We start from the raw sequence: 113,097 nt of genomic DNA on the forward strand, positions 1-113,097 counted from the left end.
GTCGGCAGTCGCTGCCAGCGCTGCGTGGCTCCCGCAGACGACCTGAAGCTGACCACATCGTCGCTGCAGCTCACCGGCGCGTTGGCATCACCGGTGGCGCCACGTCGCCCGTCCAGCATCAGATAGCGCTGGCCTGTGGCCGGCGCCGCAGCGGGTGCGCCCAGCACCACGATGTTGCCTTGCCCGTCACCGTAGGCACTGACCGTGCACAGCTCGGCGGCTGCAACCGGCAGGCCAGAACACACCAGCACCGCGCTCAACAACGAACGACTCCTCCACCCTGCCATGCCCTTCCCCGGTATCGTGAACCCGCCTCGTGCGGGCGCCCGGCGCAGCCTAGCGCGTTCGTTCGCCAGATTCATGCTGCATCTGCTTACTGTCGGCCTCTCCCATGGCCATACTAGGCGGACGATACGAACTTCAGAGCGCACGATGCACACACATGTAGAACAGATCGGCAGCACCCGCGTCCTGCGCAGCGCCGATACAGGCCCGCTGCTGGATGGCAACGCCCTGCGCGACTTGGTCGGCGATGCCCTTGGGCACCAGGCCGAGTGGATCGCCGTGCCAGTGCAGCGCCTTTCGGCAGACTTCTTCGAGCTGCGCTCCGGCATGGCCGGGCAATGGCTGCAGATGCTGGTGAACTACCGCCTGCACTTCGCCGTCCTGGGCGATGTCAGCGGCTACCGCGCACAGAGCGAATCGCTGGACGCGTGGATCACCGAATGCAACCGCGGCCGCGACGGCTGCTTCGTGGCCGACTGGGGCGCCCTGCTGGCGCGCCTTTCGGCCCCCGCCAGCGCCGGCTGAACGCCGCCCCCACGCTCACCCTCGCCAAACCTGGTTCCGACTGCACTCCGACGCCGCCCGCCACAGCATCACCCGCGGGCTCCCCAGGCGACGTTCGATGCGCGCTTCAGACGCAGATTCCCTGCACAGCAAAGTGGCGGCGGTCACCCTCGGTTTCTGGGTGATGAAGATCGCCGCCACCACCCTCGGCGAGACTGCGGGTGACCTGCTGTCGATGACGCTCAATCTGGGCTACGTGGCCAGCTCGGCCATCCTGCTGGCGATCTTTGCCGGCCTGCTGGGCATGCAACTGTCTGCGCGGCGCTTCCACCCGGTGCTGTTCTGGTCGGTGGTGCTGGCGACCAGCAGTGCCGGAACCACCCTGTCCGACCTGATCGACCGCACGCTCGGCCTGGGCTACGCCACCGGCGCCAGTCTGCTGGCCGGCTGCTTGGTGCTGGTGCTGCTGGCTTGGCGGGTGTCGGAAAAGTCGATCTCGGTCAGCAACATCGCATCGCGCCGCGCCGCGCCGAAGGCTTCTACTGGACCGCCGTGCTGTTCTCCAACACGCTCGGCACCGCGCTGGGTGATTTCCTCGCCGACGATTCCGGGCTGGGCTTCACCGGCGGCGCCCTGCTGATCGGCAGCCTCATCGCGCTTACCGCGCTGGCCAGCCGCATCAAGGGCATCAACCGGGTCATCCTGTTCTGGATCGCCTTCGTGCTCACCCGCCCGTTCGGCGCCACTTTCGGCGACCTGCTCACCAAGCCGCTGAAAAAGGGCGGCCTGGGCTTCGGCACGGTAGGCTCGTCGCTGGTGCTGTTCACCATTCTCGCCACGCTGGTGGCATTGCCCATGCTGCAGCGTAAAGCACAGCCAGCCAGCTAGCGCGCCGTCCAGCCCCCATCCACCGGCAGCGCCGTGCCGGTAATCTGCGCCGCCGCGTCCGAGGCCAGGAACACCACCATCTCACCCAGCTGCTCGGGCGTCACAAACTGCAACGACGGCTGCTTCTCAGCCAGCAGCTCACGCGCGGCGGTCTCCTGATCCGTGCCTTCGCGCTCGGCCAACGCGGTGATCTGCTGCTCGACCAGCGCCGTCCGCACCCAGCCCGGGCAGATCGCATTGGCGGTGATGCCCGTGCCCGCATTCTCCAGCGCGGTCACCTTGGTGAAGCCCACCACGCCATGCTTGGCCGCCACGTAGGCCGACTTGTTCACCGAGCCCACCAACCCGTGCACCGACGCAATGTTGATGATGCGGCCGGCGCCCTGCTGCTTCATGTGGGGCAAGGCCGCCGCCGTCGCATGGAACACCGCCGAGAGATTCAGCGCCAAGATCGCGTCCCACTTCTCGACGGGGAATTCCTCGATCGACGCCGTGTGCTGGATGCCGGCGTTGTTTACCAGGATGTCGATGCGGCCCATCGTTGCAACGGCGCGATCGATCATCCCGCGCACCGCCTCGCCATGGGAAAGGTCGGCGCCGTCATGCGCCACGCGCACGCCGAACTCGGCTTCCAGTTTGGAACGGATGCGTTCGATTTCCGCCGCATCGCCGAAGCCGTTCAGCACGATATCGGCGCCTTGCCGGGCCAGCGCGGTGGCAATGCCAAGACCGATACCGCTGGTGGAGCCGGTGATCACCGCAACCTTTCCACTGAACATGGGTGAGTTTCCATCGGGGGTAGGACGCCAGTGTAGCGTTATCGGCCTCCGCACCCTCCTCCTATGTGCCCACGTCCAACGAGTACGCCAGCAGGAACTCCCTGGCGTACTCATTCCCAGCCTGCGCCGAAGCGCGGATCAGGTACACCGCACGTGGCACGTCGCTGGGGACACCCTTGCCATGGAACAGCGCCAGGCCAAACTCGTACATGGCCGACGGATAGCCGGCCTCCGATGCCCGCTCAAAATGCGCGACCGCCCGCATGACGTCCTGCTCGACGCGGTCACCGGTCAGCAGGCACAGCCCTACCGCATGGATCGCCGGCATATAGCCCTTCTCTGCGGCCTGCTTGAGGGTCGCGAAGCTGTCCGCCTCGGCATGTGCGTGGTCCTCCCCCACAGGCATCGAGGAAGAGAGAAACAACGCTTCGGCACAGCCGCGTGCAAGCTGTGGGGCCAACAGCCGTCGCGCCTCGGCAATGTCACCACGGTCGAGCACCGCATCGAAGTCGGTCGTGAGCTGGGTTGGCATGTCCGTCATGGCGCAGGCGTCCTTCCTGTTCGCGGGCATCCATTCGCCCGGCTGACAGTATGCCTGCACCAGGCCAGGGTATTGCGCCAGCCCCACAAGACCGGGTGACCAGAAGACTCTCCGCGTCCATCGATGTTGGCCCTATAGTCAACGCCATCCACCCAAGGATGGCCCGATGAACCCCTGCAACGCCCTACTGCCTGCCGCCCTGATCGCGCTGCTCGCTCCCGCCACCAGCGTGGCCGCACCGGCCGCACAACCGGCCACACCGCTCACCACCGGCAGCGTGCGGCTGGATATTGCCAGCGGCCGTGTCGAGGGCGATGTCTGCATGTCCAACCTCCCAGCCGAATCAAGGGGCGCGTTCGTACTCAACGCCGGCCTGAACGTCGCGCGGGTCACAGATGGCGAGGGTAAACCGGTCGGGTTCGATGGCTGGTACGACCCGGGCGTGGATGGCGAGGCGCGCGTCTACACCCTGGCCGAGCCCACCGCCACGCTCTGCGTGCAGTACGTGGGCGCGTTCCCGCTGTACCCGAAGCACGATGCCCTGGGCGACTTCAAGGGCATGATGGCCTTCAACGGCGACAGCGCCCGTTTCACCGAACAGTCCGCGTGGCTGCCGCAGGCATTCGACCCCAAGGCCCGCGTGCGCAGCAACGAAAGCCGCTACGACCTGCAGGTGGACTGCGCCGGCTGCCGCTTCCTGTATCTCAACGGCAGCCCGGCCATCGAAGGCGCGCAGGGGCGATTCCGCAGCGACAACGCGCGGCCGATCCTGTTGTTCGGCGGCAGCGGCCCGATCACCCGCACCGCGCAGGTCACGATCCTCAACGAGACCCTGCCCACGGCCAAGGTCGATGCACTGTCCAGCACGGTGCAGAAGGTAGCCGACGTGCACAGCCGCTACATGGGCATGCCGCTGGCCGACCGCCCCACCTTCCTGCGCATGGTCACGCTCAACCAGATCGAGCGCGATCGCGAAGGCAGCGAATGGGGCTTTGCCACCTGGCCCACCATCGCCATGAGCGGCAGCATCGGCAACGTGGCCGACTCGCTGCTGGCCGGGGGCGAGCAGGCCGAACGGCGCGTGCAGTACATCGCACACGAAATGGGCCATTACTATTTCGGCACACTGAACCGTCCGCAGGGGCCGTATTTCTGGGTGCTGCTGGAGTCCAGCGCCGAGTTCCTGTCGATCAAGGCGCTGCGCGAGATCAGTGGCGATGCCGCGGCCGATCGCTACATTGCGCGACTGCAATCGGCCATCGACACGCAGGACAAGCCGTTGCCAGCATTCGATGCCATCGACGGCAACTCCGATCTGGGCGAGATGTATCGCTACGTCTATGCCCCCTTGCTGTTGCTCTCGCTGGAGAAACAGGTGGGCGAAGCGAAGATGCAGGCCTTCATGCGCGGGCTGCTGGCCGCGCCGTCGCCGAGGAACTGGGCCGAGCTGCAGGGCATTGCGCTGAAGGCCGGCATCGATGGCAAGACCTGGGAGCGCTGGCGGGCAAGCTGTGTGGCTGGCGGCAGGCAGAGGTGCCAGTAGATCCACGCCATGCGTGGATTCACTCCCTCAACGCCCGCACAACTGAATCGCCCACCACCGTGTCCAAGGCAACTCGCCCCCTGTCCCCTCCATTTGCCAATCAGCGCCGCTGATGTCCCCGCGCAATCAGAAGAACAGACCCGCCTGATCCACAGTCGCCAGTGGATTGGCCTTCCGCACCGCCTCAAGGAACAGCAGGAAGTCGCGGTTGAACAGCGTCAGGTTGTTGGTGAACGTCACGCACTTTCTGCCCGACGCTTTGCTGAAGCATACCTGCCAGACATAGCGCCCGTAGATCCTGTCGGACGTTCGTGTGACTGAGGTAATCTGCGAAAGCGGAACCGCCGTGGGCACCGGCCCACGCCGCAGGTAAAAGGACGCCGCATCAAAGAAGTAGTGCTCCCGATCCTCTTTTCCATCCACCATCACCAGGGTCATGGACTTACCGGAAATCCGGCGAGGGGGAGTCAAACGCAGCCCTGATCCCAATGCAGAACGTGCGGTCGCTGACATTCGCCGAAGAATGAACCAGAGGATCACCAACGGAAGTGCCGCGAGGACAACGAGGGCAACAGCCTTCAAAACAGATTCCAGTGCGCCGGGCACACAGATCTCCTGGATGAACGTTCAACATGGGCGACGACCCGCTCGCCGGGCCTAATAGATCCACACCATGCGTGGATGCTATCGCCTTATCGCCCCATTACTTTCAACGATGATGGGCTTCATCGGGTGCAGAAAGCCATTGTATCCACTGTCGTCGGCCCTACTGACGCTGTTGCAACGCAACCCTTGACTCACCAGATCTGCTCCAGATCCCCGTCGCTTCTCCCGATGCCACAGCGTGAAATGTCGCCTACGCCCCGCCGGGATGGGTAGAATTGGCCATATCGTGTCGTATAAGGCCATGCCATGGAACACCCTCTTGTCGAGGTTCAGGGCGCTGCCCAAGCGCTCAAGGAATTTGCCGAAGCCCGTGATTGGGCGCAGTTCCACTCCCCCAAGAACCTTGTCATGGCCCTCTCTGGTGAAGTCGGAGAGCTGAACGAAATATTCCAGTGGATGACCGAGGCCGACTCCTTCAAGGCAGCGTCTTCAGAAGCCACCGCCAAGGCCGTGCGCGATGAGATCGCCGATGTAGCCCTGTACCTCATCCGGCTGTCGGACGTGCTCGGCATCGATCTGAATGAAGCCGTCAGCAGCAAGCTGGTCATGAATGCCGCCAAGTACCCGGTCGATCTCTCGCGTGGCGTCAGTACCAAGTACAACAAGCTGGCGCAGCCATGATCGTTTATCAGGCGGACAAGGACGCCTTCCTTCGCCACTGCAACAATGAGGAGATCGAGGAAGTCATCCTCGCCAGCTACAAGGCAGCGACGAGCACCAAGGTCAGCGATTCTGAGGTCAATTCCTGGCGTTCCTCACTAGGATACGTTGCTCGCGCGCTGAACCACCCCTCCATTCCTGGGGACATCGGCGTGGCGGTGGAGTTCATTCTTCCGCAATCGCGAAAGCGCATCGATGTTGTCCTAACCGGTCACGCCGCAGATGGATCGCCTCACGTCATCATCGTAGAACTTAAGCAATGGTCGGCGATCAAGCCTTCCGCACGCGACGCCATGATCGAGCTACGCCCGGGAGACATGCGCGTCCATCCCAGTTATCAGGCGTGGTCCTATGCTGCCTTCTTGGAGGGCTTCAACGAAGCTGTCCATGAAGGCAAGCTCCAGCTTCACCCCTGTGCCTATCTGCACAACTATGCGCGGGACGGCGTAATCGACTCGCCGCACTACCAGCCCTACATCCAGCGTGCGCCGCTCTTTCTGAAAGGCTCATCTGACCTCGAGGATCTGCGCACTTTCATTGGCCAGTACACCGGCAAGGGTAACGGCCTGCCTGTACTGGCCGAACTGGACAGCGGGCGCATTCGACCCTCCAAGGCACTCGCCGACGAAGTGTATCGGCTGCTGTTGGGAAATAGCGCGTTCACCTTGCTGGACGAGCAGAAACATGTATTCGAAGCAGCCAAGGCGGCATGTGCTCAGGCCCACGCAGACAGGAAACCCCGTGTCGTCATCGTTGAAGGCGGCCCAGGTACGGGCAAATCAGTCGTCGCTGTGAATCTTCTGGCCACGCTACGCGATGGCCTGAACGTAAAGTACGTCTCGAAGAATGCTGCACCGCGTGCGGTCTACAGCAATGCGCTTGGAAAATCGAAGGACAGTGCGCGCCTGCACCATTTCTTTGGCGGTTCCGGGGCGTTCATTGATTCCCCTGAGAACGAATTCGACGCGCTGATTGTCGACGAAGCACACCGGCTTACCGAGCAAGGCGGATTCTACGGAAACGAGGGCAAGAACCAGATCATGGAGCTGATCAACGCTGCCCTGTGCAGCGTGTTCTTCATTGATGAGGATCAACGAGTCACGCTCAAGGATATCGGCACCAAGGAAGCCATCCGGGAATTTGCGATTGCCCGCGGCGCTACCGTGGAAGAGTACGCCCTGTCATCGCAGTTCCGCTGCGCGGGCTCGGACGGCTACCTGGCATGGCTGGATGACGTGCTGCAGATCCGCCCAACCGCGAACCCTACACTGGACGGGATCAATTACGACTTCCAAATATTCGACGACCCGACCGCGCTGCATGCTGCCATTGAATCAAAGAACACCGGCAACCGCGCACGCGTAGTGGCAGGTTACTGCTGGCCCTGGAACAGCAAGAAGAACAGCAAGGAGATGGACATTGTCATCGGCAATTACCGGCGGCAATGGAACCTGGACAAGGACGGAAGCCTCTGGATCGTCTCCGCAGACTCGATTGACCAAGTCGGCTGCATCCATACCTGCCAAGGGCTGGAAGTCGACTACATTGGGGTGATCATCGGGCCGGACCTGGTCGTGGAAGACGGCGAGCTCAAGACCGTACCTCGCGCGCGGGACCGGCACGACAAGACCATGAAGGGGTTCGTAAAGCTGTCAAAGTCCCATCCCGCCCATGCCGCCGAGCTTGCAGACACCATCATCAGGAACACCTACCGCACCTTGATGACCCGAGGGATGAAGGGCTGCTACGTCTACGCAACCGACCCGCAGGTTGCCGCCTACTTCAGGGCCCGGCTGCAGCGACAGGCAGCCGCAGAACAGTCGGTTGAGGTGGAGGCCTAAGCGCTCCACCTGACGGCCATCCCCGGTAGGTCCACGCCACACGGCTGGCTCTCGCCTCAACGCCTCATCACTTCCAATGATCCGGCCCCAGGAACGGCAGGCTCAACACAAACACCGGCACCGCCACAGGGATCAACGCGGCCCCCAGCACCTTGCCCGCCGCCGAACCCGCACCCGGCTTGTCCTCCCTCTCCGGCAGGATCCGCTGCGCCCGCGCATTGATCGGCTGTGCAAGCTTCCCTTTCTCCGCCAGCACCGCAGCATCCGACAACTGCACCCGTTCGCCGTCGCCCTCGAACAGCGCGCTGTAATAGCTGCCGCCCTTCCTTGAAAGATTGCAGGCGCGATCAAACGCCAGCGCGTAACGGGTCCGGTCCATCGGCAGGTAGTAGCGCGCCCGCTCCTCCACGGCCTTGGCCTCACGCGGGGCGACCTCAATCCGCTCCAGCTTGAACTGCGCGGCCTGTTGCGCCGTCACCTGCTCCGGCCGCAGCAGCAGCGCATAGCTGCCGTGCACCTTGGCCTTGTTCGCCGGGTCGCGCCAGTCTTCATGGAAGTACATCTGCGCGCAGGCCACCGCCTCGCGCAGCGGGCTGTCCATCAGCGCGCGGTACTCGCGGAACGGCGCGGCATTGAAGCGCATCGGCTCGTCATAGTGCGGCAACAGGTACAGCTGGCCGTCGTCGGCCACGAACGCACTGGTGATCTCGCGGCTTGAGGCGTGCTCCTCCGGGCCACTGGCACAGCCGGACAGCAAGCCAAGGCACAGGGCGGAGAGAATGAAAAAAGACGTTCGCATGTCGTGTTCGAGGGCTTCCCTAGGAAAACGGCCCCGCCCGGAAGGGCGAGGCCAGCCCATCATGGTGCCACGGCACCGCATGCGATGCAGAAACCGCCTTACTTCAACCGCTCCACCAACCGCTGCCCCACCTCCAGTGCCGACGCCGGGTTCTGCCCGGTAATCAGCTCGCGGTCCACCACCACATGCCCGGTCCACGGCGTGGTGTTGCTGCTGAACTTCGCACCCGCCCGCTGCAATGCAGTCTGCGGGTAGAACTTCATCTCACCGCCGCCCAGCAGCGGCTTGGCCTGCTCTTCTTCCTGGTTGCTGATCACCGTCATCTGGTAGCCGCTGTAGATCCATTTCGGCGTGGCCGGCGTCGCACCCGCCTCCAGCTTCGCCACGAAACCCGCAGCATCCGGTAGCGTGGACAGCAGCGCGATCGGCCCGTGGCAGACCAGCGCGGTGGTCTTGTTGCGCTGGTGGAAGTCGGCCAGCAACCGGCCCAGCGCCGGGCTCTTCAGCAGGTCCTGCATCGGCGCGTGGCCACCGGGAATGTAGACCGCATCGAAACGCGCGTAGCCCTGCTGCTCAACGCGCGCCAGGCTGACCACCGGCGAGGCCGTCGGCGAGGTCAGCGCCAGCTTCGCCAGCAGATTCTTGTGCAGCGTCAGCTGCGCGGTATCGTTGCCGAAGTACGCCGCCGTCACCGAGGACGCATCCACCGTCGGCGCCCGCCCCTGCGGCGTGGCGAAGGTCACCTCGTGGCCCGCATCCAGCAGCAGCTTGACCGGCTGCATCAGCTCGTTGAGATAGAAGCCGGTGGACAGGACCTTGCCGTCCTTCAGGTCCAGGTGGTTTTCGTCGGACAGCACCACCAGCACGTTGGCGGCATGCGCGCCGGTCGCCGCCAGGGTCAGGGCCAGCGCTGCGGCCAGCCGGGTCATCAGGTTCATGGGGTAGCTCCTATCGGGGAATGGCCGCCACTTTATTCATCGCCCCAGCGGCGATAAATTGGCCCCATCGCAAAACATCTGTTCCCCGGAGAGCCAAATGAGCCGCAAGTTCGACTACCTGGGCGATGTGGAGGTGTTCCTTGCGGTGGTCGAGCACGGTTCGTTTACGGCCGGCGCGGTGGCGCTGTCCACCACGCCCTCGGTGCTGAGCCGCGCGGTCACCCGCCTGGAGGCGCGGCTGGGCCGGCAGCTGCTGCAGCGGACCACCCGCCGCGTGGGCCTGACCGACGCCGGGCGGCTCTATCTGGACCAGGTGCGCACCGCCTTCGGGCTGCTGGACGACGCCGAGCGCGACGTACTGGCCCAGGACGGTGCGCTGGCCGGCCGCGTGCGCCTGAGCGTGCCCACCACCTATGGCCACTACCGGCTGCCGCCCGTGCTGGCGCGCTTTGCGCAGCAGTACCCACAGGTGCAGGTGGAACTGAACATCACCAACCGCAACGTGGACCTGGTGGCTGAGGGCTTCGACCTGGCCATCCGCCTGGGCCAGCTGCCGGACAGCGGGCTGGTGGGGCGAAAGCTGGAGGATGCGCCTTTGGTGCTGGTGGCTTCGCCGGAGTACCTGCAGCGCCGGGGTACACCGCAGACGCTGGACGAGCTGCAGCAGCATCTGTGCCTGCCGTTCGTGATGCCGCGCACCGGGCGGCTGGCGCCCTGGATCTTCCGCGACGGCGGGCGCGACGTGGACTGGCTGCCGCGTTCGTCCATCGAGACTTCCGACGATGTGCTGGGCGTGGTGTCGCTGGCCGAACAGGGCATCGGCATCTGCCAGAGCTATGAGTTCATCGTGCGCGAGCGGATGCAACGTGGGCAGCTGGTGGAAGTACTGCCGCAGCTGCGGGGGCGGTCGCGGCCGTTCTCGGTGATCTATGCGCCGCATCGGCGGCAGTCGGCGGCGGCGCGGGCGATGATTGAGTTGCTGGTGGGGAATCCGAGCGCGGTTGAGGATGGCGTTGGTTGAAGCCCGGGGCTTGTTAATGGTGTCGGGTTTGAACCGATTTTCGGGCTGTGCGGCCGATCAGGTGCCGTTGCTTGCCGAGGCGGACTAGGAACTGTTGCAAAGCAGGCCGTCGCGCTATTCGCTTGTGGCATGGGCGATTGCGCCACTTTGATTCGCCATCAGCAGAACAGCTGCGCGAATGCGTCTGCTGGCGTCGCGTGCTGCACGAAGGGTGCGTGCAACAATAGTTCTTCGCTCTCGGATTCCACGATTCCTTCGCGAATTTCTATTGGTATTCGAAGCGGCGGCGTAAACACCATGACGTGCCACCGACAACGGGTGGCGGCGGGTCTGCAAACCCGTGATGAGAGATGCACCTGTAGTTTGCGCTTGCCCGTCGGCACCGTCCTTAACCGGTGCCGGCGGGCAATCCGTCGGCCTTTCTGGCGGACGGTGCGTGGGGGCCTTCGGGCCCACCGGTCTATGGTGCTATCTCATCCCGGTTTGCAGCCACGCATCGTCCGCCACCTCTTCACGGTGGCGCTGTTAAGCACAGCCACGGAAGCCGACGCCATGAACGAATCCGACACCTTCTCTTCGTATACCGTTGTTGAGCCCATCAACGACGACACTCCCCTGCCCGACCTGACTCCCTGCTCGGCATCCTCAAGCGCATGCGCGGCTGCGAGGGCGCTGATGGGCACCCTTGGCCGGAAACCGATGTGTCACCCGGTCGTCGCGTGAGCCTGGCGAGGACCGAGCGGGCAATGGTGGGGGCGCTAACGGTGCTGGAGGTCTTGCACGCCGCGGACCGCTGCCGTGTGGCAGCGGAGCCGGAGCGGCATTTGGATGAGGGGATTGTGGACGGGCTGTTTCTGGCTTGCCGGGGGTTGGTTGAGTGGGCTTGTCGAGAGGTAAGACCGGAGTGATCTGCTTCCCGGAGCATATTCGCGGCAGACCTCGTTGAGCATCACATAGAACAACGTCTGCCTCCGGCAATGAGCAGACGTCGGCTTCTAAAGGGTGCTGACCCATTTGCCAATCAGACAGCTTCACTAGGAAAAAAGTGAACCTGGAACCTTCACTTTCCAACTAATTGCTAAACAGCAACTTTGTCACGGTGCTTTTTCAGCCTGCGACAAGCTGCTGCATATTCTCGCAACAGCTTCTGTCCATCCTCCGCGAGCTTCTTTGCGGACGCGTCAATCTCAGCGATAGTCATGGTGGCATCGCCCATGGCGTGCATTAGATTATTTCTAGACTCCTTCCAGGCGTTGAGCTTGTCGTGCTCAAAGTTCTCCTTGAGAAGCTTATCCTTCTCTGCGCGCCGATTCAGTTCTTTGAGTTTTGGTCCCATCATCTTTATGGGCTTTCCATTGGCACCGCCGGCCTTCTCACCGACCCCGCCAGAATTTTGTAGAAGCGAAACGAGTCGATCCTCCAGCGCGGCATATGCGTACCAAGATGCCTCCAGGTACACTCCGGCGTCAGACGCCGATTTCATTCGAGTAATGAATATCTTGTACAAATCTTCCTTCGGCATGCATCCCCCTGTTGTCGTCCAGCGCCTAAACTAAGCCGATCCGCGAAGCGGGCTCGGATTGAATTACTTGCTATGCATAGCTATCGAAGCTAGCGAATCTCTTCGAATTGCCAGATTCTCGTCGGCGTTCCAGACAGCTGGTCAACACCATCATGACTTGGCTCGCCAAAGAGCTTCTTAGCGATTGCCAGCGATGGCTCATTGTCTGTCTCAATCAAGGATTCAATGTAGTAGCGTTGACCGTAGTGTGGTCGAAGATCCTTCTTGAACTGCTCGAGGCATTGACGGATAAAGGTCGAGGTTAGACCGCGCCCCCGAAGGCTCTCTAACGTGCCATAGAATAGACAAAAGCAAGGCAAACCATTAAGCGGCTCATTCTCGTCAAGTACCACAAGCTGTTGGACCTTTAGCCCTGCCAGGCGCGCATAAGTGTAACGCTCTGATGTAACTCCCTGATCGATCTCTACGAAAAGATCTTCGGCACCTGGGACTGGACGCATACGGAAGCCGTCAGAGAACGCTTGCTCCAGCGACTTAAACCCAGTCATCGGGTTCTGATGTTCGTGCATTCCTCACCCTGTCGATTTCCAGAAGATCTAGCAAAGTATAGAGCGTGAATAGGACCGAGACACCAAGGGGCGTAGGCTTCATCGAACAATTTCGGATCTTCGCTTTCGGCCAGAGGCCGACGCGCGTTGTTCCTGCAGCCCCAAAGAGCAATTCGTGAGGGATACTGCCACGCCAGCCTGGCAAGATCGCGGGTGAGCAGTTGCCTCATCGCGCGGTTTCTTTATACGTTCCGATGCGATGTGCTTGAGGCAGACCTTGGCCACAAGGCTAGGCTGTCCTACGATTTCTACATGACTCCTTCGCAACCCTTGCCCAACAGCTGGCGGAGCTGAACAACCCCCTTTGAGCCCCCGACATGAAGGTGGTCATGGATCGAGCTGCATCAATGTCTTCGGCGGTTAAACGTTCATCATCCTCCCCATCAAGAGGTTGGAAGGCGCAGCCGCCGGGGCACCATCTGCGCATACGACAGCCATCTATTCTGGCGCTAGCCGCCTCCAGCCAGCACTCTAACGTAAACCGAGTCACCGCCCCTTCTTCCCAATTAGTTTCACGTAGGAGGGCCTACTTACGGGGTGGCGTGGAGGAATTGCTGCACGATTCACATCAACCGCCACCCTGGTGACAGAACGAAGTTGACCGTGCACCCTCACCTCACAGTCCATGAAGTGCCGCCCGATGTATGCGACACCACGCGTCCAGACGCGGGATCCGTCATCAACGCCGCTGTGTCCTAAATCGCTTTCTTCGTGAGCGCCAGCGCCCGTGTTCCTCACCACCCAAGTCACTCTGGCATGGTTGGGGATAACATGGGGATTTGTGATCGCGAACCTTAGCTTCTCACCGACTCGTGCGAAGGGGACGTGCCCAATGTAGTTCCTCAGTACGCTATAGCTATCCGCGTCTAGCACCGCAATGCTGATAACTGGACTCTGGATTGCAAGCCCCGTACCCACCACCTCCAGCGCAAGCCCATCCACGCCTTCTGGCAGTGGGAACAGGTGTTCAAATGGCTCGCACCAGATTGCTGCAGCTTCAGCTTCATCTTCGCAATCCACAGCGCGAGACGACGAGTCCTTAAATCGTGCCAGCTCTTCCATGAATGCGCCAAAGTCACTTTCATCCAGACGATTTAGGTTCGTGTCGCTGTCGCCACCTACAGGATTGCGCACAGTGCTGTCCACCAACAGTCGCTCGTAGATCGAATGGACGACGATCCCCAACGCATCGTCGTCATCCTCTCCGTTGAGGCGTTGCGCAGCATCGACCACCAGCACCGTCAGAAGAAGTGAAGAAGGAATTCCGTCAGAGCCCGCGAACTTAAGTGCAGCCCACGCCTTCATGTATCGAACCAGTCGTCGAATTCGCGCCTTCTGGCGATCGTCGCCATCGAGCGCTTCTTGGAACCAATCAAGCATGGCTGCTGGGTTGCTCCTTTCCCAGCCATTCGATAACGTCGCTAACCGGACGCCTCCTCCGTCTGACGCCTTGTGATAGACAGGAACGTCGATGTGGAATTTTCGCTCGTACCTAACCCGCGAGCATCGCTCTTTCGGAGCATCCAGCTGCTTTACATCGTCGCAAATTCTTGCAAACTGCTCTAGCGAATGTCCCAACAACCCTCGCAACTCGGCGCTGTCAGGCTCCGCCCTACCATCTATGAAATAAAATCCGACATCCACATCGTACTCGGCTCCCGGCATCACTGGCTTGATCAATGTGTGGAAACGATATGACCCTTGCAGAAAGGTTGAAACTCCATAGCCAGAATCTGCCAGGTCATCCAGCAGCCACTGCTCGAGCGCGTCCTTGTTATCTCTTAGGAACTCCAACTGTCCATCCGTCGGTCGAACGCGTCGATTGAGCGACTCTGCATCGTCATTGGAAAAGAACAAGCTGGCTGCAACACCCACTATTCACCCCCTGCAATGATCCACTTGTGTGGCGAGTGAGCCAAATACGGCTCTATATCTTCTTCGCGTAGCCGATGGAACGTATCCTCCGCAGCGCCAAGCAATCGTTTCTGCGCATACTCAGTTGCGATATTGAGTCCGAGCTTCTTTTGATCGCTCTGGCTCGGCGACTCGTCCAGACGTAGATGATTCGAACCGAGTCTATGCCGAACGATCTGAAGCGCCATCTGTTCCTGTGCAGCAAGAATGGTCTGGATCAGCGGAAAGCTGGTCGGTCGAAGCCACGATAGAACGCCCCTTCTCTTCTCTATCCCCATCGGCTCTACGTAAGTGGTAGACATAGTGCCTATGCTGAGCATGCGAACGGACTCATCCTTCGCCGAGAAGTACGTGTTCGCCTCATGGAGCGCCACAAGGTCTGGAGCGTTCGCGAACAAGCCACCGTCTGCGTACAAGTTCTCGCCAAAGCTGGCAATCGGGAAGTAGATCGGCGCGGCTGAAGTTGCCAGCGCAACATCCCTTACAGAAAGCTTATAGTCTCTCGTCCAGTCGGCATTGTGCCTCGACTTGAGAGGAGTGCCTCGTCCAAGAGTCAGATTTAGCGCAGGAATTATCAACGCGTGCTTAGCATCTGCCAACCGAGCACCTCTCGGCAGCAGAGATTCAAGCAGGTCGGCCACTGGCTCGGAGTCGTACTTATTGCGGAACAGCCCCGCTCGAAACAAGTTCCTGCGGAATATCACACTACCTTTGGACAAGAACGCTGCGACGACGTCCTTCATTGGAACTTCGAACGCAACAGCTAGCGCCAGAATTCCTCCGATCGATGTCCCCGCAACCAGGTCGAAGCACTGACCGATGGGCTTACCAGCACGCTCTTCAAGTAACTGCAGAACTCTCGCAGAGTAAAGCCCCCTGTACCCACCACCAGTCAGCGATAGCACATTGATAGCCGACTGTTGGCGCAGACTTTGAGAAACTTCCATGCCCCCCCCTAGAACGCGATACCAAGCTACATCACTATATTCCGGACGCCAGCCACAGTCCAATGCCCCCCCCCGAACTGGGAGGCGATCCCCGATGCCTCAAGCTCGCGTGCAATGCCCGCGTAAGCTTGAACGAATTTTTAGGTCTCTTAGTGAGACCTGATCTTTGCTGCAAGGCTCATAGCTACTTCCACATAGCTAATTGCGTCACCATCGCTCAAATTGATCTCCTCAGCGTGAGCGGCGCTATTACGCAAATGCCGAAGCCTTTTAAAGGTTTCCAAGTCATCCCTGCTTATTACATTGCACTTGAAAAGATACTCCCCGATCGTCGGGTCGCCTCTAAAAATTTCGCTTGGCGGCTGGCTCCAGAACGAGCTAGCAACTTCATTTGCAGCCCCCTCAACTTCGAGCCAAGCTTCCATGACAGCGACACGAGTAGAAAATGGCACCATTCGCAACAGCTCTAGTCGCTTACTCTCTAGTATTTTCGGAAGTCCGGGCGAAGTAACGCCCGCACTCGGTTGATCAGATGACTGTTCCGAGAGGCTTTTGACCTTAAGCATCGCGATTTCCCTAGAAAACTCAATTTCAACCTCTTTGTACCTCAGCCTCTTTAATAGAGGCATCAGCTCTTTAAGTGGCTTGCGAAGCAAGAAAGCCAGTACGAGGAGTGAGGCCGGCCAAACTACAGCCTTAATGACCTCAGCTGCGAATGTGAGAGTATCCAATACGGTGATGCTCCCTAGGGGACTAACTATCTAATAGATGGACCCGTAGGTCCGGTTATACGACGTATCCACAAAGCGCCATATGGTGGCCTCTCCCCAATACAGCTCGATATTAGGGCGACTGGATTCGACTAACAAGCCAGCGTACAACCGGACGAAGCGCTAGAGGACACCACACACGACAAGGGCGCCTCTCGGCGCCCTCGTTCTTATCACTCCCACTCAATAGTAGCCGGCGGCTTCCCCGAGATGTCATAAACCACCCGCGACACCCCCCGCAACTCATTGATGATCCGGTTGCTCACCGTACCCAGGAACTCATACGGCAGGTGCGCCCAATGCGCGGTCATGAAGTCAATCGTCTCCACGGCCCTTAGCGCAATCACCCACTCATAAGCGCGCGCATCACCCACCACGCCCACCGACTTCACCGGCAGGAACACGGCAAACGCCTGGCTGGTCTTGTCGTACAGATCCGCCTTGCGCAGCTCATCAATGAAGATGGCATCAGCCTTGGCCAGCAGCTCGGCGTACTCGCGCTTCACTTCGCCCAGGATACGCACGCCCAGGCCCGGGCCCGGGAACGGGTGGCGGTAGACCATGGTGCGCGGCAGGCCCAGCTCCACGCCCAGGCGCCGCACTTCGTCCTTGAACAGCTCGCGCAGCGGCTCCACCAGGCCCAGCTTCATGTGCTCCGGCAGGCCGCCCACGTTGTGGTGGCTCTTGATCACGTGCGCCTTGCCGGTCTTGCTGCCGGCCGACTCGATCACGTCCGGGTAGATGGTGCCCTGCGCCAGCCACTTGGCGTTCTTCAGCTTGTTCGACTCTTCATCGAAGATCTCAACGAACAGGTTGCCGATGATCTTGCGCTTGGCTTCCGGGTCGCTCACGCCTTCCAGCGCGGCGAAGTAGCGGTCGGCGGCGTTCACGCGCACCACCTTTACGCCCATGTGCTCGGCGAACATCGCCATCACCTGGTCGCCTTCCTGCCAGCGCAGCAGGCCGGTATCCACGAACACGCAGGTCAGCTTCTCGCCGATGGCCTTGTGCAGCAGCGCGGCCACCACGGACGAGTCAACGCCGCCGGACAGGCCCAGGATCACTTCGTCATCGCCCACCTGTTCGCGCACGCGGGCGATCTGGTCGTCGATGATGTTGGCGGCGGTCCACAGGGTCTGGCAGCCGCACACGTCCACCACGAAGCGGCGCAGCAGCGCCTGGCCCTGCAGGGTGTGGGTCACTTCCGGGTGGAACTGCACGCCGTACCAGCGCTTTTCTTCGTTGGCCATGGCGGCCACCGGAATGCGGTCGGTGGTGGCGGTAATGGTGAAGCCCGGCGGCGCAACGGAGACGTGGTCGCCATGGCTCATCCAGACATTCAGCTTCGGCTCGCCACCGTGGTCGCTCAGGCCCTTGAACAGTGCATCCGGGTTGATCACGTTCACTTCGGCGTGGCCGAACTCGCGCTGGTCAGCCGCTTCGGTGGCACCACCCAGCTGCGCGGCCAGGGTCTGCATGCCGTAGCAGATGCCGAAGATCGGCAGGCCGCTGTCGAACACTTCCTGCGGCGCGGCCGGGGCACCCGGCAGCGTGGTCGATTCCGGGCCACCGGACAGGATGATGCCCTTGGCGCCGAACGCGGCGATCTCGGCCGGGTTGTGGTCCCACGCCCAGATTTCGCAGTAGACGCCCAGCTCGCGGATGCGGCGGGCGATCAGCTGCGTGTACTGCGCGCCGAAATCGAGGATGAGGATCTTGTCGTTATGGATGTTGGTCATGGTGCCGTTCCAGTGGTGTTTTTCGCAGCGCCCGGCGCTTCAAGGCTCTGCGTCAGCGTGGCGATGAACGCCTCGCGTTGTTGAATATGTGAGGGGTCTTCCTCGTCCCAGCGCAGCATCAGCAGGCCGTGCGGTGCGTTGGGGTTGGCGCGGTCGGCGCGCGGCAGTTCGGCGATTTCCTGCACTTCGGTGCCGGGCACGATGCGCCGTTGAAAGGCGTGCATCGGGTAGCCGGAATCCACGGCGTTGCCCCAGAACGCGGACTGTACGCTCATCCGTTTCGGCTCCAGCGGCCCCAGCTCGGCGGTGACCACAGGATCTTCAAGCCTGTCACCCAGATCGGTAACGCACCGCAGGATGACCTGCAGCGGGCGCTCGCCGGTACCTTTCAGCAGCCAGCGCTGCTCGCCAGCGGCCTGCACCTGCCAGCCCTTCGGCAGCGAGAACGCGTTCTGGCACGCCTGCACGTCCTGCAATTGCGAAACCGCCGCGCCCGGAGACCCGGAGCGCGGCGGCGGTTCGGACACCGAACAGCCTGCCATCAGCAGGCTGCCCGTAATCGCAAGAGCAGTTCGCAAGCGCATCAGGCGCGGTAGTTCGGCGGCTCTTTGGTGATCGTCACGTCGTGGACGTGGCTCTCACGCTGGCCGGCGCCGCTGATCTTCACGAACTTGGGCTTGCTGCGCATCTCGTCGATGGTGGCGCAACCCACGTAGCCCATGGTGGCACGCAGGCCGCCCATCAGCTGGTGGATGATCCCGCCCACCGGGCCGCGGTACGGCACGCGGCCTTCGATGCCTTCCGGCACCAGCTTGTCGGCGGTGGCGGCGTCCTGGAAGTAGCGGTCCTTCGACCCCTTTTCCATGGCAGCCAGCGAGCCCATGCCGCGGTAGCTCTTGTACGAACGGCCCTGGTACAGCTCGGTCTCGCCCGGCGATTCTTCGGTACCGGCCAGCAGGCCGCCGACCATGATGGTCGAGGCACCGGCGGCCAGCGCCTTGCCGATGTCGCCCGAGTAGCGGATGCCACCGTCGGCGATCAGCGGGATGCGGTCCTGCAGCGCTTCGGCCACCAGATCAATCGCGGTCACCTGCGGCACGCCGACGCCGGCGACGACGCGGGTGGTGCAGATCGAGCCCGGGCCGATGCCGACCTTGACCGCGTCCGCGCCGCTGTCCAGCAGCGCCAGTGCGGCTTCGCCGGTGCAGATGTTGCCACCGATGACCTGCACGTTCGGGAAGTTCTTCTTCACCCAGCTGACGCGGTCCAGCACGCCCTGCGAGTGGCCGTGCGCGGTATCGACCACGATCACGTCCACGCCGGCGGCGACCAGCGCTTCCACGCGGCGATCGGTATCGCCACCCACGCCGACGGCCGCGCCGACCAGCAGGCGGGTCGACAGATCCTTGGCAGCGTTGGGGAAGTCGGTGTTCTTCTGGATGTCCTTGACGGTGATCAGGCCACGCAGTTCGAACGAATCATTGACCACCAGCACCTTTTCGATGCGGTTGCGATGCAGCAGCTGCAGCACTTCGTCAGACGCGGCGCCTTCCTTGACCGTGATCAGGCGATCCTTCTTGGTCATGATGTGGCGGACCGGATCGTCCAGCTCGGTCTCGAAGCGCATGTCGCGGTGGGTCACGATGCCGGCCAGCTGGCCGTCGCTGCCCACCACCGGCACGCCGGAGATGTTGTGCGCCTGGGTCAGGGCCAGCACGTCGCGGATGGTGGTTTCCGGGCCGACGGTGATCGGGTCGCGGATGACACCGGCCTCGAACTTCTTGACCTTGGCCACTTCCGCGGCCTGCTGTTCCAGGCTGAGATTCTTGTGGATGATGCCCATGCCGCCGAGCTGGGCCATGGCGATGGCCAGGCGGGCTTCGGTGACGGTGTCCATCGCGGCGGACAGGATCGGAAGCTTCAGCTTCAGGTCTCGGGTCAACCGCGTTTCGAGGTTGACGTCCTTGGGCAGGATGGTCGAGTGGGCGGGGACGAGCGAGACGTCGTCGTAAGTGAGTGCTTCAGCCTGGATGCGCAGCATCGGCATACCCGAGATGTGGGGAAGCGCGACATTTTACCCCTTTTTCGCGCCGCGTGGCAGGGGGTAGATGCGACGCAGTGTCGCGCCGGCGGCGATTGGTTCAGGGCGACGGACCGGGGCCACGCGCCGCCTGGGAACCCCCACGGAACCGCCTTTGGTAGGTGCCAACCTTGGTTGGCACGATCCGTCCGACACCGGCACCCCAGATGGGCCGATGGCCCCGATGGATGTGTGCCAACCAAGGTTGGCACCTACCAGGAGCAGGCCAATGGTTGCCCCCACCCCAAAAGGTCAGCTCAGCGCTTCCGCCGCTTCCAGGGTGTTCTGCATCAACGTGGCCACGGTCATCGGGCCCACGCCACCCGGCACCGGGGTGATCCAGCTCGCCCGCTGGGCAGCCGCCTCAAACCCGACATCGCCCACCAGGCGGCCGTCATCCAAGCGGTTGATGCCGACGTCGATCACCACCGCGCCCGGCTTCACCCACTCGCCCGGCACGATGCCGGGGCGGCCTACCGCCACCACCAGGATGTCGGCGTTGCGCACGGCCTGTTCCAGCACGTCCTTGGGGGTGAACTTGTGGCAGCTGGTCACGGTGCAGCCGGCAATCAGCAGCTCCAGGCCCATCGGGCGGCCGACGTGGTTGCTCACGCCAACGATGGTGGCGTTGCGGCCGCGCACCGGCTGGTCGGTGTGGCCCAGCAGCGTGGTGATGCCGCGCGGGGTGCACGGGCGCAGGCCGAACTCGCGCAGGGCCAGGTGGCCGACGTTTTCCGGGTGGAAGCCGTCCACGTCCTTGCGCGGGTCGATGCGCTGGATCAGCCGGCGCGCATCGGGGATTCCCGGCAGCGGCAGCTGGATCAGGATGCCGTTGATCTTCGGATCGGCGTTGAGCTGGTCGATCAGGTCGAGCAGCTCGGCCTCGGTGGTACCGGCCGGCAGATCGTAGTCATGCGCTTCGATCCCGACCTTCTCGGCGGCACGGCGCTTGTTGCGCACGTACACGGTCGAGGCAGGGTCGCCACCGACCAGCACCACGGCCAGGCCCGGACGGCTGCCGCCGGCGGCCACGCGGGCGTCGACACGCACCTTCAGGCTATCGAGCAGGTCCTCGGCGATGCGGCGGCCATCAAGGATGCGGGCAGGATGCGGGGCGGCGGAATCAGTCATCGGGGGCAGGCGTGGGGCGGCGGGGACGCTATTGTCCCTGATTCAGGCCCCCTCGCCCACCGCAGGATGGGGTCCTGACGGGGTCGGATCCCTTTGCCACAGGCAAAGGACTCTGACCCCAGCACGACGTAGCGGGTCAGAGCCCTTTCCGCTGGAAAGGGATCCGACCCGCAAACGTTATTCTTCCTCTTCCGGCACGTCCTGCGGGTTCAACGTCTTGCTTGCCCGCTTCGGCGCGGTGAACGGCGTCGGCGTCGGCACGCCCTGGCCTGAATTGCCGAACACCATCTTGGCGCCGGCATTCAAGCCACCACCGGCGATCTCCAGCTCGAAACGCTCGGCATCGCGACGACGGATCTGCTCGGCAATCTCCACCGCGTCGTCCTCATCCGCGCCCAGCTCCACCAGCGCGGCCTGGCCGAACAGCACCGCCGATTCAAACGTCTCGCGGATCTGGAAATCGACACCGGCATGGATCAGCCGCAGCGAATGCTCGCGGTCGAACGAGCGCACCATCAGCTTGGCCTGCGGGAACTCGTGCGACACCAGTTCGACGATGCGGTCGGCGGCCTCGGCCTTGTCCACGCACACCGCAATCGCACGCGCGGTGGCCGCGCCCGAGGCATGAAGCACGTCCAGTCGCGTACCGTCGCCGTAGTAGATCTTGAAACCGAAGCGCGCGGCGCTCTGGATCATCTCCACGTCGTTGTCGATGATGGTCACGTCCACGTCGCGCGCCAGCAGCGACTGGCTGGCGACCTGGCCGAAGCGGCCGAAGCCGATCAGCAGCACACTACCGGACAGGCCCTCGGCCTCGTCCACGCCGTCCATGTTCACCGTCGGCTTCGGCGCGATGCGCTTGTAGACCAGCACCACCAGCGGGGTCAACGCCATCGACAACACCACCACCGCGGTGAAGTTGGCATTGATCTCCAGGTTGATCACGCCGGCTGAGGCGGCAGCGGAGAACAGCACGAAGGCGAACTCGCCACCCTGCGCCATCAGCACGCCGCGATCCAGCGCCTGCGCGTGGTCACTGCCCATGATGCGCGCGACCACGTAGATGCACAGCGCCTTGGCCACCATCAGCGCCAGCACCAGGCCGAGGATCAGCTGCCAGTTGCCAGCCACCACGCCCAGGTCCAGCGCCATGCCCACGCTGAGGAAGAACAGGCCCAGCAGGATGCCGCGGAACGGTTCGATGTCCGCCTCGATCTGGTGGCGGAAGGTCGACTCGCTCAGAAGCACGCCCGCGAGGAACGCGCCCATCGCCATCGACAGGCCGGACAGCTGCATCAGCAGCGCCGCGCCCAGCACCACCAGCAGCGCGGCGGCGGTCATCACCTCGCGCGCCTTCGATTCGGCCAGCACGCGGAACAGCGGATTGAGCAGGAAGCGGCCGACCAGCACCAGGCCGACGATGGCGCCGACGCCGATCGCTACCGACAGCCAGCGCGAGCCCTCGCCGTCGGCACTGCCCGCGCTCGGGCCCATCCACGCCACCAGCGCCAGCAGCGGCACGATCAGCAGGTCTTCGAACAGCAGGATGGAGACGATCTTCTGCCCCGACGGCAGCGCGATGTCACCGCGCTCGGCCAGCAGCTGCATCACCACTGCGGTGGATGTGAGCACAAAGCCGGTGGCACCGATGAAGGCCACCTGCCACGGCAACCCGAACAGCTTGGCGATGCTGGTCAGCACCAGCGCACAGGTGACGATCTGCAGCGTGCCCAGCCCGAAGATTTCCTTGCGCAGGCTCCACAGGTGCGAGGGCCGCATCTCCAGGCCGATCACGAACAGGAACATCACCACGCCGAGCTCGGCGGTATGCAGGATCGCCTGCGGGTCGGAGAACCAGCCCAGCCCGAACGGTCCGATCGCCAGGCCAGCGGCGAAGTAGCCCAGCACCGAGCCCAGGCCGGCGCGACGGAACAAAGGCACCATCACCACCGCCGCGCCCAACAGGGCGACGACCTTGACCAGCTCGCTGGTCGCTGCTTCTACCGCCATGCGGTGTGTTCCCCAAGATCCAGAATCGCGTTCAACAATAGAGCAATGCCGATGACGGCAATAGCACGCATGTTGCGCCGGATTGTCTTGGAGATGGAACGATACCGGGAGTGACCCCCAGCATCATCCCGAAACCATGCATCCGCGTCGGTGGGTGCTAACCTTGGTTGGCACAACCACAACCTGTAGAGCCGAGCCCACGCTCGGCTGCTCTTCGTGCCGAGGCCAGAAGCAGCCGAGCATGGGCTCGGCTCTACAGTAGATCCACGCCATGCGTGGATGAATCCCCGGCCAGGTTCCCCGCCGTGGATCCACGCCATGCGTGGATGACGCCCGGCCGGGTTCACCCACCCCGGCAGAACGCGGCGTAATCGATATATCCCGGAAACGGCACGCCCGGCGCGCACACCGGGCACTGCGGGTCCGGCCGGATGCCGGTCTCACGGAAGCGCATGCCCAGCGCGTCGAAGCGCAGCAGGCGGCCAACCAGCGGCTCACCGATGCCCAGCAGCAGCTTCAGCACCTCGGTCGCCTGCAGCACGCCGGCCAGGCCGGGCAGCACGCCCAGCACACCCGCCTCGGAACAGTTCGGCGCGAACTCCGGCGGCGGCGGCTCGGGGAACAGGCAGCGGTAGCACGGCGCCACGCCGCGCTGGCGGCCAGCGTCAAACACGCTTACCTGGCCGTCAAAGCGCTCGATGGCGGCATACACCAGCGGCGTGGCGTGCTTGATGCAGGCGTCGTTGAGCAGGTAGCGCAGCGGGAAGTTGTCCGACCCATCCAGCACTACGTCCACGCCCTCCAGCAGCGCATCCACGTTCTCGGAAGTGACCCGCTCAGGCACCGCCTCGACGTCGATCGACGGGTTCAACGCCAGCAGCCGCTCGCGCGCCGAATCGACCTTGAACTGGCCGACGCTGGCTTCGGTATGCACGATCTGGCGGTGCAGGTTGCTGCGCTCCACGCGGTCGTGGTCGGCGAAGCGCAGGTGCCCTACCCCGGCGGCGGCCAGGTAGAACCCAGCCGGTGCGCCCAGCCCACCCGCGCCCAGCACCAGCACGCGCGACTGCTGCAGCCGGCGCTGGCCGGCCTCGCCCACCTGCGGCAGCAGCAGGTGGCGCGAATAGCGATCAAAGAAGTCACGGTCGGCAGCACTGGCCAGCGGCTGCACCAGCGGCAGCGACTGCTCGCGCCAGGCCACGGTGCCGCCCGTCACGGAAGCCACGTGGGTGTAGCCGGCCTCCAGCAGGAACTGCGCGGCGTCGGTCGAGCGCTTGCCGCTCTGGCAGATCAGCAGGATCTCCTGGTCGTGCCGCGGCAGGTGTGCGGCCGGGTCGGCCTGCAGCTCGCCCTTGGCCACGCCGCGCGCGCCCTCGGCCATGCCGCCGGCCCGTTCGTGTGCCTCGCGCACATCGATCAGCACCGCGCCATGGGCCAGGCGCTCGCGTGCCTGCGCGGGGGAAATCTCTTGGATGCTCATGGCGGCATTATCGCGCACGTGGCGGCAGGCCGCCTTGACCAGCATCTGTAGAGCCGAGCCTATGCTCGGCTCTACGGGTCCACCGCAGGCCTGCGGTAGCGCCCGCCCTGCACCCGGGGTCAGATCCCTTTTCCGGAGGAAATGGGATCTGACCCGATTCTCCGCAACGAAAAAGGCGGCCCTGCGGCCGCCTTCTCGTGAATCACTTGCCCTTGACGTGCTTCATCAAGCGCCGCTTGGCCTTGACCTGCCGCTCGGTGAGGACGTTCTTCTTGCCCTCGTACGGGTTGGTACCCTCGCGGAAGATGAAGCTCACCGGCGTGCCTATCAGTTTGAAGCGCTTGCGGAAGAAGTTCTCCAGGTAGCGCTTGTACGACTCCTGCAGCTCCTTCAGGCGGGTGCCGTGCACGATGAAGGTCGGCGGGTTGGAACCGGCCGGGTGCACGTAGCGCAGCTTGGAGACGTGGCCGCGGATGGTCGGCGGCGGGTTGGTCTCGTAGGCCACTTCCAGCGCCTTGTTCACTTCGCTGGTGGTGAAGGTCTTGTTCGCCGATTCGTGCGCGCGGTGCACCGCGCGGAACAGCTCACGCAGGCCCGAACCATGCTTGGCCGAGATGCGCACCGACTCGGCCCACGGCACGAAGCCCAGCTTCAGCGACAGCATGGTTTCGGCCTGCTCACGCTGGTACTCGGTCAGGCCATCCCACTTGTTGATGGCGATCACCAGTGCGCGGCCGGCGTCGAGCACGGCACCGAGCACGGTGGCGTCCTGGTCGGTCACGCCTTCGGTGGCGTCGAGCATCAGCACGGCCACCTGGCACTGCTCGATCGACTGCATGGTCTTGACCACCGAGAACTTCTCGACGACCTCGTCCACGCGCGACCGACGGCGCAGGCCGGCGGTATCGATCAGGCGGTACTCGCGGCCATCACGCTCCAGGTCCACCGCGATCGAGTCGCGGGTGGTGCCCGGCACGTCCGAGGCGATCATGCGCTCCTCGCCGAGGATGCGGTTGACCAGGGTCGACTTGCCCACGTTCGGGCGGCCGACGAAGGCGATGCGGATGCGGTTCGGATCGTTGTCCAGCTCTTCGCCGCTGCCTTCTTCCGGCAGGCGCTGGATCACTTCGTCCAGCAGGTCGTCCAGGCCCTGGCGATGCGCGGCCGACACGGTCAGCATCTCGCCGAAGCCGTAGCGGGCGAACTCCGAACGCACGGTGTCCTCGTCTGTGCCGTCGATCTTGTTGATCAGCAGCAGCGTCGGGCGCGACAGCTTGCGCAGCCAGGCCAGGATCTCGTCGTCCATCGCCGAGGTGCCCTCACGGGCGTCGACCACGAACAGGATCAGGTCGGCTTCCGCTGCAGCGGCGCGGGCCTGGCGGGTGGTAGCCCCTGCCAGACCCTCTTCCTCTTCCGCGATACCGCCGGTGTCGACGACGAGGAAATGATTGTCCTCGTCCAGCCGGCAGACACCGTAGTTGCGGTCGCGGGTGACGCCGGGCTGGTCATGGACCAGCGCGTCACGGGTGCGGGTAAGCGCATTGAAAATAGTCGACTTGCCGACATTCGGCCGTCCAACCAGGGCGACCAAAGGCAGCATCGCGATTACTCCAATTTTTAATTTGCCAACCGGAAGGCGGTCAGCTTGCCATCAACGTTCTGCACCAGCAGCACCCCGTCTGCGACGACCGGCTGGGCCAGCAGGGCGTCGCCGCCACTTTTTGCCCGTGCCGCCATCGCACCATCGGACGCCTGCAACCAGTGCACGTATCCCTTGTAGTCGCCGACCACCACGTAGTCGCCGTGCAGCGCCGGGCCGGTCAGCGAACGACGGGCCAGCGCGGTCTGCGACCACATGGCCGCGCCGCTGGCCTTGTCCAGGCCGAACACGCCGCCCTTGTTGTCGGTGACGAACACGTTGCCCGACGACACCGCCACACCACCGGCACCGCCATGGTCGCGCGCCCACAGCGGGCGACCGGTCGGGCCTTCGATGGCCATGGTCTGGTTCTTGAAGCTGCTCACATAGAGGGTGTTGCCCTCCAGCACCGGCGCGCCGTCGACGTCGGCCATGCGCTCCAGCTCGGTGCGGCCTTCGCCGTTGCCGAGGTTCTGTTCCCACAGCGTGCGGCCATCCTGCTGGGCCAGAGCGGCAACCGCGCCCTCGTCCTTGCCGATGAACAGCACGCCCGGGCCGGTCACCACCGGCGCGTTGCCACGCACGGTCAGCGCCGGCAGCTCGCTCGGGTTGAACCACTTCTGCGTGCCGTTGCCGGCATCGAAGCCGGTAACGCGGCCGTCGTTGCTGCGCACGTAGACCATGCCCTGGGCAACGGCCGGCGCGGCGATGACTTCACCCGGAACACGGGCGCGCCACTTCTCGCTGCCATCGTTGATATCCAGCGCGATGACCTGGCCATCCAGCGTGCCGATCACGACCAGGTTCTCACCGACACCCGGGCCGCCGGACAGGCGCAGCTTGGCCTTCTTCTTTTCCTTCTTCGGCTCCCAGGTCCAGACCTTCTTGCCGGTCTGCAGGTCGATGGCGTGCACGCCACCGGTGATCGCGGCAGCAAACACGTGGCCGTTGGCGACCGCCGGGCCCTGGCGCACGCCGATGCGGCGCTCGCCCTTGCCGAGGTTGACCGACCAGGCCTTGCTGATCTTCACGGTCGGCTCGAACTTGACCAGCTCAGCCGGTTCCTGTGCCTTCTTCGCGGCCGCGTCCTTGCCGGCGAACCAGCCCTTCATGGTGCTGCAGCCGGTCAGGGCCATGCCCATCAGGAGCACGGTGGCGACGCGGGTGATCATGACCTTCTGACTCATCAAACCGACTCCGCAGGGGCGGCGACGGTGCCGCCGGCGTCCATAACCTTGGTTTCCAGCAGGCGCCGCTGCGGCGCTGCCACGTCCAGCGTCTTCAGCGCCTTCTCGTACTGTGCACGGGCGTCATCGCGCTTGCCCTGCGCCATCAGCGCATCGCCATGGATTTCCAGGCTGCTGCTGTCGGTCGCGCTGCCCAGCAGCTTGATGGCCTCGTCGCTCTTGCCGGTGGCCACCAGCAGGCGGGCCACACGCTGGTCGACCACGCGCTGCAGGTCACCTTCGACCTTCACATTGCGCAGGGTCGCCAGTGCCTCTTCATTCTTGCCGGCGTCGACCTGGGCCTTGGCCAGCTGCAGCGCCGCGAGGTCGCCGTAGATGCTGGACGGGCCGGCTTCGAGCGCCTTGACCGCCTTGGCGGCGTCGTCAAGCTTGTTCTGCTGCAGGCCCTGCAGGGCCTTCTGGTACTCGACATTGGCCGAGGCCAGCTTGCCGCCCTGATCCTTCTGGTACCACTGCCAGCCAGCAATGGCACCGATGGCGATGACTACGCCACCGAGGATGCTGGCGCCATTCTTCCGCAGCCAGCTGCGGACGCGTTCACTTTGTTCGTGCTCGTCGAGCAGATCGTCGATCGCCATGCGTACTCTCGCCCCGCCCGTCGGGAGGGACCATTGGGATTATCGAAGGTGGTGAAACCGCGCCTCAGTGCGAAACCGGGACAACGGAGCCTTCAGAGGATACCTGAAAGCGTGCCACGTTGGCTCGCTGGTAGGGGGTCAGATCGACGATAGCGCCGTTCTGCTGAACCTGGACCGCCGAGGCGTTGCCCAGGGTCACCCGGGTCACCTGGCCCGGCGTGAAGCTGCGGGTCTCGCCGGACCTGATCAGCGCCTTCTCGACGGTGCTGCCGTCCGGACCCCCGATGTCGACCCAGCTGTCGCCGCTGAACTGCATTTCCAGCGCGTTGCCGGCAGCCGCCGGAGCCGGCGCCGGGCGCGGCACCGGGGCCAGCGAGGCCACGTACGGGGTGGCCGCCGGCTTGCTGGCCGGGGCGGTGGCCGCTTCGGCCGGCGCGACAGCCTCGGCACCGGCCGTGGACGGGGTGACCGGCACGGCGGCCGGGATCACATCCAGCGAGGCGGTGCTCGGCGACGGGGTCGCGCTGCCGTCGAAGTGGCCACGGGTGGCGAACCACACCGGCACCGCCAGCACGGCGGTGATGCCGACATACAGCACGCGCCGGCCGAGGTTCTCGGCGATGCGGCGCGCACGCGGGGTATGGGTATGGCTGACCAGGGTGGGCGGAACCACCGGGCCGACCTGGGCCTGTTCCAGCAGCTGGCCGACATCCACGTCGAGCAGGCGCGCATAGCTGCGCAGCTGGCCACGCACGAACACCGGCGCCCCCAGCTTCTGCCATTGTTCCTCTTCCAGCGACTTGACCACCTGGACCGGCATGCGCAGGCGCGAGCCGACATCTTCGAGGGTCAGTCCGGCCGCTTCGCGGGCCTGGCGCAGGCGGGTGCCGCAGCCGGCCGCAGTCTCGAGAGCGCTCACAGTCTGGTCATCAATCACAATGCATCAACCCTGGAGTTAGGAGCCCGCGTCCTGCGGAAATTCCTGTCGAATCCGCTGCAGATAACGATCAGATGCCGCCCGATCGCCCAGCTTCACTTCGATTTGAGACGCAAGTTGTAACACGGAACGCGTTGCGGGTGCAGCCGCAATCCTACGTTCGGCGAAGGCCCGGGCCTCCATGTAGCGGCCCTGGCGGTAGCTCAGCTGGGCCATCGACTCCAGCGCGACCGGGTTGGCCGGGGCCGCCACGAGCGCCGCACGCAGGTCGCGTTCGGCACGTTCAAGCTGGCCCGCATCCAGTGCGCAGCTGCCGGCATTGGCCTGGGCTTCGCCCGGGGTGGCATAACCCGGCGCCTGCAACGCGCGGTCGAACCAGACCAGCGATTCGGCCGGCTGGCCCTGCTGGCACAGCCAGGCACCGTAGTTGTTGAGCACGTCGCCGCGCTGCGGCGCCAGCTCGGCGGCCTTGCGGAAGTTCTCGCCGGCTTGGCGGGTGCGGCCACGACGGTCATCGATGCCGGCCTGGAGCACCAGCGCATCGGGCGCCTCGGGCGCCAGCTTCAGTGCTTCGCGCACCTTGCGCTCGGCGGCATCGAGATTGCCGACCTGCATGTCGCGGGTCGCCAGCGTCAACAGGTCGCGCCAGCGCACTTCGCGCCGCACGCTTTCCGGGTCACCCACCGAATAGACCGGCGCCTGGCTCGGACCGAGCTTGGCCTTGGGATGGGATTTGCAGCCGCCGACCGCAACGGCCAGCACGCCTGCGAGAAGCGCCAGCCAGAGGCGGTCAGGCCGCGGCATCGCTCCCCTTCCCCGCCTGCAGCGTCTTGTTGAACTCCGCCTGGCGGCGGGTGCGGTCCATCACCTGGCCCTTGAGCTGGCCACAGGCGGCGTCGATGTCGTCGCCACGGGTGCGGCGGACCATGGTCAGCACGTTGCTGTCGAGCAGGATCTTCTGGAAGGCGCGGATGTGCGCTTCTTCCGAACGCTCGTAGCGGGTGCCCGGGAACGGATTGAAGGGAATCAGGTTGACCTTGCCCGAATCCTTGGCCTGCACCGCGTTGTCGAACTGGCGCATCAGGCGGGCCAATTCGCGGGCATGCTCGGGCTTGTCGTTGATGCCCTTCATCAGGGTGTATTCGAAGGTGACCGATTCGCGGCGCTTGTTGGCGCGCAGGTAGCGTGCGCACGAGGCCATCAGCTCGGCGATCGGGTACTTCTTGTTGAGCGGCACCAGGGTTTCGCGCAGCGCATCGTTCGGCGCATGCAGCGACACCGCCAGCGAGACGTCGCTCTCGGCGGACAAGCGGTCGATCTGCGGCACCAGGCCGGAGGTCGACAGGGTCACGCGCTTGTTGGCCAGGCCGTAGCCCAGATCGTCGCGCATCACGCTCATGGCGCGCACGACGTTGTCGAAATTCATCAGCGGCTCGCCCATGCCCATCATCACCACGTTGGTGAGGCGGCGCATCTGGTGCGGCACGTTGCCCAGGTGGCGCGCGGCAACCCACACCTGGCCGATGATCTCGGCGGTGGTCAGGTTGCGGTTGAAGCCCTGGGTGGCGGTGGAGCAGAACGTGCAGTTCAGGCCGCAACCGACCTGCGAGGACACGCACAGCGTGCCGCGGGTCTTGTCCGGGATGTACACGGTCTCGATGGCGTTCTTGCCATCCACGCCCATCGCCAGCAGCCACTTGTGGGTGCCGTCGGCGGAGGGCTTGTCGAACACGATGTTCGGAACCAGCACCTCGGCATGGGCCTGCAGCTTGGCGCGCAGGACCTTGCCGAGGTCGGTCATTTCATCGAAATCGGTGACGTAGCGATGGTGGATCCACTTCATCACCTGATGGGCACGGAACTTCTTCTCGCCGAGAACCTCGACGAAGAACTTCTCCAGGCCCGCGCGATCGAGGTCGAGCAGGTTCTGCTTGCCAGCCGTGGGTGCCGACTTCGGCAGCGGCTGGATGGCGGGGGACTGTACGACCTCGTTCACGGCATTACTCTCAGCGCGAAACGACTTCGGTGGCGGCGAAGAAGTAGGCGATTTCAATCGCGGCATTCTCGACCGAGTCCGAGCCGTGGGCGGCGTTGGCATCGATGGATTCGGCGAAGTCGGCGCGGATGGTGCCCGGCGCGGCTTCCTTCGGGTTGGTGGCGCCCAGCAGGTCGCGGTGGGCCAGGACGGCGTTCTCGCCTTCCAGGGCCTGGATCATCACCGGGCCGGAGATCATGAACTCGACCAGCGCGTTGAAGAACGGACGCTCGCGGTGCACGGCGTAGAAGCCTTCGGCTTCACGGCGCGACAGCTGCTTGTACTTGGCGGCCACGACCTTCAGGCCGGCCTTCTCGAAGCGGGCGTAGATTTCGCCGATGACGTTCTTGGCAACGGCGTCCGGCTTGATGATCGAAAGGGTGCGCTCCAGCGCCATGGGATGTCTCCAATGGAATCGGGCCGCTGATGGCCCGAAGGGTAACATGAAAAAAACCCGCGTCGGGACGCGGGCTTAGCCTGATAAACGTAGGCGAATTGTAAAAGATAAAGCGCTGGCATGGTAGTGCCGGTCGCCGGCCGGCAAACCCGCATGGCAGGGGTCAGATCCCCACAGGGGCTCTGACCCCATTCCGGGCCCAGTGTCGGGGTCGGAGCCCCTGCGGGGATCCGACCCCTACCCCATTCACCCACCTGAGTGAAATCTGACCGGACCGGCCGATTTTGCTGCACTGCAAAATGCCATACGCTACCGTCTGGTCCTAGTATCAAACAATCGTTTGATTAAGGTCCGCCCGCCGATGGCCAAACCCGCCCACTTCTCGACCAAGGACCGCATTCTCGGCGCGGCCGAGGAGCTGTTCGCACAGCACGGCTTCGCCGGCACTTCGCTGCGCCAGGTGACCAGCCAGGCCGACGTCAACATCGCAGCGGTCAACTACCACTTCGGCTCCAAGGAGAACCTGGTCAACGAGGTGTTCCGCCGCCGCATGGACGAGATGACCGGCGCCCGCCTGTCGCAGCTCGAACGCGCCCGCAGCGAACACCCCGGGCAGCTGCGCCCGGTGCTGGCCGCCTTCGTCGAGCCGGCATTGGCGCTGGCCCAGGACCGCCAGAACGGCGGTGCCTTCGTACGCGTGATCGCCCGCGCCTACGCCGAGAAGAACGACAACCTGCGCAAGTTCCTGTCCGACCACTACGGCCACGTGCTGCGTGCGTTCGGCAAGGCCATCGGCGAGTGCGTGCCCGACCTGAGCAAGGAAGAGCTGTACTGGCGCCTGGATTTCCTGGCCGGCTCGCTCACCTATGCCATGGCCGACTTCGGGCTGATCAAGCGTCCCGCCGGTGTCACTGAAGCGGCGCATCGTGCCCATGCCGCCCACGAACTGATCCATTTCGCCGAAGCCGGGTTCCGCGCCGCCGCTCGCGCCAGCGCCCTGCCCGCTTCCCTTTGATTCCACCCAGTAACTGCTGACCAACAAAGGCCCTACACCATGTCCAATTCCCTGCTAGTCCGCCGCGCCGCCGTGCTGGGTGCCGGCGTCATGGGTGCCCAGATCGCTGCCCACCTCACCAACGCTGGCGTCGACACCGTGCTGTTCGACCTGCCCGCCAAGGAGGGTCCGGCAGACGGCATCGTGCTGAAGGCGATCGCCAACCTGGGCAAGCTGAGCCCGGCACCGCTGGCCAGCAAGTCGCTGGCCGAAGCCATCACTCCGGCCAACTACGAGTCCGGCCTGGAGCAGCTGAAGGACTGCGACCTGATCATCGAGGCCATCGCCGAGCGCATGGACTGGAAGCAGGACCTGTACAAGAAGATCGCGCCGTTCGTGGCCGACCACGCGGTGCTGGCCTCCAACACCTCGGGCCTGGGCATCAACAAGCTGGCCGACGTGCTGCCCGAGCAGCTGCGCCACCGCTTCTGCGGCGTGCACTTCTTCAACCCGCCGCGCTACATGCACCTGGCCGAGCTGATCCCGGCCACCACCACCGACGCCGCCGTGCTGGAAGGCCTGGAAGAGTTCCTGGTCACCACCCTGGGCAAGGGCGTGGTGTACGCCAAGGACACCCCGAACTTCATCGGCAACCGCATCGGCGTGTTCTCGATCCTGTCCACCATCCACCACACCCAGCAGTTCGGCCTGGGCTTCGATGAAGTGGACGGCCTGACCGGTCCGCTGGTCGGCCGCCCGAAGTCGGCCACCTACCGCACCTCCGACGTGGTCGGCCTGGACACCATGGCCCACGTCATCAAGACCATGGGCGACACCCTGCCGAATGACCCGTGGCATGAATTCTTCAAGTCGCCGAAGTGGCTGGACGCGCTGATTTCCAAGGGCGCGCTGGGCCAGAAGACCGGTGCCGGCATCTTCCGCAAGGTCGGCAAGGACATTGTGGTGCTGGACCTGGAGAAGCAGGACTACCGTCCGGCCGATCGCGCTGCCGCGCCGGAAGTGGTCGAGATCCTGAAGATCAGGAACCCGGCCGAGAAGTTCGCCAAGTTGCGCGAGAGCCAGCACCCGCAGGCGCAGTTCCTGTGGGCGACCTTCCGCGACCTGTTCCACTACAGCGCCTACCACCTGGCCGACATCGCCGAGACCGCGCGCGACGTCGACCTGGCCATCCGCTGGGGCTACGGCTGGTCGCTGGGCCCGTTCGAGACCTGGCAGGCCGCCGGCTGGAAGCAGGTGGCGCAGTGGATCGCCGATGACATCGTCGCCGGCAAGAGCATGAGCAACGCGCCGCTGCCGGACTGGGTGTTCGATGGCCGCGACGGCGTGCATGCCGCCGAAGGCAGCTACAGCCCGTCGCGCAACGCCAAGCTGCCGCGCTCGTCGCTGCCGGTGTACCAGCGCCAGCGCTTCCCCGATCCGCTGCTGGGCGAGACGTTCGCGCCGGGCGAGACCGTGTTCGAGAACGACGGCCTGCGCATGTGGCACGACGGTGATGGCATCGCCGTGGTCAGCTTCAAGACCAAGATGAACACCGTGTCCGACCAGGTGCTGGACGGCCTGCAGGAATGCGTGAGCCGCGCCGAGAAGGACTTCCAGGGCCTGGTGATCTGGCAGCAGAAGGAACCCTTCTCCGCCGGTGCCGACCTGGCCGGTGCCCTCGGCCTGCTGCAGGCCGGCAAGGTCGACCAGTTCGAAGAAATGGTTGCCAACTTCCAGCGCACCAGCCAGCGCATCAAGTACTCGCTGGTGCCAGTGGTGGCTGCCGTGCGCGGCCTGGCCCTGGGTGGCGGCTGCGAGTTCCAGATGCACAGCGCCAAGACCGTGGCCTTCCTGGAAAGCTACATCGGCCTGGTCGAGGCCGGCGTCGGCCTGCTGCCGGCCGGTGGTGGCCTGAAGGAACTGGCCGTGCGCGCCTCGCAGGCCGCAGGCCCGGGCGGCGACGTGTTCGCCGAACTGAAGAAGACCTTCGAGACCGTGGCGATGGCCAAGGTGTCCAACTCGGCGGTCAACGCCAAGGAACTGGGCCTGCTGCGCAGCACCGACAAGGTGGTGTTCAACAGCTACGAGGCCCTGCACATCGCCAAGGCCGAAGCACGCGCCCTGGCCGAAGCGGGTTACCGCCCGCCGCTGCCGGCACGCCGCATCCAGGTGGCCGGTGACGTGGGTATCGCCACCTTCAAGATGATGCTGGTCAACATGCTGGAAGGCCGCTTCATCAGCCCGTACGACTACGAGATCGCCGAGCGCATCGCTACCGTGCTGTGCGGTGGCAAGGTCGACCGCGGCACCCTGGTCGACGAAGAGTGGCTGCTGACCCTGGAGCGCAAGCACTTCGTCGAACTGGCCCAGCAGGAAAAGACCCAGGCCCGCATCGCGCACATGCTGAAGACCGGCAAGCCGCTGCGTAACTGATCGCCCATCCCTGCTTCCGGTGGGTGCCGACCGTTGGTCGGCACTCCGGCTAAAAAATTCAAGAGATCACTGCAATGACCAAGCAAATCCAGGACGCCTACATCGTCGCCGCCACCCGTACCCCGGTTGGCAAGGCGCCCAAGGGCATGTTCCGCAACACCCGCCCCGACGACATGCTTGCGCACGTGCTGCGCAGCGTCGTCGCCCAGGCCCCGGGCGTGGACGTCAACCGCATCGATGACGCCATCATCGGTTGCGCCATGCCGGAAGCCGAGCAGGGCATGAACGTGGCCCGCATCGGCGTGCTGCTGGCCGGCCTGCCGAACACCATCGCCGCACAGACCGTGAACCGCTTCTGCTCCTCCGGCCTGCAGGCCGTGGCGCAGGCCGCCGACGCGATCCGCCTGGGCAACGCCGACCTGATGCTGGCCGGCGGCACCGAGTCGATGTCGATGGTGCCGATGATGGGCAACAAGATCGCCATGGCGCCGAGCGTGTTCGACAACGACCACGTTGCCATCGCCTACGGCATGGGCATCACCGCCGAGAAGGTCGCCGAAGAGTGGAAGGTCTCGCGCGAAGACCAGGACGCCTTTGCCCTGGCCTCGCACCAGAAGGCCATGGCCGCGATCCAGAACGGCGAGTTCAAGGACGAGATCAGCCCGTACGAGATCGTCTCGCACCTGCCTGACCTGGCCGACGGCCAGCGCATCATCACCCGCAACAAGATCGCCGACACCGACGAAGGCCCCCGCCCGGACTCCTCGGCCGAAGGCCTGGCCAAGCTGCGCCCGGTGTTCCGCAACGGCCAGTTCGGCGGCACCGTCACCGCCGGCAACTCGTCGCAGATGAGCGACGGCGCCGGCGCCGTGCTGCTGGCCTCGGAGCAGGCGATCAAGGATTACGGCCTGACCCCGCTGGCCCGTTTCGTCAGCTTCTCGGTGGCCGGCGTGCGCCCGGAAGTGATGGGCATCGGCCCGATCGCCGCGATCCCGAAGGCACTGAAGCAGGCCGGCCTGACCCAGGACCAGCTGGACTGGATCGAGCTCAACGAAGCCTTCGCCGCGCAGTCGCTGGCGGTGATCCGTGACTGCGGCCTGGACCCGGCCAAGGTCAACCCGCTGGGCGGCGCGATTGCCCTGGGCCACCCGCTGGGTGCGACCGGCGCGATCCGTACCGCAACCCTGCTGCACGGCCTGCGTCGTCGCCAGCAGAAGTACGGCATGGTGACGATGTGCATCGGCACCGGCATGGGTGCGGCGGGTATTTTCGAGGCGCTGTAAGGTTCAAGGCGTTGCCTCGTTGGGCTTCATGGCGTGGGTCGGGTTGGCAGGGCTGCCCGGGACACGCCGTGAACCCTTCCATGGGGGCTCGATGGCGCCATCCATGGCGCCAACGGTCCCGGGCAGCCCTGCCAACCCGGCCCTTCCAGCCTCCCCGCGGCGGAGGGATGAGCAAAGGCAGGGTCAAAGGCTGGGGTCAGATCCCTTTGCTGCGCAAAGGGATCTGACCCCAACCCACGAAAAAAGGCAGCCAGTGGCTGCCTTTTTGCTTTTGCTTCTGCCTTTGATTCCGCCCTTCCCGTCCGCGCCACACGGAAACTGTCGAGAGGGGGCGGATGGCCCTCTCCAAAACCGTTGGCGCCATGGATGGCGCCATCGAGCACCATGGAAGGGCTTTGGCGTGTTTTGGAGAGGGCCATCCGCCCTCTCCCCCACGTATCAATCAAGGCGCCGCACGGAGCGCTTGATAAAACCCTTATTCCGCCAGCATCGCCGCCAGCTTCTCCCGCGCCGGGCCAGCCAGCTTCGGGTTGTCCAGCGCGAAGCGGATCGTCGCCTCCACCAGACCCAGGTGCGTGCCGCAGTCGAAGCGGGTGCCCTCGAAACGATAGGCATCGACTTCTTCGGTCTTCAGCAGCTCGGCAATCGCATCGGTCAGCTGGATCTCGCCGCCGGCACCGGTCTGGGTCTGTTCCAGCAGCTCGAAGATCTTCGGGCTGAGCACGTAACGACCCACCACCGCCAGGTCGCTCGGCGCGTCCTCCGGCTTCGGCTTCTCGACGATCTGCGAAATACGGCCCTTGCGGCCATCGAACGCGTCGGTGGCGACGATGCCGTAACTGGCGGTCTTATCGTGCGGCACGTCTTCGACCGCGATCACGCTGGCGCCACTGGCTTCGTTGAGGTCGGCCATCTGCTTCAGCGCGCCCGCACCGCGGTTCCAGATCAGGTCGTCGGGCAGCAGTACGGCAAACGGCTCGTCACCGATCACCGACCTGGCACACAGCACCGCGTGCCCGAGGCCCAGCGCCTCGGCCTGGGTCACGAAGATCGCGCGCACACCATTGGGGAGCACGTGCCGGATCAGTTCCAGCTGCTCCTGCTTGCCAGCGCGCTCAAGCTTCTGCTCCAGCTCGTACGCCTTGTCGAAATAGTCGGCAACGGCGTGCTTGTAGCGGTTGGTGATGAACACCAGCGTGTCACAGCCGGCTTCGATCGCCTCATCCACCGCGTACTGGATCAGCGGCCGATCAATGATCGGCAGCATCTCCTTCGGCACAGTCTTGGTTGCTGGCAAAAAACGCGTCCCCAATCCTGCCACCGGGAAAACTGCTTTGCGAATTCGCTTGCTCATTGGTGCCTGTTGGCCTCACGTGCCGGAAAAGGCACGACTTTAGCGGATGAAATGTAAGCATCCTGTTCGATTGGCGAGAATTCCGGCATCGTCGCAAACAGGATTTCCTGGATGCGGGCGGTGTCGTAGCTGGCAATCGCCTCGCGCAGGCGCGGAACGTTGCCCAGCACCAGGTCGCGCGAGAACGTACGCACGCCGGCTTCAAGAATCTTCGGGTGCGCGGTGGAGCGGTAATCTTCGTCCGAATAGAACAGCGTCTCGTGCAGCTTCTCGCCCGGACGCAGGCCGGTATAGATGATCTGGATGTCCTTGTACGGCTGCTTGCCGGTCAGGCGGATCATCTGTTCGGCCAGCACGCGGATCGGCACCGGCTCGCCCATGTCGAGGGTATAGATCGCACCATGCGACGCCGATGCGGCCGCCTGCAGGATCAGCTGGCAGGCCTCGGGAATGGTCATGAAGTAGCGGCTGACTTCCGGGTCGGTGACCGTGACCGGGCCACCGCGCAGGATCTGCTCGCGGAACAGCGGCACCACGCTGCCGGCCGACGCCAGCACGTTGCCGAAGCGCACCGTGACAAAACGGGTATGCGTGGACTTCTGGTCCAGGCTCTGGCAGATCATCTCGGCGTAGCGCTTGCTCGCGCCCAGCGCATTGACCGGGTCGACCGCCTTGTCGGTGGAGATGAACACGAAATGCTCCACGCGGGCTTCCAGGCAGGCGCGCGCGACGTTCTCGGTCGCCAGGATGTTGTTGCGCACTGCTTCACGCAGCTGGCGTTCCAGCACCGGTACATGCTTGTAGGCGGCCGCATGGAAAGCGGTATCGACCGGGTGCAGCGACAGCGCGTGGCGGATCACCGCCGGGTCGCCACAGTCGCCCAGCACCGCCTCGATCTCGACATCGGGGAAGCTGCGACGCAGCTCGCCTTCGATGGTCAGCAGCAGCAGTTCGCTGATCTCCAGCAGGATGATGCGACCGGCACCATGCCGCGCGCACTGGCGGCACAGCTCCGAGCCGATCGAACCACCGGCGCCGGTAACCATCACGGTGCGCCCACCCAACCAGCCGCGGATCAGGTTCCAGTCCGGCATGATGGGCTTGCGCCCCAGCAGGTCCTCGATCGCCACTTCCTTCAGCTGGCCCGGCAGCGACTGGCCCTGCAGGATGTCACTGAGCTTGGGCACGGTACGGAACGGCACGCCGGTGCTTTCGCAGATCGCGACGACGCGCTGCATGCCTGCGGCGTCCAGCGACGGCATGGCAATGACCAGCAGCTTGGCAGCGGTCTCGCGGACCACCGTGGGCGCGTCATCCAGCGTACCCAGGATCGGCAGGCCCTGCAGCTTGGCGCCACGCAGGTGCGGCGCGTCGTCGAGCAGGCCGACCGGCTCGAAGTTGCCGGAGCGGCGCAGGTCGCGCACCAGGGTCTCGGCCGCCTGGCCGGCGCCGAGGATCAGCACGCGGCGGGCGCTGGAATCGGACTGCAGTGCCTGGTAGTCCTTCCAGGCGCGGTACAGCAGGCGCGGCGCGCCGAGCAGTGCCGACAGCGCGAACGGGTAGATCACCAGCACCGACATGGGTACGCCGTCGAAGCGCTTCCACATCAGCACCAGGATGATGGCCACCATGCCGATGAAGCTGGCCTTGAAGATGTTCAGCAGGTCGCTGACGCTGGCAAACCGCCACAGGCCGCGGTACAGGCCCACGCGCCAGAACACCAGGCCCTGCAGCAGCAGGACCAGGGTGGTATCGACGTTCCACAGGGGCAGCGCCGGGGCGTTGGGCAGGATCGAGTAACGCCCTGCATGGAGCAGCTGCCAGCATGCCCAGACCATGAAGAGGTCGTGGCAGACGATGGCCGAACGCGGCATCAGGCCGAGGATTCTGTCCCGCCAGGGTGAAGCCATAATTCAGGTAATTCCTTGTCGGTGGCGCATTCCATTGCGCAGGAGGAGCCAGAGGACGCTCAGCGCGATGAACCACGCGATCGCCACGACAGCCTCCCACCTCGGCTGCAAATTGGAGCAGACATTGAACACTGTAATACTGAACAGACCCAAAGCAAAGTACATCCCTGTCACCTGCGGGTGACTGGCTCCTGCCTGCACCGCGCGCTGGTAGACATGCTGGGTATGGGGTTCCATCCAGCGTTGTCCGGAAATGATGCGCGCCAGCAGTGTGAAGCCCGCGTCCACGAGGAACGGCGAAACCGGTACCAGCAGCAGGATCCAGTTAATATCGGTACGCACGCTGGCGATCGCCAGCACCACTGCGACCGCATACCCCAGCGCGCCGCTTCCAACATCGCCCATGAAGATCCGGGCGCGAGGGAAGTTGAACGGCAGGAATCCAAGGCAGGCCAGGCCCAGCGCCACGGCGGCCAGTGAATAGGGCCACGGCAGTACCGGCGCCAGCCCCAGCATCGCCACAACGGCCTGGCTGGCGGCGATGCCATTGATGCCGTCCATGAAGTTCCAGATGTTGATCAGCGACGCGGTGAACAGCAGCACCAGCACCGCCAACAGCCAGCTGCCACCATTCACCTTGACCAGGCCGGCCAACAGCGCTGCGGCGATGAAATGCACCAGCAGGCGACGCATCGCCGGCAGGGGCTTGTGGTCGTCCCACCAGCCGATACCGGCCACCAGCACCAGCCCAAGGCTGGCCACCAGCACCGTCGGCGTGCTTTCGGGCCAGGCCCAGATGGCCACGCCGGCGGTCACCAGCAGGCTGATGACGATGGCGATGCCGCCACCGCGCGGGGTGGCAACGCTATGGCTGCGACGCTCGCCCGGCTGGTCCATCAACTGCTGGCGCAGTGCATAGCCCCGCGCAGCCCAGGTCAGCAACGCACTGAGCAGGGCGAGCCCCAGCAGCGCGCCCATCACAAGCCAGGGCATGGATCAGAGCACCGCGTAGTTCAGCAGCGGCTTGACCGTCCCCCACTCCTTGCAGCTCGGGCACTGCCAGTGGTGGGTACGCGCACCGAAGCCGCAGCGCGTGCAGCGATAGGCCGGGTTGCGCACCAGCAGCTGGTCGGTGATGTGCTTGAGGTCATGCAGGGTGGCGGTGGAATCGGCTCCCTCGGCGAGGGTCAGATCGATCAGCGCGGATTCGCCACGTACCGACGGGCGATCCTTGAGCTGGCGACCGAGGTAGGCACGGGCCGGCGCCACGCCTTCCTGCTCTTCCATCAACCGGGTCAGCGCCAGTACCGGGGCGATGCCGCGGTAGTGCTCGGTCATCTCCGACAGGAACGCGCGTGCACCTGCCAGATCGCCGACCCTGCGATAGTTCTGCATCAGTGCCGGCAGCAGTTCCGGCAGGTATTCGGGATCGTTGCGCGCGGCGCGCTCGAAGGCGCGCACAGCGGCCTCTGGATTGCCCGCGTCGGTTTCCAGACGGCCCTCGATGATGCCGGCGCGCACCGACATCGCGTCGGCCTGGTAGGCGCGGGCGATCGCTGCCCTCGCCTCTTCCAGCTTGCCGGCGCCACGGAAACGTTCGGCCAGTTCGCATTCGAACTGTCCGATCAGCTTGCCCATCGGCTCGCCGGTGACGTCCTCGAAACGGGTCGCGTTGTCGATCGCCTTTTCCCAGTCGCGCTCGGCCTGGTAGATGCCGATCAGGTGCTTGAGTGCCTGCGGTGCACGCTGATCCAGCTGCGCCAGCTCGGTGAACACGGTCTCGGCACGGTCCAGCAGGCCGGACTTCATGTAGTCCTCGCCCAGCGCCAGCAGGGCCTGCACGCGCTGTGCATCACTGAGGTCGTGGCGGTTGACCAGGCCCTGGTGCAGGCGGATGGCGCGGTCGACTTCGCCGCGGCGGCGGAACAGGTGGCCCAGCGCGACCTGGGTCTCGAAGGTTTCCTTGTCCAGCTCGGCGATGTGCAGGAACAGCTCGATGGCCTTGTCCGGCTGCTCGTTGAGCAGGTAGTTCAGGCCACGGAAATAGGTGCTCGACAGGCGGCTGACCTGGCTGTCACCGTGGCGTTGACCACCGCGCCGCCCGATCACCCACCCAGCCAGGGCGGCCAGCGGAACGAACAGGAAGAACCAGAACCACTCGGTGACGAAATCCATCTTCGATCAGCGTCCATCAAAAGATTGAGGGGAAGCAACCGGTGCCGGCGTGGCGGCAGCGGACTTGTTGGCGCGGCGCAGCTGGCTGTAGAGCGGAATGACCACGCTCACCAACACCAGGCCAGCGCCAACGATGACGCCGATCAGCAACGCGGCAATGATGGCCACGCCGACCGAGGTCTTAAGCTGGGTGAACAGCAGGTTGATGGTCATCTCGTCCATGTTCATGGCACCGATGATCAACCCAAGAATGAGTACCGCCAGCAGGACCAGCAGACGAAAAACCTTCATGCGACAGCTCCAGTGGCAGGAGTCCGTAGCTTATCCGACTCGCGGCTGGATTCGCACGCGGTGGCGCGACGGAAGGCTCAGGCCGGATCGGCGTCCAGCGGCAGCACACTGCTGACCCGCTCGCGCAGTTCCTTGCCCGGCTTGAAATGGGGGACATGCTTGCCCGGCAGGGCAACCGATTCGCCGGTCTTCGGGTTGCGACCCAGGCGCGGCGGACGATAGTGCAGCGAGAAGCTGCCAAATCCACGGATTTCGATGCGATCCCCGGCGGACAGCGATCCGCCCATCATTTCCAGCAACGACTTCACCGCCAGATCGACATCATCGGCCTTCAGGTGCGCCTGGCGGCGCGCAAGGATTTCGATCAGTTCGGATTTGGTCATTACCGGCTCACATCAGGGGCATCTCAGCCTGAAACGGCCCGGGCAATGCCCGGGCCGTCCAGGAAACAACGAACAGCGTAAGGCCGATTACTCGGACTTGTTGCCGTTCAGCTGTGCACGCAGCAGCGCGCCCAGCTGGGTGGTGCCGCTGGAAGCCGAAGAGGACTGGTATTCCTCCAGCACTTCGCGCATTTCCGCGTCGTCCTTGGCCTTGATCGACAGCTGCAGGGTACGGCCCTTGCGGTCCATGCCCACGAACTTGGCTTCGACCTTGTCGCCGACCTTCAGGTGCTGGGTGGCGTCGTCAACGCGCTCGTTGGCGATGTCGCGGGCCGAGACGTAACCTTCGATGCCGTCAGCCAGCTCGATGATCGCGCCCTTGGCGTCGACTTCCTTCACCACGCCTTCAACCTTGGAGCCCTTCGGATTGGCAGCCATGTACTGGCCGAACGGATCCTGCTCCAGCTGCTTCACGCCCAGGGAGATGCGCTCGCGCTCCGGATCGACAGCCAGGACGACGGCGTCCAGGGTATCGCCCTTCTTGAAGTTGCGAACGACGTCTTCGCCGGTGGTGTTCCAGCTGATGTCGGACAGGTGGACCAGGCCGTCGATGCCGCCGTCCAGGCCGATGAAGATGCCGAAGTCGGTGATCGACTTGATCTGGCCCGACACCTTGTCACCCTTCTTGTGGGTGGCAGCGAAGGTTTCCCACGGATTGGCGGCAACCTGCTTCATGCCCAGCGAGATACGGCGACGCTCTTCATCGACGTCCAGCACCATCACTTCGACTTCATCACCAACCTGGACAACCTTGGACGGGTTGACGTTCTTGTTGGTCCAATCCATCTCCGAGACGTGCACCAGGCCTTCGACGCCCGGCTCGATCTCAACGAACGCACCGTAATCGGTGACGTTGGAGACCTTGCCGAAGACGCGGCTGTTGGCCGGGTAACGACGGCCGATGTTGTCCCACGGATCCTCTCCCAGCTGCTTCAGGCCCAGCGAAACGCGGTTGCGCTCGCGGTCGAACTTCAGCACGCGGACGTCCAGCTCGTCGCCGACGTTCACGACTTCCGACGGGTGACGCACGCGCTTCCACGCCATGTCGGTGATGTGCAGCAGGCCGTCGATACCGCCCAGGTCCACGAACGCGCCGTAATCGGTCAGGTTCTTGACGACACCCTTCAGGATCGCGCCTTCCTGCAGCTTGTCCATCAGCTGCTCGCGCTCTTCCGAGTGCTCGCTTTCGACGACAGCGCGGCGCGAGACCACGACGTTGTTACGCTTGCGGTCCAGCTTGATGAGCTTGAACTCGAGTTCCTTGCCTTCCAGGTAGGCCGGATCGCGCACCGGGCGCACATCGACCAGGGAACCCGGCAGGAAGGCGCGGACATCCTTGATGTCCACGGTGAAACCACCCTTGACCTTGCCGCTGATGCGGCCGGTGATGGTTTCGTTCTTTTCCAACGCTTCTTCCAGCTCGTCCCACACCATCGCGCGCTTGGCCTTCTCGCGCGACAGGACGGTTTCGCCGAAGCCGTTCTCGATCGAGTCGAGGGCGACCTTGACGATGTCGCCTTCGGCGACGTCGATTTCGCCAGCGTCGTTACGGAACTGTTCGATCGGCACGATGCCTTCGGACTTCAGGCCAGCGTTGATCACCACGACGTCGCCGCGGACTTCAACAACGGTACCGCTGACGATGGCGCCCGGCTTCAGCTTGGCCAGATTGGCCTGGCTGGCTTCAAACAGTTCGGCAAATGATTCGGTCATTAGATTTACTCTGTTGGACACATGGGTCGGTGGCGTCCCCTTCAGGGGAATGGCGACCGCCCGCCTGTTGGTCGACCCCGGAAACGCAGGTCGTGTGTAGTAGGAAAACCGCCACGCATCATTGCGCGACGGAGCTGGTACAGCACTGCTATGCGCGACCACCGCCGATGCTGCTGGCAGCGCTCCCGCGCGAACGGATCAGGCAGCCGGAACCGGAAGCAGATCCATCACTCTGGCAACGACATCATCGATGCCGATGCCTGTGGTGTCGATGAGGACAGCATCGTCTGCCGGCTTCAGGGGCGCCACGGTACGCTGGGCATCACGGGCGTCGCGGGCCATGATCTCGCGCAGGAGGTCATCAAAGTTAACAGAAACCCCCTTGTCTTTCAACTGCTTATGCCGGCGCTCGGCGCGCTCCTCGGCACTGGCGGTCAGGAAGACCTTGTAGGAGGCGTCCGGGAAGATCACCGTGCCCATGTCGCGGCCGTCGGCGACCAGGCCCGGCAGCTCCCTGAATGCGCGCTGGCGCTCCTTCAGGGCAGCGCGGACCTCGGGAATGGCGGCAATGGCCGAGGCCAGCGCACCGGTGGTCTCCAGGCGCAGCTCGTCGGTGGCATCGGTGCCGTTGACCATGACCCGCATGGCATCGCCCTGCTCGACAAACTGAACGTGGGTGTCGAAGGTGCAACGCACCAGCGCCGAGGCGTCGGAGGTATCGATGTCGGCCCAGCTTGCGGCCACGCCCACCGCCCGGTACAGCGCGCCCGAATCCAGGTAATGCCAGCCCATCCGGCGCGCGATGATGCGGCTGATGGTACCCTTGCCGGCCCCGGATGGGCCGTCGATGGTCAGGACGGGAGCGAGTGGATTCATGGGGGTCCCAGAGCGTGTGAAGAGGCCATTCTAGCCCCTGCCAGACGCCCCCAGCGGGATCTTTTGTGCAACCACTTGAAACCACGAGGAAAAGCCCGGTAGAATGGCGGGCTTGAACGAGCGTCAACTGCCGATTGTCTTTCGCATATCGCGGCCACGCTCCACCCGAACAACTACTGTTTACGCCGAGGTATGCCATGAAAGTCCTGTCCTCCCTGAAGTCGGCGAAGGCCCGTCACCGTGACTGCAAGGTCGTGCGTCGTCGTGGCAAGATCTTCGTCATCTGCAAGTCGAACCCGCGTTTCAAGGCGCGTCAGCGCTAAGCCTCACAGCCTTCCGGCTGCGGCTGGCCCTACGCGGGGCCGACCCGATGCAAGAAACCGCCTTCGGGCGGTTTTTTGTTTATGCGGCTTTTTCCTGCCGTTTTTGCTGTAATCGCCTTTCTTGACCACTGGGGAGTAGATCGAGATGAAGCGTTACCTGTCCGCCCTGGCCGTGATGGCCACCCTGGCCGCCGCCACACCGGCACTGGCCGATACCCTGCTTGTCGACCGTGCCCGCGAGAAGCCGGCCGGTGCCCTGCCCGTGCGCGGCCAGAGCATGCAGCAGGTGCAGGCGCAGTTCGGCGCGCCCAGCGAGCAGCTGCAGCCGCGTGGCGGGCAGAAGCGGCAATGGCCGACCATCAACCGCTGGGTGTACCCGCAGTTCACCGTCTACTTCGAGAAGCAGAAGGTGATCGACGTGGTGGCCAACCAGGCGGACCCGAACGAAATCGGCCCGAAACCGCCGATCCGTTGATCCCATTACCCGCCGTGGGCGGGCCTGTGTAGCGAGACCATGAACCAGACCCTTCGTTTTCCTGCCGAATGGGAAGCCCAGAGCGGCGTCCTGATTGCCTGGCCCACCGCCGATACCGACTGGGCTGACCGCCTGGGCCAGGTGGAAGAGACCTACATCGCCCTGGTCGCGGCCATCACCCGCTTCCAGCCGGTGCTGATCTGCGTGGCCGACGACGATGTGGAGACCTACGCCGAGATGCGGCTGCGCTCCAACCGCATCGACATGGACAAGGTCCACTTCACCACGGCGGCCTACGACGATACCTGGCTGCGCGACTCCGGCCCGATCACCCTGCGCCGTGCCGACGGCGGCTTCCAGCTGCTGGATTTCCGCTTCACCGGCTGGGGCGGCAAGTTCGACGCCACCCTGGATGACCAGCTGGTGGGCGTGCTCGACCAGGCCGGCGTATTCAACGATGCGCCGGTCCGCAGCATTCCGTTCGCGCTGGAAGGCGGCGGCATCGAGACCGACGGTGAAGGCACCCTGCTGACCACCTGGAAGTGCCTGCACGAGCGCCACCCGGACCGCGACCGCGCCAGCCTGAGCGCCGACCTGGCCGACTGGCTGCAGCAGGACCGCGTGCTGTGGCTGGACCACGGCTACCTGGAAGGCGACGACACCGACGCGCACATCGATACCCTCGCCCGCTTCGCCTCCGCTGACAGCATCGTCTACCAGGCCTGCGACGACGAGAGCGACTCGCATTACGCCGAACTGCAGGCGATGGGCAATGAGCTGGCCGCGCTACGCACCAGGGATGGCCAGCCGTACCGCCTGTTCCCGCTGCCGTGGGCCCGGCCGGTGATCGACGAAGGCCGTCGCCTGGCTGCCTCGTACGCCAACTACCTGATCGTCAACGGCGCGGTGCTGATGCCGGCCTATGGCGACCCGGCCGATGACCTGGCCCGCGACGTGCTGGCACAGGCGCACCCGGGCCGAGAGATCGTGCAGGTGCCCTGCCGCTCGCTGATCTGGCAGAACGGCAGCCTGCACTGCATCACCATGCAGCTGCCGGCCGGGCTGTTGAAGGCGTAACGGTCGTGCCGGCCGCTGGCCGGCAACCCTGCAATGCCTGATGGATCCACCGGATTGCCGGCCAGCGGCCGGCACTACCCGCTGCGCCATTCAGCGCGCGACACGCCGTCGCCGCCCATCCGCGCTAACATGCTGGTTTTCCCCCGCAGGAACGCCCCGCATGAACTCGCGCAGCCCCCTTACCGTCGCCCTGATCCAGGAGCGCAACCACGGTGATGCCGCCGCCAACCTGGCGGTGATCGAAGCACGCGTGGCCGAGGCGGCTGCGCAGGGTGCCAAGCTGGTGCTGCTGCAGGAACTGCATAACGGCCCGTACTTCTGCCAGCACGAATCGGTGGACGAGTTCGACCTGGCCGAGCCGATTCCGGGCCCGAGCACCGAGCGCCTTGGCGCGCTGGCGAAGCAGCATGGCGTGGTGCTGGTCGGCTCGCTGTTCGAGCGCCGCGCTGCCGGGCTGTACCACAACACCGCCGTGGTGTTCGAGAAGGACGGTACGCTGCTCGGCAAGTACCGCAAGATGCATATCCCGGACGACCCGGGCTTCTACGAGAAGTTCTACTTCACCCCGGGCGACATCGGCTTCAAGCCGATCGATACCTCGGTGGGCCGCCTGGGCGTGCTGGTGTGCTGGGACCAGTGGTACCCGGAAGCGGCGCGCCTGATGGCGCTGGCCGGCGCCGAGCTGCTGCTGTATCCGACTGCGATCGGCTGGGATCCGGACGACGTGCAGGACGAGAAGACCCGCCAGCGCGACGCCTGGGTGCTGAGCCATCGCGGCCATGCGGTGGCCAACGGCCTGCCGGTGCTGAGCTGCAACCGCGTCGGCCACGAGGCCTCGCCGCTGGGCGCGTCGGGCATCCAGTTCTGGGGCAACAGCCACGTGCTGGGCCCGCAGGGCGAGTTCCTGGCCGAGGCCGGCACCGAGGCCACCGTGCTGCTGTGCGACGTCGACCTGCAGCGCAGCGAGCACGTGCGCCGCATCTGGCCGTTCCTGCGTGATCGCCGCATCGATGCCTACGGCGACCTGCTCAAGCGCTACATCGACTGAGCCGGAGCCCGCGCATGGCCGTCCTCATCCGTGATGCCGGCCCGGCCGACATCGACGCGATCACCGCGATCTATGCGGTGGAAGTGACCGACTTCGTCAACACTTACGAGTACGACATCCCGGACGCGTCCGAGATGCTGCGCCGCATGCGCGACATCATCGACCGCGGCTTCCCCTACCTGGTCGCCGAGATTGACGGCCAGGTGGCCGGCTATGCCTACGCCAACACCTACCGCACCCGCGTTGCCTACCAGTGGACCGTGGAAAACTCGGTCTACGTCGATGCCGCGTTCCAGGGCAAGGGCGTCGGCACCGGCCTGCTGCAGGCGTTGATCGACGCCTGCGTGGCGCGTGGCTACCGGCAGATGGTGGCCGTGATCGGCGAACCGACCAATACCGCTTCAATCAAGCTGCACGAACGCTTCGGCTTCGAGCTGGTCGGCGTGTTCCGTGGCCTCGGCCGCAAGCATGGCCGCTGGCTGGACACCGTGCAGATGCAGCGCGCGCTCGGCGATGGCGCCGACACTGCACCTTCCAATGAATGAACCCATGACCGAAACCCTTCCCGAGACCGGCGACGACCTGTTCGCCGGCCAGCCGGTACGCGTCGTCGAACGCGACGGCGTGCGCTACACCCTGCTGGGCACCGCCCATGTTTCCCGCGCCAGCGTCGAGGCGGTGGAGAAAGCCATCGACAGCGGTCGCTTCGACGCCGTGGCCGTTGAACTGGACCCGCAGCGCCTGCAGGCACTGAGCGACCCGGACACGCTGGCCAAGCTCGACCTGGTCGAGGTGATCCGCAAGGGCCGCGTCGCCCTGTTCGCCGCCAACCTGGCCCTGTCCGCCTACCAGCGCCGCCTGGCCGAACAGCTCGACATCGAGCCGGGCGCGGAACTGAAACGCGCGGTGGAACTGGCGCGCGAGCGCGACCTGCCGGTGCACCTGATCGACCGCGAGGTCGGCCTGACCTTCCGCCGGGCGTCGCAGCGGCTTGGGTTCTTCGGCAAGCTGAAGCTGGTTGCCGGGCTGGGCGCCGGCCTGTTCTCGTCCGAGGAAGTGGGCGAGAACGAGATCGAAAAGCTCAAGCAGGGCGACATGCTGGAATCGAGCTTCGGTGAGTTCGCCAGCGAGAGCCCGGCGCTGTACGAAACCATCATCGGCGAGCGCGACCGCTACATGGCCACGCGCCTGCGCGAGGAGCACACCCCGCAGCAGCGTGAAGTGCTGGCGGTGGTCGGTGCCGGTCACCTGGCCGGGCTGGCGCGCTACCTGGAAACCGATACCGAGGCACCGGCGCCGCTGCGCGCCGAGCTGGAGGCGGTGCCGAAGAAGCGCAACATCCCGTGGTTCACGCTCGGCATCCTGGCGATCGTGGCGACCGGCATCGGTGTGGGCTTCTACCGCGGCGGCCTGGGCGTGGGCACCGAGCTGCTGGCGACCTGGGCAATGTATACCGGCGGCCTGGCGGGCCTGGGCTGCCTGCTGGCAGGCGGTCACCCGCTGAGCATTCTCACCGCGATCGCGGTGGCCCCGTTCAAGCCGTTCCGCCTGAGCATCCCGACCGGCGCATTCTCGGCGCTGGTGGAAGCGCGCCTGCGCAAGCCGGCCTACGAGGACTTCCTGAAGCTGCGCGACGATGCGCAGAGCCTGAAGGGCTGGTACCGCAATCGCGTTACCCGCGTGGTGCTGACCTTCATGCTGACCAACATCGGCAGCATGCTCGGCCTGTGGCTGACCACCTTCAAGGTGTGGGGCAAGGTGGCGGGGTAAGCCTCTCAACCGGCCACAGAATCTGTAGCGCCCGAGCCCATGCTCGGGAGACGCCGCGACGCGGCGAGCAAAAAAGGGGGAGACCGCCCCACTACGACCGGCCTCCCCTACACCACAACACGTTGGCGCGCATTACAGCCGGGCAGCGCCCGGCTCCATCCTCTCCAGCCCGCGTGCACGGCGGATCAACCGCGTCACGGCCGAGCGCAGGTCATCGAGCACCGCGTAGATGGTCGGCAGGAACAGCAGGCTGACCACCGTCGAGAACGCCAGCCCGCCCGCAATTGCACGCGCCATCGGCGAATACTCCGGGCCATTGCCGAACATCTGCGTATCGGTCAGCGAGATCGGGATCATCGCCAGGATCGCCGTGCCCATGGTCATCATGATCGGGCGCAGGCGTTCGCGTGAGCCTTCCACCAGCGCCTGGGTGCGGCCCATGCCGCTGCGCCGCAGGTTGTTGATGTGCTCGATCATCACGATGCCGTTGTTCACCACCACGCCCATCAGCACCAGGATGCCGATGAAGGACATGATCCCGAACGAGGTGCCGGTGATCCAGAACAGCCAGAACACGCCGAAGATCGAGAACAGCACGCCGCTCATGATCGCCGCCGGGAACAGCAGCGACTCGAACACCGCCGCCATCACCACGTAGATCATCACCAGTGCGATCAGCAGGTTGAACACCATCTGCTGCATGGCCTCGTCGTCGTTGCCGTAGTCGCCGCCGTCGAAGGTGAAGCCATAGCCGGCCGGGAAGTTCATCGGCTTGAGCACGGCTTCGATCGCCTTGCGCCCGTCCGGCGCGGTGACCTTCTCGGCCAGGTTGGCCTTGATGGTCAACGTGGTCTGGCGGTTGGTGCGGCCGATCTGGGTGGCCGACGAACCAACGTCCACGGTGACCAGGCTCAGCAGCGGCACGCTGCGGCCATCGCCGGTGCGCACGCTGAAACCGGCCAGGTCTTCCGGGCTGCTCTGCTCGGCGCCGGCAAAGCGCACCCACACCGGCACTTCGTTGTCACCGCGGCGGAACTCGCGCATCGGCGCGCCGCGCAGCGCCAGGCCGACGAAGCTGGCCACCTGCTCGGCATTGAAGCCGAACGCTGCGGCACGCTCGCGGTCGACGCGCACCTTCAGCTCGCCGCCCTTCTCGCCGTTGTCGATGCGCACGTCACGCAGCTCGGCACGCTGCGCCAGCAACGGCACCACTTCCTGGCCGATCTCCTGCAGCATCGAGCTGGAATCACCCACCAGCTGCACCTGCACGCCCTGGTTGCTGCCGCCACCGCCATCGCCGCCCTGGTTGCCGACGAAGTAATCGGTGCGTGCCGACTTCGGCAGGCCCTTGCGCAGTTCCTCCTGCAGCGACTTGATGTCCTTGGCGTATTTTTCGTCCAGGGTGACCACCGTGGAGCTGCCTTCCTGCTCGCTGTACCAGGAATACACCTGCTTCACGTGCAGGCGCTCGCGGTTCTGGTCGATCCAGTTCTCCACCCGCGCCACTTCCTCGGACATCTGGCGGTAGGTGTAGGCGCCCTTCCACATGTAGCCGATGAAGATGTCCTTGCCACCCTCACCACCGAACATGTCGACCTTGGTCAGCTTCATCGGCACCAGGCTGACCAGCACCACGAGCAGGATGCCGAGCAGGCTCCAACCGCGGTGATGCAGTGACCAGTCCAGCAGCTGCGCATAGCGTCGCTGCAGGCGCGCGATCAGGCCGGTCTGCGAGTGCACCAGCTTGGGCGTGGCCATGCGCGCGGACAGCATCGGGATCAGGCTGACCGCCACCAGCCACGAGGCCAGCAGCGAGACCGAGATGGTGATCGCGATCTGCGCCATGAAGATGCTGATGTTGTTGGTCTCGCCGAACAGGTTCGGCACGAACACGATGCAGTGGCACAGCGTGCCGGCGCTGAGCGCGATGGCCACGTTGCGGGTGCCGATGATCGAGGCCAGCCGTGGCTGCCCCGGCATGCGCTCGCGCTCCTGGTAGATGCTCTCCACCACCACCACCGCATTGTCGACCAGCATGCCGACGGCCAGCAGCAGGCCCATCATGGTCAGGATGTTGAGTGTCACCCCGACGAAGTACATGAAGCCGAGGGTGATGGTGAAGCAGATCGGAATGGCCAGCGTCACCATCAGCGTCGACGGCCAATGGCGCAGGAAGAAGAACAGCACGGTGACCGACAGGATCAGGCCGACCGCGCCGGCCTCGGCCAGCTCCAGCAGCGAGGACGTCACTGCCTTGCCCTGGTTGTCGATCACCTTGATCTGCACGTCGCGCATCGACGGCTGCGCGCGGATCGCCTCGACTTCGGCCAGCGCCGCACGCGAAACGTCCACCAGGTTGGCGCTGCGTTCCTTGAAGATGTCCAGGCCCACCGCCGGGTTGCCGTCCAGGCGGCGCCCGTAGTTCATCCGCGCCGGCTTCAGGCGGACGTCGGCGATATCACCCAGGCGCAGGCCCTTGGCGTTGATCACCAGGTCGCGCATCTCCTGAAGGTCGGTGATCTCGCCTACCGGCTGCACGCGCACGCGCTGGCCGTTGTCGTCGATCTGCCCGGCCGAGATCGAGAAGTTCAGCGTGCGCAGGCGCTCGCTCAGCTCGTTGATGCTCAACCCATGCGCGTTGAGCCGGTTCGGATCGATGGCGATCTCCACCTCGTTCGGCGGCGCACCGGTGATGTCGACCCGGGCCACACCGGGAATACGCTCGATGCGCCGCTTGAACTCACGGTCGAGCATGTCATAGGCGGTGGTCAGGTCGGTGGTGCTGGCCAGCCGCACCTTCAGCACGGGCTGGTCGCTGCTGGACCACTTGAACACGTTGTAGCGCTGCAGGTCGTCGGGCAGGTCGCTGCGGATCGCGTCGATACGCTCGCGCGCGTCCGACGCGGCAATGGCGATGTCGCGGTCCCAGTCGCTGAACTCGATGTAGATCAGCGCCGCCTCGGAGGTGGCCGACGAGCGCATGCGCTTGATGCCGGTCATCGTCGCCAGCGATTCCTCGACTGGACGGATGATGGTCCGTTCCACTTCTTCCGGGGTCGAGCCGGTGTAGGGAATCTGCACGAACAGGAACGGCGCGGAGATGTCCGGCAGCGCCTCCAACGGCAGCCGGAACGAAGCGATCAGGCCGATCACCACCAGCGACACGAAACACATGATGGTGGTGACCGGACGGCGGATGGAGAACTCGGCAACACTCATGCCGGTTCCTCCACACCCGCTGTGCCGCCCTCGTCGCCATGCAGGCCCTCACCGGCGTGCTTGCGGCCGCGCTCACGGTAGTAGGCGTCGCCGCGACGATCCATCAGGTCGTACACCACCGGGATCACCAGCAGCGTCAGCAGCGTCGACACCAGCAGGCCACCGATCACGGTGATCGCCATCGGTGCACGCACTTCGGCGCCCTCGCCCATCGCCACCGCCAGCGGCAGGAAGCCGAACAGCGTGCACAGCGTGGTCATGATGATCGGCCGCAGGCGCGAGCGCGCACCTTCCACCAGCGCCTCATGCTTGGCCACGCCGGCCTCGCGCAGCTGGTTGACCTTGTCGATCAGGATGATCGCGTTCTTGGTGACCAGGCCGACCAGCAGGATCAGGCCGATGAACACCACCACCGAGATGGGCTTTCCGGTCAGCATGAGCGCCAGGATCGCGCCGACCAGCGCCAGCGGGATGGTGAACAGGATCACGAACGGGTGCAGCAGGGATTCGAACTGCGAGGCCATCACCAGGTAGACCAGGAAGATCGCCAGGCCGAAGGCGAAGATCAGCGACTTCGCCGCCTGCGCCAGTTCCTCGCCCTGGCCGCCGATGTGCAGGCCGACGCCCGCGCCCAGCGGCTGCTCGGCCACCATCTGCTGCACTTCGCGCATGGCGGCGCCGAGGTCGATGTCGCGCAGGTTGGCCGATACCACCGCGACCCGGGTCTGGTCGGCACGATGGATCTCGCTGGGGCCGGTGGTGGCGACCACGTCGGCCACCGCGTCCAGGGTCACCGGGCGGGTGCTGCCCGGATTGACGATCAGCCGGCGGATGCTCTCCACGCTGGCGCGGTCACCTTCCTGGGCGCGCACCAGCACGTCGATCTTGCGGTCACGGAAGCTGTAGCGGGTGGCGACGTCGCCACGCACCTTCTTCACCACCACGTCGGCGATCTGGCGGGTGGTCAGGCCCAGTGCACCGGCGCGCTCCTGGTCGAAGCGGATCTGGATTTCCGGGAAGCCCTCTTCCACCGTCGACTTCACGTCGGCGTAGTGGGCGTTGCCGCGCAGCATCGCCGCCAGGCGCTGGCCGGCCACTTCCAGGGTCGCCATGTCCTGCCCGCGCAGTTCGATTTCCAGCGGCGTGGAAAAGCTGAACAACGCCGGCCGCGCGAAGTCGACCTGGGCACCCGGGTGCTGGCTCATGGTGCCGCGCAGGCGCTCGGTGATCGCCGCTTCAGTGTGCGCATTGCCGCCACCTTCCATCACCACAGTCAGCTTGCCGATGTTCTCGCCACTTTCGGTCGGGCTGGCATCCAGCCGGGTGCCGCTGCCACTGACGCCATACAGCGAGGCCACGCCTTCGCCCTTGCCATGCGCCAGCTGCAGCTCGCGCACCAGCGCATCGGTCTGCTTCAGCGGCGTGCCGGCCGGCAGCTTCACCGTCATTTCGAAACGGTCCTGCGCCAGCTGCGGGATCAGGTCGGCGCCAAGCATCGGCACCAGCGCCATGGTCGCCACGAAAATGATGGCTGCCACGCCCAGCACCTTGCCGGGATGCGCCAGCGCACTCGGCAGCAGGCGCAGGTAGCCTCGCTCGGCGCCTGCATAGGGCTTCATCGCCAGGTCGCTGGCCTTGCGCATCACCGGGCCGACCACCGCCACCACGCCGCGCCACAGGCGCACCACGAGCCAGGCCAGCGCATAGAAGCTCCAGCGCACGCTGGCGAGCACGCCACGGCGGCCCAGTGCAACCGGCTTCTGCCAACGCTTCTGCGGCTGCCATGCTGCGTTCGGCGCCTCTTCCGGGAACGCCAGCGGCGGCCGCCCCTTCAGCGAGCTCAGCATCGGGATCAGGGTCATCGACACCAGCAGCGAGATCGCGATGGCGATCGCCACGGTCAGCGCCTGGTCGCGGAACAGCTGCCCGGCGATGCCATCGACGAACACCAGCGGCAGGAACACCGCGATGGTGGTCAGGGTCGAGGCGACCACGGCCATGCTCACTTCACGGGTGCCGGCGATCGCCGCCTGCAGGATGCCCAGGCCACGCTCACGGGCCTTGGCGATGCTCTCCAGCACCACGATCGAGTCATCCACCACCAGGCCGGTGGCCAATGCCAGGCCACCCAGCGACATCACGTTCAAGCTCAGGCCGAGCTGGCCCATGAAGAAGAACGTGGCGATGATCGAGACCGGCAACGACAGGCTGATCACGAACGTACTCCAGCCATCGCGCAGGAACAGGAAGATGATCAGGATCGCCAGCAGGCCGCCGATCACGGCATCCTTCTTGACGTCGGCGATGGCGTGCTCGATGAAGCGCGACTGGTCCTCGATGGTGGTCAGCTCGACATCGGACGGGAACGTGCCCTTGATCTGCTCCAGGCGCTTGCGCAGCGCTTCAGCGGTGGACACGGTGTTGGCGTCGCCTTCCTTGTAGATGGCCAGCTCGACCGACTCCTTGCCGCCCAGGCGGATGATCGCTTCGCGCTCCTTGTAGCCCTGGCGCACGGTGGCCACGTCCTTCAGGCGCACCGGCACGCCGTTGGCAACCACGCTGGAGCCACCGCCGGACGATGCGCTCTGTGCCGCCGACGCCGCCGCGATGGCGGCCGCCGAACCGGTCGACGCGGCGATGTTGAACATCTGCTGCAGCGCCGAGTCCGCCGCGCTGCCATTGGCGGCCTGGGTGGTCACCAGCAGGTTGCGGATCTCCTCCAGGTCGGCGAACTGGTTGACGGTACGCACCAGGAAGCGCTGCGAGCCCTCCTCCAGGCGGCCGCCGGAAATGTTGATGTTCTCGTCCTTCAGGCGCTTGATGACGGTATCGATCGGCAGGTTCAGCTGGGCAAGCTTCTGCTGGTCGATGTCGACCTGGATCTCGTCCTCCAGGCCGCCGCCCACCTTCACTGCCGCCACACCGGTGACCGGCTCCAGCTTCTTCTTGAGGTCTTCATCGGCATAGCGGCGCAGGCCGGTCAGCTCGCGCACCGCATCGGCATCGCTGGTCGGCGCCGTCTTGTTCGACAGCACCAGGCGCATGATCGGCTCGGTGGACGGATTGAAGCGCAGCAGCACCGGGGCCTTGGCCTCCAGCGGCAGGTTCAGCGCTTCCATCTTGTCGCGCACCTCCAGGCTGGCCTGGTCCATGTTGGTGCCCCAGGCGAATTCCAGCACCACGTCGCTCTGGCCGGTGCGCGAGACCGACTTCAGCTTGCGCAGGTTCTTGACCACGCCGACCGCTTCTTCGACCGGCTGGGTGATCAGGGTTTCGATTTCAGTCGGCGCTGCACCGGTGTATTCGGTGCGCACGGTCAGCGTCGGGTAGCTCAGGTCGGGCAGCAGGTTGACCTTGAGATTGCCCAGCGCGATCAGGCCGAACAGCAGCAGCGTGACCGTGCACATGGCGATGGTCACGCGGCGGCGGGTGGCAAACTCCACCAGGCCGCCGCGCATGCCGCCGGCGGCGCCGTCGCTCGCCGGCGAGGCACCGTGGTCGTGGCCCGGGGCGGTCATTGCTTGCTCCCGGCCTTGTCTGCGGGCTTGGCGGCCGCAGCGACCGTCTTCGCCTTCGGATCGGCAATCACCTGCACCGTGGTGCCGTCGCGCAGGGCGACCTTGCCGGCGGTGACCACCTGATCACCGGCCGTCAGGCCATCACGGATCTCCACCCACGGGCCCTCGGCGTAACCCAGCTTGACCGGAACGCGTGCGACCTTGCCTTCGCGCACGCGGAACACCGCCGGCTCACCGTCGTCGAGCAACGCCAGGCGCGGTACGACCAGCGCATCGGCACGCTGGTCGTAGTCGATGCGGATGCGACCGAACATGCCGGGCTGCAGCGCGTGTGCGGCGCCGTCGAAGGCGCTGACCACGCGAAACGTGCCGCTGCCCGAATCCACCACCGGCGCGATGCGATCAACGGTGCCGGTGAAGCTCTGCCCCGGCAGCGCGTCGGCCGCCAGCGTCACCGGCTGGCCGGCGCGCAGGGTGGCCAGTTCACGCTCGGGCACGTTGAGGGTGGCTTCCAGCCGCGAGTTGTCGACGATGCGGAAGATCGGCGTGTTGATCTGCACGAAGTTGCCGGTCTTGATCGAGCGCGATGCGATCACGCCGGAGATCGGCGCCACCACCGTGGTGTAGGACAGCTCCAGCGTGGCCAGCCGGTACTGCGCACGGACGTTTTCCAGGTCGTAGCGCAGCTGGTCGACATCGGCGGCGCTGACCATCTGCTGGCCGACCAGCTTCTGTGCGCGCTGGTAGTTGTTTTCCAGCTTGCGCATCTGCGCTTCGCTCTGCGCCACCGCCAGGCGCGCGCGGTCCGGGTCCAGCCGCACCAGCGGCTGGCCGGCGGTGACCCGCTGACCTTCCTCGACCAGCACCGCCAGTGCCACGCCGGAGGTCTTGGCGACCACCTGCGATTCGGCGCGTGGTTCCAGCGCGGCGGTACCGGTGTAACTGGCCGCAACCGCGCGATGGCTGGCCACCGCCACCTCGACCGGGACCGCATCGACCTTCTTTTCCTCCTTGGTCTCGGCGGCCTTGGCTTCGGAATTGGGCCCTGCGGCGCAACCGCCCAGCAGCAGGGAGGTGGAGATCAGCAGTACGGCAGCGCAGATTCCGCTGCGACGGCCGGACAGGAAGGTTGGGTGCGACATCGTCGGGTCCCTGAAGGATGCGTGGACAGGTGTGGTAGCAAAGTAATGCACCACTTCACGGCAACACCATATCCCAAAGGTCATGGTGCCTTCACGCCGCTGGTCGGCGCGCCCCCATTTCAGCTAGATGAAACCTGAGGCTATACTCGGGTCGTTCCGTACCCCACGCCGGAACGACCAGACCCGAATCCCCGGAAACGACACCATGCGCCCGCAGCCGCTCGCCGCTTGTCTCGCTCTGGCCGTCCTCCTGCCCCTTGGGGCCGCCGCACAGCCCGCTCCTGCTCCTGCCACACCCGCCCCGGCCCCGGCTCCCGCCGTTGCGCCAGCGCCCGCCGCACCCACCGGCAACTTCGACAATGGCCGCGTCCTGGCCTACACCTGCCAGGGCTGCCACGGGATCACCGGCTACAAGAACGCCTACCCCAGTTACCGGGTGCCGAAGATCGGCGGCCAGACCCAGCAGTACCTGGCCCAGGCCCTGACCGAGTACCGCCAGGGCAAGCGCCGGCATCCGACGATGCAGGCGCAGTCGATGAGTTTCAGCGAACAGGAGATCGCCGATCTCTCTGTTTACCTGTCCACCGTCAAGTAAGGCCCGCCCATGTCGAAAGCCGCGCATCCGATGCGTCACGCCATCGCCCTGTCCGTTGCCCTGCTGCTGGCCGCCTGCTCACAGTCGCAGGTGGAAAACAGCGAAAAATCGGCCGCCGACCCGGGCCATGCCAGCGGCGAGCACGGTTCATCGTCCTCCGCCGGCCTGCCGGCAGGTCGCGAGGCCGCCGGTGAGGCCCGCGCCAAGGTGAAGGGCAAAGCCACCAACCAGAGCTGCATCGACTGCCATGGGGCCGAGGGCAATGCGCCGATCGATCCGACCTATCCGAAGCTGGGTGGGCAGTACGGTGACTACCTGGCGCACGCGCTGCAGGCCTACCGCGCCGGTGACCGCCAGCATGCGCTGATGACGCCGCAGGCGAAGGACCTGAGTGATCAGGACATCGCCGATCTGGCGGCGTACTTCGGCAGCCGGCCGAGCCAGCTGCGGGATCTGCACGGGGTCAAATGACGGCCGGCCCCCCGGTCGGTGCGGACCGTCGGTTGGTAGGTGCGGACCGTTGGTTGGTAGGTGCGGATCGTTGGTCCGCACAGATTCCGGATATCCACGCATGGCGTGGGTCTGCTGAGCCGGGCGTGGGCTCGGCTCTACATCAATCGGCGCGATCGCTGGCGCCGGTCAACGCTCAGCCTTCCAGCTCTTCCCAGCGCGCGTACGCGGCATCCAGTTCGGCCTGCACCTTGGCCAACTGCTGGGTGTGCGCCGTCACTTCAGCACTGCTGCGGGTGTAGAACGATGGGTCGTTCATCGCCGAGGTCAGCCCTTCGACATCGCCTTCCAGCTTCTCGATGGTCTTTGGCAGCTGCTCCAGCTCGCGCGCTTCCTTGTACGCCAGCTTGCGCTTGGGGGCTGCGGGAGTCGCGGCCGCAGCAGCGGCCGGTGCAGCAGTCGCCGGCTTGGCAGCCGGGGCCGCGGCAGGCGCAGCCACGCTGGCCGCATAGCGCTGCCAGTCGCTGTAGCCACCGACGTACTCGCCGATCACGCCGTCGCCTTCCATCACCAGCGTGGAGGTCACCACGTTGTCGATGAAGTCACGGTCGTGGCTGACCAGCAGCAGCGTACCGGTGTACTCGCCCAGCAGCTCTTCCAGCAGCTCCAGGGTTTCCACGTCGAGGTCGTTGGTCGGTTCGTCCATCACCAGCAGGTTGGACGGCTGCGCGAACAGCTTGGCCAGCAGCAGGCGGTTGCGCTCGCCACCGGACAGGCGGGTGATCGGCGCACGCGCGCGCTCGGGGGTGAACATGAAGTCCTGCAGGTAGGCATGCACGTGCTTGCGCTTGCCGTTGAACTCGAGGAAATCGCGGCCTTCGGCCACGTTCTCGATCGCGCTCCAGTCTTCGCGCAGCACCGCGCGGTACTGGTCGAAATAGGCGATCTGCAGGTTGGTGCCCGCATTGACCTCACCCTTGGCCGGCTGCAGTTCACCCAGCAGCAGCTTCAGCAGCGTGGTCTTGCCGCTGCCGTTGGGGCCGATCAGGCCGATGCGGTCGCCACGCAGGATGGTGGTGGTGAAATCGCGGACCATGGTGCGCTCGCCGAAGGCGAACGAAATGTCCTTGACGTCGATGACCTTCTTGCCGGAGCTGACGCCCTGCGCGGCTTCCATCTTGACGTTACCGCTGAGGTCGCGGCGCTGCGAGCGTTCGGTGCGCATCGCCTTGAGGCGGCGCACGCGGCCCTCGTCGCGGGTACGACGGGCCTTGATGCCTTGGCGGATCCAGACTTCTTCCTGCGCCAGCAGCTTGTCGAAGCGGGCATTTTCCTGCGCCTGCGCATTGAGGCGTTCCTCGCGGCGGCGCTCGTAGTTGGCCCAGTCGCCCGGCCAGCTGGTGACCTGGCCGCGATCGATCTCGACGATGCGGGTGGCCAGCGCACGCAGGAAGCGGCGGTCATGGGTGACGAACACCACGCTGCCGCTCCAGCCCTTCAGGAACGCTTCGAGCCAGTCGATGGCTTCGATGTCCAGGTGGTTGGTCGGTTCGTCCAGCAGCAGCACGTCCGGGCTGGAGACCAGTGCACGGGCCAGCAGCACGCGGCGCTTCATGCCGCCGGACAGGCGGCCGAATTCGGCATCGCCGTCGAGGTCGAGCTTGGTCAGCGTTTCGCTGACGCGCTGGTCCAGGCCCCAGCCGTTGGCGGCGTCGATCTTGGCCTGCACGTTGCCGAGGGCTTCGCCATCGAAGACCTCGGCATGGCTGAGATGGTGGAACTCGGCCAGCCACTGGCCCAGTTCACCGAGACCATCGGCAACGACGTCGAACACCGAGCCGGCGGCGCCGTGTGGCACTTCCTGCTCCAGGCGGGTGACGCGCACGCCCTGCTGCACGCGGACTTCGCCGTCATCGGGCTTGTGGTCGCCGGACAGCAGCTTGAGCAGGGTGGATTTGCCGGCGCCGTTGCGGCCGATCAGGGCGATGCGTTCGCCCGGCTCGATCGACAGTTCGGCCTTTTCCAGCAACAACGGGCCGCCGACGCTGAAGTCGACGTTCTGCAGAGTAATCAGAGGCATCCGGATATTGTACGGGTTGGGGGCGTCGGCCGGGTTGCACCCGGCACCCGCGGTAGTGCCGGCCGCTGGCCGGCAACCTCAACGGCAACGTCAAAAGCTGGTTTCCTGTGGGATGGCGGGATGGGTCCGGTCGCGGGGGACGCCGTAAACCCGTCCCTGGGGGCTTGGCCGCGGCATCCATGCCGCGGACACCCCCGCAACCGGACCCATCCCCCCTTCGATAGATTCCTGCAATCTGTCGGAACTACATTCTGCTCTGGTGGGTGTCGACCTTGGTCGACACGGTAGATCCACGCCATGCGTGGATGAGCGCTACAAGAAGGGTCGATGGATGGAATCGACTGGAAATCTGATGGCTACCCCACCTCCCCCAGCAACGCCTGCAACCCCGGCAGCCATTGCTTGCCGGGGTGGCGCACCAGCCACAGGGTGCGCTGCAGGGCCGGCAGCGGAGTCTCGAGCACGCGCAGGCGGCCCAGAGCCAGCGGCTCTTCCAGCGCGTGGCGCGACAGGCAGGCCAGGCCGAGGCCGGCGATGGCGGCCTGCTTGATCGCTTCGGTATTGCCCAGCTGCAGGGTCTGCGCGAAGCCACGCAGGTGCGGCAGCAGGGCCTGTTCCACGGCTTCGCGGGTGCCGGAGCCAGGCTCACGCAGCAGCCAGCGTGCTCGGCGCAGTTCATCCAGCGACCAGCGTGCGCGGGCATCGGCGGCAGCCACGATCACCAGTGGGTCCTGCTGCCAGGCGGTCACCTGCAGGCCACGCTCATGGCACGGGCCTTCGATCAGGCCGGCGTCGACGTCCAGGCGCTGTACCGCGGCGACCACGCCGGCACTGTTGTCGATGCGCAGATCGACCTCGGCCTGCGGCGCCTGCCGCAGCAGTTCGGCGATGCGTGGCGGCAGCAGGTAGTTGCCGATGGTGGTACTGGCGGCCAGCACCAGCCGTAGCGGTGCGCCCTGCGACGGGTCGCCGCCGGCGGCCAGCTGCCGCTCCAGATCGGCGGCGTTGACCAGCAACGTGCGCGCCGGCTCCAGCAGTGCGCGGCCGTGCCCGTTCAGCGCCAGGCGGCGGCCGATGCGGTCGAACAGCGGGGTGCCGAAGTGCGCCTCCAGCTCCTGCAGGGCGGCGCTGCTGGCCGACTGCGAGAGCGCGACGGCCTGGCCGGCGGCAGTCGTGGTGCCATGGTCGGCGATGGCGACGAAGACCTGCAGCTGGCGCAAGGTCAGGCGCATGGAATGTACCCGCTTTATAGGTAGCTTTCACCCATATTATTCGTTTTACAGGTCAGTGACACAGGCGCACGCTTGGCCCATCACCCCAGTCCTGTCACGCCATGAACGCCACCGCTCTATCCTCCTGGTCCCTGCCCGCCCTGCGCCAACGCTGGCAGCCTCGCCTGCCCGGCCTGCTGCTGGTGGGCCTGATCGCGGCGGCGTCGCTGTACCTGGCCCAGCTTCCCTGGCTCCAGGCGCATGGCCTGAGCGCGCTGACCGTGGCCATCGTCGCCGGCATCGTGGTCGGCAACACCCTTTACCCGCGGCTGGCGCCGAGCAGCGCGGCCGGTGTCGGCTTCTCCAAGCACTGGCTGCTGCGCGCCGGCATCGTGCTGTACGGCCTGCGCCTGACCTTCCAGGACATCGGCCACGTCGGCGTGGCCGGCGTGCTGATGGACGTGCTGGTGGTCGCCAGCACCTTCGGGCTGGCCTGCTGGCTGGGCATGCGCGTGTTCAAGATGGAGCGCGAAGCGGCGATGCTGATCGGCGCCGGCAGCGCGATCTGCGGCGCGGCGGCGGTGATGGCCGCCGAGCCGGTGGTGCGCGGCCGCGCTGCGCAGGTCACCGTCGCGGTCTCTACGGTGGTGGTGTTCGGCACGCTGGCGATGTTCCTTTACCCGGCGTTGTATGCACTGGTGCAGTCGCACGGCTGGCTGGCAATGGACGCGCGGCAGTACGGCCTGTTCACCGGTGCGACGGTGCATGAAGTGGCACAGGTGGTGGCGGCAGGCCGCGCGGTCAACGAAGCAGCGGCCGACACGGCGGTGATCACCAAGATGGTGCGGGTGATGCTGCTGGCGCCGTTCCTGGTCGCGCTGTCGCTGTGGCTGGCGCGTGGCGGCAAGGCCAGCGCCGACGGCAAAAAGGCGCGCATCGTGGTGCCGTGGTTCGCTTTTGGGTTCGTGGCGGTGGCCGGGTTCAACTCGCTGCATCTGCTGCCGGCGGGCCTGCAGGCGGGGCTGGTGCAGCTGGATACCGTGCTGCTGGCGATGGCGATGGCCGCGCTGGGCCTGACCACCCACGTCTCGGCGCTGCGCCAGGCCGGGCTGAAGCCGCTGCTGCTGGCGCTGATCCTGTTCGCCTGGCTGCTGTTCGGTGGCCTGGCGATCCATCAGGGTGTACTGGCGGTGCTTGGCTGAGCAGGAGCGTGCCGACCCAGGTCGGCACCCACCCGTAGATCCACGCCATGCGTGGATGCCCCCCGGGTGTATTCACGCCCTGCGTGGATGACGACTCCGATGGGGTCGGAGCCCTTTCCTGCGGAAAGGGATCCGACCCCATCCGATCAGGCGGGACCGGCCGCGCAGGCAGGTACAATGCGCCATGACTGACTTCTCGACCCTGCCGCTGAGCCCGGCCCTGCAGCCCGGCCTGGATGCCCTCGGCTACACCACCCTCACCCCCGTGCAGGCGCAGAGCCTGCCGGCCATCCTCGATGGCCGTGATGTGATCGCACAGGCACCCACCGGCAGCGGCAAGACCGCCGCCTTCGGCCTGGGCCTGCTGCAGGCCATCGACCCCAGCCTGATCCGCGTGCAGGCGCTGGTGCTGTGCCCGACCCGCGAACTGGCCGACCAGGTCGGCAAGCAGATCCGCAAGCTGGCCACCGGCATCCCCAACCTGAAGCTGTTGCTGCTGGTGGGCGGCGTGCCGCTGGGCCCGCAGCTGGCCTCGCTTGAAGGCCACGATCCGCATGTGGTGGTCGGCACGCCCGGCCGCGTGCAGGAGCTGGCACGCAAGCGCGCGCTGAACCTGGGCGCGGTGCGCACGCTGGTGCTGGACGAGGCCGACCGCATGCTCGACATGGGCTTCGAGGAGCCGATCCGCGAGATCGCCGGCCGCACCCATAGGGACCGCCAGAGCCTGCTGTTCTCCGCCACCTTCCCCGACAGCATCCGCGCCATGGCGCGTGACCTGCTGCGCGACGCGGTGGAAGTGACCGTGGAAGGCGCCGACCAGGCCCCCGCCATCCGCCACCTGTTCTGCGAGGTGGAACCGGCGCACCGCCAGAAGGCGCTGGCCGGCCTGCTGCTGAAGTACACGCCGGAATCGGCGGTCGTGTTCTGCAACACCCGCAAGGACGTGGACGAAGTGGCCAACTCGCTGCAGCAGTTCGGCTTCTCCGCATTGGCCCTGCACGGCGACATGGAGCAGCGCGACCGCGAGGAAGTGCTGTTGCTGCTGGCCAACCGCAGCTGCAACGTGCTGGTCGCCAGTGACGTCGCCGCGCGCGGCCTGGACGTGGAAGAGCTGGCGGCGGTGATCAACTACGAACTGCCGACCGACGTGGAGAGCTACCAGCACCGCGTGGGCCGTACCGGGCGCGCCGGTGCCAGCGGCCTGGCGATCAGCCTGGTGGCCGGCCGCGAGAAGACCCGCGCCGACGCCATCGAAGCGCAGATGGGGCAGCCGCTGGACTGGCAGAAGACGCCGCTGGCAACCTCGCGCCCGGCCGAACTGCCGCAGGCCGCGATGCGCACGCTGCGCATCGACGGTGGCAAGACCGACAAGCTGCGCCCGGGCGACATCCTCGGTGCGCTGACCGGTGATGCCGGCCTGTCGAGCAAGTTCATCGGCAAGATCGCGATCTTCCCGACCCGCTCCTATGTGGCGATCGCGCGTGAGCAGGCCAACAAGGCCGTGGCCAAGCTGGAAGCCGGCAAGATCAAGGGCCGTCGTTTCCGCGTGCGGATGATGTGATTGAAGCAGCGTTGCCAACCACGGTTGGTAACGATCTGGCCTGGTAGCGGCCAACCTTGGTTGGCCCGTCCATGGCACCCGTCGCGAAAAGTGCTGCCAACCAAGGTTGGCAACTACCGGCTCCCGGCCATTCGCTCTGGTAGATGCCAACCTTGGTTGGCACCTGCCCTTCGATCAGAACACCAGTTCGGTGTGCAGCGGCAGGTCCGTTTCCCAGCGCGCACGGCCACCGAGGCCGTCCAGCTCGACCAGTACACCGGCGCCGACCACTTCAACGCCCAGGCGGCGCACCAGCGACAGCCCAGCGACCAGCGTGCCGCCGGTGGCCAGCACGTCGTCGATGATCACCACGCGGGCGCCGGCCGGCAGCGCATCGGCATGCACTTCGATGCAGTCGCTGCGGTATTCCAGCGTGTATTCCTCGCGCAGGACCTGGCCCGGCAGCTTGCCCGGCTTGCGCACCGGCACGAAGCCGACGCCCAGCTCCAGCGCCATCGCGGCACCGAGGATGAACCCACGCGATTCGATGCCGACCACTGCGTCCAGCTTCTGGTCGCGCCAACGGTCGGCCATCGCGGTGATCGCGCCGCGGAAATCCTCGCCATGGGCGAGCAGCGGCATGATGTCCTTGAACAGGATGCCGGGCTTGGGGAAGTCGGCGATGTCGCGCAGGCGGGAGGCCCACTGCGGAGCGACGATGGCGTCGGTCATGTCACATTGGCTATCTGATGGCGGCATAGGGTACCTGTTCCGGGCGCCGCCTGCCTGCTGGTGGTGTCCGGCCGGGCTGCGCCCGGCACCTGCCGTAGTGCCGGCCGCTGGCCGGCAACCTCAACAGCAACGACAACAGCAACAGCCTGCATCCCGAGGGATGGCGGGGCGGGTCCGGTTGCGGGGGACGCCGTAGATACGTCCGCGTAGGCTCGGTCGCGCCATCCATGGCGCTCACGCCCCCGCAACCGGACCCACCCCGCCTTCGACAGTTTCCTGCGATCTGTCGGAATTGCTCATGGGGTCAGATCCGTTTTACGAAGGAAAACGGATCTGACCCCGGAATTTCATTCGATATCTGACAGATGTGTCGACCAAGGTCGACACCTACCCACAGCCGCGGGAATCTGTCGGAGGTGGGGCGGTGTCGGAGTGCGGGGTGTCAGCCGCATGGATGCGGCTGCCAAGCTTACAGGGACGTACTTTCAGCGTCCCCGCACTCCGACACCGCCCCGCCAAACCACGGAATCCGCTTTTGCTCTGGCTGTTGATCTGGCCTCCGCAGGTGCAGGGCGCAGCCCTGCCGAAACCCACCCTCAGGAACTGCAGGACAGCATCGAGCAACCGGCGCGATTGTCGGCCCACGCCGGGCGCTTGCCAGCGAAGTGTTCCAGGCCGGCACGCTCGGTGTACGGGTCGCGCAGCACGTCCTGCAGTGCATGGACGCCGCCGAGATCCCCCTGCTCTGCGCGGTCGATCGCTTCCTGGGCCAGCCAGTTGCGCAGCACGTACAGCGGGTTGGCCGCTGCCATCTTCGCCTGGCGTTCGCTGGCCGCCAGCGGATCGCGGCGCAGGCGCGCTGCGTAGTCCTGCAGCCAGTGCTGCAGCGGTGCCTGCACTGCCTGTCGCCGCGCCTCGTCGTAGTACACCGCGTCCAGAACCGTCGCATCTGCTGCCGCCGGGTCGATGCGCATCAGTGCGCGCCAAGCCAGGGTCATGTCCATTGCGCCCTCCTGCATCAGCTGTTGCCAGCGCTGGTAGAGCTGCAGGTCATCATCGTCGGCAGCAGCCAGCCCCAGCTTCGCTGCAGCATCGCGACGCGTGCAGGCCACGAACGTGGACTGGTAAGCCGCCAGGCCTGCCTGCAGCGGTGCGACATCGGCGAACAGCGGCGACAGCGCCTGCGCCAATCGGCTCAGGTTCCAGTACGCCACCTGCGGCTGGGTGCCGAAGCGGTAGCGGCGCCCCTGGGCGTCGGTGGTGTTCGGCGTCCAGTCCGGATCGAAGTCCTCGACCCAGCCATAGGGGCCGTAATCCAGCGTCACACCGAGCACGGACAGGTTGTCGGTGTTCATCACGCCGTGCACGAAGCCGACACGCATCCAGTGCGCGATCATCTCGGCCGTGCGCACCGCGATCTGCGCGAACCAGTCGCCGTACAGCGCCTCGCCCTGCCCCTGCAGTTCGGGGAAGTCGCGGGCGATGCAGGCATCCACCAGCTGCTGCAGCAGGGCGGTTTCACCGCGCGAGGCCGGCAGTTCGAACGAACCGAAGCGCAGGAACGACGGCGAGACCCGGCATACGATGGCGCCTGGCTCGGCACGCGGATGGCCGTCATAGAACATGTCGCGCACCACGTCCTCACCGGTGCCGACCAGTGACAACGCGCGCGTAGTCGGCACGCCAAGGTGATGCATCGCCTCGCTGCACAGGAATTCGCGGATCGATGAGCGCAGCACTGCCCGTCCATCGGCCCCCCGCGAGTACGGCGTTGGCCCGGCCCCCTTCAACTGCAGCTCCCAGTGCTGGCCATCCGGCGCAACCAGCTCACCCAGCGAAATCGCACGCCCGTCGCCGAGCTGGCCGGCCCAGTGGCCAAACTGATGGCCACCGTAGTTGGCTGCCCACGGTTGCATGCCGGCGTACAGCGCATTGCCGCCGAATACCTGCGCGAAACCTTCGCTTTCGACTTCAGCGGTATCGAAGCCTAGCATTTCGGCGACGTCCGGCGCCCAGGCCAACAGCGTGGGCGCCGTCACCGGGGTCGGCATCACGGGCGACCAGGCGGCGCCCAGCACTTCGCGCCTGCGCGGGCCGGATTCGGGGTCGCCCGGCAGGGTGTGCAGCAGGCGGTTGTCGAAACGGGGAGTGTCGGTATCCATGGTGCTGGAGATGAGGGCGACGGCCGCCCTCCTCAATTGCCGCCGAGCGCCTGCAGGTGGCCGCCGTGGGCCTCGGCACGCTGGTAGGCCGGGCGTTCACCGATACGCTTGAGGAAGCCACGCAGTGCCGGTTTGTCGTCCAGGCCACCACCGCGCGCGGCAGCGGCCTGGATCGGGAAGCTCATCTGGATGTCGGCCGCACTGAAACGCTCGCCGGCAAACCACGGGCTTTCGGCCAGGCGGCGCTCCATCCAGTCCAGGTGCAGGCGCCGCTGCGGGCCGATGAAGCCGCGCTCGGCCTTGTCGGCAATGCTGCGTGCGATCGGGCGCGCGAAGAACGGCATCGGCGCGTTGCGTATGCGGCCCATCACCAGGGTCAGCAGCAACGGTGGCATCGCCGAGCCTTCGGCGTAGTGCAGCCAGTAGCGGTAAGCGATGCGTTCGGCCCCGTCGGCCGGCATTGGTGACGGCGACAGCTGGCGTTGCGTGTCGTAACGGTCAGCGAGGTAGTCGAGGATCGCGCCGGACTCGGCCAGTACCAGCTCACCATCCTGCAGTACCGGAGACTTGCCGAGCGGATGCACGTTGCGCAGTTCCGGCGGCGCCAGCAGCGTCTTCGGATCGCGCGGATAGCGGCGCAGTTCGTAGTCCAACCCCAGCTCCTCCAGCATCCACAGCACGCGCAGCGAACGGGAGTTTTCCAGGTGGTGGACGATGCGCATGGGGGTGATCCCTTGGGGAGACGCGCATCGTACCGCGCCGGCTGCATGTCCTTTGTAGAGTTGAGCCATGCTCGACTGTCTTTGGGCGCAGTCCAGCATGGCTCGACTCTACAAAAAAACGGCGGGCAATAAAAAACGCCGGAAGCTTTCGCTTCCGGCGTTCTGGCTACCCAACGGTAGCAGACGGATTAGACCGCCTGCACCTGGTCAGCCTGCATGCCCTTCTGACCCTGGACGGCGATGAAGGTAACCTTCTGGCCTTCCTGCAGGGTCTTGAAGCCGGTGCCCTGGATCGCGCGGAAGTGCACGAACAGGTCCGGGCCGCTTTCCGGGGTGATGAAGCCGAAGCCCTTGGCGTCGTTGAACCACTTGACGGTACCGGTCTGACGTTCAGACATTTTTACTAACTCCTGAAACACATGTTGAAAAAAATCGCAGCCACCGGGTATCGGGGCCGAGACTGAGTTGCAGGCGTTGGTAAAGCGGATCGATGAGCGGATCGTGAGATCAACTGCACCAGGCCACGATTCACGGTGACCCTAGCAAACACAGTGGGTCGCACGATACGCGTGTTTTCTGCAAAAAGCGATAGCCCCGACGTTCATGGGAATACGTCACCCGCTAGGCGTGACAAGGGTTGGCAGCCTCTCGCGGCTAACTCCGAGTCCCCATTCAGGTTTTTCCTACCCTACACTGGGTAAATGACTGAAGCTGAAACCCCCGCTGAACACGCCTCTCCCCGCATCTGGGTGGATGCGGACGCCTGTCCCACCGTCATCCGCGACATCCTGTTCCGTGCGGCTGAACGGGTCGGGATCGAACTGACCTTGGTCGCCAACCAGTGGATCCGCACCCCGCCCTCGCGCTGGCTGCGCTCGATCCAGGTGCCGCAGGGGCTGGACGTGGCCGACAGCGCCATCGTCGAGCGGGTCGCCGCGGGGGACCTGGTGGTCACCCAGGACATCCCGCTGGCCGCGCTGGTGCTGGAGAAGCAGGCCGTCGCGCTGAACCCGCGCGGCCAGTTGTACACACCGAACAACATGGCCGAGCGACTGTCGATGCGCAATTTCATGGAGGAACTGCGCGGCGCCGGGGTCCAGACCGGCGGACCGCCACCCCTGGGCCCCCGCGACCGGCAGCTGTTCGCCGCCGAGCTGGACCGCTGGCTGGCGCGACGCCCGGCCCGCTGAGCGCCTGGCCGCCCTAAGCCGGAAGGCTCAGGCTGCGGCCGCTGCTGAACATCCGTCGTGCACCACTCAACGGGTCATCGAAAGCCAGGGCCCGAGCCAGCAGCTGCAGCGGCGCCTCGGCTACGTCCGGTGCCCGTTGCCGAAGCTGCGGGTACAGGTCGTCACCCATGATCGGCGCCCCCAGCATGGCCATGTGCACGCGCAGCTGATGCTTGCGGCCGGTTTCCGGCAGCAGCCGGTAGCGCCAGATCGGCCCTTCGGCCTCGATCAGCTCGATCCGGCTGCGCGCATTGGCCTCGCCGGGCAATTCGGCCATGCGGAAGAACGGCTCGCCCGGCACCAGGCGGCTGTACCGCTGCAGCGGAAACTCCCGCCCCGGCAGCGCCGGTGCCAAGGCCTCATAGGTCTTTTCGATGCGCCGCTCACGGAACAGGCGCTGGTAAGCATCGCGCGACGCACGCTGGGTCGAGAACAGCACCAACCCGGCCGTCAGCCGATCCAGCCGGTGCAGCGGCACCAGATCGGCATTGCCGGTGCGGGCGACCAGCCGCGCCAGCAGCGTCTCGCGTACATGCCCGCCCGCCGGTGTCACCGGCAGGAAATGCGGCTTGTCGGCCACCAGCAGGTGCGCATCCAGATGGACGATGGTTTCGGTGAAGGGGATCACCGGTTCGTCGGCCACCTCGCGGAAGTACTGGATGTCCAGCCCGACCTGCCAGGGCATGTCCGCAGTGAGCGCCCTGCCCTGTGCGTCCAGCACGCGGCCGCGCGCGAAGCGATCCTGCCATTGCGCGCGCGCGATGCGCGGAAAACGTGCACACAGGCCATCCAGCAGGGTGGCCCAGGGGCCGGGCGGCAGCTGCAACCGGCTGGGCAAGCTCATGGCGTCCACTCCGGCCAAGGGAAAGAGCGAAAGAGTGCCACCGTTGACGGTGCGCAGACAGTCCGGCCACGGACACCCCCGGAGCAAACCTCTATCATTGTCCTCTTTAGTCCACGGATCCCCCATGGCTCTTACCGCCACCATCCGCAAGGCCGAACTGCAGATCAGCGACATGGATCGCGGCTACTACGCGACCCACAACCTGACCCTGGCCCAGCATCCGTCCGAGACCGACGAGCGCCTGATGGTGCGCCTGCTCGCCTTCGCGCTGAACGCCGGCGATCGCCTGGAGTTCGGCCGCGGCCTGAGTACCGATGACGAGCCCGATCTGTGGGAACACGACTACACCGGCGACATCCTGCAGTGGATCGACCTGGGCCATCCGGACGAATCGCGCATCCGCAAGGCCAGCAATCGCAGCCGCCAGGTGCAGGTGGTCAACTACGGCGGCAACGCCTCGGAGATCTGGTGGAGCAAGCAGGGCAAGGGCCTGGCGCGCTTCGACAATCTTTCGGTGGTCGCTCTGGACGGCGAATTCGTCGAGCGCTGGGGCCAGCAGATCCAGCGTGCCATGCGTTGGAGCGTGCTGATCCAGGACGGCGAAGTGCAGCTGCTCAACGACCAGATCCAGCTCGACGTGATCCCGGACTGGCGCAAGCGCGCCAAGGCATGAGCACCATCCGTTGCGATGTGGTGGTCATCGGTGCCGGCGCAGCCGGGCTGATGACCGCGATCACTGCCGGCCAGCGCGGCCGCCAGGTGCAGGTGATCGACCATGCCAACAAGGTCGGCAAGAAGATCCTGATGTCCGGCGGTGGCCGCTGCAACTTCACCAACACCGGCACCACCCCGGCCAACTTCCTGTCGGCCAACCCGCACTTCTGCAAGTCGGCGCTGGCCCGCTACACGCCCTGGCATTTCATCGAGCTGGTGCACAAGCACGGCATCGCCTATCACGAAAAGGAACTGGGGCAGCTGTTCTGCGATATCTCGTCCAAGCAGATCGTGAAGATGCTGGTGGACGAGTGCCAGGCGGCCGGCGTACAGATCCGTACCGACTGCAGCATGCAGCGCATCGAGCACGGCAGCGATGGTTTCCGCGTGCACACCACCCAGGGCCTGTTCCATTGCGCCTCGCTGGTGGTTGCCACCGGTGGCCTGTCGATTCCCAGCATGGGGGCCAGCGGTTTTGGCTATGAGGTGGCCCGCCAGTTCGGCCACCAGGTACTGCCGACCCGCGCGGGGCTGGTGCCGCTGACCCTCAGCGGCAAGCACCAGGAGCGGCTGGCCGACCTCAGCGGCGTCGCACTGCCGATCGAGGCGCGCTGCAACGGAAAGAGTTTCCAGAACTTCATGCTGCTGACCCACCGTGGCGTAAGCGGCCCGGCCATCCTGCAGATTTCGTCGTTCTGGCAGCCCGGCGATGTGCTGGAGCTGGACCTGTTGCCGGGCCAGGATGCCGGCGAGTGGTTGCGCCAGATGAAGCGCGACCGCCCGGCCGCCGAGCTGCGCACGGTGCTGGGCGAGGTACTGCCGAAGCGGCTGGCGCAACGCCTGTGCGAGCACTGGCTGCCCGATCGGCCCGTGCGCCAGCTGGACGAGCCGGTGCTGCGCCAGGCTGCGCAGCTGCTGGGCGCATTCCCGCTGGTGGCCAGCGGCACCGAAGGCTACCGCACCGCCGAGGTCACCCTGGGCGGCGTGGACACCGCCGAAGTGTCATCCTCGACGATGGAATCCAAGCGCGTGCCCGGCCTGCACTTCGTTGGCGAGGTGCTGGACGTGACCGGCTGGCTGGGCGGCTACAACTTCCAATGGGCCTGGGCCAGCGGCCACGCAGCGGGCGGCGTGGTGTGAACCACTTCGCCGTTCGACGCGCGCCAGGGGTGCGCGCATGGACGGTTCGCCGCGCATCGTGTATCTAGATTCGCAGATTGGGGAGCAGTGCATGCAGAACGCGAACGACATCACCATCCGCCTGCTGATCGTCGATGACAGCGGCGAGAATGCCGAAGCCATCGTCAGCACCCTGCGCAACAGCGGCATCGCGGTACGCCCGTGGCGCCCGCAGGATGCGGCCGAGCTGGCCCAGGTGCTGGCCAGCCAGGCCATCGACCTGGTGCTGGCCTCGCCTTCGCAGGGCATCCCGCTGCAGCTGGCGGCCCAGCACATCGCCGCCAGCGGCAAGGACATCCCGCTGGTGCTGCTGGCCGAGCGCATCGACGAGGACGAACTGGTGCAGGCCAGCAGCCATGGCATCCGCGCCCTCGCCCTGCGCCAGCGCCCCGAGCATCTGCTCGCCGTGGTCCGTGACCAGTGGGTCGACCTGCAGGCGCGTCGCGGCCTGCGCCGGATCGAGGCGCAGATGCGCGAGACCGAGCGCCGCTGCGACGCGCTGATCGCCTCCTCGCGCGACCCCATCGCCTATGTGCATGAAGGCATGCACATCCGCGCCAACGACGCCTATCTGGAGATGTTCGGCTACGATCATTTCGAGGACATCGAAGGCATTTCGCTGCTGGACATGGTCGCCGCCCAGCACGTGGAGGGCTTCAAACAGCTGCTCAAAGGCCTCAGCCGTGGCGAGGCGCCGCCGCCGCAGTACCAGCTCGACGCGCGCCACGAGGACGGCAGTTCCTTCCCGGCGACGATGGAATTTGCCGCGGCCACCTACGAGGGCGAGTCCTGCCTGCAGGTGGTGCTCCGCCGCCGCATGGAGTTCGACCCCGAGCTGGCGCGCGAGGTCGAGGACCTGCGCCAGCGCGACCAGGTCACCGGCCTGCTCAATCGCCCGACCTTCATGCTGCAGCTGGAAAGCGCGGTGGCCCAGGCCGGGCGCAGCGAGGGTCAGTTCGGCCTGCTGCTGATCGAGCCTGACCACTACGCGCGCCTGCTGCCGGATATCGGCCTGGCGTCGGCCGACATCCTGATCGGCGCTCTCGCCGCCCTGCTGGCCGAGGTGGTCGGCGAGGACGCGCAACTGGCCCGCTTCGGCGAACACAATTTCGCCGTGCTGCAGGCCGGGCCCTACGCGCAGACCGTGGCGCTGGCCGAGCGCATCCGCGAAGCCTATGCCGCACATGTCTTCAGCATCGGCGCACGCTCGGCCACGGTGACGGTCAGCATCGGTGGCGTGCAGGTGGGCGAGAAGATCGCCAGCATCGGCCAGGTGCTGGCGCGCGCCAGCGACTGCACCCAGGCCGCCGCCGAACTGGGCAACACCTGCCGCATCTTCGACCCGGCTGCCGCCGACCGTGTCGAGGAAGAACGCGTACAGCGCTGGGTTGCGCGCATCCGCGAGGCGCTGGCCGGCGACGGCTTCCAGCTGCACTACCAGCCGGTGCTGAACCTGCAGGGCGAGCCACTGGAGCTGTACGAGGCCTACCTGCGCCTGGAGAACAATGGCGAGCTGCTGAGCCCGACCGCGTTCCTGGGCATCGCCGAGGAACACGGCCTGTTGGCCGACATCAACCGCTGGGTGGTCTCGCAGGCCATCGCGGTGCTCGGCCAGCGGGCACGCGAGGGCAACGCCACCCAGGTGCTGGTGAAGGTGACGCCGGAATCGTTCGACGACCCGCAGATGATCGCCACGCTGCGCCGCGAACTGCAGGCACAGGGCGTGCCCGGCGAACGGCTGTGGCTGCATGCGCCGGAAGCGAAGGTTTTCACCCACCTGCGCAGTGCGCAGCAGTTCCTAGCCGAAGTGGCGCCGCTGGGCTGCCGCATCGGCCTGGAGCAGTTCGGTTCGGGGCTGGATTCATTCCAGCTGCTGGCCCACTTCCAGCCGCAGTTCCTCAAGCTGGACCGGGGCTTCACCAGCGACCTGGCCGCCACGCGCGAGAACATCGACCGCATCAGCCAGATCACCGCGCGCGCACAGGAAGCGGGTATCCGCACCATTGCCGAGTTCGTCAGCGATGCCAACTCGATGACGCTGCTGTTCAGTGCCGGCGTGGATTACGTGCAGGGCGACTTCGTCGGCCCGGCGCTGCCGGAGATGGGCTTCGAGTTCGGGTGACGCCTCTCTGTAGAGCCGAGCCACGCTCGGCTGCGGGACTCAAGCGAAGAGCAGCCGAGCATGGCTCGGCTCTACACAAACGAGAAGGCCGGCGTTCGCCGGCCTTTTCGTTGATCAGGTCATGTCGACCAGATTTTCGATCTTCACGTCCGGATTGACGTCGGCCTCGTAGTCCACGCCCTCCACGCCGAAGCCGAACAGGCGCAGGAAGTCGGCCTTGTAGCCGGCCAGATCGCTGATCTCGTACAGGTTCTCGTTGGTCACCTGCGGCCACAGCGCGACCACCCTGCCCTGCACATCTGCGGCCATTTCCTTGTAATCGGCGCGCAGGCGGCCTTCCTCATCGATCAGCGCAACGGTGCGGCCATCGCCATCGACCAGGTCGTGGCGCAGGCGATCGATCGCCACGCCGTCGGCCTTGCCGCCGTAGAGGATGTCGTACAGCACGTCCAGCTGTTCGATGCAGCCTTCGTGGGTGCCCTTTTCCTTCATCACCTTGAACAGCAGCGACAGGTACAGCGGCATGGTCGGAATGGCCGAGCTGGCCTGGGTCACCACCGCCTTCAGCACCGATACGCGTGCATCGCCACCGATCTTGGCCAGCTTCTCGCGCAGGCCCAGCACCTTGGTGTCCAGGTCCTTCTTGGCCGCGCCGATCGAGCCATTCCAGTAGATCGCCTGGGTGATCTCTTCGCCCACGTAGGTGAAGGCGGTGGTGGTGCAGCCGTTGGCCAGCACGCCGGCATCGGCGAGCGCGTCGATCCACATCTGCCAGTCTTCGCCGCCCATCACCGCGACGGTACCGGCGATCTCTTCCGGGGTAGCCGGCTGCAGGTGGGTCTCGGTCAGCACTTCCTTGTCGGTATCCAGGCCACGCAGGGTGATCGGCTCGCCGATCGGCTTCAGCGAGGAGCTGATGATCTCGCCGGTCTTCGGATGCTTGCGGCGCGGTGCGGCCAGGCTGTAGACAACCTGGTCGACCTGGCCGAGATCGGCCTTGATCATTTCGATGGTCTTCGCCTTCACTTCATCGGAGAAGGCATCGCCATTGATGCTCTTGGCGTACAGGCAGGCTTCGTCGGCGTACTTGTGGAACGCGGCCGAGTTGTACCAGCCCGCGGTACCCGGCTTGGTCTCGCTGCCCGGGCGTTCGAAGAAGATGCCGAGGGTGGCGGCGCCACTGCCAAAGGCAGCGGTGATGCGTGCGGCCAGGCCGTAGCCGGTGGAGGCACCGATCACCAGCACGCGCTTGGGACCGTTCTGGATCGGCGGGCGCGCGCGGATGTAGTCGATCTGCTGCTTGACCGCGGCCTCGCAGCCGGTCGGGTGGGTGGTGACGCAGATGAAGCCGCGGACGCGCGGTTTGATGACCATGGATACCTCGGGTTGGCAGATGCGGCGCACGGGGCGCTCAGCAGGAATACGGGCGCGCGCCTGCGCGCGCGAACCGCAGGATCGTAGTGCGCGGGGGACGATTGCACAACCGACGCTGGCGTAGGGTGGGGTTTCTCTTTGCAGGGCTGCACCCTGCACACGCGGTAGTGCCGGCCGCTGGCCGGCAACCTCAACAGCAGCGTCAAAAGCGGGGTTCCTGTGGGTTGGCGGGGTGGATCCGGTTGCGGGGGGCGCTGCAAGTACGTCCATGTAAGCTCGGTCGCCGCATCCATGCGGCTCACGCCCCCGCAACCGGACCCACCCCGCCTTCGACAGATTTCCGCGACCTGTCGGGACAGCATTCTTCTCTGGTGGGTGTCGCCCTTGGTCGACATGGTAGATCTGATTCCAGTCTGATTATCGATATCTGATAGATGTGTCGACCAAGGTCGACACCTACCAACAGCCGCAGGAATCTGTCAGAGGCGGGGCGGTGTCGGAGTGCGGGGTGTCAGCCGCATGGATGCGGCTGCCAAGCCTACACGGACGTACTTGCGGCGTCCCCGCACTCCGACACCGTCCCGCCCAACCACGGAATGCACCCTGTTGCTGTTGCCGGCCAGCGGCCGGCACTACCGTGGGTGCAGGGCTGCAAGCCCTGCACACAAAAAACCCCGCTTGCGCGGGGTTCTCTGTGTGCCGCATGCAGCAGATGCTTACGGGCGACGGGCCAGGGCCTCGACGTCCTTCGCCTTCGGCAGCAGGTCCTGCTTGCTGACGCGCAGGAAGCCGATCGTCAGCATCGGCACCGCGACCAGGATCGAGGACAGCACCACGATCACCGCACCGATCATGTGCGTCTCGGCCAGGCCTTCCATCGACGCACCGCCGTACAAGTACAGGGCAAGCGCCGACAGGAAGAACATCACCGCGGTGATCACCGTACGCGACAGCGTCTGGTTGATCGAACGGTTCAGCACCTCCATCGAGTCCACGCGCAGGCTGCGGAAGTTCTCGCGGACGCGGTCGAACACCACGATGATGTCGTTGATCGCAAAGCCCATCACCGACAGCAGGCCGGCCAGCACGGTCAGGTCGAACTCACGGCCCAGCAGGGACACGTAGGCGACCGTCACGATCAGGTCGAACATCGCCACGATGCTGGCGGTGACCGCGAACTTCCATTCGAAGCGCACCGCGATGTAGATCAGGAAGCCGGCCAGCATGAAGATGGTGGCGTACAGGCCGTTCTTCGCCAGGTCCTTGCCGATCTGCGGGCCGACGAATGCGGTACTCATCACCGTGGCCTGGTTGTCGGCGCTGGACAGCACCTTCACCACGGCCGCGGCGGTGGCCTTGTCCTCGGCAGCGGCATCACCGGTGCCCGGCGCATGCTCGCCGTGCGGCGCCAGGCGGATCAGCAGGTCGGTATTGCCACCGACGCTCTGCACCTGGGCACCGTCGAAGCCGTTCTGCTCCAGCTTGGCGCGGACCTGCTCGACGTCCACGGCCTTCTCGAAACGCGTTTCGATCAGGGTGCCGCCGGTGAAGTCCAGTGCGTAGTTGAAGCCCTTGATGCCGATGATGGCGACCGAGGCCAGGAACACCACGATGGTGACTGCCATGGCGACATGGCGCCAGCGCATGAAGTCGATCTTGGTGTCGTTCGGGAGGATGTGCAGCGGAAACAGTTTCATTGTGCGTGTCGTCCCGTCAGATGGCCACGTTCTGGAGCTTCTTGCGACGGCCGTAGATCAGCGTCGCCAGCGCACGCGACACGGTGATCGCAGTGAACATGGAGGCGAAAATACCGATGATCATGGTCAGCGCGAAGCCCTTCAGCGGACCGGTACCGAATGCGAACAGCGCCACGCCGACGATCAGGCCGGTCAGGTTGGCGTCGAGGATGGTGCCCGAGGCACGCTCGTAACCGGTCACGATCGCGGTCTTGCCCGGCACGCCGGCGCGCAGTTCTTCACGGATACGCTCGTTGATCAGCACGTTGGCGTCCACCGACAGGCCCACCGACAACGCCAGGCCGGCGAAGCCCGGCAGGGTCATGGTGGCGCCGAACAGCGACATCACCGCCACCACGATCAGCAGGTTGAACAGCATCGCCGCCGAGGTGATCACACCGAACATGCGGTAGTAGATGCTGAAGAACACCAGGGTGAACAGGAACGCGAACACCACCGCGCGCATGCCGTTCTTGACGTTCTCGGCGCCCAGGCTCGGGCCGACCACGCGCTCTTCGACGAAGTCCATCGGCGCGGCCAGCGAGCCGGACTTCAGCAGCTTGGCCAGGTCCTCGGCTTCCTTCTTCTGCAGGCCGGTGGTCTGGAAGTTCTTGCCGAACACGCCGTTGATGTTGGCCACCGAGATCACTTCCTCGTTGACCTTGAAGCCACGCACTTCCTGGCCGTCGACGACGGTCACGGTCGGCACGCGTTCGGTGTAGACCACCGCCATCGGCTTGTTCACGTTGGCGCTGGTGAAGTCGAACATGCGCTGGCCGCCGACATTGTTCAGCGTCACGCTGACGGCCGGGGAGCCACTGTTCGAATCGGTCACCGCCTGCGCGCCGACCATCTGGTCACCGGTGACGATCACGCGCTTGTTCAGCAGGATCGGGCCGCGGCCATCACGCTGCTGGTAGACCTTCGCTTCCGGCGGGATGCGGCCGGAATTGATGGCGTCCTGCGCATTGCCCTCGACCACCGCGCGGTACTCCAGGGTGGCGGTGGCGCCGATCATGCGCTTGGCTTCGGCGGTGTCCTGCACGCCCGGCAGCTGCACGACCACACGGTCGGCACCCTGGCGCTGGATGATCGGCTCGGCCACGCCGAGTTGGTTCACGCGGTTGCGCAGGGTGTTGATGTTCTGCTCGATGGCGCCGTTGGCGATCTGCGTGATCTCGGTCTCCGGCACGGTGACCGTGATGCGGTTGCCGCTGACGTCATAGCCGAGCGTCGGCTGTGCCTTGACCAGGGCGGCACGGGCACGCTGCGCGGCGTCGTCACCGGCGGACGGGCTCAGGTTGGCCACGATGCTGTTGTCCGCACGGCGCTCCACCGACTGGTAGGCGATGCGGGCGTCACGCAGGGTGCCGCGCACGTCTTCGGTGTAGGCATCCAGGCGCTTGTCGAGGGCGGCCTTCTGGTCGACCTGCAGCACGAAGTGCACGCCACCCTGAAGGTCCAGGCCGAGCACCATCGGGCGACCGCCCAGCCGGGCCAGCCAGTCCGGCACGGTCGAGGCCAGGTTCAGGGCCACCGTGTACTTCTCGCCGACGGTGTCGCGCAGGGCATCGCTGGCCGCAGACTGCGACTTCAGGTCCGGCAGGCGGACGATCAGGCTTTCCCCTTCCTTTTCGGCACCGATGGCAGTGACCCCGGCCTTCTTCAGGTCGGCCAGCACACGGTCGCGCAGCGCATCGTCGATCTGCCCGCCACGGTTGGCGGTGATCTGGATGGCCGGGTCCTTCTGGTAGATGTTGGGCAGCGCGTACAGCGCACTGAGCGCCAGTACGATCAGGATGACGACGTACTTCCAGCGTGGAAATTCGAGCATTGCTTGGGTCCCGCGCGGCGCCATCCCCGGCGCCGCGGTTGTGCTTCGGAAAGGGAGTGGCTTACTTGGCCGAATCCAGGGTGCCGGTCGGCAGTACGCTGCCGACAGCGCCCTTCTGCACGCGGATGCGCACGTTCTCGGCCACTTCGATGGTGATGAAGTTGTCGCCGATGTCGGTGACCTTGCCGGCGATGCCACCGTTGGTCAGCACTTCGTCGCCACGCTTGATCTTCTCCAGCATGGACTTGTGTTCCTTCTGCCGCTTCATCTGCGGGCGGATCATCAGGAAGTACATGATGGCGATCAGGATGATCGGGAACAGCAGCGTGGTCAGGCCCATGCCCTGCGGTTGGCCGCCGGCGGCCTGGGCGTGGGCGGCGGGAATCAGGAAAGCAAGCAGGTTCATCGTTGGTCCTTTGGTTGGGCGGCGCTCCCGTCCCTTCAGGGACGGGGGTGTCGACCGCGGATCTGGGTCAGCCTTGAAGTATGCCACGGCCCCGGGCGTTCGTCCTTGGGCCGTTTGGCAGGGGGCGTTCGGGTTACAGCGGCGGGGCCACCGCCCCGCGTGCCGCGTAGAAGGACTCACGGAAGGCCAGGAAGGTTCCCGCCTCGATCGCCGCGCGGATGTCGGCCATCAGCTTTTCGTAGTAGAACAGGTTGTGCAGGGTGCCCAGCATCGGCGCCAGCATCTCGTTGCAGCGGTCCAGGTGGCGCAGGTAGGAACGGGTGTAGCCGCCGGTGCAGGCCACGCAGCCACAACCCGGCTCGATCGGGTCCATGTCGCGCGCGTACTGGGAGTTGCGGATGCGGACGGTGCCGAACGAGGTGAAATAGTGGCCGTTGCGGGCGTTGCGGGTCGGCATCACGCAATCGAACATGTCCACGCCACGTGCGACACCCTCGACCAGGTCCTCCGGCCGGCCCACGCCCATCAGGTAGCGCGGGCGGTCGCCCGGCAGCTCCGGGTCCAGGTGGTCGAGCATGGCGTTGCGCTCGTGCTCCGGCTCGCCCACGGCCAGGCCGCCGATGGCGTAGCCGTCGAAGCCGATCGCCTGCAGGGCATCGGCCGAGCGGCTGCGCAGGTCGGTATGCACGCCGCCCTGGACGATGCCGAACAGGGCCGCGTCGTTGCCCAGTTCGTCATGCGCGTTGCGGCTGCGCTGCGCCCAGCGCAGGCTCAGCTCCATCGAACGGCGGGCAACGTCCTCGGTGGCCGGGTACGGGGTGCATTCGTCGAAGATCATCACGATGTCCGAATCGAGCACCTTCTGGATCTTCATGCTCTCCTCGGGACCGAGGAAGACCCGTGCGCCGTCGGTCGGCGAGGCGAAGGTCACGCCCTGCTCGGTGATCTTGCGGCGGTGCGCCAGCGAGAACACCTGGAAGCCGCCGGAGTCGGTCAGGATCGGGCCATCCCAGCGGCAGAAGCCGTGCAGGCCGCCGTGGTCGGCGATGATGTCCAGGCCCGGGCGCAGGTACAGGTGGAAGGTATTGCCGAGGATGATCTCGGCGCCCAGCGCGCGCACCTGGTCCGGCAGGATGCCCTTGACCGAGCCATAGGTCCCCACCGGCATGAAGGCCGGCGTTTCCACCGTGCCACGCGGGAAGGTCAGGCGGCCACGGCGGGCACGGCCGTCGCGGGTCTGGAGCTGGAACTGCAGTCGGGACATGGAGCGGTCATTGGGGCAAATAGTTGCCTATTGTCTCCCAAGAAGGCGTGCGCACCAAGGTGCGCACCCACAGGGGGCCCCTGCCCTCCCGGGGCGCGCTACCCCGCCTGCGGGAACAGCAGCATCGCGTCGCCGTAGCTGAAGAAGCGGTAGCGCTGCTCGATCGCGTGCTGGTAGGCCTCGAACACGCGCTCCTTGCCGGCAAACGCGGAGATCATCATCAGCAGCGTGCTTTCCGGCAGGTGGAAGTTGGTCACCATCGCGTCCACGCTGCGGATGCGGTAGCCGGGGGTGATGAAGATCTGCGTCTCGCCGGCGAACGGCAGCAGCTCGCCATCGCGCATCGCGCTTTCCAGCGCGCGCACCACGGTGGTGCCGACGCCGATCACGCGGCCGCCGGCGGCGCGCGTGCGCCGCACCTGCTGCACCAGTTCGGCACCGACATTCAGCCACTCGCGGTGCATCACGTGGTCCTTCAGGTCTTCGGCACGCACCGGCTGGAAGGTGCCCGCGCCCACGTGCAGGGTGACGTGGCCGAACTCCACGCCCTTTTCCTTCAGTGCGGCCAGCAACGGTTCGTCGAAATGCAGGCCCGCGGTCGGTGCCGCCACCGCGCCCACTTCACGCGCGAACACGGTCTGGTAGCGCTCGCGGTCGTCCACGCCCGGCTCGCGCTGGATGTACGGCGGCAGCGGCAGGCGGCCGGCATGCAGCAGCCACTGCTCCAGCGACTCGGGCACGTGGAACTGCAGCACGTAGAACTCGCCATCGCGGCCCAGCACCTCGGCTTCGCCACCGGCATCCAGCGCGATGCGGCTGCCGGCCTTCGGCGACTTGCTGGCGCCGACCTGGGCACGGGCCTGCTGGCCGCCGAGCAAGCGCTCGATCAGGATCTCCACGCGGCCGCCGCTGGCCTTCTGCCCGAACAGGCGCGCCGGGATCACCCGGGTGTCGTTGAACACCAGCAGGTCGCCCGGCTGCAGCAGCGACGGAAGGTCACGCACCTGCAGGTCGGTGAACGCGGCGGGGGCTTGCGGCACCAGCAGCAGGCGGCTGGCGGAACGCTCGGCCAGGGGCGCCTGCGCGATCAGTTCGGCCGGCAGGTCGTAGTTGAAATCGGACTTCTTCAAGGCAGTGGGCGGCAACAGGTCGACAATGGCGCGCATTGTACGTCCAGCGTCTGCGAGCCGGCGTGCTTCGCGGCGAACGTCGCGCAAAATGCTGCTATGCAGCAGGTTTTTGCGGGGTTATCGCGCAAAAAAACAAGTGCTAGCATCGAGTCGGAAGTCCGCTGCACGAGCCTGCCCCCAAGCGCGCGTTGACGCGCGTTTTGCTTTTGAAGGCCCGTGCGACCCATCGTTTCAGGAGATCTGCAATGAGCTTCATCGAACGCCTCGCCCCCCTGCGCACCCAGCCCGGCACCCGCCTCACCACCGGCCTGGACGACGCCACCCTGACCGCCCTGTCCGTCCGCCACCCGCAGCTGATCGCCGCAGTGGATGCCGCCGCCGAGGAGTTCGCGCGCGTGCAGGCCGACCTGGGGCCGCTGCTGGCGCAGGACGAACAGGCGCAGATCGACGCGATGCAGGACGGCTTCGTCAATTTCTACGCCGATGATGCAGTGACCCCGTACGTGGCGCTGGCCGCGCGTGGCCCCTGGGTGGTCACCCTGAAGGGCGCGGTGCTGTACGACGCCGGCGGCTACGGCATGCTCGGCTTCGGGCACACCCCGGATGCCGTGCTGGAGGCGATGGCACGCCCACAGGTGATGGCCAACATCATGACCCCCAGCCTGTCGCAGCAGCGCTTCATCACGGCCCTGCGCGCCGAGATCGGCCACCGCCGTGGCGGCTGCCCGTTCGCGCGCTTCATGTGCCTGAATTCCGGCTCCGAGGCGGTTGGCCTGGCCGCGCGCATCGCCGACGTCAACGCCAAGCTGCAGACCGACCCGGGCGCGCGCCACGCCGGCGCCACGATCAAGCGCGTGGTGGTCAAGGGCAGCTTCCATGGCCGTACCGACCGCCCTGCCCTGTATTCCGATTCCAGCCGCAAGAGCTACATGCAGCACCTGGCCAGCTACCGCGGCGAGGATTCGGTGATCACCGTGGCGCCGTACGACGAGGCCGGCCTGCGCAAGGTGTTCGAGGACGCCGCACGCAACCAGTGGTTCATCGAGGCGGTGTTCCTGGAACCGGTAATGGGCGAAGGCGACCCGGGCCGTTCGGTGCCGCCGGCGTTCTATGCCGTGGCCCGTGAGCTGACCCGTGCGCACGGCAGCCTGCTGCTGCTGGACTCGATCCAGGCTGGTCTGCGCGCGCATGGCGTGCTGTCGGTGGTCGATTACCCGGGCTTCGAAGGCCTGGATCCGCCGGACATGGAGACCTACTCCAAGGCGCTCAACGCCGCGCAGTACCCGCTGTCGGTGCTGGCGGTGACCGAGCACGCCGCGCAGCTGTACCGCAAGGGCATCTACGGCAACACCATGACCAGCAACCCACGCGCGCTGGACGTGGCCTGTGCCACCCTGGCGCAGCTGACCCCGCAGGTGCGTGCCAACATCGCCGAACGCGGTGCCGAGGCCGTGCGCAAGCTGGAACAGCTCAAGAGCGAACTGGGCGGTCTGATCACCAAGGTGCAGGGCACCGGCCTGCTGTTCTCCTGCGAGCTGGCCCCGCAGTTCAAGTGCTACGGCGCCAATTCCACCGAGGAATGGCTGCGCCAGCACGGCATCAACGTGATCCACGGCGGCGAGAATTCGCTGCGCTTCACCCCGCACTTCGGCATGGACAGCGATGAGCTGGACCTGCTGGTCGGCATGGTGGGCCGCGCCCTGCGTGAAGGCCCGCGTCGCGAACAGGCGGCTGCCGCGTAAGCCTGCTTGGCGTTTGTAGAGTCGAGCCATGCTCGACTCAGCCTTTGCCGCGATCTGAACGAAGCGCAGCCGAGCGTGGCTCGGCTCTACAGAAGGCCTGTCAAGGCCTCATAATCCACCGACACCCCGTCCCTGACCGCCCTGCGGTTGGCGACGGGGCGTTTTCGTTTCCGGCCAAGAGACAGGAAGATCCATGAAATCGATCTGTGTGTACTGTGGTTCCAACGCTGGCAGCAAGCCGGCCTACACCGAACGCGCCATTGCCCTGGGTGATCGCATCGCCCGTGACGGCCTGCGCCTGGTGTATGGCGGCGGCAACGTCGGCCTGATGGGAACCGTGGCCAATGCCGTGCTCGCCGCCGGCGGGGAGGTGACCGGCGTGATCCCGCGCCAGCTGGCCGACTGGGAAGTGGCCCACCGCGGCCTGACCGAACTGGAGATCGTCGGTTCGATGCATGAGCGCAAGTCGCGCATGTTCGACCTCGCCGATGGCTTCGTCGCCCTGCCCGGCGGCTTCGGCACCATGGAAGAGATCTTCGAGATGCTGACCTGGCGCCAGCTGGGCATCGGCAACAAGCCATGCGCCTTCCTCGACGTGGAAGGCTTCTACGCCCCGCTGATCGGCATGATCGATCGCATGGTGGAAGAGCGCTTCCTGCATCCGGACCAGCGCCAGGACCTGTGGTACGGCTCGGACATCGAGGAAATGCTGGAGTGGATGCAGAACTATCAGCCGGCCCAGGCTTCCAAGTGGATCGACGAGAAGCGTCGCTCCGCCCTGCGCTGAGGCGACCCGGCGCGGTGGCTCAGGCCACCGCGCCCTCCCACGGCGCCGGACGGCCCAGCAGGTAGCCCTGGCCGTAGTCGCAACCAAGTTCGCGCAGCGTCTGCCGCTGCGCTTCGGTCTCGATGCCTTCGCCGATGGTTTCGATGCCCAAGGTGCGGGCCAGTGACAACACGCCCTCGACCAGCGCGCGCGTGCTCTGCACTTCCGGCCCATGCAGGCCGGCGATGAAGCTCTGGTCGATCTTCAACGTGCTGATCGGGAAGCGGTGCAGGTAGGACAGCGCCGAGAAGCCGGTACCGAAATCGTCCAGCTGCACCTGGATGCCACGCTCGCGCAGGCCCTGCAGGATGCGCAGCGTGTGCGGGCCATCATCCAGCAGCGCCACCTCGGTAATCTCCAGGCGCAGCCGGCGCGGGTCGGCACCGCATGCATCGAGCAGGCCGAACAGGCGGCCACTGAACTCGGCCGAGCGGAAATGGCGTGGCGATACGTTCACCGAGACATAGCCGTGGCCGCCTTCGGCCAGTCCCGCGATGACCTGTTCGTAGATCAGCCAGTCGACCTGCTCGATCAGGCCGCTTTCCTCGCCCAGCTCCAGGAACGCCCCGGGCAGCAACAGGCCACGACGCTCGTGGCGCCAGCGCAGCAAGGCCTCGTGCCCCACCACTTCGCCATCGGACAGGCGCACGATCGGCTGGTAGAACGGCACGAAGTCGCGGTTGTTGATCGCACGCCGCAGATCCGCTTCCAGGTCCAGGCTGCGCATCGCTTCTTCGCGCATGTCTTCGTCGAAGATCGCGCAGCGGTCATGACCCTGCGCCTTGGCCCGGTACATCGCCGCGTCTGCGTCGCGCAGCAGTTCTTCACCGGTCCGGTAGCGCGGGTTCCACAAGGCGATGCCCAGGCTGCCGGACGGGAACAGTTCGCGCCCGGCGATCCACATCGATTCCTGCAGTGCCAGCAACAGCCGCTGGCCGAACTCCAGCGCCTGTGCCAGCCCCTGCGGACACTGCAGCAGCACCGCGAACTCATCGCCGCCCAGCCGCGCCACCACGTCATCGGTGCCGGCCATCGATACGATGCGCTTGGCCACCTCCACCAGCATGCGATCTCCGGCAGCGTGGCCGATGCTGTCGTTGACCAGCTTGAAGCGGTCCAGGTCGAGGAACAGCACGGCGAACACCGGCCCACCCTCGCGCTTGGCCAGCGCAAGCGCATCCTGCAGGCGATCAAGCAGGTGCAGGCGGTTGGGCAGGCCGGTCAGCGCATCGTGCATGGCCTGATGGGTCAGGCGCTGCTCGGCACGCAGGCGCTCGCCGATCTGCCCGAGCAGCTTCTCGTTGACCTCGGCCAGCTCGCGGGTACGTTCCTCCACGCGCTTTTCCAGCTCGGCATGCGCCGAACGCAGCTGCTGCTGGTCGCGCTGGCGCGCCAGCCCGGTTCCGATGTTCTGTGCAACGAAGGTCAACAAGCGCTGATCGTGCACGCTGAAAGTGCTGTTCTCGCTGTAGCTCTGCACCACGATCGCGCCGACCACCTCGTCATCGCGCAGCAGCGGCACACCCAGCCAGCAATGCGAACGTGCGCCCGATTCGCGCACTTCGCCGCTGGCCAGCAGTGCGTCGATCTGCTGCCGCGAAGCCAGCAACGGACGCCGGTTGCGCACCACGTACTCGGTCAGGCCGCGGCTGAACGGGCGTGGCGCACGGCTGGCGTTGTGCTCGTCCACCGAGTAGACGAAGTCCAGGCCGCTGCCGGCCCCGTTCACCAGCGCGATGTAGAAATTGCGCGCGTCAAGCAGGCGCCCGACCACGCCATGCACCTGCCCGTAGAACTGGGCCAGGCTGTCGGCCGACATCGCCATCTCGGCGATGTTGTACAGCGCGGTCTGCAGCTGCTCTGCGCGGCGGCGCTCGGCCACTTCATCCTGCAGGCTGTGGTTGGCACGCTGCAGCTCCAGCGTGCGCCGCTCCACCTGCTGTTCCAGCCGGACCTGCGCCTGGCGCCGGTCCATCGCGGTCTGCACGTGCTGCGCGACAAAACCCAGCAGCGCCCGCTCGGCCTCGCCATAACGGGCCGCCAGCTCATAGCTCTGCACCACGATGGCGCCGCATACCCGGCCATCGCGCAGCATCGGCACGCCCAGCCAGTCCAGGCTCTCCGGTCCACGCTGCGGGTCGTGCTCCTGCTCGACCACGCGCGCCAGCAACTCGCGCGAGGGGCCGCTGAGCGGCTTGCCGTGGCGCAGCAACGCCACGGTCAGGCTGCGCGGCATCTCATCGGCGTCATGGCTCTGCGACGGATCGGCGACGAAGTCATCGACCTGGTCGGCGAAGTACAGGAAGCGGATCTGGTCGCGGACATCGTCGTACTCGACGATGTAGCAGTTTTCCGCGTACATCAGCGTGCCAAGCACGCCGTGCACGTGACGCAGCATCTCCGACATCTCCAGGTCGGCGCCAGCCAGATCGGCGATCTGGAACAGCGCCTGCTGCAGCCGTTCAGCTTCTTCCAGCGCCTTGATCTGCCCGGCCTGGCGACCGCGCTGCAGCGCCAGCTCCATGGCCTGCCGGGCCAGCCCCCACCACGCCGCTGAAGGCACGGCACCTTCGACCGACAACTGCAGGCGGGCACCGTCATATTCCCAGCCATGGCAACCGTTGCCCACGCCGGGCACCGTCAACGCGTCGGCCGCCGCGACAGCCGGCCAGCCGCCCTGTCCGCGGCCCAGCTGCGGGTCATCCCAGCCAACGCGGACCACGGCCGAGTCCGGCAGCAGCGCATGCAATGCGCGCACCAGCGCCGTGCTCAGCACGGCCTCGTGTGGTGGCTCTTCCGCCGGTTCAACGTGCGTGGACAAATGACAATCTCTCGGCGCCGTCTGTGCGTCGCCTCCCCTGAGCCGCCGAGCATAGCGCGCCACCCGGGGGGCAATGGAAGCCCGTAAACCCCGAATCGTGCGCCCGTACGTTTTTCCTCCTGCCCGTAGCCGCTTCCACGCCATGAACCTCGCCCTGCCCGCCCCCGTCACCGGCTATGCGCCACCGCCTGCAGGCCTTACCCTGTACGCTGTGGAAGCCAGCGCACTGCCAACCGATGAAGCCTTGATGCTGGCCTGGGCCGGTGGCGACCTGCGCGCGTTCGAAAGCCTGTATGCACGCCATCGCAAGCGCCTGTTCGGCTTCCTGCTGCGGCAACTGCGCGACAACGCGTTGGCCGAGGAGATCTTCCAGGATGTCTGGCAGCGGGTGATCAGCGCGCGCGCGGGCTGGCAGCCTGACGCTGCATTCAGCACCTGGCTGTTCCGCATCGCCCACAACCGCCTGAACGACCACTGGCGGGCCGCTCGCCATCGCCCTGCCGCACCGGCCGACGCCGACCTGCGCCTGGCCGCGATCGAGGACGGGCAGACCCCGGAAGCCGAGCTTTCCGAATTCGAACAACGTCGCCGCATCCAGCTGGCGATGGAGCAACTGCCGCCCGAGCAGCGCGAAGTGCTGCAGCTGCGGCTGGATCAGGAACTGAGCCTGGAGGAGATCGGCCAGATCACCGGCGTAGGCCGGGAAACCGTGAAATCGCGGCTGCGCTATGCGATGGACAAGCTGCGTGCGGGATTGAACGCATGAACCGAGACGAACCGCTGACGCCGGAAGAACGCGAGCTGGCGCGCCTGCTCGGCCGTCGCGTCGAACAGGCCCCGCCGGCCGCGCTGGACGCCACCATCCTGGCCGCGGCGCGCGCTGCCGTGCACGCACCGGCGGCCGATGCTGCTGTCCCCGCCGAGGCGCCGCGCAGGCAGCGCACACGTCCGCGTTGGCCGGCGGTGTTCGGCATCGCCGCCTCGATGGTGTTCGCCATCGGCATCGCCTGGCAGCTGCGCCCGGAACCGCCGCCGGTTCCGGCAGGCGAGGCCGCTGTTGCTGCGGCGCCCGCTGCGGCAGACGTCGCGGCCGCCGATCAGGCCGCTGGGAGCAGTCCAGCCGACAGCGCGGTTGCCGCATCGGAAACGGCCACCGAACCTGCAGCACCCGAGGCGGCCCCTGTTGCCGCTCCCCCGGCGCCGTCCGTCGCGCGGGTAGCCAAGCCTGCGCCGACCGAGACTGCTGAAGCTCCGGCCCAGGCTGCACGATCGATGGCGGCGGATGCGGCCGCCGATACGTCCTTTGCCGCGCTCCCGCCTGGTCCGGCCGCCGCACCGGCAGCGGCACCGCCCGCGCCTCCCGCACCGGCTGCCTATTCGGCACCTGCACCGGCATTGGCGCCGGCCCCGGCAGGGGCGCTGAAAGCACGCACCGCCGAGGCGCCAGTGGCCAACGCTGCCGATGCAGAACGGGCGCAGGCACTGGATCGGGTAGAGATCACCTCGATGAAGCGGCAGGCCCCGAGCCGCTCCGCGCCCGGCGTCATGCGCCGCGGCGCCGACGCGCGGCTCAGTGCGGATGCCGTGCAGGCCGAGGTGGACGCCGATGCACAGCTGCCGCGACGGCAGTGGCTGCAGAAGATCCGCGCGCGCCGCGATGACGGCCAGCGCGACCTGGCCCGCGCCAGCCTGGAGCGCTATGTGCAGCAGTATCCGGAAGCGCGCCTGCCGCGCGACCTGCGCCCGCTGCTGGACGACTGAAGCGGGCAGTGACCTCCGGCGACCCCGTAGAATGGCGGGAATGCCCGATACCCTCGCCCAGCCGGTAAGCCACACGCTGGAAGTCAAACACAGCCGCTTCATTGCCCATGCCGCGCCAATCGATGGCGCCGCGGCAGCATTGGCGTTCCTGCAACAGGTGGCCGTAGCCGACGCAACCCACAACTGCTGGGCCTACCGGCACGGCCAGGACTACCGCTCCAGTGACGATGGCGAGCCCGCCGGCACCGCTGGGCGGCCGATCCTGGCTGCGATCGACGGCCAGGGCTTCGACCGGGTGGTGGTGGTGGTGACGCGCTGGTTCGGCGGCATCAAGCTGGGCGCCGGTGGACTGGTGCGCGCCTACGGTGGCGCCGCCGCCGAATGCCTGCGTACCGCCCCGCGCTTGCCGCTGGTGGCGATGGCCCGGCTGCAGCTGTTGGCCGGCTTCGAGGATCTGGGCACCCTGCATGCCACCCTTCCCACCTTCGGCGCCGTGAAGCGCGATGAACAGTTCGATGCCAACGGCGTGTGCCTGCGGGTCGAATTGCCGGCCGATCAGGTCGATGCATTGAAAATCCGCCTGCGCGACGCCACCCGTGACCGTATCCGCATACAAGACGACGACCAGGATGACTGACAAGGACGACGCCCCCGCCTCGGCCCCACCGCTGCGCCGCCTCGGCAGCCTGCGGACGCTGTGGCCGTTCGTGCGCCGCCACAGCGGGCTGTTCACCGCCTGGCTGCTGGCGCTGGCGGTCTCTTCGGCCGCCACGCTGAGCCTGCCCCCCGCCGTGAAGCAGATGATCGACCACGGCTTCACCAGCGGTGGCCAGATCAACCGTGCCTTCGCCCTGCTGATGCTGGTGGCGGTGGTGCTGGCACTGGCAACGGCCGCACGGTTCTTCTTCGTGTCGCTACTTGGCGAAAAAGTCGTGGCCGACCTGCGCAGCCGCCTGTACGCACACCTGATCCAGCTTGGTGCCGGTTTCCATGACCGCAGCCGCAGCGGCGAACTGGTCTCGCGCCTGACCGCTGACAGCGAACTGCTGCGCAGCGTGGTCGGCTCGACCATGTCGGTCGCCCTGCGCAGCAGCGTCACCGTGGTCGGCAGCCTGGCCATGCTGTTCGTCACCAGCCCCAGGCTGGCGGCATGGTCGCTGCTCGGCATCCCACTGGCGGTACTGCCGATCATCATCGGCGCGCGGAAGCTGCGCACGGTTGCACGCAGCAGCCAGGATCGCATCGCCGATGCCAACAGCCTGGCCAGCGAGACGCTGGGCGCCGTGCGCACGGTGCAGGCACATGCACGCGAGCCTTACGAGCGCGGACGCTTCGACAAGGCACTGGGCGATGCCATCGGCGCCGCGCGCCGACGCATCGGTGCGCAGTCGCTGGTCACCGCCAGCGCCATCCTGCTGGTGTTCGGCGCCATCGTTGGCGTGCTGTGGCTGGGCGCGCACGATGTCATCGACGGGCGCCTCAGTGCCGGCACGCTGGGGCAGTTCGTGCTGTACGCGCTGATCGGCGGCGGCTCGGTGGGCGCGCTGGCCGAAGTGTGGAACGAACTGCAGCGTGCAGCCGGTGGCATGGGCCGCATTGGCGAGCTGCTGCAGGAAGACATCGAGATCCGTGCGCCGGCGCAGCCGCACGTTCTGCCGCAACCATTGCGCGGCGAAATCCAGTTCGACGACGTGGTGTTCCACTATCCGCAACGTCCGGACCAGGCCGCGCTGGACCACTTCAACCTGCATGTCCGCCCGGGCGAGACGGTGGCCCTGGTCGGCCCGTCGGGCGCGGGCAAGAGCACGGTGCTGTCGATGCTGCTGCGCTTCCACGATCCGGCCAGCGGCCGCATCTGCGTGGATGGCATCGACGTTCGCCAGGTCGATCCGGCCGAGCTGCGCGCGCAGCTGGCGCTGGTGCCGCAGCAGCCGACGCTGTTCGCGGCCAGTGCGCGCGACAACATCCGCTATGGCCGCCTGCAGGCCAGTGACGCCGAGGTCGAAGCTGCCGCGCGTGCGGCCGAGGCCGATGGCTTCCTGCGCGCGTTGCCGCAGGGCTACGACAGTGAGCTGGGCGAACGTGGTGCGCGCCTGTCCGGTGGCCAGCAGCAGCGCGTGGCGATTGCCCGCGCACTGCTGAAGGACGCGCCGATCCTGCTGCTCGATGAAGCCACCAGCGCGCTGGACGCACAGAGCGAGCACAGCGTGCAGCAGGCGCTGGAGCGGCTGATGGCCGGTCGCACCACGCTGGTCATCGCCCACCGCCTGGCCACCGTGCTCAAGGCCGACCGCATCGTGGTGATGGACCAGGGCCGCATCGTGGCCGAAGGTACCCATGCCCAGCTTCTGGCCGAAGGCGGACTGTACGCTGAACTGGCACGACTGCAGTTCATCGATTGATGACGGCCGGCTAACATCGGCCGGACCAAGCTGGCCTCGCATCAGCAGCATCCGCTGAAGGAGGTACGCGATGTCGTTCCGTCAGTTCCCTGCAGTCGACAGCAATGGCGAAAGCCACATCATCATCGAGTTCAAGCCCGAGGCGAATGGCAGCGGGCATCACTCTGAATCCACGCCGCGTTACGAGCTGGATGACGGGCGTCATCTGGTTCGCAATGGCCGCGAATTCACCACCAGCGGTGGCGAACTGCGGTTGATGATCTAGCGCTGCCCACCTTGGTGGGCACTGGCCGTGTCACCCTGCTCTGGTAGGTGTCGACCTCGGTCGACACGCGCTTTGCCAAGGGCAGTCGAGCAAGGCTCGACTCCACAAGAAGGCGTGATCAATTTTTCACCAAGCATCTTGACAGCCTTGCCTGACAAGGGCTGCGCAGGGTTATCCACACGTTTGCTCAGAAACCATCCACACCGCCTGTGGATGAATTCAGCCCAGCACCCGTCCGATGCCGCTGGCGTCCACGTCGGCCGCGGCCCGGGTGATCGCCGCCGGATCGCTGCCGGCCACGAATCCGATGCGGAAGTGCACTTCACCGCCGGGCGTGCGCGAGGAATGGATCGAAGCCAGGCTGATGCCATGCTGCTCGAACACGTTCAACAGCTCGCGCAGCGAGCCAGGCCGGTCCTCCGGCAGGTGCACCGACAGCGCGTTGCGCTCGGTCAGATCGGCCAGCAGATACCCCACGCGTTCGAACGTGTAGTTGCCATCCGCCAAGGCCTGCTCGCCGAAGGCACTGCGATTGGCTGACAGCAGCTGCTCACGGAATGCAGCCCGTGCGCCGTCGTCGCCCTGTCCGACCTGCACCTGCAGGGCCTGCAGCTGCCCCACCAGCCGCTCCAGCATCGGCGCCACGTACGGGTTGCCGAACTGGATGTCTTCGTAGATCGCCGGATTCAGCGACAGGATGCGCGAGATGATCGCCGTGTCCAGCTCGAACGACGCCGAACGGTACGGCATCATCGCGGCCAGATCGCCCAGCTGCGGCTGGTACTGGCGCAGCACGCCTGCCTGCGCCAGGTGGGTGGCATGCACCATCGCCTGCACCAGCGCCATCATCTGGTCGTGGTGCTGCGGCGTCGCGCGCACGCACTCGGCCTGCAGCGCGGTGCACAGCGTATCGACCCATGCCCGCCAGTGCTGCAGCCGCGCTTCGCAGACCACCATCACCCGCCCCTTCAGGGTCGGCGCCTTGGGTGGCGCGGTCATCGGGTGCAGTCCGACCACTTCGGCCTGCGAGGCCAGCATCGCCTGCACCGGTGCCTCCTTTACCGAGGTCACATCCAGCCACAGCCTGCCCTGCTCGCGGCCCGCCGATTGCCGCACGTACTCGGCGATCAACGCCGGCGTGTGCCGGATCGGTGCCGAGAACACCAGTACATCGGCCTGCGCCAGCAGGTGTTCCGGCGTGTGCGAGTCCGGGTCGGCCGGGTCATGGCCGATCACCTGCAGCTGCAGGTGCTGCTGGAAGAAGCGGCACAGCCAGCGCCCATAGGCACCAGCACTGCCGACGATGCCGACCGTGCGCGGCGTGCGTGGATCCAGGCCGCTCATGCCACGCGTTCAGCGCGGAAGCGCGTTCCTTCGGCCAGCGCCGCCGGCGCGGCAGCGATCACGTCGAACTCCTCGAAGCCGTTGTCCAGGGTCGCCTCCAGCGCCGCATGGGTGCCGGCAATCGCGCGCGAAATCGCCTGCTGCATCGACTCACCGCGCAGCAGGAACGACACCACCAGCGACATCAGCACGTCACCGGTACCGGCCACGTCCACCGGCAGCAGCGGTGAGGTCCAGCGCCAGGTTTCCTCGTGCCCGACCGCCAGGGTGACCAGCTCACCCGGGTTGCCGCCTACGCTGTGCGCGATCACCCAGTGCGGGCCACGATCCAGCAGCGTACGCGCGGCGGCGATGGCATCGGCCTCGGCCAGTGCCGGCATGCCGGTCAGGCGATTCAGTTCGAAGGCATTGGGCGTCACCAGCCAGGCGTGGGGCAGCAGGCGCTCGGCGAAGATCGCTTCCAGGCCCGGTTCCACGTAGGGTCCGGTATGGGTATCACCGATCACCGGGTCCAGGCAGTAACGCAGCTGTGGGCAGGCCGGCAGGATGTTGTCCAGCCAGTCGGCGAAGGCCGCACCGTTGGCGGTGCTGCCGAAGTAGCCGGACACCAGCATCTTCGCCCGCTGCGGCAGGCCACGCTCGTGGGTACCCAGCAGCAGGTCGGCAAACCAGTCGGCGGGCAGCACGCGGCCCCGCGTAGTGTCGTAGAACGGCGCATTGCTCAGCAGCACGGTCGGGATTTCGGCGACGCGCACGCCCAGTGCGCACATCGGCGGGACGGCGGCACTGTTGCCGGCGTGGCCGTACACAAGTTGCGACTGGACCGAGATGACATCGATCGGCGACGGCCCATCCGGCCGCTGGCGGCGGCCGTGGACCAGGTGGTTATCAAGGGATTCGCTCATGGCCGCATTCTACGCCCAAGGGAGTTTTCGGCAGGGCTTGCAGCCCTGCACCTGCCGAAGGCGAAGCCGAAGCAAGATCAAGAGCCGCATTCCGTGGGATGGCGGGGCGGTGTGGGTGGTCAGGACACGCCGTAAACCCCCCTCCGGGGTCCGGCCCAGCCGCTGGCGGCTGTGCGTTCGGGCGCTTGCGAAGCAGTGCTTCGCAAGCGAAGCGCCCTCACCCATGGGGGCTCGATGGCGCCATCCATGGCGCCAACGGTCCTGCCCACCCACACCGCCCCGCCTCTGACAGATTCCCGCGACTTTTGGTGGGTGCCGACCGTTGGTCGGCACATCTGTGGGATACCGAAATAAATCGGGGTCAGATCCGTTTTCCTTCGGAAAACGGATCTGACCCCACGAGCTGTTCCGACAGATCGCGGAAAACAGTCGAAAGCGGGGTGGGTCCGGTTGCAGGGGTGTCCGCGGCATGGATGCCGCGGCCAAGCACCCAGGGATGGGTTTACGGCGTCCCCTGCAACCGAACCCACCCCGCCAACCCACGGATGGCCCGCTTCTGCTGTTGACGTTGCTTCGGCAGGTGCAGGGCTGCAAGCCCTGCAACCCAACCCCCTCAGTGAGCAGCAGGCCGCGACGGTGGCAGCCACGCTGCGACGATACCGAGCAGCGGCAGGAACGCGGTCAGCTGATAGACGAATTCAATGCTGGTCCTGTCTGCCAGCATGCCCAGCACGGCCGCGCCAAGCCCGCCCATGCCGAATGCAAAGCCGAAGAACAGGCCGGACACCATGCCGATGCGGTGCGGCATCATCTCCTGCGCGTACACCACGATGGCCGAGAACGCCGAGGAGAGCACGAAGCCGATCAGCACTGCCAGCACTGTGGTCCATAGCAGATCGGCGTGCGGCAGCATCAGCGCGAACGGGGCCACGCCGAGGATCGAGGTCCAGATGATCGGCTTGCGGCCGATGCGGTCACCCAGCGGGCCGCCGAGGAAACCACCGGCGGCAGACGCCACCAGGAACGCGAACAGATGCAGTTGCGCCTGTGCCACCGGAATGCCGAAGTGGTGGATCAGGTAGAAGGTGAAGTAGCTGCCGATGCTGGCCATGTAGAAGTACTTGCTGAAGATCAGCACCAGCAGGATCGCCAGCACCTTGGCCACGGTGCGCGACGAATGCCGCGGGGCCATAGACGCGGTGCTGGCCGGACGCGGTGTGCCCAGGTGCAGTGCATACCAGCGGCCAACATAGGTCAGCAGCGCGATGCCGATCAGCGCGGCGCCGGCAAACCATGATGCGGCACGCTGGCCATACGGCACGATCACGGCCGCAGCGATCAACGGCCCCAGCGCGGTACCGAAGTTGCCACCCACCTGGAACACCGACTGCGCGAAGCCATGGCGACCGCCCGAGGCCAGCCGGGCGATGCGCGAGGCCTCCGGGTGGAAGATGGCCGAACCAATGCCGACCATCGCCGCAGCCATCAGCACCACCGCGTAGTTCGGCGCAAAGCCGAGCAGCAGCATGCCGCACAGGGTCGAGGCCATACCGATCGGCAGCGAGTACGGTGCCGGGCGGCGGTCGGTGGCCATGCCGATCAACGGCTGGAAGATCGACGCGGTGAGCTGGTAGGTCAGCGTGATCAGGCCGATCTGGGTGAAGCTGAGGTTGAAGCCGCCCTTGATCACCGGATAGATGGCCAGGATCAGCGACTGCATCATGTCGTTGACGACATGCGAGGTGGAGATGGCGGCCAGCACGCCGGGAGCCACCGGGCGTGAGGTCGTTGCGGGAGAAGGGGACACAGTCAGGTTGGGGGCGAGCCACGCATGCTACGGTGGGCCCCCACTCCCTTCTGCCGCGTTCGGGTCATGGCCTATCGCAAAAAGGACACTCCCTGCCCGATCCGCGAGACCGCGCCGTGGAACGAAGTGCCGGTACACCGCCCGGTGACCAGCCGCGCCCGGCACTACCCGCCCGGTACCCACATCGCGCCACACCGGCATCGCCGTCACCAACTGGTCTTCGCCATGTCCGGCCTGATGGTGGTGCGCGCGGACGGTGGCCGCTGGGTCGTGCCCTCCACCCGCGCGATCTGGGTTCCGGCCGGTATGGTGCATGCGGTGGACTGCATCGCCGAGGTGCACATGCGCAGCCTGTACGTGGAACCGGACTTCGCGCCGCAACTGCCGGATGGGGCGTTCGCAGTACAGGTGGCGCCGCTGCTGCGCGAACTACTGCTGGCGGCCAGCCTGATCGAGTCCGCGCACGTGGACGACAGCCGCGACGGTCGCGTGGTGCGCCTGCTGCTGGACGAGCTGCACCGCATGGACGTGCTGCCGCTGCACCTGCCCTCGCCCACCGACCCGCGCCTGCAGAGGATCTGCCAGCACATCCAGAAGCATCCCGCCGACGACGCCACGCTGCAGGACTGGGCCCAGGCGCTGCAGGTGGACGTGAAGACCATCCAGCGCCATTTCGCCGGCGAACTGGGCATGACCTTCGGGCAGTGGCGGCAGCAGGCGCGCCTGCTGGCCGCCCTGGAGCGGCTGGCAGTCGGCGACAAGGTCATTGATGTGGCGCTGGCGATGGGCTACGACAGCCCCAGCGCGTTCACCAGCATGTTCAAGCGCCAACTGGGGCAGACGCCCGCGGCGTTTTTCCGCTGATCGCAAACGAAAACGCCGGGCATGGCCCGGCGCTACCGCTCAACGCTTCGGTTGAAAAACTCAGGACGTCATCCGGTCCCAGAAGCCCTTCACGCCATCCATGAACGTCGCCGACTTCGGCGAATGCTTGCGTGCTTCCTCGCCGACAAAGGTGGCTTCGAACTGCTCCAGCAGCTTGCGCTGTTCGTTGGTGAGGTTGACCGGGGTCTCCACCACCACGCGGCAGTACAGGTCGCCCTCGCTGCGGCTGCGCACCGAACGCACGCCCTTGCCGCGCAGGCGGAACAGCTTGCCGGTCTGGGTCTCGGCCGGGATGCGGATTTCCGCTTCGCCGCCGAGGGTCGCCACGCGTACGGTGTCGCCCAGCGCTGCCTGCGAGATGCGGATCGGCACTTCGCAGTGCAGGTCGTCGCCATCGCGCTGGAAGATCGCATGCTCGCGCACGCGCACTTCCACGTACAGGTCACCCGGCGGCGTACCGGCCGGACCGGCCTCACCTTCACCCTGCAGGCGGATGCGGTCGCCGGTATCGACGCCCGCCGGCACCTTCACCGACAGCACCTTGTCTTCCTCGACACGGCCGTTGCCGTGGCAGGTCTTGCAGGGCTTGGCGATGATCTGGCCACGGCCGCCGCAGTTGTGGCAGGCCTGCTGCATGGCGAAGATGCCGCGCTGGATGCGCACCTGGCCGCGGCCATGGCACACATTGCAGGTTTCGACCTTGCCGTCTTCGGAGCCACTGCCATCGCAGTCGCCGCACTCGGCCAGGGTCGGGATCTCGATGCGGCGCTCGACGCCGCGTACCGCTTCTTCCAGGTCCAGCTCCATCACGTAGCCGATGTCGGCGCCGCGACGGGCCTGGCGCGGCCCACCGCCGCCCCCGCCAAAAATGTTGCCGAAGATATCGCCGAAGATATCGTTCATGTCCGGGCCGCCCGGACCACCACCGCCCATGCCGTGCTCGAACGCGGCGTGGCCGTGGCTGTCGTACATGCGGCGCTTGTTGCCATCGGACAGCACTTCGTAGGCTTCCTTGCACTCCTTGAAGGAGGCTTCGGCCGCCGCATCACCCGGGTTGCGGTCCGGGTGGAACTTCATCGCACAGCGACGGTAGGCCTTCTTCAGCTCGTCGTCGGTGGCGGTGCGGGCAACGCCCAGCACTTCGTAGTAATCGCGCTTGCTCATATGGTGAATCTGGTTCCGGAAAGTCGGGATTCGTCAAAGCGGAAGAGCGGAACCAGGTCCGCTCTTGCGTCGGGCGCCCCGACACGCCGGTGGGCGGTCAGGACCCTGATGCGACAACGGGACGCTGATGGCCAGCGTCCCGTGTCGGTCCGGATCAGGACTTCTTGTCGTCCTTGACTTCGGTGAACTCGGCGTCGACCACGTCGTCCTGCGCCTTGCCGGCGTTGCCGGCGTCGGCACCCGGGGCACCGCCCTGGTCGGCCGAAGCAGCGGCGAACAGCGACTGGCCGGCTTCCTCCAGCACCTTCGACTTGGCTTCGATCTGTGCCTTGTCGTCACCCTTCATCGCGGTTTCCAGGTCGGCCAGGGCCGCCTCGACCTTGCCGATGACATCGCCGCCGACCTTGCTGCCGTGCTCGGTGATGGCACTGCGGGTGCCGTGGATCAGGGCATCGGCCTGATTGCGGGCCTGCACCAGCTCCTGGAACTTCTTGTCTTCTTCGCGGTTGGCTTCCGCGTCGGCGACCATGCGTGCGATCTCTTCCTCGGACAGACCCGAACCGGCCTTGATCTCGACCTTCTGTTCCTTGTTGGTCTTCTTGTCCTTGGCCGACACGTGCAGGATGCCGTTGGCGTCGATGTCGAAGGACACTTCCACCTGCGGCAGGCCACGCGGAGCCGGCTCGATGCCGGACAGGTCGAACTTGGCCAGCGACTTGTTGAAGCGGGCCTGCTCGCGCTCACCCTGCAGCACGTGCACGGTCACGGCCGACTGGTTGTCCTCGGCGGTGGAGAACACCTGCGAGGCCTTGGTCGGGATGGTGGTGTTCTTCTCGATGATCTTGGTGAACACGCCGCCCATGGTTTCGATACCCAGCGACAGCGGGGTCACGTCCAGCAGCAGCACGTCCTTGACGTCGCCGCCCAGCACGCCGCCCTGGATCGCAGCGCCCAGTGCCACGGCTTCGTCCGGGTTGACGTCCTTGCGCGGTTCCTTGCCGAAGAATTCGGTCACCGCCTGCTGCACCTTCGGCATGCGGGTCTGGCCACCGACCAGGATCACTTCGCTGATGTCGCTCGAACGCAGGCCGGCATCGTTCAGGGCGACGCGGCACGGCTCGATCGACTTCTTGATCAGGTCTTCCACCAGTGCTTCCAGCTTGGCGCGGGTCAGCTTGATGTTCAGGTGCTTCGGACCCGAGGCGTCAGCGGTGACGTACGGCAGGTTCACTTCGGTCTGCTGGGCGCTGGACAGCTCGATCTTGGCGCGCTCGGCAGCGTCCTTCAGGCGCTGCAGGGCCAGCGGATCCTTGCGCAGGTCGATGCCCTGGTCCTTGTTGAATTCTTCAACCAGGTACTCGATGACGCGGTTGTCGAAGTCTTCGCCGCCCAGGAAGGTGTCGCCGTTGGTGGCCAGCACTTCGAACTGCTTCTCGCCGTCGACGTTGGCGATCTCGATCACCGAGACGTCGAAGGTGCCGCCGCCCAGGTCGTACACCACGATCTTGCGATCCTTGTTGTCGCCCTTGTCCAGGCCATAGGCCAGCGCGGCCGCGGTCGGCTCGTTGATGATGCGCTTGACGTCCAGGCCGGCGATGCGGCCGGCATCCTTGGTCGCCTGGCGCTGGCTGTCGTTGAAGTAGGCCGGCACGGTGATGACCGCTTCGGTGACCTTCTCACCGAGGAAGTCCTCGGCGGTCTTCTTCATCTTCTCCAGCACCTTGGCCGAGATTTCCTGCGGGGCCATCTTCTTGCCATCGCTGGTCGACACCCAGGCATCGCCGTTGTCATGGGCCAGGATGCTGTACGGGACGTGGGCGATGTCCTTCTGCACTTCGGCGTCGGTGAACTTGCGGCCGATCAGGCGCTTCACCGCGTAGAAGGTGTTCTTCGGGTTGGTGACGGCCTGGCGCTTGGCCGAGGCGCCCACCAGGACTTCGCCGTCCTTGGTGTAGGCGACGATCGACGGGGTGGTGCGATCGCCTTCCGAATTCTCGATGACGCGGGCCTTGCCGCCGTCCATGATCGCCACGCACGAGTTGGTGGTGCCGAGGTCGATACCAATGATCTTGCCCATGGGGGAGACTCCTGAGGATGCTTGTTGGGGTCAGTCCGGCCGTTCGGCCGGTGGATGAATACGATGTGGGGGAGGCTCGTGGAACATTCAAGCCATCTCCCGAACGCTGTGTTTCCGGTCGCCCGGCGCGTTCAGCGTCGGGCCGGGTGACGGGACATTCCCGCCTTCCGGCCCTGGAGGGGTCAGTCGGCGGCCACCACCACCAGCGCCGGCCGCAGCAGGCGCTCGTTGAGCAGGTAACCCTTCTGGAACACGGTCACCACGCTGCCCGGGGCGGCGTCTGGGGCCGGCACCTGGCTGATGGCCTGGTGGTGTTCCGGGTTGAACGGCTGGCCGATCGGGTCCAGCAGGACCAGCCCGTTGTCGGCGGCAACCTTCAGCAGCTGCTTGTAGGTCAGCTCCAGGCCCTCGCGCAGCGGATGCGGGTCATCGCCGGCCGCCTTCAAGCCGGCATCCAGGCTGTCGAACACCGGCAGCAGCTCGCCCAGCAGCTTCTCGTTGGCGAACTTGCGGGCCTGCTCGATGTCACGGGCAACGCGCTTGCGCTGGTTCTCGAGGTCGGCGCGCTCACGCAGCGCATCGGCCTTGATCTGCTCGACCTCGGCGCGCAGGCGCTCCACTTCGTCGTTGACGCCGGCGGCGGCGGCCGCATCGGCGGCAGTCTGCTGGGATTCGATATCTGGATGTTCGTGGTTCATGTCTGGGTCCCTGGCGGTCAGTCTCCGCCTCCACCCACCCTAGTGTGGGCGGGATGCTGCGTTTCAAGCGTCGGATGTTCCAGGAGTGCGCCCGGCTGGCGAAAACGCCGCGCCGAGTACATCGGCAGTAGCCTGGACCAGCGGGATCATCCGGTCGTAGGCCATCCGCTTGGGGCCGATCACGCCCAGCACGCCCAGCACCTGGCCATTGGCCGTGTAAGGGGCAGTGACCAGCGAGACGCCCTGCAGCGGCATCATCCCGGTCTCCTCGCCGATGAAGATGCGCACGCCGGGCGCCTGGATGGTCCGCTCCAGCAGCTGCAGGATCTCGCGCTTGCTGGAGAACAGCTCGAACAGCTCGCGCAGCCGCTCCAGGTCGGACAGGTCCTGCACCCCCATCAGACGGGTCTGCCCGGCCACCAGCATGTCGTCGGCCGCCGGCTGCAGGGCCTGCTCGGCCAGCTCGATGCTGTGCGCCAGCAGCTGCTCCAGCTCCGAACGGGCATCACGCAGTTCCAGCAGCAGGCGGGTGCGGATCTCGGCCATCGGCAGGCCGGCGAAATGCGCGTTGAGGTAGTTGGCGACCTGTTCCAGCTGGCCCGGCGCGAACTCCTGGCGGGTCTCGATGACCCGGTTCTGCACCTCGTTGTCGGCGAACACCAGGATCGCCAGCACCCGGCGCCCGTCCAGCGCCACGAAATCGATCTGGCGGAACGCGAACTGCTCGCGCCGCGGGGCGCTGACCACGCCGACGAAGTGGCTCATCGCCGACAGCAGCTCCGAGGCGCTGCCAAGCAGGGCCTGGGTGCTGCCGCCGCCGGCCAGTTCCTGGCGCAGCCGGGCCAGCTCGCCTTCGCCCGGCGGCTGCATCTGCAGCAGGCTGTCGACGAACACCCGGTAGCCATGTGCGGTCGGGACGCGCCCGGCCGAGGTGTGCGGCGAAGCCAGCAGCCCCAGGTCTTCCAGGTCACCCAGGATGTTGCGGATGGTGGCCGGACTGACCTCCAGCCCGGCCACGCGCGCCAGCGTCTGCGAGCCGACCGGCTCACCGTCCTGGATGTAACGCGCGATCAGCGTGCGCAGCAGATGGCGCGCACGCGGGGCAAGCTGGTCGGGAGAACCGTGCATGGAATCAACCTGTGAGACACGGACACTAGATAATGGCGGCGGATCACCTTGGCAAGTCATTGGACCTCCCGCGCCCGCGTGCTAGCGTTGCGCGGCTGCTGACACCCCCTTACCCATGCTCAGACATCTTTCGATCAAGGATTTCGCCGTCGTCCGCGCCACCGAACTGGAGTTCGGGCCAGGCATGACCGTGGTTTCAGGCGAGACCGGCGCCGGCAAGTCACTGATGGTCGACGCGCTGGGCTTCCTGTCCGGCCTGCGCGCCGACAGCGGCGTGGTCCGCCACGGCGCCGCGCGCGCCGAGCTGTCGGCCGAGTTCGCGCTGGACCAGCTGCAGGCCGCGCGCCAGTGGCTGGCCGACAACGAGCTGGACGACGAGGAGCAGTGCCAGCTGCGCCGCGTGATCCGTGCCGATGGCGGCTCGCGGGCCTGGATCAACGGCCGCCCGGTGACCCTGGCCCAGCTGGCCGACCTGGCCTCGCTGCTGGTGGAGATCCACGGCCAGCACGAACAGCAGGCCCTGCTGACGCGCCCGTCGCAGCTGGCCCTGCTGGACGCCTATGCCGGCAACGAGGACGAGCGCCGCCAGGTGCGCCGCGCCGCTGCGGCCTGGCAGGCGCTGGTCGATGAATCGCTGGCGCTGTCGCAGCAGGGCGACGTCAGTGACCGGATCGGCTTCCTGGAGCACCAGCTGCGCGAACTGGACCGCGAAGACCTGGAACCGGAGTCGATTGCCGCGCTGGGCGCCAGCCACCGCCGCCAGGCCCATGCCAGTGCCCTGCTGAGTGCCTGCCAGGCGGCCAGCAACCAGCTCAATGGCGACGACGGCAGTTCCGCGCTGGACCTGCTGCAGCAGGTGCGCCACGAGCTGTCGCGCCTGATCGAACACGACCCGCGCCTGGGCGAGGTCGACGGCCTGATCGAGAATGCCTCGATCCAGCTGCACGAAGCCCTGTCGCTGCTGGACCGCGTGCATGACGACCTCGACGCCGACCCGGAACAGTTCGAGGAGAACGAGCGTCGCCTCGGCCGCCTGCACGACCTGGCCCGCAAGCACCGTGTGCCGATGGACGAGCTGGGCGCGCAGCGCGAGCGCATGCACGCCGAAGTGGAACAGCTGCGTGGTGCTGACGAACGCCTGCAGCGCCTCGCCGGCGAGATCGACAAGGCCGCTGCGGCGTGGCGCGTGCAGGCCGGGCTGCTGACCGCCAGCCGCCGCGCCGCCGCTGCCGAGCTGTCGGCCACCACCACCGGCATCATCGCCGAGCTGGGCATGGGCGGCGGCCAGTTCCTGATCGAGCTGGAACCGCAGGACGCCGGCAAGCCCGACCCGCAGGGTGCCGAGCGCGTGGAATTCCTGGTGGCGGCCAATGCCGGGCAGCCACCGCGTGCCCTGCGCAAGGTGGCCTCGGGTGGCGAACTTTCGCGCATCTCGCTGGCCATCGAAGTGGCCGCGCTGGACCTGGATGCAGTGCCGACCATGGTGTTCGACGAAGTCGACTCCGGCATCGGTGGCGCGGTGGCGGACATCGTCGGCCAGAAGCTGCGCGCCCTTGGCGAGAAGCGCCAGGTGCTGTGCGTGACCCACCTGCCGCAGGTCGCCTCGAAGGGCCATGCCCATTACCGGGTCAGCAAGGCCCCGGTGGAAGGCATGACCCAGAGCGCAGTGGAAAAGCTGGACAGCAAGGCGCGCGAGGAAGAACTGGCGCGCATGCTCGGCGGCGTGGAAGTGAGCAAGGAAGCGCGCGCCGCCGCACGCAAGCTGCTGCAGGTGTAACGCCGGCCGAGCCGAGCATTGGCTCGGCTTCCGCACGGTAGTGCCGGCCGCTGGCCGGCACCCTGATGCGGGTGGATGAAGATCATGAGGTTGCCGGCCAGCGGCCGGCACTACCCCTGTGGCTGCGTCAGATCGACGTTCTCCACCAGGAAATCAAGAAACGCGCGCACCCGCAGCGGCAGGTAGCCGCCCTGCCCCAGGAACACCGCGTGCACCTCTTCCAGGTCACCGGGATTGGCGTCCTCCAGCACCGGCAGCAAGCGCCCGGCGGCAATGTCCTGCTGCACCTGGAATGCTGCCAGCCGCGCCATGCCCAGCCCACCCAGCACCAGCTGGCGCAGCGCATCGCCGTTGCTGGCGCGCGCGTTGCCACTGGGCAGCAGCATGCGTTCGCGCCCGTCCTGCAACAATGGCCAGCCCTGCATCGCGCGCGCATGGCCGATATCCAACCGGTTGTGCGACTGCAGCTCCTCGGCAGTGCGTGGCAGCCCGTGCCGCTGCGCGTAGGCCGGTGCAGCCACGATCATCATCCGCGTCGCACCCAGCCGCCGCGCCACCAGGCTGGAGCTCTTCAGTGGACCGGCCCGCACCGCCACGTCGGTGCGCTGCTCAAGCAGGTCGATCACCTCGTCATTGAGGGTCAGGTCCACGCCTACCTGCGGGTTGCGTTCGAGGAATGCCGGCAGCAGCGGCAGCAGGAAATGCTGGCCGAACGGCACGTTGGAGTTTACCCGCAGCCGTCCGCGCGGCTCGGCATGGGCACTGGCACAGCGCTCGGCCTCCTCCAGGTCGGCCAGCACGCGCAGGCCGCGCTCGTAGAACGCGCAGCCTTCCGGGGTCAGCTGCAGCTGGCGGGTGGAGCGTTGCAGCAGGCGCGTACCCAGCCGCTGCTCCAGCCGGGCCACCAGCTTGCTCACTGCTGACGGCGTCATGTCCAGGGTGCGTGCGGCGGCGGAGAAGCCACCGGTCTCGATCACCCGCACGAACACTTCCAGTTCGCCGGATCGGTTGATGTCGGGTCGCGCCATGGCGATGAATCCAGTTCACAGATGATTGTCCATACGCAGTCTAGTTCACAGATGACCCCGGAATCACCATGGCGTTCCCTCCCACCTGGATTGCCCGATGAACCGCTTGAGCCAGCTCACCGCCACCGCCCTGCTCGCCCTGTCCGGCGTCGCCAGTGCCGCATCCGCCCCGCACTGGGTCGCCAGCTGGCAGGCCAGCCCGCAACCGGTCTGGGACGCGGATTTCCTGTTCCCGACCCTGGTTCCGGCCACGCTGCAGGACCAGACCTTCCGCCAGACCGCGCGCATCAGCCTGGGCGGGTCCCGGCTGCGGGTGCGGCTGAGCAATGCCTACGGCACCCAGCCGCTGCGGATCGGGGCGGCCAGCGTGGCCGCGGGCGCGGGCGCCACCCCGCAACCGCTCAGCTTCGACGGCCAGCCTGGGGTGTTGATCGGTGCCGGTCAGGAACGGCTGAGCGATCCGCTGGCGGTGGCCACGGAAGACCACCAGGCGCTGCAGGTCAGCGTCTTCGTGCCGGGGCCGACGCCGGTGCAGGCATTCCATTGGGACGGCCGCCAGACCAGCTGGATCGCCGGCGGCAATCAGGCCCGGGCGCGCGACCTGCAGGGTGCCAGTTCCACTACCGCACGCCTGTTCCTCACCGGGATTGAGGTCGAGGCCGCCGCCAGTGCGCGTAGCGTGGTGGTGATTGGCGACTCGATCACCGACGGCGCCACCGCCAGCCTCGACCAGGACCAGCGCTGGACCGACCATCTGGCCGCGCGTCTGGCACCGCGCGGCGTCGCGGTGGTCAACGCGGGCATTTCCGGCAATCGGCTGCTGAGCGACGGCATGGGCGAGTCGGTTCTGGCCCGCCTGCGGCGTGACGCACTGGATCAGCCCGGCGTCGCCAGCGTCATCGTGCTGATCGGCATCAACGACATCAGCTGGCCCGGTACTGCCTTCGCCCGCGCGCAGCCCCGGCCCAGCCTGCCCGAGCTGCAGGCCGGCTATCGTGCCCTGGCCGAACAGGCCCACCGGCGGGGTCTACGCATATTCGGCGCCACCCTGATGCCGTTCGCGGGCGCCCTGCCCGGCACGCCGCTGGACGACTACTACCACCCGGACAAGGAGGCCCTGCGCCAACAGCTCAATGCATGGCTGCGCAGCAACAGCCCGTTCGACGCGGTGATCGACCTGGACGCGGCGCTACGCGACCCGGCCGATCCGTCACGGATGGCCGCCGCCTACGACTCCGGCGACCACCTCCACCCGGGGGATGCCGGCAACCGGGCGATGGCCGAGGCGGTGGACCTGGAGATCCTGCTCGGTTGCAAGGGGTCAGAGCCCTTTGCTGGCGCAAAGGGATCCGACCCCGCAGAGCGCCCGGGGCCGGCCCCCTTTCCTGGAGGGAAAGGGCCCTGACCCCGGCAACGAAAAACCCCGGGCAAGCCCGGGGTTTCGTCGCTAGCGGCTGGCCGGAACGGCCTACTTGCGCTTCTTGCGCACGTAGAGCACCAGCGAGTGTTCTTCCAGCTCATAGCCGTGATCGGCCGCGATCTTGCGCTGCAGCTCCTCGATCTCATGGCTTTCGAATTCGATGATCTTGCCGCTGTCCACGTCGACCATATGGTCGTGGTGGCCACCACGGTCCAGCTCGTAAACGGCCTGGCCACCCTCGAAATTGTGCTTGAGCACGAGGCCGGCGGCCTCGAACTGGGTCAGCACCCGGTAGACCGTCGCCAGGCCGATCTCGTCGCCATGCTCGAGCAGCTGGCGGTAGATGTCCTCGGCGGTCATGTGGTGCTGGTGGTGCTGGGCATTGCGCTGTTCGAGCAGCGCCAGGATCCGCATCCGCGGATGGGTCACCTTCAGGCCGACTTTACGCAGGTCGTGGGTTTCCATAGGTCTCCGTTCATTGGCGATTTAGCGCCAGCTGCCTCGGATTGGGTCGCGGTGGCACGCCGGGAGTGTATCATCGGTTTGATTTCCCCAACCGCCAGTCCCGATGCGCAATCTCCTGTTGGTCGCCGCCGTCGCCCTGTCCACCACCGGGTGCGGCATCATCTACAAGCAACCCATCTATCAGGGCAACCTGATCCGGGAAGATGCCGTGGCCAAGCTGCAGGTCGGGCAGAGCAAGCAGCAGGTCACCGCGCTGCTGGGCACCCCGTCCATCCCCGACCCGTTCCACGCCCAGCGCTGGGACTACACCTCCAGCCAGCGCGTGAACCGCCTCGGCCGCACCGAAGTGAAGAACTTCGTGGTGTTCTTCGAGAATGACGCCGTTACCCGCTGGGAAGGCGACTACTTCCCGGGCAACGACAAGGCCCTGGCCCAGCAGACGGTGCGCCAGTTCGGCCGCAACCTGCCGAAGGACAAGAAGAAGAAGGGCCGCTGAGGCCTGCCCGTCCGCAGGGACGGGTTGCCGGGATCAACCGCCGAGCGCGCGACGCCGGCGGTTGTCCTTGGGGTCGGCCAGCAGCGGGCGCAGCAGCTCGATGCGGTCCCCGTCCAGCAGCGCCTGCTGTGGACGGGCCACCACGCCATGCACCGCGGCGGCCGGACAGTCGGCACTACCTTCCAGCGCAGCGGCGGCGATGGCGTCGGCCACGGTCGCTCCCTCTTCCAGCTGCAGGTGGCGCGACAGCACGCGCTCCGGCCAGGCCAGCACCACCTCGACCTCGATCATCGCTCAGCCCTCGTCGGCGACGCGGACGAAATCATTGACCATGCGATCGGCCAGTCCCTGGAAGCCGATCGCCAGGGCCGGACCGAGCAGGCGCGAGCTGGGTTCGAACTCCAGGGTCAGGGTGACCTTGCACGCATCCTCGGCCAGCGCATGGAATTCCCAGCGGCCGTGCAGCTGCTTGAACGGGCCATCGCGCAGCTGCATGTCGATGCTGTGCGGGCGCTGCAGGGTGTTTTCAGTCTGGAACCAGGTACTGAACGAGCCCAGGCCCAGGTCCAAGCGCGCCACCAGGCGGTCCTCGCCCTGCTCCAGGATCTGGGCAGCCGAGCACCAGCGGAAACGGCGCGGATAGGCCTGGACGTCGTTGACCAGGTCGAACATGCGCGCGGCCGAATGTTCGACCAGGGCGCTGCGGCGGATAGTAGGCATGAATACAGGACGTTTCGGCAATCGACCGGGCGGGCCCGAATCGGAGACAATACGGAAATGAGCAAGAACAGCGGCAAGGATAAAGCAAAGAGCGCGACGGCCAACAAAACCATCGCGTTGAACAAGCGTGCCCGCCACGAGTACCACATCGAAGAGCGCTTCGAGGCCGGCCTGGCCCTGCAGGGCTGGGAGGTGAAGTCGATCCGCGCTGGCCGCGGCAACATCATCGACGCCTACGCCTATGTGAAGCACGGCGAGATCTTCCTGATCGGCGCGCAGATCACCCCGTTGATCCAGGCCTCCACCCACGTGGTGGCCAATGACCGGCGCGAGCGCAAGCTGCTGCTGCACCGGAGCGAGATCGACAAGCTGGTCGGCAAGGTCGAGCGCGATGGCTACACGATCGTGCCCACTGCGATGTACTGGAGCAAGAACAAGATCAAGCTCGAAGTCGCGCTGGCCAAGGGCAAGCAGACCCACGACAAGCGCGATGCCGCCAAGGACCGCGACTGGGCGATCGAGAAGCAGCGTGTGATGCGTCGCGGCAACCGCGACGCATGACCGCCCCCATCGGCGCCACGGTGACTGCCAGCGCCGATGAAACGCGCACGTTGTGCGCGCGCCTGCTGGCCTTCAACCAGGCCCACGGCGGCGATTCACTCGATGAGACTCCAGTCCGCCTGGCCTGGCATGACGAGCACGGCGCGCTGCGCGGTGGTGTGCTGGCCGACGTCTGTGCCAGCTGGCTGCAGGTACATGTGCTGTGGGTGGATCCGGAACTGCGCGGGCAAGGCATCGGCCAGCGCCTGCTGGCGGAAGCAGAAGCCGCCGCGCGCCAGCTTGGCGCCCGCAACGTGATGCTGGATACCTTCGACTGGCAGGCCGAAGCTTTCTACCTGCGGCAGGGCTACACCGTCTATGGGCGGCTGCCCGATTGCCCGCCCGGGCACGAGCGGATCTACCTGCGCAAGCCATTGTCAGGTTCCTGACCGCGGCCGCGGAAACCGCCGACCGGTCACCCTGCCAGCACGCCCTGCCCGCGCATGGGCGGTGCCAGCGCTGCGTGCATCACGGCCAGGTGCATCACCACTGCCAGTTCCGGCGCATGCCGATCATCGCCGGCGCGCCACCGCTGCGCCAGCTGGGCCGCGTCGGCCGGCAGCAGGGCCAGCAGCTGGGCGTCATCCAGCGAATCGGCCGCGCCCTGGAGCTGCCGCGCCATCTGTCGCGCCTGCCATACATGCACGCCGATGCTGAGGCTGGCCAGCGACATCAGGACCACGGCCAGCCCGTGCTCGAACCATTGCGACAGCACTTCCGGCCCCCACAGCAGGGCCGCCAACACGGCCAGGCCCGGCAGGCGCCAGCCCAGCCAATGGATGCGACCGCGCTGCGACCAGTGCACAACCACCGCACTGGCCACCAATGCCGCGGCCGCAGTCGCCGGCAGCTCGGTCAGCGCGGTGGCCGCAAGCAACACCGCCAGCACCGCCCAGACCCAGCCGGGCGGCAGGGCGCGCCGCTGGTAGTCGGCACCGACCGGCCCGATCAGCTGCCGCAGGCTGCGTTGTTGGCTTGCATCGGTCACCCACAGTCTCCGTGTCTGTCCTGGCCCGGATGGTCGCCGCCAGTGTGTCGCAAATTCGTGCCAGTGACGTTACCAATCCGCTATGCCGCTGGCTCTACAACATGTTGTGGATTGCCACGGTGACTGTTCAGCTGTTTTGGCGTAGCATTGGCAGCGTTGGGCAGGCACTGGCCGTGGCGACACGAATCAGGCCTTGTACCTTGCAGAACTTGAAGAAACCGGGGGTGCATTGGTTTCGACGGGGGTTGTGAAGTCGCCTGGCGCATGCCGAGGGGGTAGCTTTCCTCGTAAATCCAGCTGCAAAACTCTAGTTGCCAACGACGACAACTACGCTCTGGCCGCTTAAGGCCTAAGCCTCGAAACCGCTTGTGTCCATGCTCGCGGTGTAGAGTCACTATCATGGAATCGCGCTGGATGGCTGCCTGTCAGTCCGGCACTAGAACACAACAGGCTGGTTCCCGGATGCGCTTTGCGCACCGTGCTGTTCGGGGACGAGATCCAACGGTGAGCTAAGCATGTAGTGCTGGGGATGGAGTGCCTTCGGACGGCGGTTCAATTCCGCCCACCTCCACCATCTGTATGGCCTGTCGAGGCCGCAAGAAGCCGGATCTCCCGTCGAGGGGGTTCCGGCTTTTTTGTGCCTGCTCGTCGTGCGGGAAGCGTGGGGCATAATCGGGATGGAGCTTTCGCTCCATCGCTGCATTGCCCCGGCCTGCTGCCGCCAGAAGGATCTGCAATGAAAACCGCCACAACCACGCTCGTCCTGCTCCTCACCACCCTCGCCGCAGCCTCAGCCACGCACGCTGCGGCGCCGGCCATCGCGCCCCCCGGCACCGCCACGCTGGAAGCGCTGCTGGCCTGCAAGGCCGGCTCGAACTTCAGTGCGGCCGACGCCATCGATGCGCTGCAGGCCGCCGGCCTGGCCAAGAAACCGGGCGGCACCTTCGAGCCGGAGGACAAGCCGGTCGCGCTGTTTGGCGGCACGGTCACCAGTGCCGATGTAAACGTGGCCGAAGGCGAGAAGAGCCTCTTCGTGTACTTGAACGGCGTCGATTCCAAGCGCCTGGCCAAGGCCTGGTCGGTGACCGAGGTCAACGAGCATGCCAACACCGAAGAGCCGTCGTACGTGAAGCGCATCGACAAGCGCCACACCCTGCACGTGATCGCGGGCGACGACTACGAGGGTTATTCGGCTGCGGTGAAGTGCCAGATCAGCCGCTGATGGCGTAGCCGACGCTACAGCCAGCGCGGCACGCGATGACGGTATTGCGCGTACGCCTCGGGAAAGCGGGCCATCAGTGCCCGCTCCTCCGGCAGGATCTGCAGCCGGGTGATGTACACCAGGAACAGCGGCACCACCAGCAGCGCGATCAGGTTCTGCAGGTACACCATGGCGCCAAGCAGGACCAACGCCTGGCCCAGATACATCGGATTGCGCGTGCGGCGGTAGATTCCGCTGGTAACCAGCGCGCTCGACGCCGAAGGTCGCAGAGGATTGACGGTGGTACCGGCGCGCTGGAAAGACAGCTTGGGCAGCAGATTGAGCACGACACCCAGCGTCACCGTCACGCCTGCGAGCAGAACCGGCACCGGCACCCGAAGGTGGAAACCCGGCCACAGCCAGCGTGCTGCAAAGCCCGCAGCGGCGCACAGCAGCATCACCACGGGCGGGGGAATGCGGGTTTCCAGCCAGGCCATCGCGATCACCGTGTCCCTTCCATTCGCCGCAGTGTCACACGGGAATGGCTGAATCGCCCACGGCGGCCAGGCCCAAACCGACCGTTCGGTCTATTCCGCTTTGACAGGCCGGCCGCTAGAGTGACGCCACCGCGCAGGAGCATCGTATGGCTACCACGGGCATGGGCTTCATCGGCCGCACGACCCTCATCATCACCGTGCTGCTCACCCTGGGGGGCTGCGCGACGCTGCGCCAGTTCGGACCGTCGGTGCAGGTCGCCTCGGTCACGCCCGGCCAGTACATCGCGCTCAAGCGCGGTGACATCCTCACCTCCGGCAAGCTCAGCGCGGCGACCACCGAGACCCTGCGCGTGGCCGGGCTCGATGAGGGCGTCTGTGCCAAGCCCGGCCTGCCCTGCATCGAGGCCATGGAAAGCAGCATCGTGGTGCGCGAGGAAGACAAGCGCTCCAGCCTGGCCGAGTTGTGGCTGCAGCATGCGATGACCCTGCCGGCACCGAAGCGCGAGTACTCGGCATCCGGCCGCGCCAAGACCGCGATCACCAAACTGGATGCCGACTTCCAGCCGCGCCTCGATGCGTGGATGCAGGTCGCGCGCCAGGCCTATGCCTATCTGTTCTTCACCGAGCGCACCGCCAATCAGCGTGGTTTCGAGGACCGCCAGACCCAGGTGCGCGACTACTACAACCTGGCTGTGCAGGAAGCCTCGGTGCAGCTGTACAACGCGTACGCCACCGGGCGCGTGCACAGCCAGGCCAGCCATTTCCAGCTGGGCCGCTGGACCTTCGTGCTGGCCCCTTCGGGCGAAGCATCGCCGCTGGACACGCGCACCCCCACCGAGCTGGTACCGGCGGCCTCGCTGTCGTTCACCGGTACGCTGCGTAGCGTGCATCGCCGCGATGGCTTCGGTGCCGAGCTGGTGGCGGTGATGGACGATCCGGCTGGCAGCACGGCCACCCCGCCTTCGGCAGCGACGCCCGCCGCGCAGGCAAGCACCCCGGCCGCGCAGAGCTGGAGCGAGATGCCCTCGCCTTCGATGACGGTGCTGCTGCGCTTCTCGGGAAAGAACCTGTGGGAAGTGCTGCACGACGACGAGCCGGAACTGGAGATCCACGATCCCTACCAGGTCTCGGAAGTAACCCTGCACGGCCAGCAGGTGCCGTTGGCGGCCAACTTCACTGCGGGCTACGCACTGTGGCTGGCGCGCTCCAACTTCAGCCACCAGTCGCTGCGCTCGCTGTTTGGTGGCAAGGGCGGCATCGACGCGCCGCATCTGTACATGATGCAGCCCTACGACCCGAACCGACGCGTGCTGTTGATGATCCATGGCCTGGCCAGCAGTCCCGAGGCCTGGGTGAACGTGGCCAACGAACTGATGCGCGACGACGAGATCCGCCAGGACTTCCAGGTCTGGCAGTTCTACTACCCGACCAACATGCCCATCGCGATGAGCCACGATGCGATGCGCCACACGCTGGCCGAAGTGCTCAAGCACTTCGACCCCAGCGGCAAGGCGCAGGCCTCGCATGACATGGTGCTGGTCGGGCACAGCATGGGCGGGGTGATCGCGCGGTTGATGGTCTCTTCCTCCGGCGACCACCTGGTCGACACCCTGCTGGCCACCGCGCAGATGACGCCCGCCCAGCGCGAGCTGCTGCGCACCAAGGGCGCGCCAGTACTGACCTTCCTGCCGGAACCGGAAGTATCGCGGGTGGTTTTCATCGCCACACCGCATCGCGGCACCGACGTGGCCGGTACCCGCCTCGGCCGCTGGATCGGCCGCCTGGTACGGCTGCCGCTGACCGTGCTGGAGGACGTGGCGACGCTGGCCAACGACGGCCAGATCGATCGCAACGATGGCAAGCACGGCTACCAGATGAACAGCATCCAGAACCTGGACAAGGACGACCCGTTCGTCCGCGCCGTGGCCGACCTGCCGATGTCACCGAAGGTGCACTACCACTCGATCATCGCCCGCGCCAAGGCCGATGGCCCACTGGAAAAAACCGATGA

The 113,097-nt window shown here is 66.1% G+C and carries 102 protein-coding genes and 1 other RNA gene (2 of these 103 running past the window's edge); 41 read left to right on the forward strand and 62 right to left on the reverse strand.

Annotation, left to right across the window (positions count from 1 at the left end):
- Nucleotides 1-251: the start of an alpha/beta hydrolase family protein gene (locus AC5P8F_RS11105; RefSeq protein ID WP_495228230.1), read on the reverse strand. The gene continues 1,009 nt to the left of window position 1, outside the view; the window shows 251 of its 1,260 coding nt (coding positions 1-251); its start codon is at nt 249-251; its stop codon lies beyond the left edge, outside the window.
- 181 nt (nt 252-432) lie between these two features.
- Between AC5P8F_RS11105 and AC5P8F_RS11110 the strand changes: the two genes are divergently transcribed.
- The 3 genes from AC5P8F_RS11110 to AC5P8F_RS11120 all read left to right on the forward strand — a co-directional run bounded on the left by AC5P8F_RS11110 (nt 433) and on the right by AC5P8F_RS11120 (nt 1,677).
- The gene (locus AC5P8F_RS11110; protein WP_032958117.1) at nt 433-810 is read left to right on the forward strand and encodes a DUF4180 domain-containing protein; all 378 of its coding nucleotides are present in this window, start codon (nt 433-435) and stop codon (nt 808-810) included.
- A 97-nt stretch (nt 811-907) separates the two neighbouring features.
- The gene (locus tag AC5P8F_RS11115; protein ID WP_495228176.1) at nt 908-1,429 is read left to right on the forward strand and encodes a COG4705 family protein; all 522 of its coding nucleotides are present in this window, start codon (nt 908-910) and stop codon (nt 1,427-1,429) included.
- On the forward strand, nt 1,342-1,677 hold the full coding sequence (locus AC5P8F_RS11120; protein ID WP_495228178.1) for a COG4705 family protein: 336 nt from the start codon (nt 1,342-1,344) through the stop codon (nt 1,675-1,677). Before AC5P8F_RS11115 ends, AC5P8F_RS11120 begins: the two co-directional genes overlap by 88 nt.
- On the opposite strand, the gene AC5P8F_RS11125 is transcribed toward AC5P8F_RS11120, so the two are convergent.
- Together AC5P8F_RS11125 and AC5P8F_RS11130 are read right to left on the reverse strand one after the other, a co-directional pair.
- On the reverse strand, nt 1,674-2,456 hold the full coding sequence (locus AC5P8F_RS11125) for a 3-hydroxybutyrate dehydrogenase (protein ID WP_495228180.1): 783 nt from the start codon (nt 2,454-2,456) through the stop codon (nt 1,674-1,676). The genes AC5P8F_RS11120 and AC5P8F_RS11125 overlap by 4 nt on opposite strands.
- A 61-nt stretch (nt 2,457-2,517) precedes the next feature.
- Nucleotides 2,518-2,997 (reverse strand): tetratricopeptide repeat protein, encoded by a 480-nt coding sequence (locus tag AC5P8F_RS11130; RefSeq protein WP_495228182.1) that lies wholly within the window; start codon nt 2,995-2,997, stop codon nt 2,518-2,520.
- Nucleotides 2,998-3,163: 166 nt separating this feature from the next.
- Between AC5P8F_RS11130 and AC5P8F_RS11135 the strand changes: the two genes are divergently transcribed.
- Nucleotides 3,164-4,540 (forward strand): hypothetical protein, encoded by a 1,377-nt coding sequence (locus AC5P8F_RS11135; protein ID WP_329767927.1) that lies wholly within the window; start codon nt 3,164-3,166, stop codon nt 4,538-4,540.
- Between the two features lie 126 nt (nt 4,541-4,666).
- On the opposite strand, the gene AC5P8F_RS11140 is transcribed toward AC5P8F_RS11135, so the two are convergent.
- Nucleotides 4,667-5,146 (reverse strand): hypothetical protein, encoded by a 480-nt coding sequence (locus AC5P8F_RS11140; protein ID WP_495228184.1) that lies wholly within the window; start codon nt 5,144-5,146, stop codon nt 4,667-4,669.
- A gap of 306 nt (nt 5,147-5,452) precedes the next feature.
- On the opposite strand from AC5P8F_RS11140, the gene AC5P8F_RS11145 reads away from it, so the two are divergent.
- A complete protein-coding gene (locus AC5P8F_RS11145) occupies nt 5,453-5,827 on the forward strand; it encodes a nucleotide pyrophosphohydrolase (RefSeq protein ID WP_401747866.1) in 375 nt (124 codons plus the stop codon).
- Complete coding sequence (locus tag AC5P8F_RS11150) at nt 5,824-7,707, forward strand: DNA/RNA helicase domain-containing protein (protein WP_495228187.1); 1,884 nt, start codon at nt 5,824-5,826, stop codon at nt 7,705-7,707. The genes AC5P8F_RS11145 and AC5P8F_RS11150 overlap by 4 nt, the downstream gene beginning before the upstream one ends.
- A 67-nt stretch (nt 7,708-7,774) precedes the next feature.
- Here the strand turns inward: AC5P8F_RS11150 and AC5P8F_RS11155 are convergent, their stop codons facing one another.
- A complete protein-coding gene (locus AC5P8F_RS11155) occupies nt 7,775-8,506 on the reverse strand; it encodes a hypothetical protein (protein WP_053494842.1) in 732 nt (243 codons plus the stop codon).
- Nucleotides 8,507-8,604: 98 nt separating this feature from the next.
- The gene (locus AC5P8F_RS11160; protein ID WP_414611439.1) at nt 8,605-9,444 is read right to left on the reverse strand and encodes a type 1 glutamine amidotransferase domain-containing protein; all 840 of its coding nucleotides are present in this window, start codon (nt 9,442-9,444) and stop codon (nt 8,605-8,607) included.
- Between the two features lie 97 nt (nt 9,445-9,541).
- Here AC5P8F_RS11160 and AC5P8F_RS11165 point away from each other — a divergent pair, with 97 nt between their 5' ends.
- Both AC5P8F_RS11165 and AC5P8F_RS11170 read left to right on the forward strand, forming a co-directional pair.
- Complete coding sequence (locus AC5P8F_RS11165) at nt 9,542-10,465, forward strand: LysR family transcriptional regulator (RefSeq protein ID WP_495228190.1); 924 nt, start codon at nt 9,542-9,544, stop codon at nt 10,463-10,465.
- A 552-nt stretch (nt 10,466-11,017) separates the two neighbouring features.
- The gene (locus tag AC5P8F_RS11170) at nt 11,018-11,188 is read left to right on the forward strand and encodes a hypothetical protein (RefSeq protein ID WP_495228192.1); all 171 of its coding nucleotides are present in this window, start codon (nt 11,018-11,020) and stop codon (nt 11,186-11,188) included.
- Nucleotides 11,189-11,543: 355 nt separating this feature from the next.
- Here the strand turns inward: AC5P8F_RS11170 and AC5P8F_RS11175 are convergent, their stop codons facing one another.
- The 18 genes from AC5P8F_RS11175 to ndk form a co-directional block, all read right to left on the reverse strand.
- A complete protein-coding gene (locus AC5P8F_RS11175) occupies nt 11,544-11,987 on the reverse strand; it encodes a hypothetical protein (RefSeq protein WP_495228194.1) in 444 nt (147 codons plus the stop codon).
- Nucleotides 11,988-12,076: 89 nt separating this feature from the next.
- Nucleotides 12,077-12,556: a GNAT family protein gene (locus AC5P8F_RS11180; protein WP_495228196.1), complete on the reverse strand. Its 480-nt coding sequence runs from the start codon at nt 12,554-12,556 to the stop codon at nt 12,077-12,079.
- Nucleotides 12,557-13,081: 525 nt separating this feature from the next.
- Nucleotides 13,082-14,452, reverse strand: coding sequence for a cyclic GMP-AMP synthase DncV-like nucleotidyltransferase (locus AC5P8F_RS11185; protein ID WP_495228198.1), 1,371 nt, complete (start codon nt 14,450-14,452; stop codon nt 13,082-13,084).
- Between the two features lie 17 nt (nt 14,453-14,469).
- Nucleotides 14,470-15,456, reverse strand: a complete 987-nt coding sequence (locus AC5P8F_RS11190; RefSeq protein WP_495228199.1) for a CBASS cGAMP-activated phospholipase — start codon at nt 15,454-15,456, stop codon at nt 14,470-14,472.
- Between the two features lie 149 nt (nt 15,457-15,605).
- On the reverse strand, nt 15,606-16,187 hold the full coding sequence (locus AC5P8F_RS11195; protein WP_495228201.1) for a hypothetical protein: 582 nt from the start codon (nt 16,185-16,187) through the stop codon (nt 15,606-15,608).
- A 212-nt stretch (nt 16,188-16,399) separates the two neighbouring features.
- Nucleotides 16,400-17,965: a glutamine-hydrolyzing GMP synthase gene (guaA, locus tag AC5P8F_RS11200; protein WP_005413109.1), complete on the reverse strand. Its 1,566-nt coding sequence runs from the start codon at nt 17,963-17,965 to the stop codon at nt 16,400-16,402.
- Nucleotides 17,962-18,441, reverse strand: a complete 480-nt coding sequence (locus AC5P8F_RS11205; protein ID WP_164077652.1) for a hypothetical protein — start codon at nt 18,439-18,441, stop codon at nt 17,962-17,964. The genes guaA and AC5P8F_RS11205 overlap by 4 nt, the downstream gene beginning before the upstream one ends.
- Before the next feature lie 107 nt (nt 18,442-18,548).
- A complete protein-coding gene (guaB, locus tag AC5P8F_RS11210) occupies nt 18,549-20,006 on the reverse strand; it encodes an IMP dehydrogenase (protein ID WP_032958143.1) in 1,458 nt (485 codons plus the stop codon).
- Nucleotides 20,007-20,297: 291 nt separating this feature from the next.
- Nucleotides 20,298-21,176, reverse strand: coding sequence for a bifunctional methylenetetrahydrofolate dehydrogenase/methenyltetrahydrofolate cyclohydrolase FolD (gene folD, locus AC5P8F_RS11215; protein WP_005416247.1), 879 nt, complete (start codon nt 21,174-21,176; stop codon nt 20,298-20,300).
- 177 nt (nt 21,177-21,353) lie between these two features.
- Nucleotides 21,354-23,186, reverse strand: coding sequence for a monovalent cation:proton antiporter-2 (CPA2) family protein (locus AC5P8F_RS11220; RefSeq protein WP_046430199.1), 1,833 nt, complete (start codon nt 23,184-23,186; stop codon nt 21,354-21,356).
- 343 nt (nt 23,187-23,529) lie between these two features.
- A complete protein-coding gene (moeB, locus tag AC5P8F_RS11225) occupies nt 23,530-24,666 on the reverse strand; it encodes a molybdopterin-synthase adenylyltransferase MoeB (RefSeq protein WP_495228203.1) in 1,137 nt (378 codons plus the stop codon).
- A gap of 202 nt (nt 24,667-24,868) precedes the next feature.
- A complete protein-coding gene (gene der / locus AC5P8F_RS11230) occupies nt 24,869-26,266 on the reverse strand; it encodes a ribosome biogenesis GTPase Der (RefSeq protein ID WP_014646861.1) in 1,398 nt (465 codons plus the stop codon).
- 17 nt (nt 26,267-26,283) lie between these two features.
- Complete coding sequence (bamB, locus tag AC5P8F_RS11235; RefSeq protein ID WP_495228205.1) at nt 26,284-27,492, reverse strand: outer membrane protein assembly factor BamB; 1,209 nt, start codon at nt 27,490-27,492, stop codon at nt 26,284-26,286.
- Nucleotides 27,492-28,130: a YfgM family protein gene (locus AC5P8F_RS11240; protein WP_032960761.1), complete on the reverse strand. Its 639-nt coding sequence runs from the start codon at nt 28,128-28,130 to the stop codon at nt 27,492-27,494. The genes bamB and AC5P8F_RS11240 overlap by 1 nt, the downstream gene beginning before the upstream one ends.
- Before the next feature lie 64 nt (nt 28,131-28,194).
- Nucleotides 28,195-29,067 (reverse strand): RodZ domain-containing protein, encoded by an 873-nt coding sequence (locus AC5P8F_RS11245; RefSeq protein WP_032960759.1) that lies wholly within the window; start codon nt 29,065-29,067, stop codon nt 28,195-28,197.
- Between the two features lie 18 nt (nt 29,068-29,085).
- On the reverse strand, nt 29,086-29,871 hold the full coding sequence (pilW, locus tag AC5P8F_RS11250; RefSeq protein WP_041863329.1) for a type IV pilus biogenesis/stability protein PilW: 786 nt from the start codon (nt 29,869-29,871) through the stop codon (nt 29,086-29,088).
- Nucleotides 29,858-31,063, reverse strand: coding sequence for a dual-specificity RNA methyltransferase RlmN (gene rlmN, locus AC5P8F_RS11255; RefSeq protein ID WP_005409296.1), 1,206 nt, complete (start codon nt 31,061-31,063; stop codon nt 29,858-29,860). The genes pilW and rlmN overlap by 14 nt, the downstream gene beginning before the upstream one ends.
- A gap of 10 nt (nt 31,064-31,073) precedes the next feature.
- Entirely contained in the window at nt 31,074-31,499 is a 426-nt protein-coding gene (ndk, locus tag AC5P8F_RS11260; protein WP_005409295.1) for a nucleoside-diphosphate kinase, read from the reverse strand.
- Between the two features lie 361 nt (nt 31,500-31,860).
- On the opposite strand from ndk, the gene AC5P8F_RS11265 reads away from it, so the two are divergent.
- The 3 genes from AC5P8F_RS11265 (at nt 31,861) to AC5P8F_RS11275 (ending at nt 36,209) form a co-directional block, all read left to right on the forward strand.
- Nucleotides 31,861-32,514, forward strand: coding sequence for a TetR/AcrR family transcriptional regulator (locus AC5P8F_RS11265; RefSeq protein ID WP_014646856.1), 654 nt, complete (start codon nt 31,861-31,863; stop codon nt 32,512-32,514).
- Nucleotides 32,515-32,553: 39 nt separating this feature from the next.
- On the forward strand, nt 32,554-34,926 hold the full coding sequence (locus AC5P8F_RS11270) for a 3-hydroxyacyl-CoA dehydrogenase/enoyl-CoA hydratase family protein (protein ID WP_049440713.1): 2,373 nt from the start codon (nt 32,554-32,556) through the stop codon (nt 34,924-34,926).
- A gap of 74 nt (nt 34,927-35,000) precedes the next feature.
- Nucleotides 35,001-36,209, forward strand: coding sequence for an acetyl-CoA C-acyltransferase (locus AC5P8F_RS11275; RefSeq protein ID WP_019661304.1), 1,209 nt, complete (start codon nt 35,001-35,003; stop codon nt 36,207-36,209).
- Nucleotides 36,210-36,684: 475 nt separating this feature from the next.
- On the opposite strand, the gene galU is transcribed toward AC5P8F_RS11275, so the two are convergent.
- The 8 genes from galU to cmk form a co-directional block, all read right to left on the reverse strand.
- On the reverse strand, nt 36,685-37,563 hold the full coding sequence (galU, locus tag AC5P8F_RS11280) for a UTP--glucose-1-phosphate uridylyltransferase GalU (RefSeq protein ID WP_032960751.1): 879 nt from the start codon (nt 37,561-37,563) through the stop codon (nt 36,685-36,687).
- On the reverse strand, nt 37,560-39,473 hold the full coding sequence (locus AC5P8F_RS11285) for a polysaccharide biosynthesis protein (RefSeq protein ID WP_014646852.1): 1,914 nt from the start codon (nt 39,471-39,473) through the stop codon (nt 37,560-37,562). Before AC5P8F_RS11285 ends, galU begins: the two co-directional genes overlap by 4 nt.
- A gap of 3 nt (nt 39,474-39,476) precedes the next feature.
- Nucleotides 39,477-40,466 carry an MraY family glycosyltransferase gene (locus tag AC5P8F_RS11290; RefSeq protein WP_046430191.1) on the reverse strand — a complete coding sequence of 330 codons (990 nt, stop codon included), beginning with the start codon at nt 40,464-40,466 and terminating at the stop codon, nt 39,477-39,479.
- A gap of 3 nt (nt 40,467-40,469) precedes the next feature.
- Nucleotides 40,470-41,648, reverse strand: coding sequence for a lipopolysaccharide assembly protein LapB (gene lapB, locus AC5P8F_RS11295; protein WP_014646850.1), 1,179 nt, complete (start codon nt 41,646-41,648; stop codon nt 40,470-40,472).
- 6 nt (nt 41,649-41,654) lie between these two features.
- Nucleotides 41,655-41,939 (reverse strand): LapA family protein, encoded by a 285-nt coding sequence (locus tag AC5P8F_RS11300; protein ID WP_014646849.1) that lies wholly within the window; start codon nt 41,937-41,939, stop codon nt 41,655-41,657.
- Between the two features lie 77 nt (nt 41,940-42,016).
- Nucleotides 42,017-42,322, reverse strand: a complete 306-nt coding sequence (locus AC5P8F_RS11305) for an integration host factor subunit beta (protein ID WP_005409286.1) — start codon at nt 42,320-42,322, stop codon at nt 42,017-42,019.
- Nucleotides 42,323-42,409: 87 nt separating this feature from the next.
- Nucleotides 42,410-44,095, reverse strand: a complete 1,686-nt coding sequence (rpsA, locus tag AC5P8F_RS11310) for a 30S ribosomal protein S1 (RefSeq protein ID WP_005416230.1) — start codon at nt 44,093-44,095, stop codon at nt 42,410-42,412.
- Nucleotides 44,096-44,293: 198 nt separating this feature from the next.
- Nucleotides 44,294-44,971: a (d)CMP kinase gene (gene cmk, locus AC5P8F_RS11315; protein WP_014036894.1), complete on the reverse strand. Its 678-nt coding sequence runs from the start codon at nt 44,969-44,971 to the stop codon at nt 44,294-44,296.
- A gap of 197 nt (nt 44,972-45,168) precedes the next feature.
- Between cmk and ykgO the strand changes: the two genes are divergently transcribed.
- The 6 genes from ykgO (at nt 45,169) to AC5P8F_RS11345 (ending at nt 49,664) form a co-directional block, all read left to right on the forward strand.
- Complete coding sequence (gene ykgO / locus AC5P8F_RS11320; RefSeq protein WP_005409283.1) at nt 45,169-45,294, forward strand: type B 50S ribosomal protein L36; 126 nt, start codon at nt 45,169-45,171, stop codon at nt 45,292-45,294.
- A gap of 175 nt (nt 45,295-45,469) precedes the next feature.
- Nucleotides 45,470-45,769 (forward strand): hypothetical protein, encoded by a 300-nt coding sequence (locus tag AC5P8F_RS11325; RefSeq protein ID WP_227837998.1) that lies wholly within the window; start codon nt 45,470-45,472, stop codon nt 45,767-45,769.
- Nucleotides 45,770-45,808: 39 nt separating this feature from the next.
- Nucleotides 45,809-46,846 (forward strand): agmatine deiminase family protein, encoded by a 1,038-nt coding sequence (locus AC5P8F_RS11330; RefSeq protein WP_014646848.1) that lies wholly within the window; start codon nt 45,809-45,811, stop codon nt 46,844-46,846.
- Between the two features lie 160 nt (nt 46,847-47,006).
- Entirely contained in the window at nt 47,007-47,894 is an 888-nt protein-coding gene (locus AC5P8F_RS11335; protein ID WP_032960744.1) for a carbon-nitrogen hydrolase, read from the forward strand.
- Between the two features lie 14 nt (nt 47,895-47,908).
- The gene (locus AC5P8F_RS11340; protein WP_014646846.1) at nt 47,909-48,439 is read left to right on the forward strand and encodes a GNAT family N-acetyltransferase; all 531 of its coding nucleotides are present in this window, start codon (nt 47,909-47,911) and stop codon (nt 48,437-48,439) included.
- Between the two features lie 4 nt (nt 48,440-48,443).
- Nucleotides 48,444-49,664, forward strand: coding sequence for a TraB/GumN family protein (locus AC5P8F_RS11345; protein WP_014646845.1), 1,221 nt, complete (start codon nt 48,444-48,446; stop codon nt 49,662-49,664).
- A gap of 132 nt (nt 49,665-49,796) precedes the next feature.
- Here the strand turns inward: AC5P8F_RS11345 and AC5P8F_RS11350 are convergent, their stop codons facing one another.
- From AC5P8F_RS11350 to AC5P8F_RS11360, 3 genes are read right to left on the reverse strand one after another with little or no spacing between them, the layout of a single operon-like run.
- Entirely contained in the window at nt 49,797-52,883 is a 3,087-nt protein-coding gene (locus AC5P8F_RS11350; RefSeq protein ID WP_134808770.1) for an efflux RND transporter permease subunit, read from the reverse strand.
- Nucleotides 52,880-56,341, reverse strand: coding sequence for an efflux RND transporter permease subunit (locus AC5P8F_RS11355; RefSeq protein WP_238381442.1), 3,462 nt, complete (start codon nt 56,339-56,341; stop codon nt 52,880-52,882). The genes AC5P8F_RS11350 and AC5P8F_RS11355 overlap by 4 nt, the downstream gene beginning before the upstream one ends.
- Nucleotides 56,342-56,397: 56 nt before the next feature.
- Complete coding sequence (locus AC5P8F_RS11360; protein WP_495228208.1) at nt 56,398-57,543, reverse strand: efflux RND transporter periplasmic adaptor subunit; 1,146 nt, start codon at nt 57,541-57,543, stop codon at nt 56,398-56,400.
- A gap of 205 nt (nt 57,544-57,748) precedes the next feature.
- Here AC5P8F_RS11360 and AC5P8F_RS11365 point away from each other — a divergent pair, with 205 nt between their 5' ends.
- The gene (locus AC5P8F_RS11365; RefSeq protein ID WP_014646842.1) at nt 57,749-58,138 is read left to right on the forward strand and encodes a c-type cytochrome; all 390 of its coding nucleotides are present in this window, start codon (nt 57,749-57,751) and stop codon (nt 58,136-58,138) included.
- Between the two features lie 9 nt (nt 58,139-58,147).
- On the forward strand, nt 58,148-58,609 hold the full coding sequence (locus AC5P8F_RS11370) for a c-type cytochrome (protein WP_135968252.1): 462 nt from the start codon (nt 58,148-58,150) through the stop codon (nt 58,607-58,609).
- Between the two features lie 175 nt (nt 58,610-58,784).
- On the opposite strand, the gene AC5P8F_RS11375 is transcribed toward AC5P8F_RS11370, so the two are convergent.
- Complete coding sequence (locus AC5P8F_RS11375) at nt 58,785-60,668, reverse strand: ATP-binding cassette domain-containing protein (RefSeq protein ID WP_014646841.1); 1,884 nt, start codon at nt 60,666-60,668, stop codon at nt 58,785-58,787.
- A 356-nt stretch (nt 60,669-61,024) separates the two neighbouring features.
- A complete protein-coding gene (locus AC5P8F_RS11380; RefSeq protein WP_014646840.1) occupies nt 61,025-61,900 on the reverse strand; it encodes a LysR substrate-binding domain-containing protein in 876 nt (291 codons plus the stop codon).
- A gap of 101 nt (nt 61,901-62,001) precedes the next feature.
- Between AC5P8F_RS11380 and AC5P8F_RS11385 the strand changes: the two genes are divergently transcribed.
- Nucleotides 62,002-63,081: a YeiH family protein gene (locus AC5P8F_RS11385; protein ID WP_495223496.1), complete on the forward strand. Its 1,080-nt coding sequence runs from the start codon at nt 62,002-62,004 to the stop codon at nt 63,079-63,081.
- A gap of 184 nt (nt 63,082-63,265) precedes the next feature.
- Nucleotides 63,266-64,642 (forward strand): ATP-dependent RNA helicase DbpA, encoded by a 1,377-nt coding sequence (gene dbpA / locus AC5P8F_RS11390; protein WP_014646838.1) that lies wholly within the window; start codon nt 63,266-63,268, stop codon nt 64,640-64,642.
- 174 nt (nt 64,643-64,816) lie between these two features.
- Here the strand turns inward: dbpA and AC5P8F_RS11395 are convergent, their stop codons facing one another.
- The 4 genes from AC5P8F_RS11395 to AC5P8F_RS11410 all read right to left on the reverse strand — a co-directional run bounded on the left by AC5P8F_RS11395 (nt 64,817) and on the right by AC5P8F_RS11410 (nt 68,635).
- Entirely contained in the window at nt 64,817-65,353 is a 537-nt protein-coding gene (locus AC5P8F_RS11395) for an adenine phosphoribosyltransferase (protein WP_401730308.1), read from the reverse strand.
- A 596-nt stretch (nt 65,354-65,949) separates the two neighbouring features.
- The gene (locus tag AC5P8F_RS11400) at nt 65,950-67,515 is read right to left on the reverse strand and encodes a protein adenylyltransferase SelO (protein ID WP_134967155.1); all 1,566 of its coding nucleotides are present in this window, start codon (nt 67,513-67,515) and stop codon (nt 65,950-65,952) included.
- Nucleotides 67,516-67,547: 32 nt separating this feature from the next.
- Nucleotides 67,548-68,237, reverse strand: a complete 690-nt coding sequence (locus AC5P8F_RS11405) for a glutathione S-transferase family protein (RefSeq protein ID WP_014646835.1) — start codon at nt 68,235-68,237, stop codon at nt 67,548-67,550.
- Between the two features lie 188 nt (nt 68,238-68,425).
- On the reverse strand, nt 68,426-68,635 hold the full coding sequence (locus AC5P8F_RS11410) for a cold-shock protein (RefSeq protein WP_005416210.1): 210 nt from the start codon (nt 68,633-68,635) through the stop codon (nt 68,426-68,428).
- A gap of 303 nt (nt 68,636-68,938) precedes the next feature.
- Between AC5P8F_RS11410 and AC5P8F_RS11415 the strand changes: the two genes are divergently transcribed.
- A complete protein-coding gene (locus AC5P8F_RS11415) occupies nt 68,939-69,427 on the forward strand; it encodes a YaiI/YqxD family protein (RefSeq protein WP_014646834.1) in 489 nt (162 codons plus the stop codon).
- A 13-nt stretch (nt 69,428-69,440) separates the two neighbouring features.
- On the opposite strand, the gene AC5P8F_RS11420 is transcribed toward AC5P8F_RS11415, so the two are convergent.
- A complete protein-coding gene (locus tag AC5P8F_RS11420; RefSeq protein ID WP_495228210.1) occupies nt 69,441-70,310 on the reverse strand; it encodes a pseudouridine synthase in 870 nt (289 codons plus the stop codon).
- Between the two features lie 124 nt (nt 70,311-70,434).
- Here AC5P8F_RS11420 and AC5P8F_RS11425 point away from each other — a divergent pair, with 124 nt between their 5' ends.
- The 3 genes from AC5P8F_RS11425 (at nt 70,435) to AC5P8F_RS11435 (ending at nt 74,325) form a co-directional block, all read left to right on the forward strand.
- Complete coding sequence (locus tag AC5P8F_RS11425; RefSeq protein WP_014646832.1) at nt 70,435-70,983, forward strand: YaeQ family protein; 549 nt, start codon at nt 70,435-70,437, stop codon at nt 70,981-70,983.
- On the forward strand, nt 70,980-72,164 hold the full coding sequence (locus AC5P8F_RS11430) for a BaiN/RdsA family NAD(P)/FAD-dependent oxidoreductase (RefSeq protein WP_495228212.1): 1,185 nt from the start codon (nt 70,980-70,982) through the stop codon (nt 72,162-72,164). Before AC5P8F_RS11425 ends, AC5P8F_RS11430 begins: the two co-directional genes overlap by 4 nt.
- 91 nt (nt 72,165-72,255) lie before the next feature.
- Nucleotides 72,256-74,325 (forward strand): EAL domain-containing response regulator, encoded by a 2,070-nt coding sequence (locus AC5P8F_RS11435; RefSeq protein ID WP_111205985.1) that lies wholly within the window; start codon nt 72,256-72,258, stop codon nt 74,323-74,325.
- Nucleotides 74,326-74,439: 114 nt separating this feature from the next.
- On the opposite strand, the gene fabV is transcribed toward AC5P8F_RS11435, so the two are convergent.
- From fabV to queA, 6 genes are all read right to left on the reverse strand, one after another.
- A complete protein-coding gene (gene fabV, locus AC5P8F_RS11440) occupies nt 74,440-75,699 on the reverse strand; it encodes an enoyl-ACP reductase FabV (protein WP_495228214.1) in 1,260 nt (419 codons plus the stop codon).
- A gap of 716 nt (nt 75,700-76,415) precedes the next feature.
- A complete protein-coding gene (secF, locus tag AC5P8F_RS11445; protein ID WP_014646828.1) occupies nt 76,416-77,396 on the reverse strand; it encodes a protein translocase subunit SecF in 981 nt (326 codons plus the stop codon).
- 16 nt (nt 77,397-77,412) lie between these two features.
- Nucleotides 77,413-79,269, reverse strand: coding sequence for a protein translocase subunit SecD (gene secD / locus AC5P8F_RS11450; protein ID WP_046430175.1), 1,857 nt, complete (start codon nt 79,267-79,269; stop codon nt 77,413-77,415).
- A 61-nt stretch (nt 79,270-79,330) separates the two neighbouring features.
- Nucleotides 79,331-79,675 carry a preprotein translocase subunit YajC gene (gene yajC, locus AC5P8F_RS11455; RefSeq protein WP_014036867.1) on the reverse strand — a complete coding sequence of 115 codons (345 nt, stop codon included), beginning with the start codon at nt 79,673-79,675 and terminating at the stop codon, nt 79,331-79,333.
- Between the two features lie 133 nt (nt 79,676-79,808).
- Nucleotides 79,809-80,939, reverse strand: coding sequence for a tRNA guanosine(34) transglycosylase Tgt (tgt, locus tag AC5P8F_RS11460; RefSeq protein WP_014646826.1), 1,131 nt, complete (start codon nt 80,937-80,939; stop codon nt 79,809-79,811).
- Between the two features lie 98 nt (nt 80,940-81,037).
- Complete coding sequence (queA, locus tag AC5P8F_RS11465; RefSeq protein WP_014646825.1) at nt 81,038-82,105, reverse strand: tRNA preQ1(34) S-adenosylmethionine ribosyltransferase-isomerase QueA; 1,068 nt, start codon at nt 82,103-82,105, stop codon at nt 81,038-81,040.
- A 209-nt stretch (nt 82,106-82,314) separates the two neighbouring features.
- Here queA and AC5P8F_RS11470 point away from each other — a divergent pair, with 209 nt between their 5' ends.
- Nucleotides 82,315-83,811, forward strand: coding sequence for an aminotransferase class III-fold pyridoxal phosphate-dependent enzyme (locus AC5P8F_RS11470; RefSeq protein ID WP_014646824.1), 1,497 nt, complete (start codon nt 82,315-82,317; stop codon nt 83,809-83,811).
- A 193-nt stretch (nt 83,812-84,004) separates the two neighbouring features.
- Nucleotides 84,005-84,598: an LOG family protein gene (locus AC5P8F_RS11475; protein WP_014036864.1), complete on the forward strand. Its 594-nt coding sequence runs from the start codon at nt 84,005-84,007 to the stop codon at nt 84,596-84,598.
- Nucleotides 84,599-84,617: 19 nt separating this feature from the next.
- Here AC5P8F_RS11475 and AC5P8F_RS11480 read toward each other — a convergent pair whose 3' ends face one another.
- Nucleotides 84,618-87,458: a bifunctional diguanylate cyclase/phosphodiesterase gene (locus AC5P8F_RS11480; protein ID WP_046430168.1), complete on the reverse strand. Its 2,841-nt coding sequence runs from the start codon at nt 87,456-87,458 to the stop codon at nt 84,618-84,620.
- Between the two features lie 247 nt (nt 87,459-87,705).
- On the opposite strand from AC5P8F_RS11480, the gene AC5P8F_RS11485 reads away from it, so the two are divergent.
- From AC5P8F_RS11485 to AC5P8F_RS11505, 5 genes are all read left to right on the forward strand, one after another.
- The gene (locus AC5P8F_RS11485; protein ID WP_229653773.1) at nt 87,706-88,224 is read left to right on the forward strand and encodes an RNA polymerase sigma factor; all 519 of its coding nucleotides are present in this window, start codon (nt 87,706-87,708) and stop codon (nt 88,222-88,224) included.
- On the forward strand, nt 88,221-89,219 hold the full coding sequence (locus AC5P8F_RS11490) for a hypothetical protein (protein WP_049441895.1): 999 nt from the start codon (nt 88,221-88,223) through the stop codon (nt 89,217-89,219). The genes AC5P8F_RS11485 and AC5P8F_RS11490 overlap by 4 nt, the downstream gene beginning before the upstream one ends.
- Before the next feature lie 40 nt (nt 89,220-89,259).
- On the forward strand, nt 89,260-89,856 hold the full coding sequence (locus AC5P8F_RS11495; protein ID WP_049441897.1) for an IMPACT family protein: 597 nt from the start codon (nt 89,260-89,262) through the stop codon (nt 89,854-89,856).
- Entirely contained in the window at nt 89,849-91,621 is a 1,773-nt protein-coding gene (locus tag AC5P8F_RS11500) for an ABC transporter transmembrane domain-containing protein (RefSeq protein ID WP_032960563.1), read from the forward strand. The genes AC5P8F_RS11495 and AC5P8F_RS11500 overlap by 8 nt, the downstream gene beginning before the upstream one ends.
- Before the next feature lie 70 nt (nt 91,622-91,691).
- On the forward strand, nt 91,692-91,886 hold the full coding sequence (locus AC5P8F_RS11505) for a hypothetical protein (RefSeq protein WP_014646818.1): 195 nt from the start codon (nt 91,692-91,694) through the stop codon (nt 91,884-91,886).
- A 219-nt stretch (nt 91,887-92,105) separates the two neighbouring features.
- Here the strand turns inward: AC5P8F_RS11505 and AC5P8F_RS11510 are convergent, their stop codons facing one another.
- From AC5P8F_RS11510 to AC5P8F_RS11520, 3 genes are all read right to left on the reverse strand, one after another.
- Nucleotides 92,106-93,230: a prephenate dehydrogenase gene (locus tag AC5P8F_RS11510; RefSeq protein WP_032960565.1), complete on the reverse strand. Its 1,125-nt coding sequence runs from the start codon at nt 93,228-93,230 to the stop codon at nt 92,106-92,108.
- The gene (gene pdxY, locus AC5P8F_RS11515) at nt 93,227-94,135 is read right to left on the reverse strand and encodes a pyridoxal kinase (protein ID WP_049441901.1); all 909 of its coding nucleotides are present in this window, start codon (nt 94,133-94,135) and stop codon (nt 93,227-93,229) included. Before pdxY ends, AC5P8F_RS11510 begins: the two co-directional genes overlap by 4 nt.
- Nucleotides 94,136-94,748: 613 nt before the next feature.
- A complete protein-coding gene (locus AC5P8F_RS11520) occupies nt 94,749-95,909 on the reverse strand; it encodes an MFS transporter (protein WP_495228217.1) in 1,161 nt (386 codons plus the stop codon).
- Nucleotides 95,910-96,008: 99 nt separating this feature from the next.
- Between AC5P8F_RS11520 and AC5P8F_RS11525 the strand changes: the two genes are divergently transcribed.
- Nucleotides 96,009-96,806 carry an AraC family transcriptional regulator gene (locus tag AC5P8F_RS11525; RefSeq protein ID WP_014646814.1) on the forward strand — a complete coding sequence of 266 codons (798 nt, stop codon included), beginning with the start codon at nt 96,009-96,011 and terminating at the stop codon, nt 96,804-96,806.
- A gap of 60 nt (nt 96,807-96,866) precedes the next feature.
- Here the strand turns inward: AC5P8F_RS11525 and dnaJ are convergent, their stop codons facing one another.
- The 4 genes from dnaJ to hrcA all read right to left on the reverse strand — a co-directional run bounded on the left by dnaJ (nt 96,867) and on the right by hrcA (nt 101,894).
- Entirely contained in the window at nt 96,867-97,991 is a 1,125-nt protein-coding gene (gene dnaJ, locus AC5P8F_RS11530) for a molecular chaperone DnaJ (RefSeq protein ID WP_014036853.1), read from the reverse strand.
- Nucleotides 97,992-98,145: 154 nt separating this feature from the next.
- The gene (dnaK, locus tag AC5P8F_RS11535) at nt 98,146-100,068 is read right to left on the reverse strand and encodes a molecular chaperone DnaK (RefSeq protein ID WP_014646813.1); all 1,923 of its coding nucleotides are present in this window, start codon (nt 100,066-100,068) and stop codon (nt 98,146-98,148) included.
- Between the two features lie 182 nt (nt 100,069-100,250).
- Nucleotides 100,251-100,766 carry a nucleotide exchange factor GrpE gene (gene grpE / locus AC5P8F_RS11540; protein WP_014646812.1) on the reverse strand — a complete coding sequence of 172 codons (516 nt, stop codon included), beginning with the start codon at nt 100,764-100,766 and terminating at the stop codon, nt 100,251-100,253.
- Nucleotides 100,767-100,829: 63 nt separating this feature from the next.
- A complete protein-coding gene (hrcA, locus tag AC5P8F_RS11545; RefSeq protein ID WP_010484463.1) occupies nt 100,830-101,894 on the reverse strand; it encodes a heat-inducible transcriptional repressor HrcA in 1,065 nt (354 codons plus the stop codon).
- 115 nt (nt 101,895-102,009) lie between these two features.
- Between hrcA and recN the strand changes: the two genes are divergently transcribed.
- Nucleotides 102,010-103,671 carry a DNA repair protein RecN gene (recN, locus tag AC5P8F_RS11550; protein WP_049439215.1) on the forward strand — a complete coding sequence of 554 codons (1,662 nt, stop codon included), beginning with the start codon at nt 102,010-102,012 and terminating at the stop codon, nt 103,669-103,671.
- Between the two features lie 110 nt (nt 103,672-103,781).
- Here recN and AC5P8F_RS11555 read toward each other — a convergent pair whose 3' ends face one another.
- Complete coding sequence (locus tag AC5P8F_RS11555) at nt 103,782-104,699, reverse strand: LysR family transcriptional regulator (protein ID WP_032959114.1); 918 nt, start codon at nt 104,697-104,699, stop codon at nt 103,782-103,784.
- Between the two features lie 97 nt (nt 104,700-104,796).
- Here AC5P8F_RS11555 and AC5P8F_RS11560 point away from each other — a divergent pair, with 97 nt between their 5' ends.
- Nucleotides 104,797-106,104, forward strand: a complete 1,308-nt coding sequence (locus AC5P8F_RS11560) for an SGNH/GDSL hydrolase family protein (RefSeq protein ID WP_049407705.1) — start codon at nt 104,797-104,799, stop codon at nt 106,102-106,104.
- Nucleotides 106,105-106,167: 63 nt separating this feature from the next.
- Here the strand turns inward: AC5P8F_RS11560 and fur are convergent, their stop codons facing one another.
- Nucleotides 106,168-106,584 carry a ferric iron uptake transcriptional regulator gene (gene fur, locus AC5P8F_RS11565; protein WP_014646807.1) on the reverse strand — a complete coding sequence of 139 codons (417 nt, stop codon included), beginning with the start codon at nt 106,582-106,584 and terminating at the stop codon, nt 106,168-106,170.
- 103 nt (nt 106,585-106,687) lie between these two features.
- On the opposite strand from fur, the gene AC5P8F_RS11570 reads away from it, so the two are divergent.
- The gene (locus AC5P8F_RS11570) at nt 106,688-107,080 is read left to right on the forward strand and encodes an outer membrane protein assembly factor BamE (protein WP_014036847.1); all 393 of its coding nucleotides are present in this window, start codon (nt 106,688-106,690) and stop codon (nt 107,078-107,080) included.
- 33 nt (nt 107,081-107,113) lie between these two features.
- Here the strand turns inward: AC5P8F_RS11570 and AC5P8F_RS11575 are convergent, their stop codons facing one another.
- On the reverse strand, nt 107,114-107,371 hold the full coding sequence (locus tag AC5P8F_RS11575; RefSeq protein WP_049439213.1) for an RnfH family protein: 258 nt from the start codon (nt 107,369-107,371) through the stop codon (nt 107,114-107,116).
- 3 nt (nt 107,372-107,374) lie between these two features.
- Nucleotides 107,375-107,800, reverse strand: coding sequence for a type II toxin-antitoxin system RatA family toxin (locus AC5P8F_RS11580; protein WP_032959119.1), 426 nt, complete (start codon nt 107,798-107,800; stop codon nt 107,375-107,377).
- Nucleotides 107,801-107,857: 57 nt separating this feature from the next.
- Between AC5P8F_RS11580 and smpB the strand changes: the two genes are divergently transcribed.
- Together smpB and AC5P8F_RS11590 are read left to right on the forward strand one after the other, a co-directional pair.
- Nucleotides 107,858-108,361 carry an SsrA-binding protein SmpB gene (gene smpB, locus AC5P8F_RS11585; protein WP_005409231.1) on the forward strand — a complete coding sequence of 168 codons (504 nt, stop codon included), beginning with the start codon at nt 107,858-107,860 and terminating at the stop codon, nt 108,359-108,361.
- Nucleotides 108,358-108,789 (forward strand): GNAT family N-acetyltransferase, encoded by a 432-nt coding sequence (locus AC5P8F_RS11590; protein ID WP_495228219.1) that lies wholly within the window; start codon nt 108,358-108,360, stop codon nt 108,787-108,789. Before smpB ends, AC5P8F_RS11590 begins: the two co-directional genes overlap by 4 nt.
- Nucleotides 108,790-108,815: 26 nt before the next feature.
- Here the strand turns inward: AC5P8F_RS11590 and AC5P8F_RS11595 are convergent, their stop codons facing one another.
- Nucleotides 108,816-109,388 (reverse strand): hypothetical protein, encoded by a 573-nt coding sequence (locus AC5P8F_RS11595; protein ID WP_495228220.1) that lies wholly within the window; start codon nt 109,386-109,388, stop codon nt 108,816-108,818.
- A 220-nt stretch (nt 109,389-109,608) separates the two neighbouring features.
- Between AC5P8F_RS11595 and ssrA the strand changes: the two genes are divergently transcribed.
- Both ssrA and AC5P8F_RS11605 read left to right on the forward strand, forming a co-directional pair.
- Nucleotides 109,609-109,962: a transfer-messenger RNA gene (ssrA, locus tag AC5P8F_RS11600) on the forward strand.
- 162 nt (nt 109,963-110,124) lie between these two features.
- Complete coding sequence (locus AC5P8F_RS11605) at nt 110,125-110,610, forward strand: hypothetical protein (RefSeq protein ID WP_032959123.1); 486 nt, start codon at nt 110,125-110,127, stop codon at nt 110,608-110,610.
- A 14-nt stretch (nt 110,611-110,624) separates the two neighbouring features.
- On the opposite strand, the gene AC5P8F_RS11610 is transcribed toward AC5P8F_RS11605, so the two are convergent.
- A complete protein-coding gene (locus tag AC5P8F_RS11610) occupies nt 110,625-111,086 on the reverse strand; it encodes a methyltransferase family protein (protein WP_049420521.1) in 462 nt (153 codons plus the stop codon).
- 146 nt (nt 111,087-111,232) lie between these two features.
- Between AC5P8F_RS11610 and AC5P8F_RS11615 the strand changes: the two genes are divergently transcribed.
- Nucleotides 111,233-113,097 carry the 5' portion of an esterase/lipase family protein gene (locus AC5P8F_RS11615; RefSeq protein WP_329768638.1) on the forward strand. 157 nt of this gene lie beyond the right edge of the window, so 1,865 of the gene's 2,022 nt are visible here — the first part of the coding sequence; it begins with the start codon at nt 111,233-111,235; the stop codon falls past the right edge of the window.

The sequence above is a fragment of the Stenotrophomonas sp. YJH_SMC_69 genome, assembly GCF_059370495.1.

Bases quoted from the DNA above. Each gene is read 5' to 3' on its own strand.
- secF (WP_014646828.1), bottom strand. From the start codon at position 77,396: ATGAAACTGTTTCCGCTGCACATCCTCCCGAACGACACCAAGATCGAC.
- AC5P8F_RS11290 (WP_046430191.1), bottom strand. From the start codon at position 40,466: ATGCCCTGGCTTGTGATGGGCGCGCTGCTGGGGCTCGCCCTGCTCAGT.
- AC5P8F_RS11300 (WP_014646849.1), bottom strand. From the start codon at position 41,939: ATGAAGGTTTTTCGTCTGCTGGTCCTGCTGGCGGTACTCATTCTTGGG.
- AC5P8F_RS11470 (WP_014646824.1), top strand. From the start codon at position 82,315: ATGAGCTTCATCGAACGCCTCGCCCCCCTGCGCACCCAGCCCGGCACC.
- AC5P8F_RS11435 (WP_111205985.1), top strand. From the start codon at position 72,256: ATGCAGAACGCGAACGACATCACCATCCGCCTGCTGATCGTCGATGAC.
- AC5P8F_RS11330 (WP_014646848.1), top strand. From the start codon at position 45,809: ATGAACCAGACCCTTCGTTTTCCTGCCGAATGGGAAGCCCAGAGCGGC.
- AC5P8F_RS11275 (WP_019661304.1), top strand. From the start codon at position 35,001: ATGACCAAGCAAATCCAGGACGCCTACATCGTCGCCGCCACCCGTACC.
- AC5P8F_RS11190 (WP_495228199.1), bottom strand. From the start codon at position 15,456: ATGGAAGTTTCTCAAAGTCTGCGCCAACAGTCGGCTATCAATGTGCTA.
- AC5P8F_RS11240 (WP_032960761.1), bottom strand. From the start codon at position 28,130: ATGGCGATCGACGATCTGCTCGACGAGCACGAACAAAGTGAACGCGTC.
- bamB (WP_495228205.1), bottom strand. From the start codon at position 27,492: ATGAGTCAGAAGGTCATGATCACCCGCGTCGCCACCGTGCTCCTGATG.
- AC5P8F_RS11490 (WP_049441895.1), top strand. From the start codon at position 88,221: ATGAACCGAGACGAACCGCTGACGCCGGAAGAACGCGAGCTGGCGCGC.
- grpE (WP_014646812.1), bottom strand. From the start codon at position 100,766: ATGAACCACGAACATCCAGATATCGAATCCCAGCAGACTGCCGCCGAT.
- AC5P8F_RS11365 (WP_014646842.1), top strand. From the start codon at position 57,749: ATGCGCCCGCAGCCGCTCGCCGCTTGTCTCGCTCTGGCCGTCCTCCTG.
- AC5P8F_RS11420 (WP_495228210.1), bottom strand. From the start codon at position 70,310: ATGAGCTTGCCCAGCCGGTTGCAGCTGCCGCCCGGCCCCTGGGCCACC.
- dnaJ (WP_014036853.1), bottom strand. From the start codon at position 97,991: ATGAGCAAGCGCGATTACTACGAAGTGCTGGGCGTTGCCCGCACCGCC.
- dnaK (WP_014646813.1), bottom strand. From the start codon at position 100,068: ATGGGCAAGATCATTGGTATCGACCTCGGCACCACCAACTCGTGCGTG.
- AC5P8F_RS11285 (WP_014646852.1), bottom strand. From the start codon at position 39,473: ATGGCTTCACCCTGGCGGGACAGAATCCTCGGCCTGATGCCGCGTTCG.
- AC5P8F_RS11505 (WP_014646818.1), top strand. From the start codon at position 91,692: ATGTCGTTCCGTCAGTTCCCTGCAGTCGACAGCAATGGCGAAAGCCAC.
- AC5P8F_RS11570 (WP_014036847.1), top strand. From the start codon at position 106,688: ATGCGCAATCTCCTGTTGGTCGCCGCCGTCGCCCTGTCCACCACCGGG.
- AC5P8F_RS11385 (WP_495223496.1), top strand. From the start codon at position 62,002: ATGAACGCCACCGCTCTATCCTCCTGGTCCCTGCCCGCCCTGCGCCAA.
- AC5P8F_RS11130 (WP_495228182.1), bottom strand. From the start codon at position 2,997: ATGACGGACATGCCAACCCAGCTCACGACCGACTTCGATGCGGTGCTC.
- guaA (WP_005413109.1), bottom strand. From the start codon at position 17,965: ATGACCAACATCCATAACGACAAGATCCTCATCCTCGATTTCGGCGCG.
- AC5P8F_RS11110 (WP_032958117.1), top strand. From the start codon at position 433: ATGCACACACATGTAGAACAGATCGGCAGCACCCGCGTCCTGCGCAGC.
- AC5P8F_RS11415 (WP_014646834.1), top strand. From the start codon at position 68,939: ATGACTGAAGCTGAAACCCCCGCTGAACACGCCTCTCCCCGCATCTGG.
- AC5P8F_RS11265 (WP_014646856.1), top strand. From the start codon at position 31,861: ATGGCCAAACCCGCCCACTTCTCGACCAAGGACCGCATTCTCGGCGCG.
- pdxY (WP_049441901.1), bottom strand. From the start codon at position 94,135: ATGAGCGAATCCCTTGATAACCACCTGGTCCACGGCCGCCGCCAGCGG.
- AC5P8F_RS11160 (WP_414611439.1), bottom strand. From the start codon at position 9,444: ATGAACCTGATGACCCGGCTGGCCGCAGCGCTGGCCCTGACCCTGGCG.
- AC5P8F_RS11580 (WP_032959119.1), bottom strand. From the start codon at position 107,800: ATGCCTACTATCCGCCGCAGCGCCCTGGTCGAACATTCGGCCGCGCGC.
- rpsA (WP_005416230.1), bottom strand. From the start codon at position 44,095: ATGACCGAATCATTTGCCGAACTGTTTGAAGCCAGCCAGGCCAATCTG.
- AC5P8F_RS11610 (WP_049420521.1), bottom strand. From the start codon at position 111,086: ATGGCCTGGCTGGAAACCCGCATTCCCCCGCCCGTGGTGATGCTGCTG.
- AC5P8F_RS11180 (WP_495228196.1), bottom strand. From the start codon at position 12,556: ATGCACGAACATCAGAACCCGATGACTGGGTTTAAGTCGCTGGAGCAA.
- AC5P8F_RS11380 (WP_014646840.1), bottom strand. From the start codon at position 61,900: ATGCGCCTGACCTTGCGCCAGCTGCAGGTCTTCGTCGCCATCGCCGAC.
- AC5P8F_RS11335 (WP_032960744.1), top strand. From the start codon at position 47,007: ATGAACTCGCGCAGCCCCCTTACCGTCGCCCTGATCCAGGAGCGCAAC.
- yajC (WP_014036867.1), bottom strand. From the start codon at position 79,675: ATGAACCTGCTTGCTTTCCTGATTCCCGCCGCCCACGCCCAGGCCGCC.
- AC5P8F_RS11430 (WP_495228212.1), top strand. From the start codon at position 70,980: ATGAGCACCATCCGTTGCGATGTGGTGGTCATCGGTGCCGGCGCAGCC.
- guaB (WP_032958143.1), bottom strand. From the start codon at position 20,006: ATGCTGCGCATCCAGGCTGAAGCACTCACTTACGACGACGTCTCGCTC.
- AC5P8F_RS11485 (WP_229653773.1), top strand. From the start codon at position 87,706: ATGCTGGCCTGGGCCGGTGGCGACCTGCGCGCGTTCGAAAGCCTGTAT.
- AC5P8F_RS11605 (WP_032959123.1), top strand. From the start codon at position 110,125: ATGAAAACCGCCACAACCACGCTCGTCCTGCTCCTCACCACCCTCGCC.
- lapB (WP_014646850.1), bottom strand. From the start codon at position 41,648: ATGGATTTCGTCACCGAGTGGTTCTGGTTCTTCCTGTTCGTTCCGCTG.
- AC5P8F_RS11400 (WP_134967155.1), bottom strand. From the start codon at position 67,515: ATGGATACCGACACTCCCCGTTTCGACAACCGCCTGCTGCACACCCTG.
- secD (WP_046430175.1), bottom strand. From the start codon at position 79,269: ATGCTCGAATTTCCACGCTGGAAGTACGTCGTCATCCTGATCGTACTG.
- galU (WP_032960751.1), bottom strand. From the start codon at position 37,563: ATGAGCAAGCGAATTCGCAAAGCAGTTTTCCCGGTGGCAGGATTGGGG.
- AC5P8F_RS11340 (WP_014646846.1), top strand. From the start codon at position 47,909: ATGGCCGTCCTCATCCGTGATGCCGGCCCGGCCGACATCGACGCGATC.
- AC5P8F_RS11350 (WP_134808770.1), bottom strand. From the start codon at position 52,883: ATGAGTGTTGCCGAGTTCTCCATCCGCCGTCCGGTCACCACCATCATG.
- AC5P8F_RS11405 (WP_014646835.1), bottom strand. From the start codon at position 68,237: ATGCGCATCGTCCACCACCTGGAAAACTCCCGTTCGCTGCGCGTGCTG.
- AC5P8F_RS11125 (WP_495228180.1), bottom strand. From the start codon at position 2,456: ATGTTCAGTGGAAAGGTTGCGGTGATCACCGGCTCCACCAGCGGTATC.
- AC5P8F_RS11525 (WP_014646814.1), top strand. From the start codon at position 96,009: ATGGCCTATCGCAAAAAGGACACTCCCTGCCCGATCCGCGAGACCGCG.
- fabV (WP_495228214.1), bottom strand. From the start codon at position 75,699: ATGGTCATCAAACCGCGCGTCCGCGGCTTCATCTGCGTCACCACCCAC.
- tgt (WP_014646826.1), bottom strand. From the start codon at position 80,939: ATGTCCCGACTGCAGTTCCAGCTCCAGACCCGCGACGGCCGTGCCCGC.
- AC5P8F_RS11220 (WP_046430199.1), bottom strand. From the start codon at position 23,186: ATGGCGGTAGAAGCAGCGACCAGCGAGCTGGTCAAGGTCGTCGCCCTG.
- AC5P8F_RS11175 (WP_495228194.1), bottom strand. From the start codon at position 11,987: ATGCCGAAGGAAGATTTGTACAAGATATTCATTACTCGAATGAAATCG.
- AC5P8F_RS11575 (WP_049439213.1), bottom strand. From the start codon at position 107,371: ATGATCGAGGTCGAGGTGGTGCTGGCCTGGCCGGAGCGCGTGCTGTCG.
- AC5P8F_RS11410 (WP_005416210.1), bottom strand. From the start codon at position 68,635: ATGTCTGAACGTCAGACCGGTACCGTCAAGTGGTTCAACGACGCCAAG.
- AC5P8F_RS11360 (WP_495228208.1), bottom strand. From the start codon at position 57,543: ATGTCGCACCCAACCTTCCTGTCCGGCCGTCGCAGCGGAATCTGCGCT.
- recN (WP_049439215.1), top strand. From the start codon at position 102,010: ATGCTCAGACATCTTTCGATCAAGGATTTCGCCGTCGTCCGCGCCACC.
- AC5P8F_RS11170 (WP_495228192.1), top strand. From the start codon at position 11,018: ATGAACGAATCCGACACCTTCTCTTCGTATACCGTTGTTGAGCCCATC.
- AC5P8F_RS11165 (WP_495228190.1), top strand. From the start codon at position 9,542: ATGAGCCGCAAGTTCGACTACCTGGGCGATGTGGAGGTGTTCCTTGCG.
- AC5P8F_RS11495 (WP_049441897.1), top strand. From the start codon at position 89,260: ATGCCCGATACCCTCGCCCAGCCGGTAAGCCACACGCTGGAAGTCAAA.
- AC5P8F_RS11270 (WP_049440713.1), top strand. From the start codon at position 32,554: ATGTCCAATTCCCTGCTAGTCCGCCGCGCCGCCGTGCTGGGTGCCGGC.
- AC5P8F_RS11150 (WP_495228187.1), top strand. From the start codon at position 5,824: ATGATCGTTTATCAGGCGGACAAGGACGCCTTCCTTCGCCACTGCAAC.
- AC5P8F_RS11375 (WP_014646841.1), bottom strand. From the start codon at position 60,668: ATGCCTCTGATTACTCTGCAGAACGTCGACTTCAGCGTCGGCGGCCCG.
- AC5P8F_RS11475 (WP_014036864.1), top strand. From the start codon at position 84,005: ATGAAATCGATCTGTGTGTACTGTGGTTCCAACGCTGGCAGCAAGCCG.
- der (WP_014646861.1), bottom strand. From the start codon at position 26,266: ATGCTGCCTTTGGTCGCCCTGGTTGGACGGCCGAATGTCGGCAAGTCG.
- ndk (WP_005409295.1), bottom strand. From the start codon at position 31,499: ATGGCGCTGGAGCGCACCCTTTCGATCATCAAGCCGGACGCCGTTGCC.
- AC5P8F_RS11115 (WP_495228176.1), top strand. From the start codon at position 908: ATGCGCGCTTCAGACGCAGATTCCCTGCACAGCAAAGTGGCGGCGGTC.
- AC5P8F_RS11345 (WP_014646845.1), top strand. From the start codon at position 48,444: ATGACCGAAACCCTTCCCGAGACCGGCGACGACCTGTTCGCCGGCCAG.
- queA (WP_014646825.1), bottom strand. From the start codon at position 82,105: ATGCGCGCCATTGTCGACCTGTTGCCGCCCACTGCCTTGAAGAAGTCC.
- folD (WP_005416247.1), bottom strand. From the start codon at position 21,176: ATGACTGATTCCGCCGCCCCGCATCCTGCCCGCATCCTTGATGGCCGC.
- AC5P8F_RS11425 (WP_014646832.1), top strand. From the start codon at position 70,435: ATGGCTCTTACCGCCACCATCCGCAAGGCCGAACTGCAGATCAGCGAC.
- AC5P8F_RS11500 (WP_032960563.1), top strand. From the start codon at position 89,849: ATGACTGACAAGGACGACGCCCCCGCCTCGGCCCCACCGCTGCGCCGC.
- smpB (WP_005409231.1), top strand. From the start codon at position 107,858: ATGAGCAAGAACAGCGGCAAGGATAAAGCAAAGAGCGCGACGGCCAAC.
- AC5P8F_RS11555 (WP_032959114.1), bottom strand. From the start codon at position 104,699: ATGGCGCGACCCGACATCAACCGATCCGGCGAACTGGAAGTGTTCGTG.
- fur (WP_014646807.1), bottom strand. From the start codon at position 106,584: ATGGAAACCCACGACCTGCGTAAAGTCGGCCTGAAGGTGACCCATCCG.
- AC5P8F_RS11135 (WP_329767927.1), top strand. From the start codon at position 3,164: ATGAACCCCTGCAACGCCCTACTGCCTGCCGCCCTGATCGCGCTGCTC.
- pilW (WP_041863329.1), bottom strand. From the start codon at position 29,871: ATGCCGCGGCCTGACCGCCTCTGGCTGGCGCTTCTCGCAGGCGTGCTG.
- AC5P8F_RS11510 (WP_032960565.1), bottom strand. From the start codon at position 93,230: ATGAGCGGCCTGGATCCACGCACGCCGCGCACGGTCGGCATCGTCGGC.
- AC5P8F_RS11305 (WP_005409286.1), bottom strand. From the start codon at position 42,322: ATGACCAAATCCGAACTGATCGAAATCCTTGCGCGCCGCCAGGCGCAC.
- AC5P8F_RS11355 (WP_238381442.1), bottom strand. From the start codon at position 56,341: ATGCGCGGCGGCCTGGTGGAGTTTGCCACCCGCCGCCGCGTGACCATC.
- AC5P8F_RS11370 (WP_135968252.1), top strand. From the start codon at position 58,148: ATGTCGAAAGCCGCGCATCCGATGCGTCACGCCATCGCCCTGTCCGTT.
- moeB (WP_495228203.1), bottom strand. From the start codon at position 24,666: ATGAGCATCCAAGAGATTTCCCCCGCGCAGGCACGCGAGCGCCTGGCC.
- hrcA (WP_010484463.1), bottom strand. From the start codon at position 101,894: ATGCACGGTTCTCCCGACCAGCTTGCCCCGCGTGCGCGCCATCTGCTG.
- AC5P8F_RS11590 (WP_495228219.1), top strand. From the start codon at position 108,358: ATGACCGCCCCCATCGGCGCCACGGTGACTGCCAGCGCCGATGAAACG.
- dbpA (WP_014646838.1), top strand. From the start codon at position 63,266: ATGACTGACTTCTCGACCCTGCCGCTGAGCCCGGCCCTGCAGCCCGGC.
- AC5P8F_RS11560 (WP_049407705.1), top strand. From the start codon at position 104,797: ATGAACCGCTTGAGCCAGCTCACCGCCACCGCCCTGCTCGCCCTGTCC.
- cmk (WP_014036894.1), bottom strand. From the start codon at position 44,971: ATGAATCCACTCGCTCCCGTCCTGACCATCGACGGCCCATCCGGGGCC.
- AC5P8F_RS11145 (WP_401747866.1), top strand. From the start codon at position 5,453: ATGGAACACCCTCTTGTCGAGGTTCAGGGCGCTGCCCAAGCGCTCAAG.
- AC5P8F_RS11155 (WP_053494842.1), bottom strand. From the start codon at position 8,506: ATGCGAACGTCTTTTTTCATTCTCTCCGCCCTGTGCCTTGGCTTGCTG.
- ykgO (WP_005409283.1), top strand. From the start codon at position 45,169: ATGAAAGTCCTGTCCTCCCTGAAGTCGGCGAAGGCCCGTCACCGTGAC.
- AC5P8F_RS11325 (WP_227837998.1), top strand. From the start codon at position 45,470: ATGGCCACCCTGGCCGCCGCCACACCGGCACTGGCCGATACCCTGCTT.
- AC5P8F_RS11395 (WP_401730308.1), bottom strand. From the start codon at position 65,353: ATGACCGACGCCATCGTCGCTCCGCAGTGGGCCTCCCGCCTGCGCGAC.